Below are 115343 nucleotides of genomic sequence, written 5' to 3'. Positions count from 1 at the left end.
AGGCCGCCGCAAGCGCAAGCAAACGGTCGTCGTTATTCCACTCTTCAAACTCCTGGAAGTTGGTTACCATACGCCTGACTATTTCATAGACGCCGAGTGAGTGATTGAACCGTGAATGCTCGGCTGAATGGAATGCCAGGTACAGTGTCCCCAGCTGCTTGATCCGCCTCAACCTTTGGAACTCCTTGGTTTTGATCAGATCCCATATCACCTGGTCACGAACATGAATATATCGATGCACCGGGTCTTTGAAGACTTTTTCTTCTACAAGCTGCTTTTTTCCATATTCGTCCTGTGACATCCCGCCACCCTCCCTTCAACTGCCTTTAATGATACTTTACCATAAAAAGATGAGCTACCGAAATACGGCAGCCCAACGATGGGTTTCCTTAAGGGGCGTCGGTGTTCTCCAGCGGGTTCTTCTTATCCTTTTGCTGTTGGACATCCTTCTCCCTTTCTGCTTCCTTCTTGCTGTCTTGCTGGGGCGGGTTATCCGCCGGCACTTCTTCCGTCACTTCATTGCCGGATTTATTCTTCTCTTTTTTAAGCTTCTCTTCTTCTTCCCTTGTCGTCATTCTTTTGTTTTCATCTGCAGTCACATCATCCACTCCTTTTATGGTACTGTTCCACTTGCCGCGGTCGATTAAACCTTATTTCCGCATAAAAAAGAAGGCGCCGGCCAACCAGCCTGCCTTCAATCATTTCTGTTCCAGGACGTGGATATCTTTATTGCGTGTTTTCATCCGCTCGAGATGATGGGTATAGCGGGCTTTCTGCGCTTCATCCATCTCTGGCAGCGGCGTGACTGCACCATGCTCCTTCAGTATGTCGATCATGGCCTCAAGCACCTCATCAACCGACATCTCAGTGCCGAGAAGTTCATTGAGGGAGGCCATATCTTCTGGGTGGACATCCGGATAGGTGAACTTCGTTCCTTCGCCCTTTATGCCCAATGCATAGAACCGGCGCATCACTTCCGCACGCCGACTGCCGCTGCCCGCAATCGAGAGGTAGATCTGCACGGCGACACCATCCCTGATGCGGCGCTGCGAGATGCCTGCGAACTTCCTCCCCCCGATACTCAGATCATAGCTGCCAGGGCAGTAGCTGTGGACGATTTCGCCCGTTTCCACTTCTGCTTCGGAGAAGGTTCTCCTGACCAGGTCCAGCATAAGATCATATCCATCATCTATCTGGGGCAATGTCGATTTCGGCAGGATCAGTGAGATGTTCAAGATGCCGGAATCAAGGACGACGCCGAGACCCCCGCTATTGCGTACGATATATTGGAATCCAGCCTCCTCCAGATAGTTGAGCCCATCCTGAAGATGGGGCAGACGGGCATCGTGCAGCCCGAGTATGACGAAAGGATCATGGACCCATGCCCTGACCTTAGGTATGCCATCCTGCGATACCATTTCCTGAAGTACATCATCCATGGCAAATGACATGAACGGATGGGGGGTTGCATCTACGGGCACAAATTGCCAGTCCGCCTTCAATCCATCAATCGTCATGCTGATTCAAGGCTTGGGTCGCTGTAAACAGCGCCAAGTTATAGACTTCATCCTTGGAACATCCGCGCGACAGGTCATTGACCGGCTGGTTCAATCCTTGCAGTATGGGGCCATATGCTTCAAATCCGCCGAGACGCTGCGCAATCTTATAGCCGATGTTACCCGCTTCAAGCGAAGGGAAGATGAAGACATTCGCGCGGCCTTCTAGCGGAGAGTCTGGTGCCTTCTTCTCTGCCACACCTGGAACAAATGCCGCGTCAAATTGGAGTTCTCCATCAATCGGCACCTCAGGAAGTTTTTCCTGGGCATATTGTGTAGCCAGTTTCACCTTCTCTGTTTCCTCGGTTTTGGCAGAGCCTCTTGTTGAGAAGCTGAGCAGGGCGACGCGGGGCTCCATCTTGAAATCCCTTGCGGTTTTAGCCGTTTCCACAGCCACTTCCGACAATTCCTCAGCATTGAGTTCGGGATTGATTGCACAGTCACCCATGACATAGAGTTCATCTTCACGGATCATGAAGAATACACCACTTGTACGGGAGACACTTGGTTTTGTCTTGATGATCTGCAATGCAGGACGGACCGTATCCGGTGTCGAATGAATCGCTCCGGATACCAATCCTTCAGCACGTCCCGTGTAGACGAGCATCGTACCGAAATAATTGACATCGTTGAGGATCTCATCAGCCTGTTCTGCCGTCACTTTTCCTTGACGACGCTCGACGAATGCATCGGTCAAGGCATCTTTTTCTCCGTAATCTGTAGGATCGATGGTCTCAACCTTGCCCAAATCCAGGTTTTCCTGTTCTGCCAATGCATCCAGCTCTTTTTTGGCACCGAGCACAATCGGTTGGACATAAGTCGTATCCGCCAACTCGACTGCTGCAGTAAGAATTCTTTTGTCGCTCCCTTCAGGAAAGACGATTTTGACATTCTTGCCTTCCAGGTTCGACTTGAGGTCTTTTAGAAATTTACTCATAATATCCTCCTTGATTACCTTTACATACGCAATATTATACTCTTTTTGTCACATCATTTCATCCTTGCATGCTTTTAAAACGTTTTCTTATGGAGTAAAATGAGGAGAGATATCAAAAAAGGAGAGATACACTAATGAACGAAGCTGCACAAACACTTGACGGTTGGTATAGCCTCCACTTGCTCTACAGTGTCGACTGGCCTTCCCTCCGCCTACTGGAAAAAGATGAGATGGAGACGCTCGTCACGGAGCTCCAAGATTTCCTCAAGCGTCAGGAGGAAGTTCATGATAAGAAGGAAGGCAGCTATGCCTTCTACAATATAACTGGACAGAAGGCAGATTTGATTCTATGGATGCTGAGGCCGACAATCGACGAACTGAATGCACTGGAATTGGAATTCAACAAACTGCAGATCAGCGATTTCCTCATCCCTGCCTATTCCTATGTGTCGATCATCGAACTGAGCAACTATTTGGCAAAGGAATCGGATGAAGATCCGTATCAGAATGAGTATGTCAAAAAACGCCTTTACCCGGAAGTTCCAAAATCACGCTACATCTGTTTCTACCCAATGGATAAACGTCGCCAGGGTGAGGATAACTGGTATATGCTCGATATGGAAAAACGTCGTGAGCTCATGCGTTCCCACGGCATGATCGGACGTGGATATGCCGGCAAGGTGAAGCAGTTCATCACAGGCTCTGTCGGACTCGATGAATACGAGTGGGGCGTCACGCTCTTCTCTGACGAGATGCTCCAGTTCAAGAAATTGATCTATGAGATGAGGTTCGATGAGGTTTCAGCGAGATATGGCGACTTCGGAGACTTCTATGTCGGTGTGCACCTGCCAGCGGATTCCTTGCTGTCATTCTTCAGATAAAGTTTAAAACATCATATTGATGGCTATATATTATTAAACACATCCATCAAGTTGGGAGGAATGAGCATGGCCCGTCTACTGCGTAGGCTGATCCCTTTGGCACTGCCATTTATAATCAAAAAGTTCAAGAACCGTAAAAAAACGAAATGATATGATTCTTTCCATAAAAAACAGCCTCCCAAAATCTTGGGAGGCTGTTTTTTCACTTGATTTTTATAGGCAACGAGCGCATGAGTGATTGGATTAAGGCGATTGTAAACAATATGAGCAGTCCGCTGAACACAAGGGTAAGGAAGATGTTGCCTGATGCGCCACTGATCATGTTCAGCTCGAACAACACCCCTTCGGTCCGGAATGTCCATAATGATTCTATCGCTACAGCGATGCCGACACCAAGTACAATGGCGATGAGTCCACCGAACCACCCACGGTAGAATCCGATGCTGATGATGAATCCTGCCAGGTAGAACAGATAGGCGGCCAGCAGATGGCCAAGCACCATGGAGACAGGACCACCCATACCTGATGCGGTGGTTTGTGTACCGAACCATGGCATCACGCCTAGAATCAAAGATATGATGCCAGCCACTGATGCAAGGGTTACGGTGAAGATGACACCTGTCCATAACACCGCCCGCATAAACGTCATCCGTGTCAATCCAAGCTGGATTGCACGCTCCAGAAACACGAATACTGTGAGAATGCCTACCACCAACATGAATATGCGGTTGGCCCCAGATGCCATAAAGAAGAATGACATGCCGTTGATTCCGGAGTCATCTATAAAAAGCATCAGCAATATATAAAGGGCAACCATAACAACCATATACCACACGGCCCACTTCGCCATCTCCTTCGAGAAATCGGCCGTCGCCAGTTTCATCTTGTCCATTTTATCCCTCCTTGGTCGCAGTCAATATGGTGAAGAGTTCCTGCACCTTCAATGGCGCAATGTAGAGATGCTGTTGCCTTGCAGCCTTACGGTCTGCTTCATCTAGAGGTTCAAGCACCACCGCCGAGCGGATCGATTCGTTGGTGTGCGTTGAAAGTACATTCATAGCGTCTGTGAGGCGGATCACTTTTTCCTTCGCCCCGCTTTTTATAGAGCAGACCTTCCTCCACCAATTCATTCACGCCTTTCGCCACGGTCAGATGATTCACTTTATAGAGGTGGACAATTTCATTAGTTGAAGGAATCCTGTCATGTGGCTCGAATATGCCATCGATGATCTGGTCGCCAATCCATTTTCCGATCTGATGGAATATGGGTTGGTGGTCATTCAAAACACTGTTCATGCGCATCTCCCCTCGACATATGGTCATATATATAAGTATATAACCTGTATATCAAATGTTAAACTGGAACTGATGGACTAATGCTTTGACGCATTTTATCCCCATACGATAAAACCTCCGTTTACACGGAGGTCATGTTGTCTTTTATATTTTGATCATACCGACAATCAGGAATACCCATCCTGCCAGGAACAATACACCGCCGATGGGGGTGATGGCACCGAGGATCGATATACCGCTGACTGCCAGAATATAGAGGGAACCGCTGAAGAAGATGATGCCAAGCAGCATCAGCCATCCTGCTGTCCCGAGGAATGGGGCGCCAGTCAGTTGGACCAGAATTCCAACGGCAATCAGGCCAAGGGCATGGTACATCTGGTAGGACACAGCCTTTTCCCATACATCCATGTAATGTTCGCTTATCTTACCCTCGAGTCCATGGGCCCCGAAGGCACCGCACGCCACTGAAATGAATGCATTTATCGCACCCATTATGATGAAAAGTTTCATTTTGCCTACTCCTTACGTATTAAGTCTAAAAGTCAAACAGTGATTCTCCATTGCCTGAGCCGTCTTCTGTCTCAAGCTGCCGGCCTTTTGTCTCCTGCCGGGTTGAGTGGGGCACGCTGCCGCCCATCTGTTCCAGCATCCTGCGGTCTGTTTCGGACATCGAGCCCGGGACCGTATGATTCGCTTCAGGATGTGCATCACCCGCATCCTCTCCGGTCTTCAGAAGACTGAGGAGTCGTTCCATGGCATATACGTGTTTGTCGAACTCATGCTGCCCGCCTGCTGTTTCCATAAGGTTCAGCTCCTGCTTGAGTTCTGCGATGATTTCACGCCTCATTACCGTTCACTCCAGTCCACAGGTTCCCGGCCGCGGGATGTCAGGTAATCATTGGTCCGGCTGAACGGCCGTGTGCCGAAGAAGCCCCTATATGCAGAGAGTGGGCTTGGGTGCGTCGATTTGATGACATGATGTTTGGTCGTATCGATCAATTTTTCTTTCTGTTGAGCTGGCTTGCCCCACAGTATGAAGACGACATCTTCGAGATTCCCCGAAACTTTCTGTATAACGCCGTCGGTAAACTTCTCCCATCCAAGACCTCTGTGCGAATGTGCCTGATGGGCATCAACCGTAAGCACGGTGTTCAGCAGCAGCACACCTTCTTCTGCCCAATCCTTCAGATTGCCCTTGGTCCGCTTGATACCGAGGTCGGACTCCAGCTCCTTATACATGTTGCGCAGGGAGGGCGGCACTTTGACGCCTTCATTGACCGAAAACGCAAGACCATGGGATTGGCCTTCACCATGGTAGGGGTCCTGGCCGATGATGACGACCTTCACCGCTTCGAATGGCGTCAGTTCGAAAGCTGTATATATTTCTTCACGGGGCGGGAATACGGGGCCCGTGCGATATTTTTCTTCAAGTGTCTCTTCAAGTGAGGAGAAATCATTCTCCTGCTTAATCATTTCAAATACATCTTTCCATTCCATCTCTCTTCACCTCTGTCTAAATTTTAATTATATCATCTATACAAGCATCTCTCTAGAAATACACTCCCTTATATAGTAAAATACCATTATTAATGACACATTGGAGGAATTTAAATCATGGCACTTAAAAAGACGCTCACTATTGCGGGTTCAGATACAAGCGGCGGCGCAGGAATTGCGGCTGACCTGAAAGCTTTCCAGGAGCATGAAACATACGGCATGACTGCATTGACGACCATTGTCACAATGGATCCCGAAACATGGTCCCACGGCGTCAATCCGATTCCGCTGGAAGTCGTGGATGACCAGCTTGAAACGGCACTATCCATTTCCCCGGATGCAATCAAGACAGGCATGCTGCCTTCTGAAGAAGTGATAGAACGCAGTAAGAAAGCCTTTCTCGACAGCCAGGCCGACCACTTCGTCGTCGACCCGGTCATGGTATGTAAAGGGGATGACGAAGTCCTCAATCCAGGACTTGTGGATGCCATGATTGAACACCTTCTTCCACATGCAACAGTCGTCACACCGAACCTTTTCGAAGCCGGGCAGCTGGCAGGGAGGAAGACACCAAAAACTTTGGATGAGGCCAAAGCATGTGCTGAAGTCATCCATTCCAAAGGTGCCGATCATGTCATCATCAAAGGTGGTTCCGAAATCGATGGCGACAAAGCAGTGGATGTCTATTATGATGGCAATGAATACCACCTGCTCTCAAGCGACAAGATAGATGCTTCCTACAACCATGGCGCTGGATGTACTTTCGCCGCGGCCATCACTGCAAATCTTGCGAACGGCCAGGATCCTCTGGAAGCGATCAAGAATGCAAAGGCATTCGTCACTGCAGCGATCAAAAACGGCTGGAAGATGAATGAACATGTCGGTGTCGTACGCCACGGTGCACTCAATACCGTCGAAAAAATTGATGTTACAGACGAACAAATATAGAGGGGAAATGCTTTCCCAAGGCTTTAATTTAAGGAGCGTTTCACAGATATGGAAAAAATCAATCAGGATAAGGTCCAGCAGCTGCTGGACAGCTATCAGAACAAGAAAGTGTTTGTACATGTCGAAATTACCGGAGGCATGTACGCCAGCCACTTCGACGAGAAAGTCTTCAATGCTGGCATGTTCCTCCGCAACGTCCAGGTGACATACGTCCAGGGTGGCATACGCGGCGGCGAAAATGGTGAATACCGCGTAGGCCTCAAGCTCGACAATGAGGGCTGGATATACGTCCTTGGCCTGACTCATTACGAAGTGAATGACAACAATGAATTTATCATGCATGGTTTCAACTACGATGGAAAACTCGCCAGTGCATTGGAAATCTCAACCCAGGAATTCTTGAAATAGGAGGCACGGACATGGAAAAGGAAAGACAAGTACTCGTCATCTTCCCCCACCCCGACGATGAAGCATTCGGCGTCAGCGGGACGATGAGCCGCTACGTGGATATGGGCGTGCCCGTCACATACGCCTGCCTGACATTCGGCGATATGGGACGCAACCTCGGCTATCCGCCATTTGCAACACGCGAATCACTGCATGAAATCAGAAAAAAAGAAGTGCAGGAAAGCGCGCGACTGATTGGCCTGGATGATCTGCGCCTGTTGGGCTACCGCGACAAGACGTTGGAATTCGAAGCGCCAGGTCACTTGAAGGGCGTCGTCAAAGATATGATTGATGAATTGAACCCGTCAAGGATCATCACATTCTATCCGGGCTACTCCGTCCACCCCGACCACGAAGCAACGGCTGAAGCAGTCGTTGCAGCAGTAAAGGAGATGGCGCCTGCAGAACGTCCGGCGCTCCAACTCGTCGCATTCAGCAACGACACATACAAAGATCTCGGGGAGCCCGATATTTCGGTCGATATTTCAGGTTACGAAGACCGCAAGGAGAAAATCATGGCCGCCCATGAATCCCAGACCGGTCCACTTCTGAAGACACTCGCCGGAAATACTGCGGAAAGTGAAGCAGCCCGCCAGATGTGGATGAAGAATGAAGTGTTCTACAGTTATGATATAGATTAAGGAGAAGAGACATGGAACAATTGGATCTCACTACGAGAGAAGGCCGTTTCAAGCATTTCGGATCCGTCGATCCCATAGAAGGAAAAAAGCCTACAGAGAAGGAATGCATGGCCGATCTCCAAAGTTCAAAGAAGGATTTTCTGTTTGAGGTCGACTCGGTCGGCATAAATAATTTGAGCTATCCAGTCGTCATCGGTGACTACCAATCGGTCGGCACCTTCGAATTGGCTACAAGTCTGAGACGCGATGAAAAGGGCATCAACATGAGCCGCATACTTGAATCGCTGGAGACGGAGAATGATCGCGGTGTGTCACTCGACTTCACCACTCTCGGAAATGTATTGAAAACACTGCGTACGCGCATGCATCAGGAAGAAGCGGAAATTACCGGAACAGGTAAATGGTATTTCCCTAAACCGAGCCCCGGCACCCGTCTGAGCGGCATGGCGCATGCTGATGTTGAATACGCCTTGAAGATCGACGGTGATGGCGTACAGCAGAAAAAACTGGGCATGACGGCAATGGTCACTACACTGTGCCCTTGCTCAAAGGAAATCAGTGAATACAGTGCGCATAATCAGCGCGGCTACGTAAAAGTGCTGCTCGACATCGATCCAGAAGCCGAATTGCCGGAAGATCATAAGGAGCAGCTGTATCAGCTGCTTGAGATCAACGCATCCTCCCAGCTCTATCCGATACTGAAGCGTACGGACGAAAAGATGGTCACAGAACGTGCCTATGAAAACCCACGCTTTGTAGAGGACCTCATCCGCCTGATCGCCTATGATCTGGTGGAGCTTGACTGGGTCAAAGGCTTCGAACTTGAATGCCGCAATGAAGAAAGCATCCACCAGCATGACGCCTTCAGCAGGATGTCATACCAAAAATAAACGCCCCCCTCATATAGAAGCGATGGGACGCACAAAAGGACATGACAGCGTTAAGCTGCCATGTCCTTTTTTATATGGTATTCCCTTACCAGAAAAATCGTGACATCTGAGGCAATGGATGGTGGACATCCATTTATATGTAGCATCAGAGTAGAAATCAAATGCGCCTATGCCTTCCATTTTCAATGATTCCTATGAAAGGCAGACCGGTCTCTACTCCCACTTCAGCGTCCTGCCCCGGCCATCTCCAAAAATGATATCGCGGATCATGTAGAATTCTTTTGTGAAGTGGGAATCCTTTATATCTTCGATGGTGCCCTCAACCCTGCGGAACGCTTTTCTCGATTTTCTTCTCGACTTCAAGCTCTACTACACCGAAGCGGAAAATAACCTTGAGGAGGGCACAGGGAGCAGGTTCAAGCGTGACATCAGCCAAGGATTCATCTTCATAGCCAAAAATAAAGTATTCAAATCCCTCCTGCTCATCGCCGCTCTGATAAACTTCATGGCTGGAGTCATTACGATCTTCCCTGAAAAGATGATTATCCATGAACTGTCTCTCCAGCCGGAAACTGTCGGTATCGTCAATGCCATCGGAGGACTTGGCGTACTTGCAGGTGGCGTGGCGGTTGCCAGAATCAAGCAACTTGATAATCCATTTCTGCTCATGAAGAGGGGACTGTCTGCATTTGCCGCCCTGGTCGTCGTCTACCTGCTGCCCCTATATCTTGGCGGAGACATCGTGTCGCTTGTGCTGATCATCGGAGGCATCGGCCTCAGCGTCGCCATGGCACTACAGTTCATCAATATACCGATCAGTCTATTCGTCCAGCTCGTCACCCCCCAACACCTCAAGGGACGGGTGTTTTCGACCATGAACCTCTGTTCCATGAGCATCATGCCGGTCGGTGCCATCTTTTATGGTTTCCTCTATGATTTCGAGCTCTATTGGGTCATCAACATCATCAGTGCAATTCTGATGCTTGCGGTAGTGCGCATCTTCTTCAACGAAGACCTCATCACCAAATCGAAAAGTATGTACGCGACTGCCAAGCAGGAGGTGGAGGAGATGGACGGGGAATCAGATGAAAGTCATTCAGAACCCACTCCCCAGAGCGTATAAGATTTAATAAAATGCCCGATTCCTTATGAGAAATCGGGCATTTCTGATATCGGTGCTGAGCCGGAGCAAAGCATCAGACTCTATGATTCGGATAAGTCCCCAGCCTGGGCTTCCTGCTTTTCTTCAAGTAGGTCAAGCGCCTCTTCAATGGCTATGGCGACACCGTCTTCGGTATTGCTTTCCGTCACCTTGTCTGCGATGGCCTTCACCTCGGAAGCTGCGTTCCCCATTGCCACTGCCGTACCAACCCGTTTCAGCATGGAGATGTCATTGAGGTTGTCCCCGACTGCCATGACATCCTTCATATCAATATTCATGATGTTGGCGATATCGGTGAGTGCAATGCCTTTTTGTGCATTTTCATGGGTCAGTTCTATATTGCCTTCAGATGAAGAGGATACCGCCAGATTACCGATATCGTAGAGTTCATTTCTCGCCCGGAAAAGTTTTGGTTTGCTTGGTGAAGAGGCGAGCAGTTTCAAGATGTTCTCTTCCTCATTCTCGAATATCGTCCTATAGTCGTCAGTCTCCACCAAGGTGCCGCTTTTCAGGCGTTCTTCCATGAATCCTCTGATCCTTTTCTCGCTGGCAGGATTATTTTCTTCCCCGGCAAGTTCCATGAAAATCTGGATATCACGTTCCACATCTGCCGTATAGATGGCACGATCGGTATAGATCTGATAGAAAATATCCTCTGAGCGGAACACGTCCGCCACCTTATGGACCAGTTCGGCATTCAGCGCATTCGTTGCCAATATTTCATGGGACTCGTTGCGCACCTCTGCTCCGTTCAGACATATATAAGGCAGCGGCGTATTGAGCTGGCGTATGATGCCATGTGCTTCATAGAAGGCACGCCCAGTCGCCACGACAACCTGTATTCCCCGTTTCATCGCTTCATTGATCGCCTCCATATTCCGGCGGCTGATGTCATGGTGGGGATTCAACAATGTCCCATCCATATCCAATGCGATTAATTTGACCATAAGCGCTCTAAAACTCCCTTATCATTTTAAATTCATTTTATCAGAAAATTCATTCAACATTCTACTTTTTATGTTTTTTCCTGAGGTTTTTAAAAAACGAAGTCAATAAGCCACTGCATGTATCCTCCAATACACCGGAGGTCACTTCTGCACGGTGATTGAAACGCGGTTCATCCAAAAGGCGCATCAGACTGTCTACTGTGCCACCTTTAGGATCTCTCGCCCCGTACACTACATGGGGGATGCGGCTCATTACAATCGCACCTGAACACATGGCGCAAGGTTCCAAAGTGACATAGAGTGTACAGGCTTCAAGCCGCCATGATCCCACTACTGCACTCGCCTGCTCAATGGCGATCATCTCTGCATGGGTCAATGGGTTCTGTGAGGTTTCCCTGAGATTGTGCCCCCGTGCGATGACACGGCCGTCACGGACGATCACTGCCCCGATCGGAACTTCACCGATCTCCCTTGCCTTTTCCGCTTCTTCCACTGCCGACGCCATAAATGCCTCGTGCATGACCCTCACCACCTATTCTCCAGGATGAAACGCCCATCTTCAATGATATCCGCTACACTATCCAACACCAGATCGGCACCTTCCAGGTCCTCTCTACGCGAAGTGCCTGACAGCACGCCGATCGTCCGGAGGCCTGCTTCATACCCAAGCATCGTATCCACCCGGTTATCCCCCACCATCACCATCTCATCAATGGTGTAGCCATACTTTTTTATAAGCGGGTCAAGTATGCGCAGGTCTGGTTTATGATAGGGCGAATCGTCTCCCGCTATAATGTGATGGATGACCGATTCCAATGAAAATTTTTCGATGAAATACTTTGTGCTCAAGCGACTGTCGCTGGTCACGATGATATTTACATGACCATTTTCTGCAAGACGACTGAGCACAGGGGCGGCTCCTTCGATCAATTCCATATTATTGCGCAGGAGATCGAGATTCTCTTCGTAGAAGGTCTTCATCCATTCACCGGCGCCACTCTGATAGCGTTCAAAGCAATCTTGTATATTCTGGCCCGTTCCGCTTGCCAGTATGGAGTTCGGGGCGATGCGCCCATTGATCAGTCCTAGGCGATGGGCGAGTTCATCCTTGATGTCATGACGGTCGAATTCCTCTGCAAAGGCTTCGATTGTGGTTTTGGCGTAAGGCGTCCAAATTTTATGGTAATCCATCAGTGTGCCATCTTTATCAAACAAAATTATACGCGTCATTAAACTGCCCCAATCAGAAAAATAAGAAGGCAATATGCCTTCTTATCATTTATTTCGTATTGCTTCCAACATTGTTACAGTCATTTTTTCAAGGTCGTATTGTGGTGCAAATCCCCACTGCCGTTCAGCTTCCGTCGCATCGATGGCGTTCGGCCAGCTCTCTGCGATTCCCTGACGTACAGGATCTACATCATAGAACAGTTTGAAGTCAGGTATATGCTTTTTGATTTCATTCGCCACCATCTCAGGATTGATGCTCATCGCTGTGACATTGAAGGCATTGCGGTGTTCCAGATTCGAAGCATCCGCTTCCATCAGCTTGATGATCGCCTCGATGGCATCATCCATGTACATCATGTCCATATTCGTATTTTTATCTATAAACGATGTATATTGTCCATTCCGGATGGCTTCAAAGAAGATTTCAACGGCGTAATCGGTTGTACCGCCGCCGGGCTCCTTCACATGGGAGATGAGTCCCGGGAACCTCACGCCCCGTGTATCCACACCGAATTTCTCATGATAGTAGTCACACAGCAGTTCACCCGATACTTTATTCACACCATACATTGTGGTCGGCCTCTGGATGGTGACCTGCGGGGTGTTCTCCTTCGGAGTCGATGGTCCAAAAGCACCGATGGAACTTGGGGTGAAGAATTTAAGATCCCGCTCCCTTGCGGTCTCAAGGGCGTTTACAAGTCCTCCCATATTGATGTCCCAAGCAAATTGCGGATTCTTTTCGCAAGTCGCGCTGAGTAGCGCGGCCATATGCATAATCGTATCGGGTTTGAAGTCCTCTACGATTTCATCCATCCGCGTTTTATCCCTGACATCCAGGATTTCAAAAGGCTTACCTTTCAATTCGTCACTCTCAGGTTCTTTGATGTCCGTCGGCAGAACATTTTCGTCCCCGTATTTCTCTCTTAGTTTTAAAGTCAGCTCAGTGCCGATCTGCCCGAGCGCACCGGTAATAATGATCCGTTCCATCGCCGTGCTCCTTAATTATGAGATTACGTTCAGTTCTTTACCTACTTTTTCATATGCAGCAAGCGCATCATCCAACATTTCTTTAGTGTGTGCTGCCGTCGGCATGTTCCTTACACGCCCTGTACCTTTAGGCACAGTCGGGAAGACGATCGATTTGGCGTATACGCCTTCTTCCATGAGGCGTTTCGAGAACTCCTGTGTCGTCTTTTCATCACCGATTATGCAAGGTGTGATCGGTGTTGCGGAATTACCGATATCAAAGCCAAGATTCTTAAGGCCTTCTTTCAGGTAATCACCGTTCTCCCAGAGTTTATCGTGTAGCTCTGTAGAATCCATCAGCTTGTGGACTGCCTCAGTTATCGCACGCGTATCACCAGGCGTCAGTGATGTGGAGAATAGGAATGGGCGGGCTGCCACTTTAAGGTAGTCGATCAGATTCTGGCTGCCTGCAACATAGCCGCCGACTACACCGATTGCTTTTGACAGTGTACCCATCTGGATGTCGATTTCCTTCTCAAGGCCGAAGTGCTTGACAGTTCCTGCACCTTTGCCCATGACACCTGAACCGTGTGCATCGTCCACATACGTGATGAGGTCGAATTCTTTGGCGATTTCCACGATTTCCGGCAACAATGCTACGTCGCCATCCATCGAGAATACACCATCCGTAATGTACATGACTTTCCCGTATTGGCCGGATTCTACAGCTTCTTTGGCTTTTTTGCGGAGATCATCCATATCGGAGTGGTTCACACGGATGATTTTTGCGCGGGAAAGGCGGCACCCGTCGATGATTGAAGCGTGGTTCAATTCATCAGACAAAATCGCATCCTCTTTGCCCATGACCGCCTGGATTGCTGCCATGTTACAGTTGAAGCCGGATTGGAATGCAACTGCCGCTTCAGTGCCTTTGAATTTAGCCAAAGTCTCTTCCAGGTCCACATGCAGATCCAGGGTACCGTTGATCGTACGTACGGCGCCTGCGCCTACACCATGGGTATCGATCGCTTCTTTCGCAACCTTCTTTAGCATCTCGTCCGTCGCAAGGCCGAGATAGTTGTTGGAAGATAGATTGATCAACTTCTTGCCGCCAATCGTGATTTCCGGTCCATTGGCCCCTTCAACCACATCGATTTCATTATAGAGTCCGTTATCTTTCAATTCCTGCAGATTTGATGCAAGGTACTCATCCAAAATTTTAGACATTTACAATCTCCTCCTCTTTCCCATATCATATCATAATTAAAAGCTGTCTTAGAATTGAAACGATGTTTTTATTAAGTTTCAAAAAGTTAGAAAATTTGATAATATTATATGACATGATCAAGGAGGTTGAAATTATGAAGATTCGGGACATGGCACAAGCGGCATTACCCGGAATGATCGACACACGACGCTATCTGCATATGCATCCGGAAGTTTCATTCCATGAAGAACAGACCTACAGATACATATTGGAACGTCTGCAGAAGTATCCGGATCTAAAAGTACGTGAAGGGGTGGGGGAAGGCGGCATCCTCGCTACACTCGGCAATGGCGGAGATCCACATATTGCCATCCGTGCTGATTTCGATGCCCTCCCCATACATGACGAAAAAGATGTGCCCTATAGGTCTACAGTGGACGGTGTCATGCATGCGTGCGGACATGATGCCCATACGAGTACATTGCTTGCACTGCTCGACCTCCTCTATGAAAATAGGCACGCCATTAAAGGCAGCGTATCCTTCATCTTCCAATTCGCTGAGGAGATACAGCCAGGTGGCGCAGTTGCGATGGTCGGGGATGGTGCCCTGGACGGCATAGATAGGGTCTACGGCCAACATTACTGGAGCCAGTATCCGACCCATACAATCAAGACGAGACCAGGCCCCATCATATCCAGTCCGGATATGTTCAAAATAAAGATAAAGGGTCGGGGGGGTCATGCAGCACACCCAAGCCAAGCAGTCGATCCCGTAGTCATCGCAGCAGAGCTGATCACCAGTCTGCAGACTGCTGTATCACGGCAGATATCACCCTTGGACAATGCAGTCGTCACCGTCGGTAAAATACACGCCGGCGATGCCTTTAACGTCATCCCGGACACGGCTGAGCTCATCGGTACGGTAAGGACTTTCGAGCAGTCCATCAAGGAGCGCATCCAGGATATCTTCCAAAAAGAAGTTGACCACACAGCAAGGAAACGTGGGGCGACCGCTGAACTTGAGTATAATATCGGCTATCCTGCAGTCGTTAACCACAACAGGGAAGCAGATATCATCGAAGAAGCCGCAGCTGCCATGGGGCTTGAATTTGAGACTGCCAAGCCGATGATGATAGGCGAGGATTTTTCCTACTATATCAATGAGGTTCCGGGCGCCTTCTTCTTCACGGGATCGGGCAATGCAGCCAAGCAGAGTGATTATGTCCACCACCATCCCATGTTCGACTTGGATGAAGAAGCGATGACCAGTGGATTATCGATGTTCATGAAAATTCTCGAGATTGAGCAGGTGATTGAATGGAAACAAGAGTGATAGAACAGTTGGCGGAAGATCACTACGATGAAATGGTCAGATTGAGACGCCATTTCCATATGTACCCGGAGCTGTCCTTCCATGAAGTCCAGACTCCCGCATATATCGCAGAATACTTAAGGGAGCTCGGCATAGAGACAAAAGAAGGCGTCGGCGGCAGAGGTGTTGTCGGTCGCCTGATAATCGACCCGGAGCGGCCGACAGTCGCATTGCGCGCTGATTTTGATGCCCTACCGATCCAGGACCAGAAGGACGTGCCATACCGTTCGACCGTACCCGGGGTGATGCATGCCTGCGGCCATGATGCCCATACCGCAGTACTGCTCACCGTAGCCCGCATCCTTTCTGAAAATAAAGCACAGCTGCGCGGCAATGTGGTCTTTATCTTCCAGCACGCTGAAGAAGTTGATCCCGGAGGTGCCATACAGATGATTGCGGATGACTGTCTGCATGGAGTGGACGCCATATTTGGACAACATGTGAGCAGTGGCCTCGATGTCGGCACAATCGGCTACAAATACGGTACAGCAACCGGTATGCCGGACGACTTCACCATTAGGATACACGGGCGCGGCGGCCATGCCTCAAAACCGCATGTTGCAATCGACCCTGTCGCTGCAGCCATTACCTTCTGCAATCAGCTGCAGTACATCGTCACGAGAAAATCCAAGCCGATGGAGCCTGTCGTCCTATCCATCACAATGTTCAATGCCGGACATCAGCATAATATCATTCCCGATACGGTTGAAGTCGGAGGCACTATCCGGACTTTCAACCACGAGACACAGGCGGTGATGATCAACGAACTTAAAAAGTGCCTTGAAGGCCTTGTGACCACAACAGGAATAACCTACGACCTCAATTATATGAAAGGGTATCCTCCAGTGGTCAATGATACCGACAAGACAGATCTCGTGCTCCAGGCGGCGACTGGCATCTCTACAGTAAAGGAAGTACAGGAATTGGAACCGGATCTCGGCGGGGAAGATTTTTCCTACTATCTGCAGAGGGTGCCTGGCACCTTCTACTATACCGGTACCCGCAACACTAATTTCAAAGCCGACTACCCGCATCATCACGGCCAGTTCGACATCGATGAGAAGGGCTTGACGAATGCTGTCTCTGTCATGGTGAAATCCGTCTTCAACTACTTCGCTAAGGAGGCGGTCATATGATGAAGCTCCAGCAGGATATAGAGAGGCTGCACGAGGAAATGGTCCATATACGCCGGCATATGCATATGCATCCGGAACTCTCCTTTAAAGAAGCAGAAACAAAAGGGTATATCTATAATCAGATCAGCGATCTTGGCCTAGATATCCGCCGGGATGTGGGCGGTAATGGTCTTGTTGCCCGATTGAATATTAATGATGACTTCAGGACTGTCGCTTTGCGCGCTGATTTTGATGCCTTGCCGATCCAGGATGAAAAGGATGTGCCCTACAGGTCCACCGTGCCGGGGGTCATGCATGCATGCGGCCACGATGCACATACTGCAATGCTCATCACGACGGCGCGTATACTCGCGGCACGTAAAGATGACCTGAAGGTCAATGTCGTCTTTATCTTCCAGCATGCAGAGGAGATGCTGCCCGGGGGTGCACAGGCGATGATCGAGGACGGGGCACTTGATGGTGTCGATTATATATTCGGGACACATGTCTCTTCCCTCTATCCAACAGGTACGCTATCCTACACAAAAGATTTCGCATATGCCGCAGCAGATGCCTTTACGATCACTGTAGCAGGACGTGGGGGGCATGGGGCGGAACCCCATGAAGCGATCGATCCCGTCGTTGCAGGGGCATCACTGGTCCAGCAGCTCCAATCCATCGTTTCACGCACCGTCGATTCTTTAAAGTCAGCTGTTGTGACGACCAGCATGTTCAACGGGGGGTCTTCTTTCAATGTCATCCCTAATGCAGTGGAGTTGCGGGGCACGATACGTACATTCGAGCAAAGTGTAAAAGATGATGTACTGAGACGGATGGATGGCATCATAAAAGGCAGCGAATCAAGTTTCGAGGTCACATGCAATCTCGACTATCAGCATGGCTACCCTGCGCTGCTCAACAATAACTCGCAACTTGACCATGCCCGCCATTCCCTCGAAGATGCAGCATATGTAAAAATCATTGAAGAAAACCCTCCTTCCATGGGTGGTGAGGATTTTGCATATTACCTTGAGAAGGTGCCTGGCTGCTATTTCTATACTGGCGTCCGTAATCCGGAAAAAGGAATCAATCATCCTCATCACCATCCATTGTTCGACATCGATGAGGATGGCCTGAAGGCCGGGGTGGAATCCCTCTGCAGCATCGTTCTTAAATTTGGTGAATAATAAAAAAAGCCATCTCTTTCGAGATGGCTTTTTCATATATGAAAGAAGCCAAGGGGAAAAACCCTGGCTTCTAATATCTTCAAATATATTATTTGATGATTTCAGTTACAACACCTGATCCAACAGTACGTCCACCTTCACGGATGGAGAAACGTGTACCGTCTTCGATCGCGATTGGAGAAATGAGTTCAACGTTCATTTCAACGTTATCGCCAGGCATAACCATTTCTGTACCTTCAGGAAGTTCTACCACACCAGTTACGTCCGTAGTACGGAAGTAGAACTGTGGGCGGTAGTTGTTGAAGAATGGAGTGTGACGTCCACCTTCTTCTTTTGAAAGTACATAAACTTCAGCTTTGAAGTTAGTGTGTGGTGTGATGGATCCAGGAGCAGCAAGTACTTGTCCACGCTGGATGTCTTCACGTGCTACACCACGGAGGAGCGCACCGATGTTGTCGCCAGCTTCTGCATAGTCAAGAAGCTTACGGAACATTTCAACACCTGTAACAGTTGTTTTAGTGGACTCTTCATTGATACCGATGATTTCAACTTCTGCACCAACTTTAACGCTTCCACGTTCTACACGGCCAGTCGCAACTGTTCCGCGTCCTGTGATGGAGAATACGTCCTCTACAGGCATCATGAATGGCTTGTCGGAGTCACGTTCTGGAGTCGGGATGAATTCGTCGACTGCATTCATGAGTTCCAAGATTTTGTCTTCGTATTCTTCTACACCTTCAAGCGCTTTAAGAGCAGAACCTGCGATTACAGGGATGTCATCGCCTGGGAAGTCGTATTCAGAAAGAAGCTCACGCACTTCCATTTCTACGAGTTCAAGAAGCTCTTCGTCGTCTACCATGTCTACTTTGTTGAGGAATACAACAAGTGCTGGTACACCAACGTTACGTGAAAGCAGGATGTGCTCACGAGTTTGTGGCATTGGGCCATCTGCTGCAGAAACGACGAGGATACCGCCGTCCATTTGAGCTGCACCAGTGATCATGTTTTTGACGTAGTCAGCGTGACCTGGGCAGTCAACGTGCGCATAGTGGCGTGTTTCAGTTTCATACTCGATGTGGGAAGTGTTGATCGTGATTCCACGCTCTTTTTCTTCCGGTGCGTTATCGATCTGAGCATAGCTCTGCGCTTCGCCTGATCCTCTTTTAGCGAGAACTGTTGCGATAGCGGCTGTGAGTGTAGTTTTACCGTGGTCAACGTGACCAATTGTACCTATATTGGCATGCGTCTTGGAACGGTCGAATTTTTCTTTTGCCATTTGTATACCTCTCCTTAAAAGAATTGTTTATATTTATATTGAAACTCGGAAACGGGACGTGCCCGCCCGAGGTGTTTCTAAACCACTTATAAATGATTATGATCCAAAAATCAAGCGAGCTGATTATTCACCTTTGTTTTTCTTGATGATTTCTTCAGAAATTGATTTTGGAACTTCTTCGTAGTGATCGAATACCATTGTATATGTGCCGCGTCCCTGCGTGTTGGAACGCAGATTCGTTGCATAACCGAACATTTCAGAAAGTGGCACGAAAGCATTGACGACTTGCGCATTACCACGCGCAGCCATACCTTCAACACGTCCGCGACGGCTTGTGACATCACCCATGATATCACCCATATACTCCTCAGGCATTACGATCTCAACCTTCATGACTGGTTCGAGAATGACCGGGTCACATACTTTGGCAGCTTCCCTGAGTGCCAATGATGCAGCAACCTTAAAGGCCATTTCTGAGGAGTCGACATCGTGGTAGGAACCATCGAAGAGTTTTGCTTTGACGTCTACCATAGGGTAGCCTGCAAGCACACCGTTCTCCATGGAGTCCCTGAGTCCTGCTTCGACGGATGGAATATATTCACGTGGAACCACACCACCGACGATCGCGTTTTCAAACTCGAATCCGCCGCCTACTTCGTTAGGTGTGAATTCGATGTGAACATCACCAAACTGGCCACGTCCACCGGATTGACGCGCGAACTTACCTTGAACAGCTGCCTGCTTCTTGAACGTCTCGCGGTAGGACACCATTGGCGCACCTACGTTACAATCCACTCTGAATTCACGCTTCATACGGTCTACGAGGATATCAAGGTGGAGTTCACCCATACCGCCGATGATGACCTGACCCGTTTCGTTATCGGTGTGTGCCGTGAAGGTAGGGTCTTCTTCCTGAAGTTTGACGAGTGCGCTGGACATTTTGTCTTGGTCAGCTTTGGATTTAGGTTCCACAGAGAGGTGGATAACCGGCTCTGGGAAGTCCATTGATTCAAGGATGACCTGGTTCTTCTCGTCACAGAGCGTATCCCCTGTTCCAGTATCTTTCAAGCCGATCGCAGCAGCGATGTCGCCTGCATAGACAGTGGAAATTTCTTGACGGGAGTTGGCGTGCATCTGAAGGAGACGACCAACACGTTCGCGTTTGTCTTTCGCCGTGTTCTGAACATAGGAGCCTGCGCTGAGGGTACCTGAATAGACACGGAAGAAAGTCAATTTACCGACGAATGGATCAGTCATGACCTTAAAGGCAAGTGCTGCAAATGACTCAGAGTCATCCGGCTTAGCAATAACCTCTTCATCTTCATCATCTTTTCTGTGACCAACGATCGGTTTCACATCAAGTGGGGACGGAAGATAGTCGATTGCAGCATTAAGAAGGAGTTGAACCCCTTTGTTCTTGAACGCAGTACCGCAAAGTACAGGATAGAACTCAACATCACAAGTTGCCTGACGGATTGCAGCTTTCAATTCTTCAACAGAAATATCTTCTCCGCCAAGGTATTTCTCCATGATGTCTTCATTTACGTCGGCAAGTCCTTCAATGAGGCCTTCCCTAAGCTCTTCTGCCTTTTCTTTGTACTCAGCTGGAATTTCAATTTCCTGAACATCAGTACCAAGGTCATTGTTGTAGTTAAATGCCTTCATCTCAACCAAATCTATGATCCCTGTGAAGTTATCTTCAGAACCGATTGGGAATTGGATTGGATGCGCATTTGCTTGAAGGCGATCCTTGATTGTACTTACTGAGTACTCAAAGTCTGCACCGACTTTATCCATCTTGTTGATGAAGACGATACGCGGCACACCATAAGTTGTCGCCTGCCTCCAGACAGTTTCCGTCTGCGGCTCAACGCCAGACTGGGCATCAAGTACCGTCACCGCGCCATCAAGTACACGCAAAGAACGTTCAACTTCTACTGTGAAGTCTACGTGGCCTGGTGTATCGATGATGTTGACACGGTGGCCGTCCCATTGTGCTGTCGTCGCAGCGGAAGTGATCGTGATTCCACGCTCCTGCTCCTGCTCCATCCAGTCCATCTGTGACGCACCTTCATGCGTTTCACCGATTTTATGGATACGGCCGGTATAATAGAGGATACGTTCAGTCGTTGTTGTCTTACCGGCATCGATGTGGGCCATGATACCGATATTACGCGTTTTTTCTAAAGAGAATTCTCTTGCCATTGATATCTTTTTCTCCTTCCGGGAATGGAATAGATAGGCTGTTGCACAACCTTCTTATTACCAGCGGTAGTGTGCGAAAGCTCTGTTTGCTTCAGCCATCTTATGAACGTCTTCACGTTTCTTGACAGCACCACCAGTATTGTTGGCAGCATCAAGAATTTCGTTTGCCAGGCGCTCTTCCATAGTCTTCTCCCCGCGCAGACGCGAGTAGTTTACGAGCCAGCGGAGGCCGAGAGTCGTACGGCGTTCTGGGCGCACCTCAACAGGTACTTGGTAGTTTGAACCACCTACACGACGTGCTTTGACTTCAAGTACTGGCATGATGTTTTCGATCGCTTCATCAAAAACTTCCCCTGCATCTCTGCCGGAACGTTCCTGTACAAGATCGAAAGCTGAGTAAAGAATTCTTTGGGAAGTACCGCGTTTTCCGTCTACCATCATTTTGTTGATGAGCTTAGTCACAAGCTTGGAATTGTGGATCGGATCCGGCAATACATCTCTTTTTGGGACTGGTCCTTTACGTGGCATAGTCATCCTCCTTTCAAAAATTTTATATCATTTTATATTTTTATTTTTTCTTCTTGGCGCGTTTAGTACCGTATAGTGAACGGCTCTGTTTACGGTCGTTGACACCTGAAGTATCAAGCGCACCGCGTACAACGTGGTAGCGTACACCAGGAAGGTCCTTTACACGTCCTCCACGGATGAGTACAACACTGTGCTCTTGGAGATTGTGTCCGATTCCAGGTATATATGCGTTCACTTCAATAGTGTTTGAAAGTCTCACACGTGCATATTTACGGAGGGCGGAGTTCGGTTTCTTAGGAGTCATCGTACCGACACGCGTACATACACCTCTTTTTTGTGGTGCATTTTCGTCCGTCATACGTTTCTTAAGACTGTTGTAGCCCTTGTTCAATGCTGGTGAGTCTGTGCTTTGTGATTTGCTTTGACGAGGTTTTCTCACAAGCTGGTTAATCGTTGGCATGGTTTTCCTCCTCTCTTCAATTAATCCCACACATCCAGGTGGCTCATTTTAAAGGTATAAAAAAATGTGTAAGAAATAATTCTTACATTTTACATTTTATCTCCCCATAACAATCGTAAAGATTCAATATGGAGTAACCTTAATTATAGTAGCATCTCTGAATAGGGATGTCAACACACTATTTTAAAACAGTACCCGCTCAAAAGAGCGGGTATCCTGTTTTTATTCTTCAATAAGAATTTCTTCCTTCTGCTCTGCAGACTCAGGATGTTCGACATCGATTTCCACATCGCGGTATCTCGGCATTCCCGTACCTGCCGGTATGAGTTTACCGATGATGACGTTCTCTTTGAGACCGAGAAGTTCATCACGTTTACCTTTGATTGCAGCATCTGTCAGCACTCTTGTCGTTTCTTGGAAGCTTGCTGCAGAAAGGAAGCTTTCTGTTTCAAGTGACGCCTTGGTGATACCGAGCAGTACCGGTTTTGCGGTTGCCGGACGTTTGCGCTTCTTGAAGATATCACGGTTGGCATCCGTAAAGGCATGGATGTCGACCAGTGCGCCAGGGAGGAGCTTAGTATCACCGGCATCGATGATACGGACCTTCCTCAGCATCTGTCTGACCATGACCTCAACGTGCTTATCATCTATTTCAACACCTTGCATGCGGTATACCTTCTGAACTTCCTTAAGCAGGTATTCCTGCGTGCGGTTCAGGCCTGCGACCGCGAGGAGTTCCTTCGGCTCGATCGAACCTTCAGTCAGTATCTCACCCGGTTCGACCTTATCGCCGATTTCTACAAGCAGACGTGCTGTCGCTGGGGCAGTATACGTCTTCGTTTCCTGCTCACCTTTGATCTTGATCTCCTGCTGGCGATCTTTGACGATTTCAATATCAGTCACCGCTCCGCGGATTTCTGAAATCATCGCCTGACCTTTTGGATTACGTGCTTCGAAGAGCTCCTGTATACGCGGCAGACCTTGAGTGATGTCGCTTCCTGCGACCCCACCCGTGTGGAATGTACGCATTGTAAGCTGTGTACCCGGCTCACCGATGGATTGTGCAGCGATAGTACCAACTGCTTCACCCACTTCTACTTTTTCGCCGGTTGCAAGGTTCTTACCATAGCAACGTTCACACACGCCGTGGCGTGTATTACATGTGAAGGCTGAGCGGATGTACATTTCTTCGACGCCACTGTTCACAATCGCTTTCGCTATCTCATTTGTGATCAGTTCATTTGAGTGGACCAGGATTTCCTTCGTTTCAGGATCCTTGACTGTCTCTTTGGCATAACGCCCTTCGAGACGGTCGATGAGTGGCTCAATCAATTCTGAACCTTCTGTAAGCGCTGAAACGAGCAGCCCTTTATCAGTTCCACAGTCGTCGTCGCGGACAATGACATCTTGCGCAACATCGACCAGACGTCTTGTAAGGTACCCTGAGTCCGCCGTCTTAAGTGCAGTATCGGCCAGACCTTTACGTGCACCGTGCGTGGAGATGAAGTACTCAAGGACCGTCAGTCCTTCACGGAAGCTGGACTTGATCGGAAGTTCTATGATCTGCCCTGACGGGTTGGCCATCAGACCACGCATTCCGGCCAGTTGAGTAAAGTTGGATGCGTTACCCCTGGCACCTGAATCACTCATCATGAATATCGGATTCAGGCGATCAAGTGACTGCATCAGCCGTGCTTGGATATCATCCTTTGCACGCGTCCACAGTTCTATGACCGTGCCGTAGCGTTCTTCTTCTGTGATCAGTCCACGTGCAAACTGCTTCTGGACCTTTTCAACCTTCTCTTCTGTCTCATCGATGATTTCCTGCTTCTCAGGAAGTACGACGATATCAGACACACCTACAGTGATTCCGGCTTTGGATGAATACTTGAAGCCGAGATCCTTCATAAGGTCGAGCATGACGGAAGTTTCAGTGATATGGAAAGCGTTGAACACTTCCGCTATGATCTGTCCAAGGAATTTCTTGTTGAACGGATCGACTAGTGGCACCTCTTTGAAACGCTCCGCCAATCCACCCTCACCAAGTTCCGATGCAGCGACGAAATAACGGTCCGGAGTTTTCACTTCAAGGTTTTCCCTTGTCGGCTCATTGATGTACGGGAAGGAAGGTGGCATGATTTCATTGAAGATGACTTTTCCTGTCGTCGTCATGAGTATCTTGCCCTGGTTCTCCCTGGAAACCTTCTCTGCCGCGAAGCTGTCGGTATGCACGCCGATGCGGCTGTGGAGTTGTACATAGCCGTTCTGATAAGCCATTACAACTTCATCCGCATCCTTGAAGATGTGGCCTTCGCGTTTTGTGTTCTCCCTCTCAAGTGTAAGGTAGTAGTTGCCGAGCACCATATCCTGTGAAGGCGTTACAACCGGCTTGCCATCCTTAGGGTTCAAGATGTTTTGGGCAGCCAGCATCAATGTGCGGGCCTCGGCCTGAGCTTCTTTCGATAGCGGTACATGCACTGCCATCTGGTCACCATCAAAGTCTGCGTTATAGGCAGTCGTAACCAATGGATGCAACCTGATCGCACGTCCTTCGACGAGCGTCGCCTCGAACGCCTGGATACCTAGGCGGTGAAGTGTCGGTGCACGGTTCAGCAGTATCGGGTGCTCCTTGATGACATCTTCAAGGACATCCCACACTTCATTTTCCATGCGCTCTATCTTACCTTTGGCATTCTTGATGTTGGTCGCCATTTCACGTTCAACAAGCTCTTTCATGACGAACGGCTTGAACAGTTCGAGAGCCATCTCCCTCGGCAGTCCACACTGGTACATCTTCAGGCTTGGACCAACTACGATGACTGAACGTCCAGAGTAGTCGACACGTTTACCGAGCAGGTTCTGACGGAAACGTCCCTGTTTCCCTTTCAGCATGTGGGAGAGGGATTTGAGCGGACGGTTCCCCGGACCAGTCACCGGACGACCGCGGCGGCCGTTATCGATCAATGCATCAACAGCTTCCTGGAGCATACGTTTTTCGTTCTGGACGATGATGCCAGGCGCTCCCAAGTCAAGGAGACGCTTGAGGCGGTTATTACGGTTGATGACCCGACGGTAGAGGTCGTTCAAGTCACTTGTGGCGAAACGCCCGCCATCAAGTTGGACCATCGGACGGATTTCCGGTGGGATGATCGGCAGTACGTCAAGGATCATCCACGCAGGATCGTTTCCTGAGCTCCTGAATGATTCAACGACTTCAAGACGTTTGATTGCACGGGTCAACCTTTGGCCTGTTGCTGTTTCCAGCTCTTTTCTGAGTTGGGCGAGCTCATCTTCGAGGTTGACATCCATCAGCAGTTCCCTGATGGCTTCAGCACCCATCTTGGCTGTAAATGTATTGCCGTGCTTATCATAATATTCCCTGTACTCGCGCTCAGTCAGCAGCTGCTTAGGTTCAAGGCCGGTAGATCCTGGCTTGATGACTGCGTAGGACGCGAAGTAGATGACTTCTTCCAGGGAGCGTGGGGACATATCAAGCAGCAGCCCCATCCTGGAGGGGATGCCTTTGAAATACCAGATGTGGGAGACAGGGGCAGCAAGTTCAATGTGCCCCATCCTCTCACGTCTGACCTTGGCACGTGTCACTTCCACACCACAGCGGTCGCAGACCATGCCTTTGTACCTTACACGCTTATATTTACCGCAGCTACATTCCCAATCTTTCGTCGGGCCGAATATCTTTTCACAGAAAAGGCCGTCTCGTTCAGGCTTAAGCGTTCTATAGTTGATCGTTTCAGGTTTTTTCACTTCACCGAAAGACCATGAACGGATCTTTTCGGATGAAGCCAGACCTATTTTCATATATTCAAATCTATTTACATCTATCAATGAGCTTTCCTCCCTAAAGTTTTATCAAGCTCAATCATCATTCAGTGACATCTTCAGTCGCTGCTTTTGGCTCCGCACTCAAATTCATCTGATTAGGCGCTTCGTCCTCTTCTGTATCACGCATCTCGATTTCTTCATCATTCTCATCAAGCAGATTGACATCGAGACCGAGGCTCTGCAACTCCTTCATCAGCACACGGAATGATTCAGGCACGCCGGGTTTAGGGACATTTTCACCTTTTACGATCGCTTCGTAGGTCTTCACGCGACCGACGGTATCATCGGATTTGACCGTCAGGATTTCCTGGAGGGTATAGGCGGCACCATATGCTTCCAGTGCCCATACTTCCATTTCCCCGAAACGCTGGCCACCGAACTGGGCTTTACCGCCGAGTGGCTGCTGTGTAACAAGTGAATATGGTCCAGTACTTCTCGCATGGAGTTTGTCGTCGACCATGTGGGCAAGCTTGAGCATGTACATGACACCAACGGAGATGCGGCTCTCAAACGGTTCTCCCGTCCTGCCGTCGTAGAGGACGGTCTTACCGTCATGGGCAAGTCCTGCTTCTGACATCGTCTCCCATACATCTTCCTCATTCGCACCGTCGAATACTGGGGATGCCATCTTCACACCCATGGCACGGGAAGCCATACCGAGGTGGAGTTCAAGCACTTGTCCGATATTCATACGCGATGGTACCCCAAGTGGGTTGAGCATAAGGTCGATTGGTGTGCCGTCCGGCATGTAAGGCATGTCCTCCTCAGGCAGGATTCTGGAGATGACACCTTTGTTACCGTGTCGTCCACACATTTTGTCACCTACGCTGATCTTACGCTTTTGCACGATGTAGACGCGCACGAGCTGATTGACCCCTGGAGAGAGTTCGTCACCATCTTCACGGTTGAAGACTTTGACATCCAACACAATGCCGCCTGCACCGTGCGGTACACGGAGTGAAGTATCACGCACTTCACGTGCTTTCTCACCGAATATCGCATGGAGTAGACGCTCTTCCGCTGTCAGTTCGGTTACACCTTTAGGCGTGACCTTACCGACGAGGATATCGCCATCCTTGACTTCAGCACCGATGTGTACGATGCCGCGGTCATCCAGTTTCTTCAGCGCATTATCGGAAACGTTCGGAATGTCCCTTGTGATTTCTTCAGGTCCGAGTTTCGTATCCCTCGATTCTGATTCATACTCCTCTATGTGGATGGAAGTATAGACGTCATCCTTGACCATGCGTTCACTCATGATGACGGCATCCTCATAGTTGTAGCCGTCCCAAGTCATGAAGCCGACCACCAGGTTTTGGCCCAGTGCCATCTCGCCATTATCCATTGACGGCCCGTCAGCAAGGATTTCACCTTTGGCGACGATATCGTCTTTAGCGACAATCGGCCTCTGGTTATAGCATGTTCCGGAGTTCGAACGGATGAATTTGGACAATTTATATACATCTTTGTCCGTCTCAACTTCTTTTCCATTCTGATCTTCAATCCGACGCACGTGGATTTCTTTTGCTTCTACACGTTCTACACGGCCTTTGTAGCGTGCGACGATTGCAGCACCAGAGTCGCGTGCAGCCACGTGCTCCATGCCCGTACCGATATGTGGGGACTGCGGAATCAGGAGTGGTACAGCCTGACGTTGCATGTTCGCACCCATCAAAGCACGGTTCGAGTCATCGTTTTCCAGGAATGGGATACATGCCGTCGCCGCAGAAACAACTTGTTTCGGGGATACGTCCATGTAGTCCATGCGTTCTCTCGCCATCTTCGTGTTGTTACCACGGAAGCGGCAGACGATTTCTTCGTTGGTGAATGAACCATCTTCTTCAAGGAGCGCGTTCGCCTGGGCGACGACGTAGCTGTCTTCCTCGTCAGCTGTCAGGTAGTGTGTCTCACTTGTGACCTTGTTCGTCTCTGGGTCGACTCTTCTATATGGAGTTTCGATGAAGCCGAACTCATTGACCCGCGCATAGCTGGACAGGGAGTTGATCAGACCGATGTTCGGTCCTTCTGGCGTTTCGATTGGACACATGCGTCCGTAGTGGGAGTAGTGTACGTCACGTACTTCCATTCCTGCACGCTCACGCGTCAGACCGCCGGGTCCAAGCGCAGATAGACGTCTCTTGTGCGTCAATTCAGCAAGTGGATTCGTCTGGTCCATGAATTGCGACAGCTGTGAACTTCCGAAAAACTCCTTGATGGAGGCGATTACCGGACGGATGTTGATCAGTTGCTGTGGTGTGATGGATTCAGTGTCCTGAATCGACATGCGCTCCCTCACTACACGTTCCATACGGGAAACACCAATCCTGAATTGGTTTTGGAGCAGTTCCCCTACAGAGCGGAGACGACGGTTACCGAGGTGGTCTATATCGTCAGTGTGTCCCACTCCATGAAGCAGGTTGAAGAAATAGCTCATGGAAGCAATGATGTCAGAAGGTGTGATTGACTTCACTTCAACATCAGGGAATGCGTTTCCTATGATGGTTGTGGTACCCTCTTCCATGTTCGGCGCTTCAACTTTTATGGATTGGATTTCAATCGGCTCATCGAGCAGTCCATTCTCTAGATGATATGTTTCCAGGTTCGCATTGGATTCAAGGACATCCATGATGCCGTCCAATGTACGTCTGTCGATTGTAGTGCCTGTTTCTGCTACAATTTCTCCTGTTTCCCGGTCGACGATCGGCTCAGCCAACACCTGGTTGAACAGACGGTCTTTCAGATGGAGTTTTTTGTTCATCTTATAACGCCCTACACTCGCAAGGTCATAACGTTTTGGATCGAAGAAGCGGGAATATAGAAGATTCCTCGCGTTCTCGACAGTCGGTGGTTCGCCTGGGCGAAGTCGTTCGTAGATTTCTAGGAGTGCCTGATCTACCGTTTCGGTAGTATCCTTCTCAAGCGTATTCCTGACGTATTCATTATCTCCAAGAATATTGATGATTTCCTGGTCGGTAGAGAATCCGAGTGCTCTAAGAAGTATAGTCATAGGCAGTTTACGTGTACGGTCGATCCTCACGTATACGATGTCCTTGGCGTCTATTTCATATTCAAGCCAAGCGCCGCGGTTCGGGATCACTGTCGCGCCAAACCCTCTTTTGCCGTTCTTATCGATTTTTTCGGAATAATAGACAGATGGACTTCTGACAAGTTGTGATACTATGACGCGTTCCGCCCCATTGATGACGAAAGTGCCGGTATCAGTCATCAGAGGAAAATCACCCATGAACACTTCCTGTTCTTTAACCTCACCCGTCTCTTTTATGATCAGACGGACTTTCACACGCAAAGGCGCAGAATAGGTTGCATCATGGTTCTTTGCCTCATCCTCATCATATTTAGGTTCGCCGAGTTTATAGTCGACGAACTCCAGTGACATATTACCTGTGAAGTCTTCAACTGGAGAAATGTCCTTGAACATCTCTATAAGGCCTTTCTCCAGGAACCATTCGTAGGATTTTGTCTGGATTTCGATCAGGTTCGGCAGATCCATTTTTTCTTCGATTCGTGCATAACTTCTGCGTGTAGCGTGTCTTCCATATTGAATCAGTTCACTCATCGACAGATTCACCCCTAATAAAAATTACGTAAAACATTCACCGAAGCAGTTAAACAGTTAATAAGACAAAAAGAAAACGGAATCGAAACCAACCCCATTTTCTATTAATCAACTATATTTATACGCTCCATTCAATCCGCACTGAAAAAATGCATACTGATTGACATTATATTTTTACATTCTATAACTATATCACAGAAAAAAAGTCAAGTCAAATTTAAAATTGGCCTGTGACGCCCTTCAGGACGTAGTATCCTTTATCTTTCGCAAGCGTCTCAACATTGCCGAAACTTTCTTGGATGGCTTTGCGATATGAAGGCATCCCCTGCTTTTTCTGGACGACCATATAGAATGCACCATCTTCAAGACGTCCGGCGGCATCTTCTATGATGTCGAGCACCACGTCTTTCCCTGCCCTGAACGGAGGATTCGTCACGTAGAAGTCTGGCTTAAAGGCTTCGGCATGGGCGTCGTATTCACTGCGATCCTTCACTTCGGCCGCAACTCTATTGCGGGAAGCATTCTCCTTGGAGAGCAGAAGTCCGTCCGGGTTCACTTCAATCATCAGTGGGGTTGCGTCAAGGACATCTCCAATGACGATGCCAATCGGACCATAACCTGCCCCCATATCAATGAAGTCTCCTCCTGCATCAGCGCTCCTATCTTTTATGACTGCATCAATAAGTACTGCGCTGCCATAATCGATGCGATCCTTGGAGAAGACACCACGGTCCGTTTTGAATGTGTAGCGCTTACCTTGGTATGCGTACTCTATTTCTTTATAATTATGTTCCGAATCATGTCCGGTGAAATAATGGCTCATCACACCACTCCTATATTTATGCGCCGTCATTATGTAAATAAAGAGACTCATTTAAACAATCGTTTAAAATGAGCCTCCCTACATATCTGAATAAGATTATTTAAGTTCTACGCTTGCGCCAACTTCTTCGAGTTGTGCTTTAAGTTCTTCAGCGTCTTCTTTAGAAGCGCCTTCTTTGACGACTTTAGGTGCGCCGTCAACGACTGCTTTAGCATCTTTGAGGCCAAGGCCTGTCGCTTCACGAACAACTTTGATGACTTTGATCTTAGAAGATCCAGCGTCTGTAAGTTCAACGTCGAACTCAGTCTGCTCTTCTGCTGCCGCTTCGCCTGCACCAGCGCCTGCTGCTGCCACTGGAGCTGCAGCTGTAACGCCGAACTCTTCTTCTATTGCTTTGACAAGGTCATTCAGTTCAAGTACGGACATACCTTTGATTTCTTCAATGATTTGTTCTTGGGACATTATAATTCCTCCATTTATTGGTATAGTTTATTAAGCTTCTTCGTTTTCCTTCTCTTCACCGACAGCTTTAACTGCATAGGCGAAGTTGCGTACTGGAGCTTGCAGTACGGAAAGCAGCATGGATACGAGTCCATCTTTGTCTGGAAGCGTTGCAATTGCTTTGACATCTTCAACCGGTGTGAATTGACCTTCGATGATGCCTGCTTTGATTTCCAATGCTTCATGATCTTTGGCGAAGTTGTTCAAGATCTTCGCAGGTGCAATCACATCTTCGTTTGAGAATGCGATAGCGTTTGGTCCCGTCAGGAATTCATTGATTTCAGTAAGCTCAGCTTTTTCTGCCGCGCGGCGTGTCATCGTATTCTTGTAGACTTTGAATTCGATATTCGCTTCACGGAGCTGTTTGCGAAGCTCAGTCATTTCAGAAACAGTCAGGCCACGGTAGTCTACAAGTACAGTAGATACAGAGTTCTTAAATTGTTCTGTGATGACATCGATGTGTTGCTGTTTAGCTTCAATCACTGTTGACATAGTTACACCTCCATATTTGTTTGTGTATCCGGTGCAATAAAAAAAGCACCTTTTACCCTCGGCAAAAAGTGCTTGAATTTATATTGAATATCATTCAAGTCTTAATCATTTGCCTCGGTAGGATGGACTTTTAAGCACGACGGCTCCTACTGTCTTAGGTAGTATTAAAATACAACTGCAACTATACATAATACAGATGCAGTTGTCAATATATACTTTAGGGTCGTTCTAGGCCCTGATTATGCTAGGATCCACTTTGATGCCAGGACCCATCGTAGAAGAAACTGCAGTGGTCTTGAAGTATACACCTTTTGAAGATGCTGGCTTCGCTTTTGCAAGCGCGTCATGGACTGCTTTGAAGTTCTCGACAAGCTTATCTTCATCGAAGGATACTTTGCCGATCGCTGCATGCACGATACCGGATTTTTCTGCACGGTATTCCACTTTACCTGCCTTGATTTCTTCGACTGCCTTCGTAACATCCATCGTTACAGTACCCGTCTTAGGGTTCGGCATGAGACCTTTAGGTCCAAGCACACGGCCGAGTTTACCTACTTCGCCCATCATGTCAGGTGTTGCAACGATTACGTCGAAGTCGAACCATCCTTCATTGATCTTCTGGATGTAGTCCTCTCCTACAAAATCTGCACCTGCTGCTTCTGCTTCCTTAGCCTTCTCACCTTTAGCGAATACCAATACACGCTGTGATTTACCAGTACCGTGCGGCAAGACGATTGCTCCACGGATCTGCTGGTCATTCTTACGCGTATCAATACCCAGGCGGAATGCTACTTCAACAGAGGCATCGAAGTTGACAGTGCTTGTCTCTTTAGCTAGTTTGACTGCTTCTTCAATGCTGTAAGATGCGTTTTGGTCAAACTTTTCAAGAGCTGCCTGATACTTCTTACTTCTCTTAGCCATTTCTATTCCTCCTTGTGGTTATAGCGGGTAATCCTCCCACGTTTGTATTAATACTCTGTTTTCATGTTCAGTCAAATTATTTTTCTATAGAGAAGCCCATGCTTCTGGCTGTACCTTCGACCATACGCATAGCCGCTTCGACGTCTGCTGCATTAAGATCTTCCATTTTAGTTTCAGCGATTTCACGCACTTGCGCTTCAGTTACGCTGGCCACCTTGTTTTTGTTTGGCTCTCCAGAACCTTTTTCAACGTTTGCAGCTTTCTTGAGAAGAACTGCTGCTGGTGGTGTTTTTGTGATGAATGTGAATGAGCGGTCTTCAAATACGGAAATTTCAACCGGAATGATGAGACCCGCCTGTTCTTGTGTACGTGCGTTGAATTCCTTACAGAATCCCATGATGTTCACACCAGCCTGACCCAATGCCGGACCTACCGGTGGTGCTGGATTCGCTTTACCTGCAGGAATCTGCAATTTTACAATGTTGATTACTTTTTTAGCCACGATGTGCACCTCCTCGTTATCGTGATGTGGTCACAGGATGTCAGTTTTCACCCTCCCACTCGCATCTATAAAAAAAGATGGCCGAAAAAATTTCGACCATGATAATATACCACTATTCCATTAAAAAAGCAAGTGAGTTATTACAATTTCTCGATCTGGTCAAATTCCACTTCGACCGGGGTTTCACGCCCGAACATCTCGACCAGTACAGTCAGCTTATAGTGCTCTTCATCGATGGAGCGGATTTCGCCCATCTGATTTTTGAACGGCCCATCGACTATATTGATGGACTCGCCGACTTCAACTTCGAAATCGACGGTGCGTTCAGCCATGCCCATCTGTTTCAGGATGAACTTCACTTCTTCCGGCAGAAGCGGATTCGGCTTGCTGCCCGCCCCTTGGGAACCGACGAAGCCCGTAACCCCTGGAGTATTCCGGACGATGTACCAGGATTCATCAGTCATGATGAGTTCGACGAGCACATATCCCGGGAACGTCTTCTTCATTGCCGTTTTGCGCTTGCCGTCCTTGACGGTCGTCTCTTCCTCTTCAGGGATGATGACGCGGAAGATCTGATCCTGCATGTTCATCGATTCGAGCCGGGCTTCAAGGTTCTTCTTCACTTTATTTTCATATCCGGAATAAGTATGTACTGCATACCAGTTCTTTTCTCCAGACATAGTATCTCTCCTTTGGTTACATTAAGTCTATGAGTGCGGAGATACCCAGGTCCAGCGCGTAGAAAAACGCCAGAAAGAATATCACTGTGAACATGACGACCGCTGTATAGCGGACCGTTTCCTGACCGGTCGGCCAGCTTACCTTCTTCATCTCGCTGACAACATTCTGCAGGAAATTCTTATCATTTGCCATCGGTTGTTTCCTCCTGTATCAGATGGAACTTTTATGAGTCTGATGCCGGTTGCACGTTTTGCAGTACTTCCTGATGGATAGTCTTTCCTTGTGCTCGGTAGTCGTCCTATAATTGCGCGACCCGCATCCAGTGCATGTTAGTGCCACTTTCATCATAGCTTCCTCATTTCAATTCTAATTCACTATACCGATTTCATGCCGTGTTGTCAAATGGCCCTCCTTCCCACCCCTCATGGCTTAGAAGCTCTTTTTTTCGCCTGATGCGATGCAGTGTATTGAGCACCGCCTTCCTGTCCAGTTCAAAGGCCAGACACACATCTTCGATGCTGTGCCCCATGTCGAGGTGTTGCAGGACTTTCTGCTCCAGAGGTGAACAGATGCCTTTTTTATGCAGCAGATATTGGAGCTGCTCTTCCTTAACCATCATGTTGATCGGATCCGCTTCCCGCTCGCCGCTCTTTGATTCGTCATACATCTTTTCGATGGATGCCCGTTCCCGGCAGCGCCTGAGTCCGCGCGCACTCGACCTGCTCATCATTTCGAAGCGGAGCGTCCGGTAGAGGTAATGCATATATCTGCCGCGGGTATGGTCATAGCGGCTGCATAGTTTGAGCGCAACTTCCATCATCTCCTGCTCCATATCCTCGCGGTCTTGAAAGTGTTCGGTATAGCGATAGGTCAGCCGCCTGACATATGGCCTGATCCTTTCATCCATTATATCAAAAGCGGCAGCGTCACCCGCATCCACACGGCAGGCGAGCTGATCCATGTCATCGGCCGTCCCACGCTCACGAATATAAAATTGATATGCAGTGATATGATACATGACCAATCCCCCCCAGAACTTTACTCAAGGATAAGAGGAATCATCAATATATTCAATATGCTAAAAACGTCCGCGCCGCCATTTCTCGAGTTTCGCTTGAACATCCTGCCGGATATCCAGTTTCTGTCTGGGCATTTTTTCGTTAATCGCATCTATTTTTTCACTGATATTCTTTTCAGCTTCCGCCAAGTTCAGCCACATCTCACGGGATGAGATCCGGTAGGCGCCGAGGGCGAATATCGCATTCTGTTCAGTCAGGTCGCTCGTTACGACACTGATCTCCGATAGGTGGGGATGGTAGTGGTCGTGTACAAACCGCTCGATGTACTCATCCGCCGTCTCCTTCTCTTTTGTATAGACCACGGTGACGCCATGAAAATCGCGCACACTCTCCTTCGAGCGCACTTCATAGGCATCGAACACACAGATGATTTCCTGATTGACCACCGACTGGTACTCCGCGAGAGCGGCCAATATCTTCTCCCTCGGCAGCTGGAGCGACTGCAGCGACTCTTTGTGCAGTTCCGGGTCGGCCCCGAGGAGGTTGTAGCCATCGACGATCAGGATGCGTCTTTTTTTACGTCTCATGTCATTCACGCCCAGCGTCTTGTTTACGGAACACTTCATACATCAGCAAGGCTGCTGAGACCGATGCATTAAGGCTGGTGATATGACCGGTCATAGGGATCTGGACGATGAAATCGCATTTTTCCAGAGTCTTTCTGCTGATCCCCTTGCCTTCGCTCCCGACCACCAAGGCGGTATTCATATCTGCCGACATTTCCCTGTAATCCATGTTGCCTCCGCCTTCACTGCCGACGACCCAGAACCCCTGGTCCTTCAAAGTATCGATGGTCTGGTTGATGTTCGTCACCCTTACGACCGGCACATGTTCAATTGCCCCGGTGGATGTCCTTGCGACGGTATCTGTAAGTTGGACGGAACGGCGATTTGGTATGATCACGCCGTCAAAACCGGTCGCATCACATGTCCTGAGTATCGACCCGAGGTTATGCGGATCCTCCAGACCATCCAGGATAATCACGTTTGAACGTTTGCCCGCCACCTTTTCCAGCAGCGTCTCAAGCGCCATATATTCGTGCGGGCTGCCCATCGCCACAACACCTTGATGCCGTTCATCAGTCATACCGTCGAGCTTCATCTTCGGTACTGTCTGCACGACTATCTTCTTTCTCTTAGCGGCATCCAGTATATCCTTGATTTGTCCTTTATTGACGGAATCCTGGATGAAAACCTTATTGATCTCCGTTTCTCCCTGCAGGGCTTCCCGTACTGCGTGACGTCCTGCAATCACTCCATTAGTCATCTTTGTCCCTCCCGATTTCCAATATGATGGCCATAAGCGCATCGATCCGGCTAGTATTGCCGGAAAGATGGAGATGCCCGATCAGTGCCTCGAGCCCGGAAGCATTGCGGTAATCTTTTATGGTTGCGTTCTTGGCCCTTGTGGCACTTGATTTATTGCGCGCCTTTCTGGCAATGTCCCACTCCGCTTCCGTCAACTCATTCTTCCGGAGATGATCCAGCGCCCGTGCCTGCGCGGAGGCATTCACCATCCGGTTGGCCGCCTGATGGAGCGCATCCGGCTTCAAGTATGGACTGGCAGCCAAAAGGTGGCTCCTCACATAGACGGAATAGACGGCGTCACCCACAAAAGCAAGCGACAAGGGTTGCATCGTTTCAAGCTTGCGATCATCCACGCCTGAACCTCACACCTTCCTTGGTGTCTTCCAGGATGATGCCTTGCGCCTTCAAGTCATCCCTGATTTCATCGGCGCGTTTGAAGTCACGGCTTTGACGCGCCTCGTTGCGTTCTGCTATTAGTGCTTCAATGTCTTCATCAAGCAATATTTGTTCTTCTTCCAAGCCAACACCAAGCACTTCGCTGTAGCTGTCGAACGCCTCGATGAAGCGCATGAGCGTCTCTTTGCAGGTCGTCTGGCGGCGCATGTATTTATTCAATTCGGATGTCAGATCGTGCCAGGCGCTGATTGCGTTGGCGGTATTGAAGTCGTCATCCATGTGCGCTTCGAATACTTCGAGGTTCTGTTCTATGATGCCATGCACCGCTTCGTCCCCTTCATTGCCCACTGCACTGTCCAGACGTTCTTTAGCCTTCGCATAGCTTGACTGGATGCGTCTGAGCCCGTTCTCCGCAGCCTGCACCAGTTCCCTGTTATAGTTTATCGGGTTGCGGTAATGCACGCTGATCATGAAGAAGCGCAGCACATCCGGATCGATTTCTTTCAGGATGTCGTGGACCAGTATGAAGTTGCCGAGGGATTTCGACATCTTTTCGTTGTCGATATTGATGTAGCCATTATGCATCCAATAGTTTGCAAACGTCTCATCGGTCATGCATTCACTTTGGGCAATCTCATTTTCGTGGTGGGGGAACGTCAGGTCTTGGCCGCCTGCATGGATGTCGATTGTATCACCCAGATGGCGCCTTGCCATGACGCTGCACTCGATATGCCAACCCGGCCGGCCCTCGCCCCACGGCGAATCCCACTTTATTTCATTCGGCTTCGCCTGCTTCCACAGCACGAAGTCAAGCGGGTCTTCTTTCTTTTCACCCGCGTCGATGCGCGCTCCGACTTTCAGGTCATCAACCGACTGATGGGACAGCTTGCCGTAATCTTCGAACGAGCGTGTATGGAAGTAGACATCCCCCTCCGATTCATAGGCATGCCCTTTATCAACCAGCACTTTGATGAATTCTATGATGTCCTCCATATGATCCATGACTCTAGGGTGCGCTGTGGCTTTCTTGACGTTCAAAGCACCTGTGTCCTCAAAGAACGCTTCTATGAAACGCTCCGCGATGACAGGCACTTCTTCTTTCAGCTCATTGGACGCCTTGATCAGCTTGTCATCAACATCTGTGAAATTGGAGACGTAATTGACTTCATACCCTTTGTATTCCAGATAGCGGCGGACGGTGTCGAATGCGATGGCGGGGCGGGCGTTGCCGATATGGATATAGTTATACACAGTCGGGCCGCATACATACATCTTGACCTTGCCTGCTTTGAGCGGTTCGAACGTCTCTTTTTGCCTTGTGAGCGAATTAAATATCTTTACCATTTTCAATATCTCTCCTGAATTCTTTTATTTCTTCCTCCAGTGCACATATCTTCTCCTGGAGCGGGTCTGGGAGGCTGCTGTGTTCAAAGACTTGTCCCCGCCTTACCCTCTCCCCCTTCTGTTTGACGACCTGGCCCGGAATGCCGACCACTGTCGAGTGTGGCGGGATGTCTTTCAGCACTACCGAATTTGCTCCGACTTTTGAACATTCCCCGATGCGGATGTTGCCGAGCACCTTCGCCCCGGTGGCGATCAGCACGAAATCACCAATGTCCGGATGCCGCTTCTTCTCTTCCTTGCCGGTGCCGCCGAGCGTGACCCCCTGGTAGATCGTTACATCATTGCCGATGCGGCACGTCTCCCCGATCACCGTACCGCTGCCGTGATCGATGAACAGACGCCGCCCGATCTCCGCGCCCGGATGTATTTCGATGCCTGTAAAGAACCGGCTGATCTGGGAAATGATCCGAGCCAGACTGGTGGCGTTCTTTCTATAAAGACGGTGGGCCAACAGATGGCTCCATACCGCGTGTAAACCTGAATAAGATAAGAAGACTTCCAATCTGCTCTTTGCTGCCGGATCCAACTCCATGACCATATCGATGTCTTCTTTCATTCTGCCGAACATATGTCATCCTCCTATATTAAAATGGCCTCTGTCCATATATGGACAGAGGCGCATCATGCACGGTTCCACTCTGTTTGCAGCTTCAACTGCCACTTGAATATTCATATCAACATTACAGAGGGCAATTCTGATCGATAGGCGGTTATCCTTTCAGCAGCCGGATAATCTCTTATTTCCGCTCAATGACCATACTCGGGGTCTCTGTTGTAATAATCATAAGGTATTGATTCACAGGGTGCAACAAGTTTGCTTATTTTATGTCAGCTTCTGAATTCTGGTAAGAGTCTTTTCCTTACCGATGAGCGCAATGGCGTCCGGCAGTTCCGGTCCACGCGTCTGGCCGGTCACGGCGACACGGATCGGCATGAAAAACTTCTTGCCTTTATAGCCCGTGGATTTCTGGACATCTTTTATTGCGGCTTTGATCGCTTCAGGAGTGAATGTTTCAAGCTCACTGAAACGGGCGTGGAGTGCCGCCATCAGCTCAGGTATATGCTCCTGTGAAATCACTTCGTTCGCTGCCTCGTCAAACTCGATCTCTTCTTTGAAGAACTGTTCCGACAGCGTTGTAATCTCTCCTGCAAAACTCATCTGCTCCTGATACAGGGCAACAAGTTTGCGGGCCCAGGCCAGCGACTCTTCAGATGCATTCTCTTCAAGTAACCCTTCCTTCACAAGATGTGGCAAGGCCATATCAAAAACGGTCTCCGTGTCTTTCTCTTTCATGTACTGGTTGTTGATCCAAGTCAGTTTCTGCTTGTCGAAGAAAGCAGGTGACTTCGACAGGCGCGTTTCATCGAACAATTCGATGAACGCTTCTTTGGAGAATATTTCCTCTTCCCCTTCAGGCGTCCATCCGAGCAGGGCGATGAAGTTGAAGAGCGCTTCCGGCAGATAGCCAAGTTCTTTATATTGTTCGATGAACTGGATGATGGAACCGTCCCTTTTGGACAATTTCTTTTTCTCTTCATTGACTATGAGCGTCATATGGCCAAATTTCGGTTCTTCCCAGCCCATCGCCTCATAGATCATCTGTTGCTTCGGTGTGTTGGAGATATGGTCATCTCCCCTGAGCACATGCGAGATTTCCATCATATGATCATCGACCGCAACTGCGAAGTTATAGGTCGGTACGCCATTTTTCTTCACAATGACCCAGTCGCCGATGCCATTTGAATCGAAGGACACTTCACCTTTGACGATATCATCGAATTTATATGCCTTGTCGGCAGGCACACGGAAGCGGATGCTCGGCTCCCTGCCTTCATCGATGAAGGCTTGTTCCTCTTCGGGTGTGAGGTTGGCATGTTGGCCGCCGTAGCGTGGCATTTCACTGCGGGCGATCTGCGCTTCCCGTTCTGCCTCAAGCTCCTCTGAAGTCATGTAGCAACGGTACGCTTTATTTTCTTTAAGCAGCTGGTCGATGATCGGCTGATAGATGTGCTGCCGTTCCGATTGGCGATATGGGCCGTAGCCGCCATCACGGTCGACGCTCTCATCCCACTCGAGTCCAAGCCACTTGAGGTAATGCAGCTGAGACTCCTCGCCACCTACTATATTCCTCGACGTATCGGTATCTTCGATGCGGATGATGAAATCACCGTCGTAATGGCGGGCAAACAGATAGTTGAACAGTGCAGATCGTGCGTTTCCGATATGCAGGTATCCCGTTGGGCTCGGTGCATATCTTACTCTTACTTTACTCATGGTCATTCCTCCGTTTTTCTATTAATACTACAGCCTCAGAAGCGATGCCCTCGCCCCTGCCTGTGAATCCGAGTTTCTCGGTCGTCGTCGCCTTGATGTTGACGTTATCCACCGACGTCAAAAGAAGAGACGCGGTAACATCGCGCATAGCATCGATATGGGGTCTGAATTTCGGTTCTTCCGCCATTATGACAGCGTCGATATTCCCTATGATGTATCCTTTTTCGTGCATCATTTCCACCACTTCGCCAAGCAGCACTTTTGAGTCCATATCCTTGAATTCCTCATCCGTATCCGGGAAAAATTTGCCGATATCGCCGAGTGCGAGCGCCCCGAGTATTGCATCCGCAACGGTGTGGAGCAGTACATCTGCATCAGAATGGCCTTTCAGCCCACGATCATGCGGGATATCAATGCCGCCGACGATCAGCGGGCGGCCTTCTTCAAATGCATGCACATCAAAGCCATGTCCAATCCTAAACATGTCATCCCTCCCCCTTATTCATGATGGATTGTGCCACTTTCAGATCTTCCCTAGTCGTTATCTTAATATTATCATATGTCGATGGGGTGACGTGGACACTTACTCCCAACGCCTCCACCATCATGGAATCATCAGTGACCGACAATTCATTTTCCAACGCATTCCGGTAGGCAGACATCAACAGTTCGTAATCGAATGCCTGAGGGGTATGGACCGCAACCACCTGGTCACGGTCGATGGTCGCCTCGACGGTACTTCCATCTATGCGCTTCAGTGTATCTTTCGGTCTCACTCCGCAGATCACCGCCTTATGGACCGGCACCGCTTCCTTCAGATGGGTAAGCGTCTCTTCTGAGACAAATGGCCGGGCGCCGTCATGGACGAATACGTAGTCTGCCGGTTCAATCGCGCCCAGCACATTGTATATGCTGTGCTGCCGCTCTTTCCCGCCCTCGATTATGCCCCTGACTTTTGTGCACCCCGCTAAGATTTCATGAAGGGTGCCGATTTCATCCTTGCGGCCGGCCAGATAGATGGCATTGCAGTCGGGATCCGCTTCAAATTTTTCCACGGTCATGCGTATGACCGGCACTTCACCGAGGGGGATGAAGATCTTGTTGTAATCCGTGTTCATCCTGCTTCCCATGCCGGCAGCCGGGATGATTACTGTATATTTCATCATTTCCTCACTCTCTTTGCAAACACGATACGTCCTGAATTGGTCTGGAGCACACTGACGACTTCCACGGTGATGGTTTTGTTGATATCTGCCTTGCCATCTTCGACGACCACCATTGTGCCGTCCTCCAGATACCCGACGCCCTGGTTTTCTTCCTTACCCGTCTTTGATACAAGCAGGCTGAACCGATCACCCTGGATGACGGCCATTTTGATGGCATCTGACAGCTCATTGACATTGAGCACTTTTATCTGATGGAGTTGGCACACCTTATTAAGGTTGTAGTCCGTTGTTATGATGGCACCTTTTTCAGCTTTTGCGATTTCAATCAGCTGATGGTCGACATCAAGCTTGTCGTACTCGACATCCCTGATTTCAACATCAGCGGCATTCTGCTTTTGCAGGGCATTCAACATATCCAAGCCCCGCTGTCCCTTGTCACGCTTGATCGGGTCGGTTGCGTCAGCGATCAATTGAAGCTCATCAAGCACGAACTGCGGGATGACAAGCACACCTTCTATGAACCCGGTTTTTGCTACATCCACTATTCTACCATCTATGATCGCACTCGTATCAAGGAATTTTTTGGAGTTCTTATATTCTTTTTCTTTAGCTTTGGAGAAATTGCCCGGCAGGAAATCAAGCACCTCACCGAATTTCTTGAGCCCGATCTGGAACCCGAGGTATCCGAGGATTACAGCCACTACAAACGGGACGATATCGCGGACTATAGGAATGTCCATGGCATTTATCAATAAGGATATCAAAACAGCAAGCAACAGTCCGATAAGCGTCCCCAATGTGGCGGACACAATCTCCGCAAGACTCCGGTTCAGGATGAGGCCCTCGCTTCGTCTTATAAGGCTTTCGACTTTCGGCAGGGTCCATGAGAAGAAGACGAGAAAAAGAAGCAGACCCGAAAGCCCGAAGACGAGCACATTATCCAATATGAGCGGGATGTCCCAAGGCAGAATTTCAAATATCAGGGGCATCAGCCAGACGCCCAGGGAAATTCCAATCAATACATACAATACATAAAGCAGATACCTCAACATAACCATTCACCTCCTGTTTTATTTGGATATCGCCATCTTCAGGGCATCCTTCAGATTACGCACACTCACGACTTCTATATCATCCGGTACATTCAGGCCGCTCATATTCGAAGCTGGAATGACCGCGCGGTTAAAGCCGAGTTTGGCAGCCTCCTGCAGGCGCTGATCGATCTTGGTGACCCGTCTGACTTCGCCAGTCAATCCGACTTCTCCGATGAAGCAGTCGTCCCCTCTTATCGAAGCACCTTTGAAGCTTGAAGCAATGCTGACGACGATGCTGAGGTCGACTGCAGGCTCGTCGAGACGGACGCCGCCGGCCACTTTGATGTAGGCATCATGCTGCTGCATAAGCAGCCCTTCGCTTTTTTCGAGTACCGCCATAAGGAGTGAAAGACGGTTATGGTCGACGCCGGTCGCCATGCGCCTCGGGTTGTGGAAATGGGTCGGCGTCACGAGTGCCTGGACCTCAACCAGCAGTGCCCGTGTGCCTTCCATGGTAGCCACGATCGCCGAACCTGGTACATTCTTGGAACGCTCTTCAAGGAATATTTCAGAAGGGTTGAGCACTTCTTTGAGCCCTTCGTTCTTCATCTCGAACATGCCCATCTCATTCGTCGACCCGAAGCGGTTTTTGACGGCACGCAGCATCCTGTAGGTATGATGCTGATCCCCTTCAAAGTAGAGGACCGTATCCACCATATGTTCAAGTAGCCTAGGTCCCGCAATCTGTCCATCTTTCGTCACATGTCCGACGATGAAGGTTGCGATATTGCCGCTTTTGGCGATATTCATGAGGCTCTGGGTACACTCCCTGACTTGCGCCACACTGCCCGGGGCGCTCGTCACGTCTGGGTTGAAGATGGTCTGGATCGAATCGATGATGAGGAAATCGGGATCCAGCCGCTTTATTTCGTCATGGATGTAGTAGAGGTTGGTTTCGCTGTAGACATTGAGGTTGTCGCTCGCTTCCAGCAGTCGGTCTGCCCGGAGTTTGATCTGTTCCGTCGATTCCTCGCCTGAAACATACAGCACTTCGTGATTCTCGGATAGAGCCAGGGCCGTCTGTAGCAGGATGGTCGATTTGCCGATCCCCGGGTCCCCACCGATCAGGATCAATGAGCCGTTCACTATCCCCCCGCCGAGCACCCGGTCGAACTCGGGGCTTTGCGTCTTCGTCCTCGGGGTGTGGCTTTTCTTGACCCGTTCGAGTTTCTGGCTGCGTTGTCTGGTGTCGGTTTCCACCTTGCCGAAAGTTCCCCTACCCTTTGTTTCCTTATGGACGATCTTTTCCTCCATCTGGTTCCAGGCACCGCAATTCGGGCATCTGCCCATCCACTTCGGCGATTCATGTCCGCAGGCCATGCATTCAAAAACATTTTTCGCTTTCGCCATATATAAGCCTCTCCTGTAGTTCGATTTTATTATTATATAGTGTATAACTATTACATGTAATTTTAAAGTAGTAGCCATCAGAACTGCCATTAAGCGTGGAAGTATGAAGAAAAAGGCCGGGCGGTGGGCCCGCCCGGCCTTTATGCATCTATTCTGCTGCCACTGCGTCTTTAGTTTTCACGTCGAATTCGTCGTTTTTATAGTCGATTGTGACGACCTTGCCTTCAAGCTCTTCCCCGGATAGGAGGGACTCACTGAGCCGGTCTTCAATATGGCGCTGTATCGACCGTGCAAGCGGCCTTGCACCGTATTCCGGATCATAGCCTTCGTCAGCGATTTTCTCCTTGGCCGAATCCGTCACTTCAAGATGGATATCCTGGCCACCGAGACGGTCTCTCAGCTGATCGATCATAAGCGAGACGATCTGCTTGAGGTGCTTCTTCTCGAGGCTGTGGAAGACGATGATGTCATCCACACGGTTGATGAATTCCGGACGGAATGTGTTTTTCAGTTCTTTCATCATCGTGCTTCTGATCGTATCGTAGTCCTGGCTATCGTCTGTCGTGCCAAATCCTACGAACTTGTTGTCCTTGAGTTCCTGGGCACCGACGTTTGATGTCATGACGATGATCGTGTTGCGGAAATCGACGGTGCGGCCGTTCGAATCGGTCAATCGTCCATCATCCAACACTTGGAGGAGCATATTGAATACGTCAGGGTGCGCCTTTTCGATCTCATCAAACAAGACAAGGGAATAAGGTTTTCTCCTCACTTTTTCTGTCAGCTGTCCACCATCATCATAGCCGACGTAGCCAGGAGGCGAACCGACCAGACGGGAGACGGAGTGCTTCTCCATGTACTCACTCATATCGACGCGGATCATGGCTTCTTCCTCGCCAAACATCGATTCACTGAGCGCACGGGCAAGTTCAGTCTTACCGACACCCGTTGGACCGAGGAAGATGAAGCTTCCGATCGGACGCTTAGGATTCTTCAGACCTGCACGGGCCCGTCTGACCGCTTTCGAGATGGAGGCCACTGCATCTTCCTGACCGATTACACGGTCGTGAAGGATACTCTCCAAGTTCAGCAGGCGCTCCGACTCCTCTTCTGCGATCTTAGCCAGCGGTATGCCGGTGATACCGCTGATGACCAGCTCGATGTCGCCCTTTTCGACAGATTGAGAAGCCTGGCCCTGTTCCTTCTTCCAGTCATCCTCACGCTTTTTGAGTTCTGCTTCAAGTTTGCTCTGCTTGTCCCGATAACTTGCCGCCGCTTCAAATTCCTGGCTCTGCACCGCGGAATCCTTCTCTTTCTTGACGGCTTCGAGCTTGCTTTCAAGATCTTTCAGATCTGGAGGGGAAGTGTAGCTTCTGAGCCTCACTTTAGAGGATGCCTCATCGATCAGGTCGATCGCCTTATCCGGCAGATACCTGTCCTGTACATAACGGTTACTCATGATAGCCGCCGCTTCAAGCGCCTCATCTGTAATCGTGATCCTGTGGTGCGCTTCGTAGCGGTCCCTGAGTCCTTTAAGGATGAGGATCGCATCTTCAACACTCGGTTCATCCACCTGGACAGGTTGGAAACGACGTTCCAGTGCCGCATCTTTTTCGATATGCTTACGGTACTCTTCAAGCGTCGTGGCACCGATGCACTGCAGCTCACCGCGTGCCAATGCCGGCTTCAGGATATTGGATGCATCGATGGCACCTTCTGCGCCGCCCGCACCGATCAACGTATGGAGTTCATCGATGAACAGCACGACGTTCCCGGCCTTATGGATTTCATCCATCATTTTCTTCATGCGCTCTTCGAATTCACCGCGGTATTTCGTACCCGCAACGACCGTGCCCATATCCAATGACATGACACGCTTATCCTTCAGCGTCTCAGGCACTTCATTTTTGACGATGGCCTGCGCCATTCCTTCAGCGATGGCCGTCTTACCGACACCCGCTTCACCGATGAGGACAGGGTTGTTCTTCGTCCTTCTGCTCAGCACCTCGATGACACGGGTGATCTCTTTGGAGCGTCCGATCACCGGATCGAGCATCTCATCACGTGCAATCTGTGTCAGATCACGCGCCAGGGAATCGAGCGTTGGTGTATTGTGGTCTTTCTTCAGATTGTCCTTCTGCTGGAACGCATCCGGATTGCCGAGCATCTTGATGACGGCCGCCCGTGCTTTTGTGATGTTCAAGTCAAGATTGGCCAGCACGCGTGCTGCCACACCTTCGCTCTCCCTTATCAGGCCGAGCAGGAGGTGTTCCGTGCCGACGAAATTATGGTGGAGTTTCCGCGCTTCATCCATGGATAGCTCGATCACCTTTTTGGCCCTCGGCGTGTAATGGATGGAAGACGATGGTTCCGTCCCTTCGTTGATCAGGTTGAATACTTCTTCTTTGACCTTTTCTTCTGTGATGTTGAAGGAGACGAGCACTTTTGCCGCAATGCCTTCATTTTCCTTCGCAAGACCGAGCAGAAGATGTTCTGTCCCGATGTTCGAATGTTTGAGGTTGATCGCTTCTTCCTGTGCGTACGCTAATACTTTCTGCGCACGTTCTGTCAGTCGTCCAAATAGCATACTTTATTCCCCTCCTATTAAATATCTCATCATCGTTGCACGCTCTTCTTCAACAGCCTGCTCAAGTGATGTGTATGTGCCTTCTTTATCATTCAGACGCATTTTGATGAATGCCGGCTGGATGAGTTGAATCCATTTCTGGAAATGAAAATGTGGGAGTTCGATCAGATCGAGGTCGATTCCGAACTTGATGTCGCTCAAGCATTTCGCCGCTTCGTTCAAAGACAGCTTATAGGCATGTCCCAAAAGGCCGAGCGAGCGGTGGACCGCATCTTTTACGTCCAGGAGATGTTCATCTTCAAGCCATGAGCGCATCTCAATCTCCTCTTCGATGATCCTCTGCTTCAGTTCGTCCAGAGTGGTGATGATCTCATCCTCCGTCTGCCCGAGCGTCAACTGGTTTGACAGCTGATAGATATGGCCGAGCGGCACCGAACCTTCTCCATATATTCCCCTTAATACGAAACCGAAACGACTCAAATTTCCAGCCATGCGCTGGATGCGTTTGCTTGAAGTGAGCGCCGGGAGATGCAGCATCACAGAAGCCCGGAGGCCTGTGCCGACATTCGTCGGACAGGCTGTCAGGTAGCCGTACCGTTCATCAAAGGCATAGTCCAGCTCATGTTCGATCCTGTCATCTATATCGTTGGCCTTCCGGTAGATGTCCATCATGTGTTGGCCTGACCCCATCGCCTGGATGCGCAGATGGTCTTCTTCATTCACCATGACGGAGATCGACTCGTCTTCATTGGTGTAGTTCTTCACTCCCTGCTTGGTGAACAGGGGGCTCACCAGATGCTTTTCGACCAGCAGCGCCTTATCCTCAAACTTGAGGTCCGCCATATCCTTCTGGTCGTACCCCTCAAGCACCCCGTCCAGGCGCTCCACGATCTGCTCGATCCCACTACTGTTCTGCATCATATGGGGGTAGGGGATATGATCGATGTTGCGCGCCAGACGGATGCGGGTCGACATTTCAACCGGCTGCTCTTTGACGTCATGCATCCATGGGCTGATGTTTTTATATTCCATCATCTTCACCCAACCTTTCCAAAGCGCGTATCTCATCCCTGACGACGGCCGCTTCTTCGAATTCCTGGGTGTCGATGAGCGTCTGGAGCTTGGCCTTCAGCTGCTCCATCTTGCGCTTCGTCTTCAAGTATTCCTTCGACTTCTCCGGCATCTTGCCGACATGCTCAGTCTGATTGGCCTGCACACGGGCCACGATATCCGGCAGGCGCGCCTCGAATGTGCGGTAGCAATCGGGGCAGCCGAACTTCCCGGCCTGCACGATGCTGTTCAACGTGGAACCGCAAGTGCCACACTGCAGCGGTTTTTTCTGCTGCTGATGCAACGCAGGCTGTTGGGACAGCGATTGGAGCAGTTTCTGGATGTTGAAGGTGTCATCCGGATAGCTGAAATCATTCTCGAATGATGCATTGGCACATTGTTCGCACAGGAACCGCTCGCTCTTCTCCAGTCCATCGCCTTTCGATATATGGATGCTTGCTTCCCTTTCGTTGCATGACTCACACTTCATTCCATCACTCCTCACTGTATAGGATGACATCCATCACCCTCTTGAGTATCTTCGCACGCAGACGATCCCGGTACGGCAGCTCGAGCATCAATGTCTCACGGTCCATTACTGCACTTATGATCTTCGCCTCTTTTTGCGTCACCACTTCGTTTTCATACAACGACTGGATGATATGTTTGGCATTCTGCTGCGACAGCTGATTCCCGACCAGCTGCTTCAGATGGGCAAGGTATTCCGCTTTGGAATGCGTCTCGACTTTAGTGATCCTTATATACCCGCCGCCACCCCTTTTACTCTCAACCGTGTAACCGTGCTCGTTGGTAAAGCGCGTCTTTATTACGTAGTTCAGCTGCGAAGGCACACAATCGAACTTTTCTGCGATGTGCGCACGTTTTATTTCGACGACCTCAGTGCCGGACTCCTCTATCAGCTTTTTGAGGTACTGTTCAATTATATCTGACATGTTACGCATTTCATCACCTCTTTTGACCTTCTTTGACTTTGATTATATAGGCTGTGAATCAATATAGCAAATGGAAAGTTCCATGGATTCGCCCTTTATTTCTGTAAACGTTTGCATTATAATTAACCAGGATACATATCCATCGTTCCAGACGCATACAGTCATTCATTCAGACTACGGTAATATAATGGCTTAAAAAATAACTCTACGAGGTGAAAGTATTGAATATTCTAATGGGAATAATCGGTATCCTGTTTACATTCTTCCTGGCTTGGCTCGTCAGCAGCAACCGCAAGCTTGCGTTCAAAAAATGGAAGAACATCATCATCCTGCTTGGCGTCCAGCTGATTTTTGCATTCGTCCTCCTTTCCACTGGCGCAGGCCAGTTCCTCATAGAAGGTCTGGCCAACGGGTTCAACGCCCTACTCGGATTCGCGGCTGAAGGTGTCGGCTTCGTCATGGGGGATCTGACGGTAGGTGAAGACGGCGGCGTCGCTGACGTATTCTTCTTCAACGTCCTCCTTCCGATCATCGTCATCTCCGCCCTGATCGGCATCCTGCAGTATACGAAGATTCTGCCGCTCATCATCCGCGGACTCGGTATACTGCTTACGAAAATAACCGGAATGGGGTATCTTGAGTCCTATAACGGAGCTGCATCCATGCTCCTTGGACAATCAGAAGTGTTCATTTCATTGAAGAACCAATTGCCGCACCTGCCGAAACACCGTCTCTATACGCTTTCGGCACAGGCGATGAGTTCAGTGTCACTATCCATCGTCGGCGCCTACATGACCATGCTCGATCCACAGTATGTCGTGACGGCGATCGTCCTTAACCTGTTCGGTACTTACGTGATTGTGCACATCCTTAATCCATACGACGTAACCGACGCTGAAGACGAGGCCGATGTCGATGACAATCCAGACGCCGGCAAGTCATTCTTCCAGATCCTCGGCGACTACATCATGGATGGTGCCAAAGTTGCCATGACAGTTGCGGCCATGCTGATCGGTTATATCGCATTGATTGCGATTCTGAACCAGGTCTTCCTGCTCATCCCGGGCATGGAAATCACCTTCCAGGACGTACTCGGCTACATCTTCATGCCACTCGCATTCCTCATCGGAATCCCTTGGGCTGAAGCGCAGCAGGCAGGTAGCCTGATGGCGACGAAGCTCATTACCAACGAGTTCGTGGCAATGCTCGACTACACTGCGATTGCAGACGATTTCAGCAGAAAATCCCAGGCGATGATCTCAGTCTTCCTTGTATCATTCGCCAACTTCTCAAGTATCGGCATCATTGCAGGTTCTGTTAAGGGACTGCATGACGGAAGCGGCAATAAAGTCGCCACCTTCGGCCTGAAGCTCGTCTACGGGGCGTCACTCGTCAGTGTGCTGACAGCTGCGGTAGTCGGCATATTCGCTTAAATGACAATTTATATGCATACAAAAAACAGGCCATATGGCCTGTTTTTTTCATTTTTATAGATACCTTCAGTTGACTTTGCTTGATGAATTACCTGATACTGCCTATGAGATAAAAATTTGATGGAGCGATTAATATGAGAATAGGCGTCATTGCAGATCTGCATATCGATCGTAGGCAGACCCGCTATACAATCCAGGATTTTGAACATGTACTGACATGGGAAATCCACAAGCAGCAAATAGAACTGTTGCTCATAGCAGGCGATATCGCCAGCGATTACCGCATCACCCTTGAGTTCGTCTATACGCTTATGGACAAGACAGGAATCGATATCCGCTTCGTCCCCGGCAACCATGATTATTGGCAACCCGAAGCAGGCCATATATCCACCCCTGAAATCCATCAGCTCTATAAAGAAGAACCGACAAGCATGATAGATGCCCCGCTGATTATAGATGACCAGTGGGCCATCGTCGGCAACAGCGGCTGGTATGATTATTCCTACGCAGATCCACGGTTTTCCCGGGAAAAGATCGCGACGGGGAAATTCTCCGGCGGCACCTGGCAGGATAAAATCCGCGCCAACTGGTCGATGGACGACCCAGCGGTATCAAAAGCATTTGCACAATCCGCAAAACAGGACCTCGAGCGCGTCGGCAACCGCAACATCATCCTGATGACGCACGTCGTCACCCATCCACGGTTTGTAGTCCCTACACCCCACCGCCTATTCGACTTCTTCAACGCATTCATCGGCACATCCGACTTCGACCCACTCTACAAAGAATTCCCCATACGCTACAGCATCATGGGGCACGTCCACTTCCGCCACCAGATCACAGACGGCGGCATCCACTACATCTGCCCATGCCTCGGCTACCAGCGTGAATGGCGGACGGACGATTTGGCCACGGAAGTTGCCGATGCTTTGACGGTGATTGAGGTGTAGGGTGGATTAAAGCCCGTGATGACGAATAAGCAGAAAAGCATCATCCATCTACATAGATGGATGATGCTTTTTGTTTTCCAATCACTAATAGTTGTATTTGAAAACGTTTACAAATATAATTGGAGTACTATATGAAACTGGGGTGATATGTATGGCAAATGTAAATCAAGACAGACTCAAACTGTACGTTTTGGACAATGGAACCTTAAAGATGGATAAGAATCTGATGATCGCCAACTCCAATCAAGCCACGCTCGATAATCCCAACGCTCCGAACGAGATGATTGAATTCCCCATCTACACTGTCTTCATCGACCATCCCGAAGCAAAAATCCTTTTCGATACCGCCTGTAACCCGAACGCCATGGGGAAAGATGGCAGATGGATAGAGCAGACCCAGAAAGCCTTCCCCTACTCAGCAAGCGAAGAATGCTATCTCCCAAACAGGCTCGAGCAGATCAATGTAGACCCTAAAGAAGTCGATTATGTAGTCGCCTCCCACCTCCACCTCGACCACGCCGGTTGCCTAGAATATTTTACGAACGCTGTAGTGATCGTACATGACGATGAATTGAACGGTACGATGCAGACATATGCGAGAAATCAGAAGGAGGGAGCTTATATCTGGGCAGATATCGATGCCTGGATCAAGAATGACCTGACATGGAAGACCATAAAGTCTTATGAAGATAACCTCGAAATCGTCAAAGGCGTCAAAGTCTTGAATTTCGGCAGCGGCCACGCCTGGGGCATGATCGGTTTGGAAGTCGAAACAGGCGAACTCGGTACGCTTATCCTCGCATCTGATGCCATCTATACAAAAGAAAGCATGGAATCTCCAATCAAGCCGCCCGGCATCCTATATGATTCCATCGGATGGGCGCGCTCTGTTGAGAGGATCAAACGTATGGCAAAAGAGAAAGACGCTCAGATATGGTTCGGTCACGATGGTGATCAATTCGAAGGGTTCAGAAAATCCACCGAAGGATACTACGAATAAGCAATCTTTTAAAGGAGGATTACATGAAGATAAAAGCAGCAGTTCTGCATGAGATGGGGTTGTCTAAACCGTACGCCGAAAGCAAGCCGTTAAAAATTGAAACTCTGGAGTTGGATGAACCTACAAAAAATGAAATCCTCATTAAAATAGGAGCAGTCGGTCTATGCCATTCAGACTTATCCGTGATAAACGGAAGCCGCCCGAGACCGACTCCAATGGCACTGGGCCATGAAGCGGCCGGGGAAATCATGCAGGTCGGAGAAGATGTAACAGATCTTGAAGTCGGAGACCATGTCGTTTGCACCTTTGTACCAAGCTGTGGCTATTGCCTCCCTTGTAAGGAAGGGAGGCCTGCCCTTTGCGAAAATGGAGCAGCTTCCAACGAAAAGGGAGAAATGCTTGATGGGGGCAGAAGACTCCACAACGATGATGGAGAAGTGAATCATCACCTGGGTGTTTCAGGCTTTGCCACTCATGCGGTTGTATCAGCAAACTCTGTTGTAAAAGTCGATCCGAAGGTACCTTTAGAAGAAGTGGCCATTTTCGGGTGTGCCGTAATCACCGGTATTGGCGCAGTCATAAACACGGCCCAGATAAAACCGGGAAGCACGGTCGCCGTAATCGGACTTGGAGGCATTGGACTCAATGCTGTCATGGGGGCAAAACTGGCCGGTGCCGGCAAAATCATTGTCTTGGACATCAATCCAAACAAGTTTGATTTCGCCAAAAAATTAGGCGCCACCCATGTATTCGACTCTTCTGATGAAAATGTTGTGGAGGATATCAAAACCAGCACCTCAGGAGGAGTCGACTATGCATTCGAAACAGCCGGCGCCGTGCCGGCGATGGAAGTCGCCTATAAAATAACCAAACGCGGCGGCATGACAGTCACAACCGGCCTGCCCGACCCTAAGCATAACCTCTCATTCCCGCAAGTCACTCTGACGGCAGAAGAAAGAACCATAAAAGGTTCCTATGTAGGCAGCTGTGTTCCACTTCGCGACATTCCGAGATTTATGGAACTCTATCAGCAGGGAAGACTCCCAGTCGATGATCTACTGTCAGATACCTTGCCATTGGAAGATATCAATGAAGGATTCGACCGTCTGGAAAAAGGTGAAGATGCAAGACTTGTCATTAAAATGGAGTAATAAAAAGAATAGAGATTCTAATTACGCTACTATCGCCTAGATATCACAGTTTTTAATTTCATCTGTGGTATCTAGCCATTTTTTAATGGTCAGCTATCGATTACATTGAAGGTGAGGTACTTGCTATTTAGTATTAATAAATCCGCTTGATTAACGAATGATAATCTACTTTATTGAATTGAAGATTGTTACTACGTAAGTAGAGTCCGTCAAAAAAGCCTTGTTTAGTAAGCTGGAATTCACTTTCACTTCGATTCATGCTCGCCTTTTATGTATAAAGTCCCACTATATTATGTCATTTTACTATTTTAAATCAATACATAAGACAGATTAGAATTTCGTAATTCAGTTTGTATCCTGATAAAATAAATATCAATAATAGTATTTGGGTTTTTTTCTTTCTTTGATTTCAGTCTTATCGACCAACCATATTGCATCAGCAACCTCGTCCAATATCTTCCTTTTTATAACTATATTAATCGGCTCTTCTACTTTGTGGGAAGGAGATGTCCTATATAAATAGATGTTCTTTGATGTGGAAGTTTGTAGTGTTTTCTTTCCCACCTCTTCTTGATTGATCAGTTGATCACTTTCATTCACTAAACTTTCTTTTGTCACCTTATAGGAGTTCAATTTGTTCCAAAGCCTATCTTTTTCTATTAATAACAATTCAACATTGGTAATATCCTCAAAATTTCCCAACTGTCGGGCATCTTTTATCACAGAACTATTTGGATATACCAACAGATAATGGGTTGTCTTTAAATCTTCCCTTATAAACCACCCTTCTGAAAAATTGTTGTTCCTCCTTTTGAATTTTATTTCAAAGGCGAATGTCGGCAGTTTTTTATTCAAATAGTCCAGTTGTGCTTTCTCGTCTACACAGAACAATTTTTCATTTTGGGTTTTATAGACTATATCGATACCTTTCTTTTGTATCTCCTCTTCTTTTCTTTCGAATTCGTCGGCTCTCCTAGATATGAAACTAAAGCGCCCAGTTTCAAGCCTGGCCATCTTGGGATAAAAATATTTATCCAACCACTTAGCGACCATCTGCTCATTATTACTATCATTTATGAAGTTTGATTTCATAACATCGTCACGCCCTTCATTCAGATAATATGATGAATAGCTATATATTCATCTGCTTCGTTCTTTTGCATTTTCTATGAATGCAATTATTTCCTCAACCGTTTTATCCAAATCTTCTCTGACTTCATGTTCCCACACTCTTTTTAGGTTCCATCCACCATTTCTGTAATATTGATTTACTTCCTCATCCCTTTCTTTATTGCGCTTAAATTTTTTTCTCCAGAATTCTGTGTTGCTTTTGGGCATATTGCCATGTATTGGACATTGGTGCCAAAAGCAGGAGTCAATGAAAATTACTATCTTGTATTTTTTTATGGATATATCGGGGGTTCCGAACATTTCACGCGTGTTTCGCCTAAAGCGATATCCTTTCTTCCATAACTCGCTTGCGACTATCGATTCCAGTTTTGATACTGCTTTTATGGCACTCATCGTCTTGCTTCTTTGCTCAGGAGTCATCCTATCAGCCATGAAATCACACCTCCAGAGATTCTTACTGTTGTTGGCGGATGGTCATACATTAATCTCTTAGATCAACGACACCATTTAATGAGGCCAGTCACTACATCTCGTAATCTACAATCTTTATCAAGTAATCAAATCCTTGACCAAGCTCCTTACGAACCTGTTATTGAACCAGAAGGCATGTCCCGGTATATATTGGCCATCAGGCAAGGTCACCATACTCTTTTCCCTATTGGTTCCTTTTGTCCTCAGATGACATATGCCATTGAAATCCGATTTAGGAAAATTATTCCTCGTTTGTCCACCTACACGCCATTCTTCAAATCCTTCATTCAATATATGCTTCACTTCGTTATAGAACTTCTTGATTTCAGCATCCAACAAATCTTTTGGTACATGCCAGAGTCTTATGCCTTTCAATACTGGGAGGTTCTGCTCATTTTCCTGGTAGACGACAAGCAGCCATTTAGTCGACTCCATTTCCATTTTAAGACTGGATTCTTCCCAATTTTCTTCAAGTATCTCCTCATAATTCACATTGCCGAATGACATACTTTCTTTAGTTATGCCACTACTGGTGGCTTTGACCGTCTTGAATTTAATGTTGAGCTTAGAAAATTCTTCTATCTGATGTAAGGCGGTGCCTTGGATACCCAGGATGCGGCTGGTCAGCAGAGCAAGCTTATTCTTGGCTTCACTCAATTGATAGTCAAGTTCTTCTGCTATTTCGTCCGCTGTTTTACCGATATAAGGGCGAAATTTATCATGCAACAATTCTTCAAATGTCTGATCTTTTAATTCATCTGGGCTGGTGAATGAAATCAATTTTGCATTCTTAATATATTTTCTTACCAGTGCTGTCATATATCCCTGCTTGAGGGAGTAGGCCCTCTGTTTCGCAGGAATGGGGGAGAAGGGTTGTTTTCTGACCGATTTTGCCGTGGCCCCCTTGGTGCACGCACCCAATATGTTGGTATCCCCTTCAGATAGCCTATGCGCTTCTCCGTTTAAAATCTTTTGTTTTATATTCTGGAAATCCTGCTTTATTATTTCCAGGTCAGTCTCAGAAAACTCATGTAGCACCGTCTTCACTATCTGGAAGTTTCGATAATCGGGCTTACCTTCTTCATCTCGTGTGTATGTATAGAAGAATATCAACAACTTTGCATTCTTTTTCCAGAAGCTGGATTTATTGAATTCAACTGTTGCTTCATGTCTATAATCTATGATGTTAAGGACCATCCGTTCCTTGGCAGATAGCTGACCATTCTTTAACTTCTTCAGGCCAGTGGTTTTCAGTTCCACACCAACGTCTGCAAAGTCTGGCTCAGGTTTGGAATTCACCTCATAGCCAAAGTAGCTTGCCTCTATGATTGTACCGACTTTCCCCTTCACATTTGTATTCTCCAGCATCCCCTTCTTGTCTATGTCTTTAAGGTATTCGCCTTCCGCTTCCCGTGCATAGCTGACAAGATCATCTATGGTTTCATATTCGAAAGCCATATTACCCCTCCTTTAATCCTGATTTTACCATATCTTTATCAGAATAATAAAAATAGCCAAAGCGGATGCTTTGGCTTACAGAAGTTCCAATTGTGTTATGTTTTCAGGGTATTCAATATCTATCTTTTCTATTTCATTGCCCATCCTTGTTATGAGGGGGACAACAAGTGCATTACCCATGCAGAAGTATCTTGTGCGTTCCGGCATCGTATCTGTCCATCCATCCGGGAACCCATTCAGCCTCTCTGCTTCTATAGGGGTCAGTGTCCTGTATTTCCCATCCATTTTAATCAGATGAGTACTTCTGTTTATTGACCCCTCACTGGTAAGCATTGTCCTCCCTGGGAGATCAAGTGAATCACTTTCACTCATTCCACCTTCCGTATAGAAGTATTTATGCCCATTTTTAGCGGTTCTCTCTTCTTTCTTCTGGCCACGGAGATATTTGAACTTCTCCAATTTTTCTCCATCTACAACATATTTCCCATCATAATTTTCTTCTATGATCTCTCTTAAAGGAGTTGCAGGCTCTTCCACAGGTATCGTGTGGATAGTTGTGATTTCCCCGTTCCTCATGATGCCTGTATTGTGGAATTCAAATGAGAAGTTGTCCGATACATCTACGATGTCTCCTGAAATTTCGGTTTCAGCCACTCTGTTCTTGTAGGGTTCCTCTTTTACAGGAAATGCCCGAGCGAACATCCCTTTGTTATAAAGAAAATCTTCCCCATTTAATTTAGCCATCTCCTTACCGTAAGTCATATTACGACGATAAGCGAATATGAATATCCTTCTTCTTCTCTGGGCATTACCGTACTCTGCTGCATTGATTACACGCCATTCAACATCATATCCCAACTCATGTAGGGTTGAGAGCATAACCGCAAAGTCTCTTCCCCGTTGCTTGGAGGGGGATTTGAGGAGTCTATCAACGTTTTCCAACAATACATACTTAGGTATGGTGTTTTGTATGAAACGAGTAATCTCCCAGAAAAGCACACCTTTTTTGCCTGAGATGCCCAATTCACCGTTCAAAGATCTCGCCACGGAATAATCTTGGCAAGGGAAGCCTCCCACAATCAAATCCGCATTTGTTTCTGACATTTCTCTGTCAGTCACTTCAGCTATATCTTCATTTACGTGCTTACCTGTTTCAAACCTGGAGGCATAGCAATCAAAGGCATGCTGCACTTTCTTGCCCGGTTCCCACTGATTGGCCCAGGTCACTTCAAATCTATTCAATTCAGTATTTTCTAGTCCTAGCCGAAAACCACCTACACCAGCAAACAGTTCGACTACTTTTAGTTTTTCCAATGGATTATCCACCTTTTATATGGATTTATTCTGATATTATAATAGTATATTATACCACACAACATCATGAGGATCAAGAAAAGGAAAGTCATTTCCTCACAATCATAGTAATCCTTCATCCCCTCCATCCAATTCGCTTTGACTTCTTATCGTAGAGCCCAATAAGTCTTATCAAGAAATGAAAAAATCTTCACTTCATTTGCTGTATAGGAATTCTGGGACTTTGCTCGACCTGCTCATATATTAATATCTCCCCTCAATTTCTGTTCACTTTCTGCCATCATATTTTTGAACTCTTCGTAGCTCTCTACCTCCATAGGCACCCTTATCCCCAATTTCGTTACTGTCACACTTTGCTTTCGCTTCCCACTCCCCTTTTTGGCTCCAAAGTTTACGCCTTCCAAAAGTTCCATAGACCGCTTCGGCTCCCTGGCATTTTCCATTATTGAGTGTGGATAGATATAATAACCCTCAATCGAGTCAAACCGATACATATAGGATAAAATCTGGTGGTAGTCGGGACCGGATATGTTATGGCTTGGCTTATATTTTGCATCAGCGATAATTCTTCCCTCATCACGTGATATGAAATCAGGATAGATTTTTCCAGCACCGCCTGAGAACAGATAATTTGCTCCTGTCCCATCTGTATTACTTGGGTGATAGAACAAATCACCTAATATAGTGTTCACATATTCTTCAAATAACCATGCTCCATCCAATACGAGCCCATAAAATTTTTCTTTGCTGTCACTTGTGAAAAGGATGTTCTGACTTTCGAGGATGGCAATGCATAGTTTCTGTAACTGTTCATACTCCTTGTAGTAGACATGTTTGACTACATTACGCCTGTTGAGTTCAATCAGTTTTTCCATAGAGCCATTAATCGATGTTGCGACACTTTCAATCATTCTTATATTTTCGTATGTAGAATGTGACGCTGTCAGAATCCGATGGTAACGTCTATGGTGTTTTATAAACTGTATAGTGTGATGGATAAGTTGAATAACCGGATTATCATAACTATATTCTCTATTTGTGTAAGATATGTTGCCAGTAAACGGAACGTTAGTTTTGATGTGACGTGCAACTTCAATTTTACCTTTTAAGGCAGAATTATTATGCCGCTTCACCTGATACTCTTTATAGATTCCCTTCGCCAATGCTTTATTTAAAATTGAAGGGAAGAGAAGCACCATGAAATCTAAGAAACCCGTGTTCGATTTCATGCCGGTCGAAAAATTTAATGGTGTAATTCCATATACTTTGCTTAGCATGTACTGCAGAAAATAGTTATTCCTACTATCATCAAATCTACTGACGATACTGAGGGCATCCCCACTGTTACCAAAGAACCCCAGCAAATTGGATGACTTCAACTTCTCTTGAGTTGTTTCTATTACTTTTCGATCGTCATCAATATGTTGTTCTTCATTGTTTGGGAAAATAAGCATGCCAGATTTTGTTAACTCCCCCATAGTCTTGTTCTGTAGATATCGAATAACACTGTTTTCAGTAAATTCATCCTTGAGCTTCATTTGGGAGTTATCTTTTAAGATTATATGTTGGCGCTCCATACTACTCCTCCTCTTTACCGAGGTAGTAGGCCTCCTTGAGCTGATTCAAATGTTCTTCTGCATCCATATGATTTCTCAAATACTCTTTAAGCAATGGATGTATGAACTCATCCCATAGCACTTCGAAGTCATAATCTACATCTTTCAGCTTCAAGAAATAACTTGGCCCTACATGGTAAGCCTTATCCAACCCTGGAATGTCTTCTATCTTCTCATTTACACTTGTCAGTCGCTCTTCTACATCATCTACTGTGACCCGGCTCTCATCCAATTGCTTCAGCATGCTCAGACTATCTTTTGCTTCGATCTCTATAAATCTGAATCGCCTGCGCATAGCAAAGTCGAAACTTTCCACGCTTCTGTCTATATCGTTCATGGTTCCGATTATATAGACATTTTCAGGCACATAGAACTTTTCATGGAATGGATATTCTGCTCCAGAATGCAATGTATGATATTGGGTCATAACGGCTCCTTTTTCTCCTCTGTACCCGGGATCAAGAGAGAAGAAGAGTTCCCCAAATATTTTAGATATCTCCCCTCTATTAATTTCATCGATTATAAAAACATATTTCTTTTCACTCTCTTCTCCATAACCTTGAAGCTCGTGGTTTTCTTTCATATACTCAAGCACTGCCCTCATATAATTATCATATGCATTAGAAGGACGTCCCTGCTCTCCTCTATAGACATTATATAAATTCTGCTTAGTTAAAGTGCCTGCCTTTATGTCCGTAAATCGAAGCGTATCTTTAGCCGATAATTGGAACTTAATCATATTTCTTTCTGTTAGAGATGGTATAGATAGTTCTTCTTTCTCTCTCGCTTCCTCGAGTAACATTTCCCAAGCCTCATCAAAGTTATCCATCGCTGATTGATTACACCTTGCCTTATCACAGAACTTCATGAAAGTGCCCGGCATTATTTCAAATCCAATCTCATTGTTGCCATAATGTTTTGTCCTTAAGCCTTCCACAAAGTCTGTATAATCATAACTCGGATGGAATTGGACAAATTCCACCTGATCTTCATTGTCCCCCGTTATCTGTTTGGCTAATTCCATTGCCATATAAGATTTACCAGTCCCCGGCGGTCCATGAAGAATGATATTTTTTGAACTCAATAATCTCTCCTTTAGTTCCCGTGTACTACTCTCAGCACCAGATTCTTGAGTAAAATCGTTATACAGCATAATCATATTTTTAAGCATGTCTTCATAATCTTTTTGATTTTCTAGTCTCAAACCGTCTTCAGCGACATACCACTTTTTATAGTAAGAGTGAAGGCCTCTTCCATTAGGTTCGGGTAAGGTCTTATCCAACTTTGAGTACTCCTGCTTTGTGGAAAGGAAGAAGGCTTTCCGTCCCCATTGTTGACCCTGCCAATCGTAAAACAGGCTGAGCCACCATATATTGACGTATGGATAGGCATTCAATGAGTTATTGCCATGAGCAAAAGATCGTTGAACTTTATACTTGTCCCTTGAAACGATTATGGGCTTCTTAGTACCTCCAACAACATAATTATCAAGAGTTCTGCCGCGTTTATCTTTCGATTTCCGTCCCAGAGAGTTCTTGCATATTTCCAAAAAACTGTCTACATATTCTATAAAAGCTTGGATGTCCTTCTCTGAAAGTTCTACCTCTCTTAACATATTAATCTTCCTCACTTAGTCTTTTCTTTAATAATATCACTTTCCAAATTCAAGGAGATATAAATGTGGTTTATTACTCCTATATTTCAAGATCATCGACCCCTCCCCTATAATTAATGACTCTGCTCAAGCGGTGGTGTAAAATTAACACAACAGATGATTTTCGATTCCATCAATCAAGGGGTGAGCATGATGATAGAAATAAAAGATCTGACTCAGGAGTTTTCCAATGGAAAGGGTATTTTCGATGTGACTTTCGATGTTGAGGACGGTGAGGTTTTTGGCTTTCTCGGGCCGAATGGCAGCGGAAAGTCCACGACAATCCGGCATCTGATGGGATATATGAAGGCGCAAAAAGGTTACGCTAAGATCAAAGGGCTGGATGCATGGCATCAACAATCCTCAGCACGCAGTCATCTCGGCTACCTGCCGGGTGAAATTGCTTTTTTGGATGGGATGACGGGGCATCAATTCCTGAATATGATGGCAGGACTCCAAGGTGTGCATGATAAGGCGCGCCGTGCCGATCTTATTGATAAACTCCAATTCGATCCGAAGGAGTCCATCCGTAAAATGTCGAAGGGGACGAAACAGAAGGTCGGGATTGTGGCGACGTTCATGCATGACCCGGACATCTATATTCTGGACGAACCGACGTCAGGACTGGATCCTTTAATGCAGAACCTGTTCATCGATCTGGTCATGGAAGAAAAGGCACGTGGTAAAACATTTCTGATGTCTTCACACAGCTTCGCTGAGATCGAACGCACGTGCGATCGGGCGGCCATTATACGGAATGGCAGGATAGTCGCCACCGAAAACATACATGAGCTGCAATCCATGCAGCGGAAGGCGTTCAATGTGACGTTGACGGATAAGAAAGAAGTGGCGTCCCTCCTCGAATCTGAAATGAAGACCGAAAAAGTGGACGAGCTTACAGTGAAGATAGAATTGCAGGGGAATTATGATGTATTCATCAATACTCTGTCGGGATACCACGTTAAAAACATCAGTGCAGATGACCAGAGTCTGGAAGAGATCTTCATGGATTACTACAGCAAGGAAGAGGTGCAGTCATGAATATGTCCTTCTATACACAGATGATGAGGATCAACTTGAAGATGTTTCTCGGCTTCGGTTTAGGGTCCGCCATATATGTCACGCTCATGACCTTAATGTTCCCCTTGCTCAACGATAATATGGAAGAATTCGACAAGATGATCGAACTCTTCCCCGAACCACTGCTCCGGGCGCTAGGATTGGAGTCGTTGAGCAGTTATGGCCAGTTCATCTCAGCAGAATATTATGGGCTTTTCTACCTGATTATTTTGGGCATATTCAGTGTGATGAGCGCCATCCAGCTGATCGCGAGGCTCGTCGACCGCGGTTCGATGGCCTACCTGTTATCAACACGCGTATCCCGCACCCAGATCATCGCGACGCAGATTTTGGTCTTCGTGAGTGGACTCGTCCTCATCCATCTGATGACGTTCGCTGGCGGATATATTGCCGCGGAGTTTTTGGTGGATATAGAAAGCAACATCGCATTCGACCAGTTCTTCTACATCAACTTTGTCGGATTCCTGCTTTTCTTTGCGGTGGGCGGCTATTCACTCCTCATTTCAGCGCTATTCAATGACGAAAGGAATGCCTTTGCGTTGGCAGGCGGCATCACATTCCTCTTCTACGGCATGGATATGATTGGAAAGATAGTGACGGATATCGATTGGATCCGCAACTTCACTCCATTCTCACTCTATGAACCTGGCCGGATTGCGAATGACGAGGCGGATATTCTCATGTCCTCGATAATTCTCGGATCAATCGGTGTAATCGCATGCGTCCTGACACTCCTTATATTCAAAAAGAGGAACCTGCCGCTATAGAATTTCATATAGCGGCAGATATTATCGCATCTGTTTGTGCACCGCTGCTTCTGCCAATTAGACACTGATTTCAATGCAAGCGCTTATTCCTCTTTCGGTACATTCAGGTTCAAAAACAGATTGATTCCGAATAGAATGATGGCCAGCAGGAACATCGGCCCGCCGGTAAACGTAAAGATATGGGCGACACCAGGGTTCACCTGGACAAAAAATGTACTGAACAGAAATAACGGTACACCGATATGATACAGCCAGAACGTGGCAATACCGAGACCGTTCTTAGCGAGGTGTGGATAGATGGACAGGACTGCGCCGATCCCAAGGGTCGACAACCATCCCACGACGTTGACGTGGGCATGTCCTGCAGCCCAATTCAATTGAAGCGTCCATGACATGAATAACCCGACTGAAATGCCGATGACCAGATAGACTACGGACAGTTTAATCCAAGTTTGTCCCATTTAATGACCTCCTTAACTTCAAATATAACATTCATACAAAATATGTCAATTAAATGTCTGAATAATCAGATATTAAACTAAAGCAGGTAATCTGATTCTACGACTCATCACATTTTCGACCCATGCGTTGTGGGCTATATATAACCACCTAGATAGTGTAGCTGCGCCACTTGCATTGGTGATCCAAACCGCATCTTTCAGCGTACACTACACAGCATATAATAATCATTTGAATGAGGTGAGGATCATGCGTAAACTATTCCTAGTGATATTTTTGTATCCATCATCGCCTACTTGCTCATCTGATGGATAGTGAAGGGGTGTTCCCATGAACATGCTGGAAAAATATCAGACGATCTCCATCTTCTCCGCCATAGTCATCGGACTGCTGCTCGGGCAATTCACTGTGGTTGAAGCGTATGCTGGACACTTCATTGTACCCTTCCTGTTTTTTATGCTTTACGGGTTATTTCTGGTGATTCCTTTGGCCCGGTTGAAACACGCTTTTAAAAATATGAGGTTTTTAGGCACGGGTGCCATCATCAACTTCATATGGTCGCCTATTTTGGCATGGGGTCTCGGTGCACTGTTTCTCGCCGATCATCCTACCCTATGGATTGGCTTCATCATGCTGATGGTCACGCCATGTACGGACTGGTATCTGATGTTCACTGCCATCGCCAAAGGCAATACTGCCCTCTCCACGACCATCCTGCCGGTCAACCTTATCCTCCAGATGCTGCTTCTGCCCGTCTATCTGTATATTTTTGCAGGCGCCATCCAGCCTGTTCCATTATCGATCATCGGACAGAGTATGGTGGTGGTATTGGTCCTGCCCTTCGTCCTCGCCCATCTGACCCGCTATGCCTTGAGGAAGAAAGCACACTTGCTTAGTGACAGGCTGATTCCATTTTTTACAAATGCGCAAATGATCTTCCTCTCTTTGGCGATCATGGCCATGTTCGCGTCACAGGGGAACCATCTGCTCGATAACCTTGAAATCATCTACATATTGCTCATCCCGATTCTGCTTTTCTTCTTCATCAATTTCATGCTTGCGCAAGTGGTGGGGAGACGCATGAAGTTCTCCTACGAAGATACGGCAAGTTTGAGCCTTACCATCATCGCACGGAATTCCCCCGTCGCCTTGGCGATTACCGTCACAGCTTTTCCCGATCAGCCGTTGATTGCATTGGCTCTGGTCATCGGACCGCTCATCGAATTGCCCGTCCTGATGATTGTCTCCAAAGTGCTGCTTCTATTACGCATAAATCGTGTTGGCAGAGTATGATTATGACGAGGTGTCCGTTTAGGGGATGGCATCATAAAAAAGGCCTTGCTGAGTACAGCAAGGCCTTTTTATCATTTCAACACTTTGTCGCCTCAATCCATCCGGTCGATGATCGTATGATACCCGTCACTGCCGTAATCCAGGCACCGCTTAACCCGTGATACTGTAGCGCTGGAGGCACCTGTCTTATCCTGCACTTTGGAGTATGTCTGTCCTTCCTTTATCATCTTCGCCACCTGGAAACGCTGCTTAAGGGAAATCATTTCGTTTGTCGTGCATAGGTCATCAAAAAATTGATGGCACTCCTCCACCGTTTCAAGCTTTAATATCCCTTCGAACAGATCATCGAGTTCCTGGCCCCTCAACTTGTCTATCTGCATATATTTCCCTCCATTTGAATATGTTCATCATATCAAAACACTTTAGCATTTTAAAGTGATGAACAAAATGTACCCGAATCTCTTGTCACCATCCATATATTTTGTTATTATCAGACTTATTGATTATTCTTTATTACGCTAAAGCATTAAAGGAGATTTTGCATGGAAAATGATCTGGTCACACGACGATTGGAATTTGCCCTGGATTACACCCGATTATTAGACGCCGAAAATTATAGGCTGGTGGATATGAACATGGTCGAGCCTTTCACCATTGAAGATAAACACCATCATCCCTCGGCCATCATCCTCGAACGCAATGAGCAGCTGTTCTCCATACGGAGCGATTGGACGCGTTCATTGCTGAACTATAGCGAAAACTACCATCTTGACCAGCGCTTCTTCGGCTACTTCGGTCCGGTCGTACGAGATTACACGACAGTGTATCAGGCAGGAGTGGAACTGTACCGCCCTGCCAATGATGAAATTCTGGAAAGCATCGATATGCACCTGTCCTTCATCACCGATAGATATGCGCAGTCGTTCCAATCCATCGTGGTCAACGATGATGCGCTGCTCGACCTCTACCTCAGTAAATATGGACTGGACGGAGACATACGCCATCTTGTGCATGAGAAGAACCTATCCGAGCTGAGGAAACGTCTTGGAGTGGAGCATCCACTCTATGCACTCCTGTCTGCAAAAGTCAGCGATCAGATTGATCTGGTCACTGAAGAGTTTGCAGAACATGACATCATGCGCTTTATCGCGAGACTCAGGCAGACATTGGAGAAGTATGGAATGAAATTCATGCTGGACCTGTCGTTCCGCTCTCCCCAGTCCTACTACAACGGATTCTATTTCCAGGCATTCCTGGATCATGACCACCCGCTCCTAAGCGGCGGGGAATACAACAGCAGTGCTTTCGGCATTGCTGTAAACCTATCCGATGGAGGGTTATTATGATAACTGTGGCACTGACGAAAGGGCGCCTTTTCAAAGACTTCCTGAAATATATGAGTGAAAATGACCTCGCCGACTACAGCACTGCACTCGAAGATGAGACGCGTTCACTCTACACGATAGTGAACAATGTCAAATTCATCTTCGCCAAGGGACCGGATGTGCCGACTTATGTAGAGAGCGGTGTCGCGGACCTCGGCATCGTCGGCTCGGACATCATCACCGAGAATCCGTTCAACATATTGAATGTGTCGCAGCTGCCGTTTGGGGACTGCCATTTCTCTGTAGCAGCTCTGCCCGGCCAGGAAAGTTTCGGAGTGATCGCAACGAAATATACGAATATCGCAAAAGAGCACTTCAAAAACAAGAAGCAGGATATTTCCCTGATCCACTTGAATGGCTCGGTGGAACTCGCGCCGCTCCTTGGCTTGTCGGACGGCATCGTCGATATCGTCCAGACAGGCAGCACCTTGAAAGATAACGGCCTGGTCGAATATGAAAAAATCATGGATATCCATGCGCGCCTGATTGCGAACAAACGGACTTTCTATACAAAGGAAGATGAAATATATGGCTTCCTGACTGAGATTGGAGTGATTGAATGAATGCAGCGGCGTTTAAGGCCAACTTCAAAAAAGAACAGGAGACGGCCGGATTCGAAGGCTACAAAGGGGTCATGGAGATCATCGAACGCGTCCGTACAGAAGGGGATGCAGCGCTACTAAGCTATACCGAACAGTTCGACGGACAATCACCGGAGTCCTTCAAAGTGCCTAAAGAAAGGCTCGAGGAAAGTTATGATGCATTGTCATATGAGGAAAAAGAGGCGTTCGAAACAATCCGTCGGCGGATTGAGCAGTATCAGCTCAGCATCAAATATGAAGATAAAGCAGAGGGAGAATTCCAGTATGTCTATCACCCGCTTGAAAAGGTCGGGGTCTACATCCCGGGCGGCACTGCCCTTTATCCCTCAAGCGTACTGATGACAGTCGTGCCCGCGATTGCAGCGGGCGTTCAGGAGATCCATGCCGTCACCCCGACTTTCGAGTCGACCAACATCACGTTCGCCGCACTTTACGCATGTGGGGTAGAAAATGTCTATACGGCAGGCGGCGCCCAAGCGATTGCAGCACTCGCCTACGGTACCGAATCGATTCCAAAAGTCGACAAGATCGTAGGACCCGGCAATTACTATGTCGCACTCGCCAAACGCCTGCTGTTCGGCCAAGTCGGCATCGACATGATCGCCGGACCGAGTGAAATACTGATCTATGTGGACGATGCTGTGCATATCGATGCCATCGTGTATGATATTTTCGCCCAGGCGGAGCACGATGCCAACGCACGGACATTCCTCCTCAGTGAGGACCCGGCGGTCATCGATCGGATTGCAGAACGGATGGACGCGCTGATGGATCAGCAGTCACGCAGCAGCATCATCCACCAATCCATCGCCCACAACCACTACCGCATCGTCGATTCACGCGAGTCCCTAATCAGCCTGATCAATGATGTGGCCCCAGAGCACGTTTCAATCCAGCATAAAGATGCTGAGATGATCATATCGAACATCAAGTATGCCGGCGCCGTCTTCAATGGCTACTATTCACCTGAAGCGATCGGCGACTATGCGGCAGGGCCTTCCCATGTACTTCCGACGGATGGCACAGGCCGCTTCAGCCATGGCTTGAACATCAATGATTTCCTGACGAGCCATGCTGTCATCTCCATCGAAAAAGACACTTACGGAACAATTGCACCACCGGCAAAAATCATAGCACAGCGCGAAGGCCTCAACGCCCATCACCAATCTTTGGATATCCGAATGGAGTGACGATATGATTCATATGGACCGCAACACGAGCCCCCTGCCACCGCTCAGCCATGAAGCCCTGATGGAAGCTGTAGGAGAAACTGCTTTAAATGAATATCCGAGCGTCGAGATAGGCCGCTTCAAGCGCCTCTACGCCGATTATTATGATATCGGCAGCGATACCGTCGAAGTCGCAAACGGCTCTGACGAATGGATCCAGAAGGCGATCATGACACTTGGCCAAGGCGGCGTCATGACGCTCGAACCTGATTTTGTCATGTATCACGAATACGCCCGTCAAATAGATGTACCTGTCCACACCATCCCGTGCGATGACGACTTCCTTTTCGATTTCTCGGCAGTCATAGGGGAAGTGGAGGCGAAACGGCCTTCCCTCTTCCTCATATCGGTGCCGCACAATCCGACCGGGCAGATGTTCAGCCCGGACGACCTGCAGCGGCTGTCGGACGCGATGGCGTCACATGGTGGTTACCTCATACTTGATGAAGCCTATTATGAATTCGCCTCGCCATATGTGCGCCCGACCGGCCAGCATGTACTGATCATCCGCACATTGAGCAAAATGTTCGGAGTGGCCGGACTGCGCATCGGCATCGCCATCGGCGAAGGGGAAGCATTCAGGAGGATTACACGGATCAACCACCCGTATCCCGTCAACGCGCTGTCTTTGAACATCGCCAGCCGCATTTTCGAAGATCGTGAGGCACTCGAGGCATTCATCGAGTACCAGTTGGAGTCAAAAAGACAGCTCGCGGCTGCCCTCGGCAATATTTCCGATGAAGTGGCCGTGCTCGAGTCCTCCACAAACTTCATCTTCACATACGGTGAGCATGCACGCGACCTCGGCCATTTCATGAAGACGCGCGGCTATCAGCCACGGATGTACGACACGGCACCACTCGATGAGGCGGTCAGATACTCCATCATAAAGCATGAAGACTATGACCGGTTCAACCAACTAATCAAAGAATGGAGCAATCGACATGATCAGCAAGGAACGCACGACAAAAGAAACGGCAATCTCAATAGCACTCGATGAGGAAAAGTCACCCGGCGCCTCTTCCATCAAAACAGGCTCCGGCTTCTTCGACCATATGCTGACCCTCCTCTCATTCCATTCGGGCCTTCATATGGAGATTTCAGCACAGGGTGACCTGGAAGTTGATGCACACCACACTGTGGAAGATGTCGGCATCATATTGGGGCAGCTCATCCGCGAATTGTATACGGCGAAGGCATCCTATCAGCGTTACGGCACCACGTATATTCCGATGGATGAATCGCTGGCCCGCGTGATACTCGACCTCTCCGGCCGCCCGCACCTCAATTTCCAGGCGGAGTTTTCAAAGTCGACAGTCGGAAACTTCGACACTGAGCTTGTGATGGAATTCTTTAATGCCGTCAGCATGAACAGCCGCATGACACTCCATATCGACCTATTGAAGGGCGGCAATACCCACCATGAAATCGAGGCCATCTTCAAGGCATTCGCCAGAAGCCTTGCCGCCGCACTGCAGCCGAGCAGCATGGGCGTCCCTTCATCAAAGGGTGTCATCGAATGATCGGCATCATCGACTATTCACTCGGCAATATACAAAACGTCAAAAACGCCCTTGATAAGTTGGACTACCCGAGCCTCTTTTCAAGCGACTACGAAGTGCTGAAGGAATGTGACACCATTCTGCTGCCCGGCGTCGGCCATTTCGGTCATGCCATGACACACATCGAGACTTCTGGCCTTAAGCCGACACTCCTTAAACTGGCTGAAAATAAGCCACTGATCGGGATATGCCTCGGCATGCAGCTCCTTTTCGAACACAGTACCGAAGGGAACGTCAAGGGGCTGGGCCTGTTGCCCGGCGATATCGTGCGTATGGAGACAGCGCATCCGGTGCCGCACCTTGGCTGGAATACGCTCTCAAGCCACAGCCAAGTCTTGGATGGCAAGGACCTCTATTTCATCCACAGTTATATCGCCACCCGGACCGATACCGTCATTGCAACATCCGAATACGGCATCGACATTCCGGCAGTCGTCAAAAAAGGGCATATCACCGGCATCCAGTTCCATCCGGAAAAGTCAGGCCGCGCAGGCCTCGAAATCCTCAAACAGGCCATTGAAGGAGGCATATAGATGAACATCATCCCGGCAATCGACATCATCGATGGACAGAATGTCCGCCTCACACAAGGAGATTACGGCAAAAAGTCTGCGATGGCACGCACACCTGAAGAAGCCGTTAAATTCTACAGCGGCTTCAAGCAAGTTTCACGCATCCATATCGTCGATCTGATGGGTGCTTTGAAGCAGGACGCCACGGAAACGACGCTCGTCCAGAAGTTGAAACGAGAGACCCACCTGCCGATCCAGATTGGTGGCGGACTCAGAAGCATTGACACGATTGAGCACTATGACGCAATCGGCATCGATCATTTCATCCTCGGCACCCGGGCCATCATGGATATGGAATGGCTCAGGTCGGCAGTGGAGAAGTTCCCGGACAGGATTTTCGTTGGCATCGATGCCAGACAGAACGACATCTATGTAAATGGCTGGACCGAAAACAGCGGCATCACGATCGATGATTACCTAGAAAAAATTGAAGATCTGGCACTCGCGGGCATCATCTATACAGATATCGCCAAAGACGGCATGGGGCAGGGCCCGAATCTTGAAAATACGGGGCGCATCAACGACTTGACGCACCACACCGTCATCGCAAGCGGCGGCATCCGGAACAAGGAAGACCTCGATGCGCTTAAAGCGATGGGCATCCATGACGCCATCGTCGGCAAGGCAAGCCACAATGATGACTTCTGGAGGGATATCACATGATCAAAAAACGTATCATACCCTGTCTTGATGTGACAGAGGGGCGGGTCGTCAAAGGGATAAACTTCGTCGGGTTAAGAGATATCGGGGACCCGGTCGAGCTCGCCACCCGCTACAATGAAGCCGGGGCTGATGAGCTCGTCTTCCTCGATATTTCAAAGACCCAGAAGGGCCATGATCTGATGCTTGATGTCATCAGGAATACAGCTGAAACACTCTTCATCCCCCTTACTATAGGCGGCGGCATTTCATCCGTTTCAGATATACGCGATCTTCTGAATGCAGGGGCCGACAAAGTCAGCATCAACTCTGCGGCGATCAAAAATCCACAGCTGATAGAAGAAGCCAGCCGGATGTTCGGCAGCCAGTGCATCTGTGTCGCCGTCGATGTGAAATACGATGCTGAAGCCGGGGATTATTTCGTCCATACCCACGGGGGATCCGTAAAGACTGAGATTCCCGCATTCAAGTGGATTGCGCAATGTGAATCCCTCGGCGCCGGGGAGCTGCTGATCACGAGCATCGACCATGACGGAGTAAAGGAAGGTTTCGACATCGATTTTCTGACTAAAGCCAATGAATCAGTCGAGATTCCGATCATTGCGAGCGGGGGCGCCGGCAAGGCGGAACATTTCGTCGAACTCTTCAATGAAACGGATGTTTCTGCAGGGTTGGCCGCTTCCATCTTCCATAATGAAGAAGTTGAAATAGAAGATCTGAAACAAAAATTGAAAGCTAGCGATATAGAGGTGAGGATCACATGAAACCGGATTTCGAAAAAGGGGGCGGCCTCCTATCCGCCATTTTGCAGGATATACGTACCGGACAGGTCCTGATGAATGGCTTTATGGATGAAACTGCATACCAGAAGACTCTCGAGGAAGGAATGGTATGGTTCTACTCCCGTTCAAAGGAACGCCTCTGGAAAAAGGGGGAATCGAGCGGCAATATCCAGGTCGTCAAAAGCATGGCACTGGACTGCGATTCGGATGCCCTTCTCATCCAGGTCGAACCGAAGGGCCCGACTTGCCACCTCGGCACACAGAGCTGCTTCGGCGACGATCATTTCAATCTGCAGACGCTTGAAAAGATCGTCGACCACAAAGTGGAGAATCCTGAGGGAGGCTCCTACACGAAATACCTCACCGATGAAGGCATCGACAAGATCCTGAAGAAATGCGGCGAGGAGATGACTGAAGTCGTCATCGCGGCAAAGAATGGTGATCGGGAGGAGCTCATCGATGAAACGAGCGACCTCCTCTACCATACCCTCGTGCTGCTCAAGCACCAGGGCGTCTCCCTTGGAGATGTGGAAGCCCGGCTCGAAGCGCGCCACGGAGAGAACCTTTCCTACAAGGTCCGTGGAGAAATAGAAGAATGGTAGTTGCCGTCCCCTTGAAGTTTTCAAGGGGATTTTTATGTTTTCAGAAATTGATGATTTAATTCCTACTTGGGAACTTGTAATTGAAGTATTCCTCATATATAATTCATATAATTAACGTCAGAATAATACAGAGGGTTGATATGCAATGAAAGTGGATTTGAAGAACGTGAACAAGTCCTTCACCAAAGGAAAGAATGAAACTCTCCCTGTGCTTCAGGACATCGATTTCAGTATTGAAGCAGGGGAATTCGTCTCCCTCCTCGGACCTTCAGGGTGCGGCAAATCGACGATACTGAAGCTGATCGCCGGGTTGAGCCACCCTTCTTCAGGGGAGCTGAGGGTCAATGATACACCGATAACCGGCCCGGGCACCGATCGGGTCGTAGTCTTCCAGGAAGGCGGACTCTTTCCATGGATGACAGTGCTTGAGAACGTCACATATGGATTGAAGATCAAGAAGATGAGCAAGTCAGAGGCTGAGGAGAAGGCGATGGATGGCCTGCGCATGGTCCACCTCGGCAATTTCACCGGCGCCTATCCGCATGAACTGTCCGGAGGCATGAAGCAGCGTGTGGCTATTGCACGGGCGCTCGTCATGGACCCGGACGTCCTGCTGATGGATGAGCCATTCGCGGCACTGGATGAACAGACACGCCTCGTCCTGCATCAGGAACTCCAGGACATTTGGCAGAAGACGGGCAAGACGATTCTATTCATCACCCACAATATCAGGGAAGCCCTGACATTATCCGACCGCGTCCTCCTGATGAGTACACGGCCGGGCACCATCAAGAAATCATTCACAGTACAGGCCTCCCGGCCACGCAACCCTTCAGACAGTGTCATCGTCGACATGGAGAAGCGTGTCATGGCCGAACTGGAAGAAGAGATGAATAAAGTACTGAAGGAGGAGTTCGGCGATGACTACCGTTTTAAGACGGATAACGTTCGTGATCATGATCATAGCGATATGGGAAGTCATATCTAAACTGCAGCTTTTCCCGACATTCATGTTTCCTCCCCTGATCATCCCCAATGATTCAGGCGGGGTGACTGTAATAAAGACACTCATCACGGGTATACTTTCCGGACAGATTTTAGAAGCCACCGGCATCACCCTTGGGAGGCTTCTGATCGGATTCTTCATTGCTGTCATACTCGGACTTACATTCGGATTCCTCATCGCGCGCTACAAATGGGTCGATGATACACTCGGATTCTTCGTAACGGCACTCCAGTCCATCCCGAGCATCGTGTGGTTTCCACTCGCCATCGTATGGTTCGGACTCGGCAATGTCGCCATCCTGTTCATCGTTGCCATCGGGGCGACATGGACGATGACTGTCAATTCGAGCGCCGGATTCAAAAATGTCCCGAGCATCTACATCGATGCTGCACGAACGCTCGGGGCCTCAGGCACCCATCTGCTGCGGACCGTCATCATACCCGCTTCCATCCCCCACATCATATCGGGGCTGCGTGTTGCATGGGCATTCGCATGGCGAGCCATCATGGCCGGTGAACTGCTCGGTGCGGCTGGCGGGCTCGGCCACCTGCTGGACCTCGGACGGTCAATCCAGGCAATGGACCTCGTACTGTCCATCATGATCGTCATCGGCATCATCGGCACCATCATCGATAACCAGGTCTTCCTGAGAATGGAACGGTCCGTCTCAAGACGCTGGGGTATCGGTACCTAAAATCAGCATGGAGGGAATTCCAATATGAAAAAATTTCTACCTGTACTCACTGCCTTGCTGCTCCTCATCATCGCAGGATGCGGCGGCGAAGAAAACAGCAGTGCCGAAGACACGGCAGAGGAAGTCCGCATTGCGTACTTCCCGAACTTTACGCATATCGCAACCATCGTCGCATTGGAGAATGGTTACTTTGAAGAAGCCTTCGGAGAGGACATAACCATCGATACGATGACATTCCCGAATGGCAGTGCCTTCATGGAGGCTCTGTCGACCGAAGAATTCGACATTGGAACCGTCGGTCCGACACCTGCCACGACGACATTCCAGCGCAACGCAGGACATGAAATCATTGCAGGCGCGGTCAATGGAGGCGCCGTACTCGCAACAGCAGAAGACTCGGGAATCGAAAGTGTTGAAGACCTGGACGGCAAGCGGATCGCAGTACCGACCATCGGCTCCACTCAGGACATCATGCTCCGCAAGGAGCTTCAGGAAGTCGGTCTGAACATTGAAGACGCAGGCGGCACAGTGAGCCTCGTGCCACAGGCACCCGCCGACACTTCCACACTCTTCCTTCAGGGTGATGTCGATGCAGCAGCCACCCAGGAGCCTTGGGGTGTATTCCTTGAAAACCAGGCTGATGCATCCATCCTGCTTGATGAAGAAGAGTTTGCATGGGGGACCGACTTGACGACAACGGTCGTTACAGCAAACAACACGTTTACAGAAAACAATCCGGAGCTCACACAGGACTACTTGAGGGCACACCTGGAAGCCATCGATTTCATTGAAAACAACAATGAAGAGGCGGTGCAGATCTTCGTCGACCACATAGAAGAGATCACGGGTAATGCCCTCGACTTCGATGAAACACTCGAAGCCAGCAATCGTCTGAACCCGGCCTATGAAATCAACGAAGATGTGATCCAGGAGATGGCGACCATCAGCATGGAAGCCGGTTATATTCCATCCGATGATGTCGAAGGGCTCGTGAACAGGGAGTATCTGGATGCGGTCCTGGAAGAAGAATAGAAATCAAAAAAGGAAGGGGGAGCATTGAACTGTAACCCATAATTTAGACAGTTTAAAAAAAGCGTTATGCTGCGAGTAGATGACCTCGGTATTGTACCGGGGTCATTCTTTTTAACCCCCATTGGTATCTTTCATTATTATACTTATTGATATAATTTCCAACCGCATGCTTCAATGCTTCAAAGGACGGGCAGGCTTTATGGTCCACCCCTTCATCGAAATAGGCCACGACAATAACAGCCAGAAGCGGCAGCAATACACCAGTGACGATGAAACCGGCCATCGCCGGCCACATGTCCACACCTGCCTGGTGTCCTAGCATTGGAGGGAATATCAGTTTGCCCGCCCCGAAGAACAATGAAAAAAGCATCAGGCCGGAAATTAATGTTAAACGATTCATCAGAACACTCCTAGAATAAAAAAAGCACCATTTTAAGGACGGCAGTCATGCCGCGGCACTCCTCTCGATAATTCCCCTGATCCCCATCAGTTTAGAAATCCGTTCACTATGGATAATATTACAGGCTCCCTCCCCATACGGGAGTCATCTGTTATAAAGATGATATGAAAACACCTCACCAATTATATGACTTTTATAAATATTGTCAATATGATGGATAAAGGGAATTGATTAATTTCAAATCAAAAAAGTGCAGAACTCATTTTGAGCTCTGCACCTTAATTTTATGCCAATACTTCTTTTGTCATATTTTCCTGCACCATTTCGATGAAGTAGCGATGAAAGACGAGCGAATCCGTCAGTTCAGGGTGGAAAGAGATGCCGAGATGGCGGTCGGAACGCACTGCGACGATCTTCTCCCCCACCTTCGACAGCACCTGCACGCCTTCACCGACAGCATCGATATGGGGCGCCCGGATGAAGACGGCAAGCGCCTTTTCCCCGATGCCTTCAATATCAAGTTCGGCCTCGAAGCTGTCCACCTGCCTGCCGAATGAATTGCGTTCGACGGTGATTTCGAGTTTGCCGAGATGTCCGCCCTCCTGACCGATGATCCTTTCAGCGAGCAGGATGACACCGGCACAGGTCCCGAACATCGGCAAGTCGCTTTCCCTCAATGCTTCTGTGAAGCCGTAGCGGTCCATGAGACGCCGTATGGCTGTAGACTCACCTCCGGGAAGGATGAGGCCGTCAATGTCCGTGAGTTCTTCGACACGCTTGATGGCGACCGCTTCCTGGCCACATGCCTCAACCATCTGCAGGTGTTCCCTCACAGCCCCCTGCAGGGCAAGTACACCGATCCTCATTACCAGCCGCGCTCCTGCATCCTGTCTTCGAGGGAGAGCTGGTTGATGTCGAGGCCTTTCATCGCTGTACCGAGTTCCTTAGCAAGCTTGCCGATCAGTTCGTAGTCCTGATAGTGGGTGGTTGCTTCCACGATCGCTTTGGCGAACTTCTCAGGATTGTCTGATTTGAATACACCGGAACCGACGAATACGCCGTCTGCACCAAGTTCCATCATCAGTGCCGCATCCTGTGGTGTCGCCACGCCTCCGGCTGCAAAATTGACGACCGGCAGTTTGCCCAGTTCCTTTATCTCCTTCAAGATGTCATATGGTGCACCGTGGTTCTTCGCCTCGGTCATAAGCTCGTCATCGCTCATTACAGTAATCTGGCGGACCTGCTGGTTGACCATGCGCATATGCCTCACCGCTTCCACGATGTTGCCTGTACCCGGCTCCCCTTTCGTTCTGAGCATGGCTGCACCTTCTCCTATGCGCCTTGCCGCTTCACCGATGTTCCGGCAGCCGCATACGAACGGCACTTTATAATCATCCTTCTTCAGGTGGAAGACTTCATCTGCTGGCGTGAGCACTTCGGATTCGTCGATGTAGTCGACGCCCATCGCTTCCAGTACACGGGCTTCCGTGATGTGGCCGATCCTGCATTTCGCCATGACCGGGATGGAGACGGCGTTCATCACCTCTTCGACGATCCTCGGGTCACATGCCCTTGCCACACCGCCTGCTGCACGGATATCGGATGGCACACGCTCCAGTGCCATGACTGCCACGGCTCCTGCCGCCTCGGCGACCTTCGCCTGTTCTGCGTTGACGACATCCATGATGACGCCGCCCTTCTGCATTTCCGCCATTCCTCTTTTAACTTTTTCAGTACCTGTCTGCTGCATCTATAACGACTCCTTCTATTGATATTATATTGGAATAGTATAAAATTAAATCTGAATACTTAGAAGTATCAGTTCAGAATAATTTTAGGAGGTCAGATGATGCTGATCAATTTGGACAGGCAGTCGGAGACACCACTCTTCGAACAACTATACAGTGCACTGAAGGAGCAGATACTGAAGGGAGAACTCGCAAACGATGAGAAGCTTCCAAGCAAAAGGCAGCTGAAGGCGGATCTTTCTATCAGCCAGACGACGATCGAACATGCCTATAACCTGCTGCTGGATGAAGACCTGATCTACAGCAGGGAGAAGAGCGGATTCTATGTATCCGCGATTGAACAGCTGAAGCAGGTGGCATCGGCCACCGCACCGGAAATCAGACGACCCGAAAAGAAAACCTACACCCTCCCCCTTGGCACCATCGATACGACACTCGTCCAGAGCGATGTCCTGAAGCAGATCGCCCGGGAAGTCTATTCAGATGACGAACTGCTGAATAAAGGGGAGGAAAGTGGGGAAACTGTGCTGAAGGAGCAGATCAGGCATTACCTGAACATCAACCGGGGGGTCACATGTTCCACAGACCAGGTTTTCATCGGTCCTTCGACGGAATTCCTGCTCGAACAGGTACTGTATCTGCTGAAGTATCCCAAGATGACGATTGAAGATCCCGGCTACCCGGTCATTAGAAAAGTGCTCGATCGGCTCGACAGTGGCATGGACACGGCCCGGGTGCTTGAAGATGGCATAGATATCAATCAGGTGGCGGACCTCGCCCATCCGGTGGTCCACGTCACACCCTCCCATCAGTTCCCGAGCGGAGCCGTCATGTCCCTCCAGAAGCGCATCCAGCTGCTGAACCATGCGAGCAGCAATGACCACTTCATCATCGAAGACGACTACGACAGTGAGTTCAGGTATACGGGACGCCCTTTGCCTTCCCTCCAGGGGCTCGACCAGAACGACCGCACCATATACATGAGTACATTTTCGAAATCCCTCTATCCCTCCCTTCGGCTCTCCTGCATGGTGCTGCCGGCCTCACTTGCAGAGCTTTATTATGAGAAGGAGCTCTCGTGCAATGTCCCCCGGCAGATGCAGCACATCGTCGCCCGCTTCATGGAACAGGGCTACCTGACCCGTCACATCAACAGGATGCGGAAAGTCTACCGGAAGAAGATGGAGTCCATCACCGCATGGATTGCAGCGCATCATGATGTTGAAATACACGGGGAACATACAGGCATGCACTTCATCATCAGGATCCCCGGGATGGATCTTGAAGAAGCGGCAGACAATCATGGACTGGTCCATGGCAACGTCTATTCCTATGAAAGGGACCTCGGAGACACCATCATCGTGGGCATCGGGGAAAAGGACACCCGGGAGATAATCGACATACTGGATCGTTTCCTCGAGGAAGCAGGGGTTTGAGGCGTAACGACCGCAAATCAGCCCAATTGGTGCAAAATAAAAAGACATGGATATTTCCATGTCTTTTGAGTGGGCCTAAGTGGACTCGAACCACCGACCTCACGCTTATCAGGCGTGCGCTCTAACCAGCTGAGCTATAGGCCCCTGTTATGTAATTGAAAATGAAAGTGGAGACTAGCGGGATCGAACCGCTGACCTCCTGCGTGCAAAGCAGGCGCTCTCCCAGCTGAGCTAAGCCCCCATGATGTAAATATGAAAATAAGAGTCGGGAAGACAGGATTCGAACCTGCGACCCCTTGGTCCCAAACCAAGTGCTCTACCAAGCTGAGCTACTTCCCGTGGTTATTGAGCGCGCCCGAGAGGAGTCGAACCCCTAACCTCTTGATCCGTAGTCAAGCGCTCTATCCAATTGAGCTACGGGCGCATAAGCAAAAAAAATAAAACGGCATAACCGCTTAATAAAAAATGGAGCGGAAGACGGGATTCGAACCCGCGACCCCCACCTTGGCAAGGTGGTGTTCTACCACTGAACTACTTCCGCAAATAAGTTTAACAGATATTACTTTATCAATTAATTCCTGGTACGTCAAGAGTAAAATGGTGCCGCCCAGAGGAATCGAACCCCCAACCTACTGATTACAAGTCAGTTGCTCTGCCAATTGAGCTAGAGCGGCTGAGTATGGACTTAAATGGTGGAGAATGACGGGTTCGAACCGCCGACCCTCTGCTTGTAAGGCAGATGCTCTCCCAGCTGAGCTAATTCTCCTGGATGATCATTTCACCATCAACCTTTTCCATCATACTCCATTTGGCACCATAAAGTCAACCTTCTTTACATTTTAAATGGAATAAAAATACACTCCAGAATTTTCTGGAGTACATTCCATTACTATTTCTGCCTCATATAAGGGAACAGCAGCACATCCCGGATGGATGCAGAATCGGTCAGCAGCATCACCAGGCGGTCTATGCCGATACCGAGCCCGCCTGTAGGCGGCATGCCGTATTCAAGCGATTCCAGGAAGTCTTCATCCATGTCATGCGCTTCGTCGTTACCCGCTTCTTTCTCGGCAACTTGAGCTTCAAAGCGCCTTCTCTGATCGAGCGGGTCGTTGAGTTCCGTGAATGCATTGGCGTGCTCGCGCCCGACGATGAACAGCTCGAAGCGGTCTGTAAACCTTGGATCGTCGGCGTTTTGTTTAGCCAGTGGTGAAATCTCAACTGGATGGCCATAGACGAATGTCGGCTGAATGAGCGTCTCTTCCACTTTCTGTTCAAAGAACTCGTTCAATATGTGACCATACTGCATATTATCACGTACTTCGATACCATGCTCTTTGGCGAGTGCGTGGGCTTCCTCATCAGATTCTACGCTGTAGAAGTCGACGCCCGTCTTCTCTTTGACCGCCTCGACCATATGCACCCGTTTCCACCTTGGTGTCAGATCGATTTCTTCACCGCCATATTCGACGACTGTCGTGTCATTGATGTTTTTGGCGATATGGGCGACCATCTCTTCCGTAAGGTCCATGATATCGTTGAAATCTGCATATGCTTCATACAATTCAATCATCGTGAATTCCGGGTTGTGGCGCGTTGAAATGCCTTCATTCCTGAACACACGGCCGATTTCGTAGACTTTTTCGAGACCTCCGACAATCAGGCGCTTCAGATGCAGTTCTATTGCGATACGCATGAACAGCTCCATATCAAGGGCATTGTGGTGTGTCACGAAAGGCCGTGCCTGTGCCCCGCCTGCAATCGTATGCATCATCGGTGTCTCGACTTCAAGGAAATTGCGCTGGTTCAGATAGTTGCGCATCTCCTGGATGATTTTACTGCGTTTAATGAACGTCTCTTTTGAGTCTTCACTCGTAATCAGATCGAGGTAGCGTCTGCGGTAACGCTCTTCAACATCTTTTAGGCCATGGTACTTGTCAGGCAATGGGCGCAGTGCCTTAGTCAGCAGCGTAAACTCCTGTGCCTTGACGGATAGTTCTCCCGTGTTGGTCTTGAACATCACACCTTTGACCCCGACGATATCTCCAAGGTCCGCCTGCTGCCATATTTCAAAATCGGCTTCACCCACCTGATCCTTCCTGACATAGATCTGGATCTGGCCGTTGATGTCCTGGATATGCGCAAATCCGGCTTTACCTTTACCACGCTTGGTCATCAGGCGGCCTGCGATCATCGTCTCAGATTGGTCTTCCTTTTCAGCAAGCTCTTCTTTAGAGAATGCATCCCATTCTTCCTTCAGATCACTTGAATATGCTGTACGTTCGTATTTCGAACCGAAAGGATCCATGCCAAGATCGATAAGCTGCTGCATTTTTTCTCTTCTGACATTTATCTGGTCGTTTATTTCTTCACTCACAGTTTCTCTCTCCTATACTATTAATTCTGTATTGTTTGCTTGATGTTCCGCTACGAATTCATCGAGCACTTCAACAAGCTGGGATCTCGTTTCAGATTGGTTGATCCCTTTCCTTATCCGGCCATTGCCCTTTATATTCTTCATATACCAAGAAGCATGTTTGCGCATCTCCATAAGTGCCACCTTCTCACCTTTAAGGTCGATCAGACGGTCCATATGCAGTTTAAGTACATCCATCTTCTCTTTCAGATCGGGCTCCCCGATGAGTTCACCTGTTTCCAAGTAATGCACCGTGCGGTAGATCATCCACGGGTTACCAAGCGCCTCACGGCCGATCATGACTGCGTCGACCCCTGTTTCATCGAGCATCTTCTGGGCCAGCTCCGGCGACGTGACATCGCCGTTGCCGATGACAGGAATGTCCACCGCCGCCTTGACCTGGCGGATGATTTCCCAATCCGCTTGCCCTTCGTACATCTGCTCGCGGGTACGTCCGTGCATCGTGATCGCAGCGGCGCCTGCTTTTTCGGCCATTCTTGCGTTCTCCACTGCATAAATATGCGCGCTATCCCATCCGATCCTCATTTTGACGGTCACCGGCTTGGAGACATTCTGAACGACAGCATTGACCATGTCATATATCTTCTCGGGATCCAGTAGCCAACGCGCACCGGCCTCACACCGGATGATTTTGGATACCGGGCACCCCATATTGATGTCAATGATGTCAGCTGAGGTGTTCTCATCCACATATTTCGCCGCTTCGACGAGCGTCTCCTTCTCACCGCCGAATATCTGGAGTGACATCGGATGTTCATTTTCATCGATATACAGCATGCGCTTAGTCTTTTCATTGCCGAACAGAAGAGCCTTATCACTGATCATTTCCGCACATACAAGGCCGGCCCCGAATTCTTTCACAGTCAATCTGAAGGCCACATTGCACACCCCAGCCATAGGGGCAAGGACGACCCTGTTATTTATCTCAACATCACCGATTTTAAACATTGTGCCCACCTGCTTCAAGCTCTTTCTTCAAGGTGCCGATCGTCTTGCCGAAAGTGGGGTGGACGACATCTGCGGCGATTTCTGAGAGTGGGTTAAGGACAAAGTCACGCTTATGCAACTCAACGTGCGGAATGGTCAACTCATCCAGTTCAAGCTCCAGATCTTCGTAGAGCAGTATGTCGATATCAATTGTCCTGGGCCCCCAGACTTCTTCCCTGACACGCCCCATATCATGTTCGATGATGTGGATCAGCTCCAGAAGCTCAAGTGGTGAGACACGGGTTTTGATCATCAGACACATATTCAAAAAGTCAGGCTGATCCGTCTTTCCGTATGGCAGGGTTTCGATTATCGAAGAACGTTTTACGACTTCCACTTCTGGCTGCTCATCAAGTTTTTGGATGGCCATCTCCAGGTTATCGCTGCGTTTTCCAATATTGCTTCCCAATCCTAAATATACAACCGCCATTAATTTTCCCGCTTTCTATTCAGAGTGATGCTGACGTTTTCGTAGTGCCCTTCAATTGGAGGGTTCACTTTAGTTATCGTCACTTCTACTCCTACTATTTTATCATATCGGTCAAACAAGGTCTGCGACACCTTTCCCGCCAAATATTCTATAAGGTTGACAGGTTCCCCTGCAATCACATCTTCTATCAACTTATAGGCTTCGCCGTAATTGACCGTCAGATCGAGATCATCCGTCGTGGAGGCGGCTGTCAGATCGAGGTGCATGGTGACATCTGTGATGAAGAATTGTCCCAGCTGACGCTCCGCATCAAATACCCCGTGATACGCATATGTTTTAATGCCATTTATCTTAATGTTATCCATCGAGATCCTCCTTGAGCTTGATGTAGGCGTCAGCAATCTTCCGATTAAGCCGGACATTATGGACGCGCACCGCCCTGACTCCTTTATCGATACCATAGATCGTCGTTGCGGCAGTGGCTTCGTCACGTTCGGCAGCCGGCAATTCTTCAGTCATCAATTCCTTGATCATGCGTTTACGGCTTGTGGCCAAAAGTACAGGATAACCTGTTGCCACCAGCTCCTCTAGGCGCCGCATGACTTCAAGCTCCTCTTCACGCGTCTTCGCAAACCCGATACCGGGGTCAATCCAGATTTTGTCCGCCTTGACGCCACGGGATTTGGCCATCTTAATGGAAGTCTCGAGCTCCCCGATCATATCCCGTACCACATCTCCGTACGTTCCATGGGTATTATTGTGCATCAGAAAAATCGGGACGTCGTAGTCGCTCACGACATCGAATATCTTTTCATCGTATTGGCCCCGCCACTGGTCATTGATCATCGTCGCACCAGCCTCCAGGGCGCTCTTTGCAACTTCGCTCCTGAATGTGTCGACCGCTATATCCGCACCTATTCCGCGAATCGCTTCAATGACAGGGACGACCCTTTCGATTTCTTCTTCTATACTGATTGTGCTGTGCCCGGGACGGGTCGAATAGCCCCCGACATCGATGATGTCGGCACCTTCTGAAACCATCTTTTCAGCACGGGCGACAGCATCCTCCACTGAATTATACTGGCCGCCATCACTGAAGGAATCCGGCGTCACATTCAATATGCCCATGATTTGAAGGCGCTCCATACACTCACCCTTTTCCACAATATTAGGTGTAGTATATCATAACTCAAGCATGAAATATAATCCTCCCAAAGACAAAATAAAATACCATATCCTATGTCGGACATGGTATTTCTTCAATTCCTCTAATCTTCAAAGTTGAATAGTGGGGTGGAAAGGTAACGCTCCCCGTTTGACGGCAATACTGTGATGACTGCCTTGCCTTCGCCGAGCTTCTTCGCCACGTCAAGGCTCGCCTTGATGGCTGCACCTGACGAGATGCCGCCCAGTATGCCTTCTTCAGCGGCAAGCTTGCGCGCCCAATCCATCGCCTCGTCGTTACCGATCTGCAGCACTTCGTCATAGATTTCTGTATTCAGCGTACCTGGGATGAATCCTGCGCCCAGGCCCTGCAGTTTGTGCGGGCCAGGGTCACCGCCGCTCAACACTGCAGAATCTTCCGGCTCGACCGCATAGATGCCGATATCCGGATATTTCTCTTTCAGAACTTTACCGGCACCTGATATCGTGCCTCCTGTTCCGATTCCGGCTACGAATGCACCGACATCAAGTCCTTCGGACTGATCCACAAGTTCGCGGCCTGTCGTCTTTGCGTGTATTTCTGGATTGGCCATGTTCTCAAACTGTTGCGGCATGAAATAGCTATGCTTATCGGCAAGCTCTTCTGCCTTCTTGATGGCACCCTTCATGCCTTCAGCGCCTGGTGTGAGGATGAGTTCTGCACCGTATGCCTTCAAGAGGTTACGGCGTTCTTTACTCATTGTGTCAGGCATGACGAGAACCGTCTTATACCCTTTACTTGCGGCGACCATCGCAAGTCCGATACCAGTGTTGCCGCTGGTAGGTTCAATGATGGGCGTGTCCTCAGTCAGCACGCCTTCTTCTTCAGCACGCTCGATCATCGACAGTGCAATTCTGTCTTTGACGGAACTGCCCGGATTCATGAATTCGAGCTTGACATAGATGTCCGCCATGCCGTCATCGGTCAGTCGATTCAGCTTTACAAGCGGTGTATTGCCGATCACTTCAGAAATATTGTTATAAAGTCTGCCCATATAAACACTCCCCTATTCCTAGTTGTTGACTATGGATAATATAACATTTTATCTGTATCCAATCAATTTTAATGGGTCAGGAGCGCCTGCAGTTCTTCCTTCTCAATCCATACTTTGTTGCGGCAGAAATGACAATCCGCTTCCGCTCCGCCATCTTCCTGTATCATCGTGATGATCTCTTTTGGGTCAAGTGAAGCGATGGCATTGAGGAAACGTTCTTTTGAACAGTTACATTCAAATTTCACCGGTGATTCGTCAAGCACCCTCCAGTTCTCTGCGCCTATCGCTTCATCTATGATTTCTACAGGGGATAATCCAGCATCAATCAGCTTGGACACAGGGGTCATCTCTTTCGCACGCTGATCCAAGTAGCGGATGGTCTCATCGCTTGCACCCGGCATCACCTGAATGATGAATCCGCCCGATGCCTTGATTGAGTTGTCGGGATTGACCAACACCCCAAGCGCTACGATGGAAGGCACCTGCTCACTTGCGTAGAAGTAATAGGAAAAATCTTCTCCAATCTCTCCGGATACGATTTCCGTCGAGCCCGTAAAGTGTTCCTTCAAACCGATATCTTTCGCCACACTTAAATAGCCATCTGTGCCCACTGCACGACTGACATCAAGCTTACCTTTATCATTAAGTGGAAAATGCACTTCAGGATTGCTGAGATAGCCGCGCACGGTTCCTTTGGCATTGCTGTCGACCACTATGGCGCCGACCGGCCCGCCACCTTGCAGCGTCAGTGTGACCTTCTCTTCATTTTTAAGCATTGATCCCATCATCAATCCTGCAGTCATGGAGCGTCCAAGAGCGGCAGCTGCCGTCGGCAATGCCCCGTGTCTGCTTACTGCTTCATTTACCGTTTCTGTAGTATCCACTGAAAAAATACGTATTTCATCATTCATTCCAATTCCTCTGACCAAGTGGTCCATCCAATTTCCTCCTATAAATCACCAAAAGTCGCCCTCAGGCGACTTTGGCATCAATTTCTTCAGTTATTCTGCCATCTAGTTCTGTCTACGATCATTTCGATCATCGACAGATGCATCTTGTCCATTGCGATAACCTTTGTCATCGTCTGGCCCATCGTATTGTGAAGTTTCTTCCTGCTCCACCACTTCTTCCTCATCTTCTGACGAGTGGTGCAAGTTCTCCTTCACCTCTTTATAAGATGAACCTGGTTTTTCTTCTTTATCTTCCTGATCTTCGTCATAGACACGAACAGGGAGCTCACCATGATAGAAGAGTCCTTCAATCTGTTCACGGTCGAGCGTCTCTTCAGTAAGGAGCGTCTCCGCGATCAGGTTGAGCTGTTCCTGGTGTTCCGTCAATATCTGACGGCAGCGCTCGTACTGTGTCTTGACGATACGCTGCATTTCCTGGTCGATTTCATACGCGATATCATCAGAGTAGTTCGGATCTGACTGCATATCTTTACCAAGGAATACTTGGCCGTTCGAATCTCCAAATTGAAGCGGTCCGAGCTTTTCACTCATACCATACTCCGTAACCATGCTGCGCGCAATGCCTGTGGATCTCTGGAAGTCGTTATGGGCACCTGTGGATACTTCACCGAATGAGATTTCTTCGGATACGCGGCCACCGAGCAGCCCTACAATCTTATCCTCGAGTTCAGGTTTGGTCATGAAGTAGCGATCTTCCTTAGGAAGCATCACTGCATAACCACCAGCCTGGCCACGCGGTACAATCGTCACTTTGTGCACCATATCGGCATCGTCAAGCACCATGCCGATGACGGTGTGGCCCGCTTCATGATAGGCGACTATATTGCGTTCCTTCTCGGAGATGACGCGGCTCTTCTTGGCAGGTCCGGCGATGACGCGATCTGTCGCTTCATCGATGTCCCGCATATCAATTTTGCGTTTATCGGATCTTGCCGCCACGAGAGCTGCCTCGTTCAGAAGGTTCTCGAGGTCTGCGCCGGAGAATCCAGGCGTTCTGGCTGCGATTGCACCGAGGTCGACGGATTCATCTAGCGGCTTATCTTTAGCATGTACCTTCAGTACTGCTTCACGGCCTTTGACATCCGGACGACCAACCGGAATCTGTCTGTCGAAACGGCCTGGACGAAGTAGTGCAGGGTCCAGGATATCCGGTCTGTTCGTTGCAGCAATCAGGATGATACCTTCGTTTTCACCGAAGCCATCCATTTCCACCAACAGCTGGTTCAATGTCTGTTCACGCTCATCGTGTCCACCACCGACACCGGCACCACGCTGGCGTCCGACAGCATCGATCTCATCTATGAAGATGATGCATGGGGAGTTCTTCTTGGCGTTTTCAAACAGGTCACGTACACGGGAGGCACCTACACCGACGAACATTTCGACGAAGTCGGAACCACTGATGGAGAAGAACGGTACACCCGCTTCCCCTGCTACAGCTCTTGCGATCAATGTCTTACCGGTACCTGGTGGTCCAACCAGCAGCACCCCTTTAGGGATACGTGCACCGATACGGTCAAAGCGGCGTGGATCTTTCAAGAAGTCGACGACTTCCACAAGTTCAGCCTTTTCTTCATCTGCCCCTGCGACGTCATCAAAATGGACTTTCTTCTTGCTTTCGTCATAGAGCTTCGCTTTACTCTTGCCGAAATTCATCACACGGCCACCGCCGCCACCGCCGCCACCTTGTGCCTGACTCATCAGGAACAGGAAGAGGAAGAGGATAAGCAATAGCGGAATGAAAGTGAACAGCATGCTTGTCCAAGGACTCTGCTCTTCGGCAGGTTCAATGGTAAAGTCCAAGCTTTCCTGCGCTTTTGCACTTTCCAGTATCTGATCGAGGTCCGACGTGCTGTTATATGGAATGACCGAAGTGAAAGACTCCTGCTCATTCTGATCTGCCAGACGCCCCTCGACGAGATATACGTTCTGCTCGGGCTGGAGCGTGAGCGATTCTATGTTGCCTGCATCCAGCTCCTCGAGGAATTCTCCATATTGAAGCTCTTCTTCAAGAGCTGAATCACCATTAAAACTTTGAAATATACCAAACATTATAACTGATAAAATCAATATCAGCACGATGTTACGGCCTATATTCTTAGGCATCCGTAAACCTCCATTTCTAATACAACTAAAAGGAATAGTACCATAATTTCATAGCAATCTTCCACTTTTTTGATTTATTTTACCGACTTGTATAATTCCGGTTTCAAAAGACCGATATAAGGCAGGTTGCGGTACTTCTCATCGAAATCAAGTCCGTATCCCACAACGAAGCCGTCCGGAATTTCAGTGCCCACATATTTGACATCCACTTCAAGTTTCCTGTTTACCGGCTTATCAAGCAGGGTCACAATCTCAAGTGATGCTGCGTTGCGGTATTCGATCAGATCGACTATGGAGTTCAACGTCGTCCCCGTCTCAATGATGTCTTCAACCACCAGTATATGGCGCCCATCCACAGAGGTCGATAGATCCTTCAATATCTTGACTTCCCCTGAAGATTCAGTTCCCACATAGCTCGAGACATCCATGAAATCAATTTCGAGATGCGTGTCTATGTACTTGACCAAATCACCCATGAACATAATCGAACCTTTCAGCAGTCCGACTAGTATCGGGGTTTTTCCTTCATAATCTTCAGTAATCTTCTTACCGAGCCGTCTTGCTATATCCTGTATTTCTTCTTCAGATAATACAATTTCGCTAATATCATTTCTTAGGCTCATCAGTAAACTCCTTCTCAATAAGTAATCGACTATCTTTTTCCTTGTCATCCATTATATTATAAATTTCACCCAGTGCAATGATTTGATCATCCTGATCCAGGATGACCGGCATCTCCTCCCTGTCGTCAGCAGGGACCTTCTTATCGATGAAGATGCGGGATAGTTTCTTTGTCCCCGTACCCGGCACGTGCATCCGGTCTCCTGTCTGCCTTGTCCTGACGGTAAGTGGATAATAATCTGGGTGAAGAGCGGCGGTTATCCTGTAGCCATTGAACATGTATCTGCCATCACGATCGATCGCCAGTGTATCTTCTTTGGGCACTTCTCCGGATGTGACCGTCATCCTGTCATATGCGATGACGAGCCGTACATCACCGATATCGAACGAAGCGTTCGATATATCTGATGCCGCGATCCCAATAATCTCTTCGGCATGGCGCCTTCTTAATGTGGCATCATGTTGCTTCAACCATTTCACCAGGATGTAGAACTTCAGAATGGCACGCTGGCCATTGAAGCGGGCACGATCGAGGTCTCTCTCCTGCCCTCTAAGGAAATCCTCTGCCATTTCCGAAAGCATGGCGTCGATCGCCCCCATGTCCTCCTTGATCTGGAGAAGATGTTTCGCATCAAGATGGTTGCTCGCCTTGATCGGCGGTATGATATGGTGCCGGATGTAGTTCCGTGTATAGTCGCTGGCGCTGTTTGTTTCATCTTCGAAGAATGTAATCGCATGCTCGGCGCAATAGGCTTCAATCGTTCTGCGGGAAATGCCGATCATCGGCCGGACGATTTCATATGAGCCCGACTGCCTGACATCCGGAATCCCCATCGCACCCGGAAGATGACGCCCGGACAAAAGGCTGTGCAGCACCGTTTCATACTGATCATCAAGATGATGTGCAGTAGCCAGTATCCCAGCACCGTGCTTTTTCATCATTCTGTCGAAGAAACGGTAACGTTCGGCCCTGGCCACCTCTTGATTGAATGACGATCCCGGAATATCCAGAGTAATCATTTCAAATTGATGGCCATCGCGCATGGCCATATCACGGATGTACTCCGCCTCATACAACGATGCCTCACGCTGACCATGGTTGACATGAAAAAGCACAAGCTTCTCCTGCCTGTCTAGATAGCGCGTATGCAGCAGATGATAGAGCACCATCGAATCGACTCCACCCGATATGGCGAGTCCCACCGTTTCATCCTGATGCCAGGGTATGAAGAGTTCCATAGCCTCATCCTTCTTAAAATAAAATAAGACGATTACAGGAATCGTCTGATTATATATCTATCTTTTGCCGCCTCGGCGTGACTCCGTCTGCTTCTTGATTGTCGAGAGGCGATCTTCGCTGTCTTTCATGAAGCTTGAGAGCTTCTTCTCGAAATCCTCAGGAGATGATTCCTTGCGCGGCTTGGGTTTAGGTTTCTGTTCTTTTGCCTTTTTGATGGACAGGCTGATTTTACCATCGTCACCAACGGATAGGACTTTCACTTCTATTTCTTCGCCCACACTAAGGTGTTCGTTGATATCTTCCACATACTGATCTGCAACCTCACTGATATGCACAAGTCCTGTCTTGCCTCCCGGTAATTGTACGAACGCACCGAAATTCTTGATACCTGTGACCTTACCTTTTACTTTACTGCCCACTTCAACTGACATCTTGATATATGATCCTCCCAATTAGCATTTAATCTCTTACCATCATACCATTAAATAGAAAAATAATCATTACAATATGCAATGATTATTCTTCATGTTCTTTATTTTCTTCCGGCTCTTCTTTTGTTCCATTCTGTTCGTTAACATCAGGAAGGTTGAAGATGATTTCCCCTTCTTCCGATAGGGAGAACTCACTTCTTGCGATCCGCGCTATATAATCATCATCATTCAATTGCTTGATCTGCTGTTCCAGATCTTTTGATTCTTCAATGCGCTCTTCCAAAACCACCTGGGCCTGGACCCGCTCCTCATGGAGCAGTTGATTCTCATTTTTCTGATTGAAGGCGATAAGGAGCATCACGCCCACGACAAGAAGCAGCAGACTGCCGATGACCATCGTACGTTTTTTGACGACGCGGTCCTGCGCCCGTTCCACTTTCTTCTCTTTCTCGCGCCTTTTTGTGTAATTGTTGATCACTTTAACAACTTTACTCACGGCAACACACCCTTAATTTGTCCGTACTCTACCTTTAAAATACACCATAAGGACGCCGTTTGCTAGAGGAAATCAGAATCTCTTTCAATTTTCTGTTCTTTTATTATTTCATACATACGCTCGGCATCTTCTTTCTTTGCATGAGCGCCGAGCTCCATGATCTTCAAAGTTACAATTTTACGACCAAACTCAATTTCGACGATGTCGCCGACGGATAGGACAGTCCCCGCTTTTGCCGCCCGGTCATTCACTTTCACCCTGCCGTCATCACTGATTTCCTTGGCCAATGTACGGCGCTTGATGACTCTGGCTACTTTCAGGAATTTATCAAGCCTCATTTTTATACCCTCCTTCCTTCAGAATCTCATCCAGGGCTTTACCTTCATGAATCGTTTCCTTCATCCAGTCCAAGACAATTCCCCCATATGCTTTCTCGTGTTTGATCTTTTCGCGCTTGCCTTCCTTCTGCTTCGCCCGAGCCCAGACACGGTCGAGGTCTTCACGGGTCTCCACAACTTCTTCCCCGAAGACATGAGGGTGGCGTCTGATGATCTTTGCCGTCAGGCTCTCCAGCACATCATAGAAATCGAAGAAGCCGTCTTTCCTGCCGATTGCGCTATGCAGGGCCACCTGAAGCAGGATATCACCAAATTCTTCCACGATGGCTTCATCGTCCCCGTTTTCGATGGCTTCTATCACTTCATATGTTTCCTCTATAAGGTGCCGTTCGAGCGACTCGTGCGTCTGCTCCTTGTCCCACGGACATCCATCTTCCCCGACGAGCACATCAAAAACCTCGACCATATAGTCGATGTCACGCATGTCGAGACGCTCGTCATCCACTTTCGGGATATACAGGCACAACAGGTTACCTTTTATGCCGCCATGGTCTATTTCGTGGAGTTGCGCGTCATATATATTCTGCTCGGGGCTGCCTGCTGCATCTACAACCTGCACTGCTGTATCGGCCGGATAATATTCCAGGAGGGAGAGCTTCGCTTCCCCGAGGCTATGCTGGTCATACACTTGTGTGACCAGGGTATGCTGCCGGTGGTTCAAGTCCTTGGTGGTGATGTTCATGCCATCTATGACTTGGAAGCCTTCATTCACAGGTATTTCAAGTGCCGTGACAACTGCATCGATAAAGCTCTGCCCGCCGGTTATCTTCAACTCCACTTCATTTGCCGCCGCGTGCTGCATGAGCAGTTCAGTAGTCGTTTCATAAAAGAGCGGATGTCCCGGGACCGCATACAATACATCAGCCTCCGTCGCCGCTTCAAGCAGCGTATCCACTATATGCCGGTACGTCCCCTCAAAGGAGTCATGCTGTTCATATACTTCATCAAAATCCACCAGCACCATGCCCGCTTCTTCCAGTGCCTGCACTGCCGGGTGGTCTTTAGTGCGCAGATGGATCTTTTCTGCCTGCGTCAGCCGCTGCCAGATGCCAAGCGGCATCTGGGCAAGATTCGAACTGCCCAGACCGATCACTTCTATTCTTTTCATAGGACTTCCTCCATTCTGCTTTCCTGTATCACTTCAAGGATCTTGACCAGCTGGGCGACATCCCGGCTTTGGACCGTAATCTTCATTTCACCGTTCTGTACGGCCACTTTCATGATGCGTCCGAATTCCTGGGTATCCATAAATAGTTTCTCCCCATCAATCTGTTCTGTCGATTTTTTGGAGACATATAGATAGAAGTGGCGTTTGTCCTCCTTCACCTGATAGATGCCGAACATAAGGGCGTAGACTTTGATGCGTACCAGCTGCAGGAGCCGCTCCACCTCTACCGGATATTCACCGAAGCGATCGAGCAGCTCATCCTCGACATCACGGATCGTTTCTATCGATTCAGCACGCCTTAGGCGTTTATATATGTCTATTTTCGATTGTTCATGCGGAATGTAGGTCGCCGGGATGTAGGCATCCAATGTCACATCGATCGGGATGTTCACAGGTTCTGATTCAGGTTCCATTCCCTGTTTTTCCTTGACCGCCGTCTCTAGCATCTCGGAGTAGAGTTCATAGCCTACCGAGTCTATGAACCCGGACTGGTGTTTACCCAACAGATTTCCGGCACCCCGTATATTCAAATCCCGCATGGCAATCTTGAAGCCGCTTCCGAGTTCCGTATATTCCTTGATCGCTTCCAGCCGTTTTTCGGCCACTTCAGTCAGAACTTTGTCCGGCTGATGGAAGAGATAGGCATAGCTGATCCTGTTGCTCCGTCCGACACGGCCCCGCAGCTGGTAGAGCTGGCTTAGGCCGAAGCGATCTGCATCTTCGATGATCAATGTGTTGGCATTCGGTACATCGACGCCCGTTTCAATGATCGTCGTCGTCACCAGGACGTCATATTCACCGTTGACGAAGGCGAACATGGTCTCCTCTATCTCTTTCTCATTCATCTTGGCGTGCATGACACCGACCTCGGCATCAGGTACGAGTGCTTCCACATGCGCCTTCTTCTGATAGATCGTATCGACCCTGTTATACAGATAGAAGACCTGGCCATCCCTGGCCATCTCCCGTTCTATCGCCTCCCGGACGAAGTCCGCCTGGTACTCGAGGACGTAGGTCTGGACGGGGAAGCGGTTCTCCGGAGGCGTTTCGATGACCGACAGATCCCTGACACCCGACAGACTCATATGCAGCGTGCGGGGAATCGGCGTGGCCGTCAGCGTCAACACATCCACATTCGTCTTCAATTGTTTGATCTTTTCCTTGTGCTTTACCCCAAAACGCTGCTCCTCATCTACGACAAGCAGGCCAAGATCTTTGAATTGGACATCTTTCGACAGTATCTTATGTGTGCCTACCACAATATCGACGGTGCCTTCTTTGAGCCCTTCCCTTGTCTTTTTCAGCTGGGCCGGCGTCCTGAAGCGGCTCATCATCGCCACGTTCACCGGGAAGTCCTCTATACGCTCTATCAGGCTTTCGAAATGCTGCGCAGCAAGGATCGTGGTCGGAACCAGAAAAGCCACCTGCTTGCCATCCTGGACGGCTTTAAAGGCGGCCCGGATCGCAACTTCCGTCTTGCCGTAGCCGACATCCCCACAGAGCAGACGATCCATCGGCTGTTCGGCCTCCATATCTTTTTTGATTTCATTGACTGAAGCATATTGGTCGGGCGTCGGTTCATATGGAAAGCGTTCCTCAAAGGACATCTGCATATCATTGTCCTCGGCAAATGCGTAACCCTTCGCCTGACTGCGCTCCTGGTAGAGCTTGATCAGCTCATCCGCTATCTCGTTGACGTTAGCTTCAACTTTCGCTTTCGTCTTCTTCCATTCCGTACCGCCGAGCTTGTGCATTTTAGGTTGGCCATCGTCACTCGCCACGTATTTTTGGACAAGATCCATCTGATCGACCGGAATGTACAGCTGGTCGGTCCCTTTATACTGGAGTTTCATATAGTCGTTATGGATGCCGGATACTTCCATCGTTTCAATGCCAAGGTAACGGCCTACACCATGGTGGAGGTGAACGACGTAATCGCCTACATTCAACTCCTGATACGATTTGATCTTTTCGGCGTTGGAAAGCTTCTTTTGGCGCTTCTTCTTTCGGCTGGTCTTGTTGTACAGTTCCTGTGAGCCGAGCACCGCCACCTTCATGAACGGCAATATGAAGCCTTTAGGGAGTGCCCCTTCCGTAAGGACGATCCCGGAGTCCACGGGAATCTCCCGGATATAGCTCGGTATCTTCAAGTCTTCAAGAAGTTGGCGTGTCTTCATGATCTCATCTTCGTCCCGGAGCACGATGTTTACCATATAGTCATCCTGGAGCATGCGGTTCAGGTTGGACGCCAGAATATCATACTGGCCGTAATAGATTTCAGTCGGACGCACCGAAATCTTCACGATATGTCCGATGTCGACGGGCATGCTTTTAGTGAATAGAGTGAAGTAGGTCGCACCTTTTATCGACAGCATGCGTTCATACTGGCCTTCAAGGAAGTTCCCGCCACCTTTGAACATCCGCCCTGCGGCAATCATCGACTCATAATAGCTGCTTACCGATGTGAATTCCGCCTCGTACGCTGAAGCCATATTCTTCACTTCGTCGACGATTACACGGTGATCCTCTGTAATATAGTCGATGATGGATATCGGCCGTTCAAACAACAGATGGCTGTACTGGACCAGATGATTGAACGTCTGATCTGGATGCGTGACGGTATCATAATATTCATCAAGTGCTTCTTTCCCTGCCTGGTCGAGCTGCTCGCGTGTCTCCTGGTACAGCTTTTCGATCCTTTCGAGCAGCTGTTCCCGCTCTTGCCGCTCGATGATATGCTCTGCATGGGGCTCCATCGTGATTGCATCGATATTTTCGATGGAGCGCTGCGTTTCAGGATCTATGGAGCGGAGTGAATCAACTTCATCGTCGAAGAACTCGATCCTTACAAGTTGCTCTGACATATAGACATCTATGATGTCTCCGCGCACCGCAAATTCACCAAAATGGACTGCCTGATTCATCCTCCTGTACCCGAGGCTTACAAGGTCTTCTATGAACTGGTCATAATCGATCACACTGCCGATTTTGATGGTTTTTTCATAGCTGAGGAGTTTATCTTTGGGCATGACCGGCTTGAGGAGCCCGTGTACAGGCACGACGAATAAGCCCGGTTCATTGTGGGCCAGAGCAAATAGGCTGCTCATGCGCGACTTCATGAATTCAGGGCTTTGTTTGGCATGGTTTTCCACCATGATATCGCCTACCGGGAACGTATGGACATTATCCATCATGTCCATCAAGGGATTGGCCAGTTTTTCCATCTGATGGTTATTCTGAACGAATATTACAATCGGACGCTTTTCGGCTTGCGCGAGTTCGTACAACAGGGCAGGCTTAAAGTCATCGTTGATGCCCGTCACCATCATGTTGAGGGCATCCCGATGATTCGCCACTTCCAAGAAGCGTTCATCTTCCTGGATGCGCCGGGATATATTCTTATTCATCTACATCACCATTATATTCTGTCATGATTTCCTGGAAGGGATCTGTAACAAATGCAGCTGAAGCCGCTCCAGACCGCTGAATGACTTTATCGAGCAGTTTGTGCTCAGCCTTCGGAAATTTGTCCAATACGTAATTCGGAATCGAGGAGCCGGGAGCCGGCCTGTCAATGCCAATCCTGATCCTTTTGTACTTTTCGGTACCAAGATGTTGGTTCAGCGATTTTATGCCATTATGGCCTCCGCCACTCCCTTTTTGCCTCAGGCGTAATCTGCCGACAGGAAGATCCAGATCATCATAGAGCACCAGGATATCCTCCGTCTCGATATTATAATAGTCAAGGAGGGGTCTGACACCTTCACCGCTTAGATTCATGAAAGTTTGAGGCTTTACCAGCATCACTTTCTGACCTTTATGGTAACCCACACCAAAGTGGCATTTAAACTTTTTGTTCGACAGTTCTATGCCAAGGTCATACGCCAGATGATCGATGACCATAAATCCAATGTTGTGACGCGTACCATCATATTTTTTCCCGGGGTTTCCAAGACCGATGACACATTTCATATACTCACCTCATACAACGTGAAAAAAGGCGATGGGAAATCCACCGCCATGTTCATTCACATTATTATTCTTCGTCTTTCTCTTCTGCAGCTTCTTCTGTTTCTTCACCTTCAGCTGCTTCTTCGTCCTCTTCAGATTCCTCTTCTTTTTGAGGAGGTACCACTGTGACGAGCGCTTCATCATCTTCGTTTTCGATGGTGAAGTTGCCTTTTTCACGGATATCTGAGACGTAGAGAGTATCTCCGATTTCCATTTCTTCGACATTGACTTCGATGGATTCTGGAATGTTGTCCGGAGTTGCTGTTACAGAAACTTCGAATATCGGCTGCTCAACGATGCCGCCTTCTTTAGTTCCAGCTGCTTCACCCAATATTTCAACGGTTACTTCAACCGTAACTTCAGACTTCATGTTGATTGCGATGAAGTCGATGTGCGTGATCTGGTTCTTCAGGGAATCGAATTGATATTCAGTAACCATCACTTTAGTTGTGTTTCCTTCGATATCAAGGTCGATGACACCGTTACGTCCAACTTCACGTATTACTTTTATGAATTCGTTCTCGTCGACTGCAACTGGAGTATTCTCTACTTGATAGCCATAGATGACCGCCGGGATTTGTCCCGTTCTGCGCAGTTCAGTAACTTCTGAACGTTTTGCTTTGCCTTCTCTATGCTTTGAGGCCAATTTTGCCATGGTATATTTCCACCTTTCATTTACAGACAGTTGTTTTAGCATTGCCTAATTTAACACATAGCCATGGATAATAATAGCATATTATCATGGTGTTTGTAAAAAATCTTGTGATATTCAGTTAATTGTCAAACAGGATACTTACCGATTCCTCTTCATAGACACGTACAATTGCCTGAGCCATCAACTCGCCGACTGATAGTTCAACAATCTTGCTGCTCTTTTTCTCTTCAGGCATTTGAATGGAGTTGGTGACCACAAGTTCCTTGATGACAGAGTCTTCGATCCTTGAAATCGCCGGGCCTGACAATACAGGGTGTGTACAACATGCATAGACTTCCTTGGCGCCTTTATCCAGTAACGCCTGAGCTGCCAATTTCATCGTGCCGCCCGTATCGATGATATCATCGATGATGATTGCTGTCCGGCCTTCGATTTCTCCGACAATGTTCATCACTTCTGCAACATTCGGTTTCGGCCGTCTTTTATCGATGATGGCAATCGGTGTCTTCAGGCGATCTGCCATCTTGCGGGCGCGGGTCACGCCACCGTGATCTGGGGAGACCACAACCACTTCCTCAAAGTCCAGATCTTTATGCTCTACAAAATAATCACTGAGGATCGGGACACCCATAAGGTGATCTATCGGAATATCGAAGAAACCTTGGAGTTGCGGTGCGTGCAGGTCGAGTGAGATGACGCGGTCCGCCCCAGCTGTTTCTATCAAGTTTGCAACAAGCTTTGCTGTAATCGGTTCACGGGATCTGCTCTTTCTATCCTGACGGGCGTAACCATAGTAGGGCATTACAATATTTATGGTTGCTGCAGAGGCGCGCTTCAGTGCATCAATCATGATAAGCAATTCCATCAGATGTTCGTTGACCGGTTGGCTTGTGGACTGTACTACGAAGACGTCGCAGCCACGGACACTCTCTTCTATATTAATTTGGACTTCCTCATCCGAAAACCTGTTGACCTGACATTTGCCGAGGGGAATGCCGATATGGTCTGCAATTTCTCTTGCAAGTGGTTCGTTGGCCTTCAGGGAGAAGAGGCGCAGATTCGAGTTTTTGTATTGATTGCTAGAAGCTAACATGTTGATCCTCCAATTAATTGTCTTTTTTTAAGTATCCTTCTTTTGTCGTCTGTCTGTTACGCGCAATGGCCAAGCTATCTTCCGGCACTTCGTCTGTAATCGTCGATCCCGCGGCTATGAAGGAGCGGTCCCCGATCTTCACCGGCGCCATCAGATTGGAGTTGCACCCGATGAAGGCGTCCGCGCCGATTTCAGTCTTGAATTTATTTTTGCCGTCATAGTTCACTGTAATTGTACCACAGCCGATGTTCGACCTCGCACCAATTTCAGCATCTCCTATATAGCTGAGGTGCGACACTTTCGCCTCATCCGCAAGGCGTGATTTTTTCACTTCGACAAAATTGCCGACCTTGACTGCTTTGCCGAGTTCAGAGCCTGGGCGCAGTTGGGCGAATGGGCCGACAGTTGTGCCTTTACCGACTTTAGAACCAAGCACGACTGAATGCTTGACCTCCACCTCGTCGTCGATGAACGAGTCTTTGATTTCAGAGCCTGAAGAAATGACTACATTTTTTCCAACTCTGGTCTGCCCCCTGAGCACTGCCCCGGGGTATATGATGGTATCAGGGCCGATTTGCACCTCTGCATCTATATAAGTGGTTTTCGGATCTATCAAGGTGACACCGTTTTGCATATGCTGCGTGTTTATCCGCTCGCGCAACACCTCTTCCGCCTTCGCCAACGCCATCTTGTCGTTGATCCCGAGCACCTCTTCGAAATCCGGTGTGAGATATGCTTCCACACGGGCACCCCTGTCGCGCATTATCGCTATGGCATCCGGCAGATAGTACTCATTTTGTGCATTATCATTATCGACTTTTTCCAATGCTTCAAACAGCAGTCTGTTATCAAAAATGAAGGTGCCTGAGCTCACTTCCTTGATTTCCTGCTCGGCGGGATTTGCATCCTTCTGCTCCACAATCCTTCTGACCGACCCATTCTCCTTCCGTATGATTCTGCCATAACCATAGGGTATCTGGGTCCTTGTTGATAAAATCGTCGCCTTTGCACCTGAATCCAGGTGATATTTCATGAATGTCTGCATAGTCGTCTCGCTGATCAACGGCGTATCTCCGCATATGACCATCGTCTGTCCGTCGGTTCCGCCAAGCGCTTCATGCAACTGCTGTACTGCATGGGCAGTTCCAAGCTGTTCTTTTTGGATCGTAGTATTGATATCGTCATCAAGACGATTCCGCACAGCTTGTGCTTCATGTCCCAGCACAGCATGAATCTCTTCTATCCCTGCTTTCCTCAAGTTGTCGATGACGTGCTGGATCATAGGGACTCCGCCCACTTCATGCAGCACTTTAGATTTCTCTGATTTCATCCGCGTACCTTTTCCAGCTGCCAAGATTATCGCTCTCGTCTGCATAATGTCCCCCCATTTTATAGCTATATCCAATTATATTTTAGTAACCGTCCAGTTTCAAGGTTTAACAGCCATCATCCCTATACTTTCACAACCTAAAAAACCCACAAAGCGACTACTTTGCGGGTTAAGGCTATTCTTCTTCTTTTTTCTGGTCTTCCCCAACCTCATCAGGGTCCGTTTCGCGCCGAATCGCCTCCTGTTCAGAAGGGTCTACGATTGATTCTGGCGTTTCGTCGGATGCTCCCCCTGCAGGCTCAGGGTCTTCCGTTTCCTCATATACCCGCATCACTTCTTCCTGCACATGCTGCCGCATTTCAGAATTGATCGGGTGGGCGATATCACGGAACTCTCCATCCGGTGTACGCTTGCTCGGCATTGCGACGAAGAGGCCGTTGTTGCCTTCTATGACTCTGAGGTCATGGACGACAAAGGCACTTTCAAACGTGATTGATACAAGTGCTTTCATCCGGGTGTCCTGGTTGTTTACTTTACGCAGTCTTACGTCTGTTATCTTCATTATCCGCTTCCCCCAATAATAATTATTGTTGGATCTTATGTGTACTGCTTCAGTCAACCATATTGTTAAATCACATCAGATGCAATGACTTCTATTTCCACTTTGACATCCTTCGGTAAACGACTGACCTCTACACATGATCTTGCTGGTAGTTTACCCGTAAAATAGCGCCCGTAAACTTCGTTGATTTGTGGGAAGTCATTCATGTCGCTGATGAAAATAGTTGCTTTGACCACATTATCATAACCGAGGCCTGCGGCTTCGAGGACATGCCCAACATTGTCCATAACCTGCTTGGTCTGGGCCTGTACTTCCTCGGAAACCACCTCCCCCTCCAAATTGAGCGGGATCTGTCCCGATGAGTAGAACATGTTGCCTACTTTGACGCCGTGGCTATAGGGACCGAGTGCTTCCGGTGCTTTCTTTGCATTGATTGGTTCCATATACTTCAAAACTCCTTTTATTGTTATGACTGATGTTCCTTGGTGCCATTTTCAATATACTCCAGACAATTGCCTTCTTCCACTACAAAAGATTGGTTGAATTCATCAATCTCAGATACTTTGAGCAATGATGTATAATCGTTGAATCTGCGGTTCTCCACTTGCTTCGCTTCAACGAGGACGCTTACACCGACGACTTGGGCCGAAAACTCCTCCATAAGGTTGATGACGCCTGTGATAGACCCGCCTGCCCTCAGGAAATCGTCGACTACAAGGACTTTCGCCCCTTCCTTCAAAGTCCGCTTTGATAAGACCATCGTTTCTATTTTACGCGTCGATCCCGATACATAGTTGACGGAAACAGTGGACCCCTCCGTCACTTTATTGTCTTTGCGTATGACCGCCACCGATACATTAAGTTCCCTTGCCACAGCGTTTGCCAGTGATATCCCTTTTGTGGCGACGGTGACGACGGCATCGATGGTCGCCCCTTCATACATTGTGGCGATCAGTTTTCCTATGTCGGACATCATATGGGGATCCCCCATTATATCCGACATGTAAAGGTATCCTCCAGGCAGGAGGCGATCTTTAGTTTTAAGCACTTCCATGAAGCGGGCAACGATCTCCGCTGAGCGTACATGATCGATCTTTGGACGGAATGTCACGCCTCCGCCGGCTCCTGCAGTAGTTTGAACCAGTCCGATGCCTTCTGTTTCAAAGACATCTTTGACTATTTTGATGTCTTCACTGATGGAAGATTTAGCCTGACTGAACTTATCCACAAAGTAGGTCAGTGGAATCAACTGATTCGGATGTGAAGTGAGATGCTGGGTCATGAAGACCAGCCGTTCACTGCGTTTAAATTTCATAAAATGACTCCTAAACCGTATTTAATATAGTGACTTTAACATAAAAGTTCGGTTTTTAGCAATCATCCCAACAATCTGACTTTATAAACTTCGTTACAGCATCCTTTAATCGCATTATAGAGGTGGATCGCCTGGCGTTCTTTCTGGACCAGTCCGAAAACGGTGGGGCCACTGCCGCTCATCATGGCACCTTCAGCACCATTGCGCAGCATCGTATCTATAAGCTTGCTGACTTCGGGATAATTTTTTACGGTCACTTCCTGCAGATCGTTTTTCATCAGGCGCATCATCTTTTCGTGGTCCCCTGCTTCGATCGCTTCTGCCATAGCTGCTGAAACTGGTGGGTTCTTCCCTGGTTCCAATGCTTGGTAGATTGTTTTTGTCGACACTTTCATCTTTGGCTTGGCAAGCACGACCCAACCTTTTGGTGGCTTCGGCAGGCGCTCTATCTCCTCACCTCTGCCTGTTGCCAACGCTGTCCCTCCGTATACGCAAAACGGAATATCAGATCCCAGCTTGCTGGCTAACTGGGCCAGGGTGTCGATATCTACGCCAAGCCCAAAAAGGGCGTTGATGCCCCTGAGCGTTGCCGCAGCATCTGCAGAACCTCCGGCAAGACCGGCAGCGATGGGAATATTCTTATCGATTGTTATTGTAACGCCTGCTTCAACACCATACTCACGAAACATCAGTTCAGCAGCCTGATAGGCCAAGTTCCTCCTATCCTGCGGCACGTGCCGATGTTCCGTATGGATGACGATCTTTCGGTCATTACGCTTCTCGAACGCGAGCTGATCATTGAGATCGACTGTCGTCATGACCATGTTCACTTCGTGGTAGCCGTCTTTTCTTTTGTATAGTGTATCCAAGGTCAAGTTGATTTTGGCGGGTGCCGTTTCAAAATGCATAATTTCACTTCCATCATACGGTCATTTTTTTATCAGTTTATCATAAAAAACATATATAAAATATGACTTTATGATATATGAGACCGCAACACTCCCCTGCACAGACAAAAAAGTTGAATTAATACGAATTTGAGATATTATTATAAACGACAGTTATCTTTGAATAGTACACTGTGGAAAAAGATAACAATTCATTATGGAGGCAATTGTAATGGTTAAAATAGGTATCGTAACTGGTAGTACACGTCCTGCCAGGGTCAATATGCAGGTAGCAGAATGGGTCAGAGATTTTGCAGAAAAAATGGAGCTGGAAGCGGAATTCGAGATTGTGGATATAAAGGAATATGATTTCCCGATGTTCAATGAGGATCTGCCACCGGCGATGGCGAACAAATCCTACTCTAAAGATACCGTCAATGCATGGTCAAAAAAGATTGACGAGTTGGATGGCTTCATATTCGTCACTCCAGAATATAATAAGAGCATCACTTCATCACTCAAAAACGCCATTGACTACATCGGGCCTGAGTGGGGACACAAAGCCGCAGGCATCATCGGTTATGGCTCGACGCTTGGCGTAGCAGCTTCCCTGTCACTGCGCCAAATACTCGGCAACCTTAATGTTGCGACTGTAACACCTTTTGGGGCCTTCAGCCTGTTCACCGACTTTGAAGGCATGAAGACATTCAAACCGAATGAGGTCCATAATGCTACAGTGGAGAATGTCATCACTACTACGGTAAACTGGTCAAAAGGTCTAAAAACGATCAGATAAAATAAAAATAACGGACAGCCGACGGCTGTCCGTTATTTTTATCATCATGCATAAAGCTGCCACCAGGGATGGCAACTACGTTCAGTTACTGGATTACAAATGCTTCTTTCTCTTCGTTATAGAATGTCACTTCAACATTGGATGTCAATACATCTGTGTATGTATATGACACTGTTTCAAAGCTGTGCTCCTCCTGGTCCAACTCCACGACGAATACAGAAGGGTACGTTTCTCTAAGAACACCTCGTCGCTCAATCAATTTCTTGCGCCCTCCATTTGCACGGAGTAAAACTGGATTACCCAATTGACAATCAAGAATTTTTTTGATGTCGATCAAAGTTTTTGGCATTTGGCCCACCTCACTAGACCCATTATAGCAAGTTTACATAAATTTGTCAAAATTTCATAGTAATTGCGACAGTTTTATGCTTTATGCGCCAATTTCAATTCAGGATAAGATTTCAAAGATTCATATATGCGTGCAAAATCCTCGATGGCAAGGCTCTCACCCCGCCTTTTTGGATCGACACCCGCCTGTTTTAGCATGGCTTCGATTCTACCTTTATTCTCTTTCCCCTCTTCAAACAGCATCGAGTAGTTGTTCAATATCGTCTTTCTCCTTTGTGCAAACGCGCCACGTGTCAACGCAAAGAACACTCCCTCGTCATCGACGGCCACTTTCGGACGTACCCGGGCAGTCATCTCTACGATGATGGAATCGACATTCGGGGGTGGCATGAAGACCCCCTTCGGCACATTGCGGATGACTTTGGCTTCTGTGAAATAATCTATGGCGATCGACAACGAGCCATACGCCTTACTGTTCGGACGGGCACTGATGCGCTCGCCCACCTCTTTTTGCATCATGACATAATAGCGTGAAATCGACAGATTCCGCTCAAGGAAGTGCATCAGTATCGGTGTTGTAATATAGTATGGCAGGTTGGCCACTACAATGACTTCTTCACACCCGTCGAATTCTGTTTGGATGACGGCCTCGATATCCGCTTTCAATATATCTTCATTGATGACCTTTACATTGGAATAGGGCGATAGCGTATCATCAAGCACCGGTATCAGCCGCTGGTCTATTTCAAATGCCACTACTTTCTGCGCCCTTTTGGCCAACTGCTCAGTCAGTGATCCGATTCCAGGCCCCACTTCGATGACTCCTGTTTTATCTGAAATGTATGCTTTATCGAGCACTTCCCTGATTACATTCAAATCCACAAGGAAATTCTGACCGAGACTCTTCTTGAATTTAAATCCATGCTTGTCCAGTATCTGCTTCGTTCTTCCCGCTGTTGCGATATCCTTCATCTTATTCCCCTTCAACTGCTTTTAATATATCTTCGATCTGCTCATGCTTGATGCCATACCGGTTTAATTTCTTCCTCAGCTGACCAGCATTTGCATAACCGATATTCAATTCTTCACATAGGCGAGTGCGCTTTACAGCGGCTTCCTTACTGCCGGAAAGCCCCCAGCCCACCATATCACTGATCGTGATGTGGGGCGTAGAGTCAGATACGCTTGTATAGACCTTCGATAGGCTCTCGATGATGCTTTCTTTTGAAGCGTGCTCAATGCCTATGCCACCATTCCTGCCCTTTGCCTTGGACCTGGAGACAAATGCTTCTTTGATGTCCGGGAAGCGTTCTAGAATGGTGTTCCTGATTTTCTGTCCGGGGTAATCGGGGTCTGTAAAAATGATGGCCCCTCGTGTATTCAATGCCACTTCTATTTCCTTCAGTACGACCTCATCTATGGCCGAACCTTTCGTTTCGATCGTTTCACAGGAAACAGCTTCATTCAACCGCCTCGTATCATCCTTGCCTTCCACGATGATGACTTCCTTTATGACTGGTTTCTCCATGTCTGCACCTCTTTTCCATAATATCATATCTGCACTGCAAAAAATAAAATCACCGCCGGGCGGTGATTTTATCTATATGCCAAAAAGACGTTCGGCATTCAATGTAGTCTGTTGAGCCAGTTCTTCATAGGAAATCTCCCTAAGTTCTGCAATCTTTTCCGCAACCAATTTGACGTGTGCAGGCTCATTACGCTTGCCGCGGTATGGATGCGGCGCAAGATACGGTGCGTCCGTTTCGACCAATAGACGCTCCAGCGGGACATGCTTCGCAATCTCTTTAGGCTCCTGTGCATTCTTAAAGGTCACAGGTCCGCCTAAGGATACATAGAAGTTCATATCAATGATTTCATCTGCCACTGCCGGTGAGGCACTGAAAGCATGCATAATGCCTCCGATTTCATGCGCTCCCTCAGATTTGAGGATCTCCACACAATCTTCTGTGGCTTCGCGGTTGTGGATGATGATCGGCAGACCCACCCGTTTTGCGAGTGCGATCTGTTTTTTGAATACTTCCTTTTGGACGTCATGAGGTGATTTGTCCCAATGGTAATCAAGGCCCGTCTCACCGATGCCGACTATCTTCTCGTGTTCGGATAACTTTTCGATCCATGCCAGATCCGCTTCAGTACAATCGATCGCGTCAACCGGATGCCAGCCTATCACACCATAGACATTATCGTACCGCTCCACCAACTCCATGGTCCGTTCAATCGTCTTGCGGTCGAAACCCACCACCACCATCTTTTCGATGCCAGCAGATTCCGCCCGCTCCAACACTTCTTCCAGATCGTCATCATATTGGTCGGCGTTCAGATGAACGTGTGTATCTATAAGCATAAATAACCCTCCTGTCTACTTGACTATGCTGCCGTTTTCAATGCCACTCGGTACAGAGATCAATGTAAGGTGATTGCCTTTTTCCGCTGTCAGGATCATTCCCTCGGACAGTTCTCCCCTCAGCTTAACCGGTTTGAGGTTTGTCACGACGAGCACTTTCTTGCCGACGATTTCCTCAGGCTCATAAGATTCCCTTATGCCAGAAATAATCTGACGCTTCTCTTCTCCAAGATCCACTTGGATCTTAAGGAGCTTATCCGCTTTTTTGACCCCTTCGGCGTTGATGACTGTAGCGACTTTCATTTCTACTTTGTCAAAGTCATCTATCGTAATTTCAGCCGCTTCTGAAGCCGGCTCTTCAGGTTCCTTCGGCGTCATCAATCCTTTAATATGCGCCACCTCTTCTTCTACACCCAATCGCGGATAGATCGGCTTTGGCTTCTCGACCATCCTGCCTGCAGTTTTTATGCTGCCGTAATCCATGATCGAATCGAAAGTCTGCTGCTCCGGATCCGTTATATTCATCTGCCTGAAGATTTCTTCCGGGCCATGCGTCAGATAGGGTTTCAGCAGGATGGCGATGATCCGTATGTTCTCTGCAAGATGGATCATGACATTGCCGAGTGCATCCCTTTCAGAATCGTCTTTCGCAAGTATCCAAGGTGCGGTTTCATCTATATACTTGTTTGTACGGCTGATGATGGTCCAGACTGCCCTGAGCGACTTGTTGAATTCCATTTCCTCCATGCCTTCTTCATAAAGCTTGACGTTATCATACACCGTCTGTTCAAGGTTTTCGTCCAGCGGGCCGCCATGACCGTCGTATGCCGGCAATTCACCATCAAAATATTTATTGATCATGGAAATGGTGCGGTTGACCAGGTTGCCGAGATCGTTGGCCAAGTCATAGTTGGTGCGGTTGACGAACGCTTCCGGCGTAAATACACCATCTGAGCCGAATGGAACTTCACGCATCAAGTAATATCGGAGCGCATCAAGACCATAGCGCTCGACCACCATTTCAGGATAGATGACGTTTCCTTTGGATTTGGACATTTTGCCATCTTTCATCACAAGCCAGCCGTGCCCTACAATTTTTTTAGGCAAGGGCAGGTCGAGAGCCATCAGCATGATCGGCCAGTAGATGGCATGGAATCTTACGATTTCCTTACCAATCATATGAACGTCCGCAGGCCAGTACCTTTCAAACATCCCTTCGTCATCAGAAGTATAGCCTAAAGCAGTGATATAGTTGCACAGCGCGTCAATCCATACGTATACGACATGCTTAGGATTTGATTTCACCGGGATACCCCAGTCGAATGTCGTACGTGACACCGCGAGATCTTCCAATCCTGGTCGGATGAAGTTATTCAGCATCTCATTCCTGCGCGCTTCAGGTTGGATGAAGCCTGGATTATCTTCATAATATTTCTCAAGACGCGCTGCATATTTGCTCATCCTGAAGAAATAGCTTTCCTCTTTTATAAGTTCCACTTCATGACCGCTTGGCGCAACGCCACCGATCATGTTGCCCGCTTCATCCTTATATACTTCCTCCAGCTGTGTTTCCGTAAAGAACTCCTCATCTTGGACGGAATACCACCCTTCGTATTCCCCTAGATAGATGTCACCTTGTTCATACAGCCTATCGAATATCTTCTGGATGGCTATCTTGTGACCTTCGTCCGTCGTACGGATAAACTGGTCATGGGTGATTTCAAGAAGGGACCAGAGCGCTTTCATACTATCTGCCATATCGTCTACATATTTCTGCGGCGAGATACCCATTTCATCGGCTTTCTGTTCAATTTTTTGGCCATGTTCATCAGCACCTGTAAGATAATAGACATCGTAGCCGCGCATGCGTTTATATCTCGCAGTGACATCACATGCAATTGTTGTATAGGCATTACCAATATGTAATTTACCGCTTGGGTAATATATCGGTGTCGTGATATAGTAAGTTGGTTTTTCCATGCTCTTCCTCCTATTTGTTCATTCTTTAAATATAACTAATTCAAGGATTCTTTTCAATGAAATGGATACTTTATATTGGCTTACACAGCGTCGATATGCTATAATCATCAAGAATTAGACAAAACCAATAAATGTGTTTATTGACTTTAAATCAGAATTGTGGCAATCGAATAGACTAGATGCATTCCTTATAGACTAGATGCATTCCTTGAAATAAAGTTGTCTGCAACTGAATTCTTCCCCGTAATGTTTTCTCATAATTATGAGGTGGAATGAATAGTCGGTTGCGAAATGAGAAAATGGAGGAAAAAGTTATGAAATCAACTGGCATTGTACGTAAAGTAGATGAACTCGGACGTGTCGTCATACCTATAGAACTCAGACGTGTGCTTGATATCGAAGTCAAAGACGCACTTGAAATATATACAGATGACGATACGATCATCTTGAAGAAGTATAAGCCACAGATGACATGTGCAGTAACAGGAGACGTTTCCGAGCAGAATATGCGCCTGGCTGACGGCCACATCATCTTGAGTCAAGAAGGTGCAAAACAGCTCATCAAAGAAATCCAATCGAAGATGAATTAATCAAATAAGCGGCCTTGGGCCGCTTATTTTTTTATATCATGAAACTCATCATATACATCCTGTTTTTTCAAACTTCTCACTTCCGCCACTTTCTTGATCGCCTGTTTCGGTGTCAGTCCTTCTTTCACCAGCACCTCCACATGTTCTTTTATGGGAATGTCAAAGGTCTCTTCCGCAGGAGCTGCGCCTTCCACTACAATGACAAATTCTCCCTTCAGCGGTATTTCCTTTTCCATCTTATCCAGGAGCACTCCCACCGGTCCTCGGACATGCTGTTCAAATTTTTTAGTGATTTCCCTGGATATGCTGACTACACGCCCAGGGTCTATCTCGTTCATCTCCACGAGCGTATCTTTGATCTTGTGCGGTGATTCATAGAGGACTGAAGTCGATTGCCGTGTCATTATCTCCTGAATTTTGCTTTTCTTTTTACTCCGCGACTTCGGCAGGAAACCAAAATAGGTAAATTCATACGAGGAGATGCCACTTGCGACCAGGGCCATCGTAAAAGCAGTTCCTGAAGGGACGATGACGTAATCCAACCCCTCCGCCTGCATTCTTGATATAAGCTCAAAGCCAGGGTCCGAGATGACGGGCATACCAGCATCACTGACAAGGGCAAAAGTGCGACCATCCTTCATCTCTTCAATAATCTGATCCTCAACACTCTCTTTATTGAAGTCATGATATGCCTTGAGCGGTGTTCCGATTTCAAAATGGTTCGTCAACTTACGGGTGTTGCGAGTATCTTCGCACAGTATCACATCGACTTTCTTAAGCGTATCGACTGCACGGAAAGTCATATCATCAAGGTTCCCAAGTGGTGTTCCCGTGATATAGAGATGCATGTCATTCCCTCCTGACCAGCTTCAATTTTTCGTTTCTTGATAATTTTTTGATGGCATATTCCCGTTTCAGGGCCTCACTCTTCGTTTCATACACTTCTTTGTGGAGCAGATGGACCGGGCGCCTATTCCGTGTATATTTGGCTCCCTTGCCTTCATTATGCGTTTTGATCCTTCTGGACACATCTGTTGCATAACCTGTGTACAATGTACCGTCACGACATTCCACGATGTAAACGAAATGCTCAGCCATAATAGACCGTCATCATTTCATCGGTATAACGACCTTGCTCATCATAGATATAAAGAGGTGGCAGGATATCTGCATAGGCATGGCTATTAAATACCGCTTCAATCAGAACGAACAGGGCGGTTCGTGCAGAACCATCATTATAGACATATTGGACACGCCGCACACGAAATCCTGCCTTTGACAGTTCATGCGCGACTTCCATGCTTCTTTCTGCCCGGTGGACCATATGAAGCCTACCCTTGTTCCTGATGAGGAAACGCGCTGCTTTTATGACTCCTTCAAGATCAATATGTATCTCATGACGTGCGATGCTGTGCGGCCCCTTTTCCTTAAGGGGCTGATCATTTGTGAAATAAGGGGGATTCACAGTAATAACGTCATAGGAGGAATGTTCGTAGAGTGACCTGACCTCTTTAAGATCACCAATCCGGATGTCGATCTGTTCTGCCTTACCGTTCATGGTGATGCTTCTTGTGGCCATATCTACGAGTTGGGGCTGCAGCTCCAATCCATCTATCGGTAAAGCTGTGCGATGGGATAAAAGAAGCGGTATGATGCCGTTCCCTGAGCACAGGTCGATGATACGTTTATCCCGTTTCAAAAACCTCGTAAAATCAGCCAGCAGTAACGCGTCCACTGAAAATGAAAAGACCTCGCTACTCTGGATGATCTGCATGGATTCCCGGAATAATTCATCCACCCTTTCGCCTTCCTGCAACATATGTCCACCTCCAATAAATAAAGCGGCCGAAGCCGCCTAGTTGTTTCGATGTTGGAGAAACCCCTGACAAAACAGGCAATCTTCCCCGTGGCGATGCGTACCGAAATGGACGCTGCACACGTGGAACCCTTCCTCATACAGATTATTCAATGTGTTCTGCTTGAAGGATGCCCCTTTCTCTGAGGCTTCTTTCGCCAATAACTGCTCATAATTTTCCTTTTCCATCTGAAGACTGACATTTTCCTCAACGAGTCGGACAGAAAGCTCCTTCAAAGTCTGAAGATCTTCATACATGAGGTCCATATCTGCTTCCATCTTGCTTATATGCATAAAAAGGCGTTCGCGTTCCATTACTGCACCCCGCCTACTGCGTCCAGTTCGTCGCAATGGAATTCACGTATATAGTCATCTTTATATTTCACCTTCACCACAAGGTCCAGAATATTCATGCCGATCACCAAACCTCTACCGTCAGGCGTCTCTATCATCTGACCAACATCCGGTAATGCTTCACGTGCATTCTCATAATATTCATCCTCATAATTCAAGCAGCACATCAGACGTCCGCACGCGCCTGATATTTTGGTGGGGCTGAGCGAGAGATCCTGGTTCTTTGCCATCTGGATGCTGACCGGCACAAAATCCCCGAGGAAGGTCGAACAGCAATGTGCACGGCCACAGGGACCAATGCCCCCGAGATACTTCGCTTCATCCCTTACGCCGATCTGGCGGAGTTCGATGCGTGTCTTGAAACGGTTCGCAAGAACCCGGACAAGGTTACGGAAATCCACACGTTCATCCGAAGTGAAATTAAATATGAGTTTTTTGCGCTCCAGTGTATACTTGGCATTGACGAGCTGCATATCCAATTCCTCTTCAGAAATGGCTTTTCTACAGAATTGAAGGGCTTCTTCTGCACTGGATTGATTCTCATGGAACTTTTCCATGTCCTTATCAGTCGCAGCCCGGATGAATTTGCCATCCGGTTCCACAATATCATTTTCAGGAACTTGATAGTTCGGCTTCACCACCCGCAACATTTCCATACCGCGCTTTGTCTCAGCGACGATATAATCATCGCGCTCCGTCGACTCTCCGTTAACTTCCAAATATATATTTTCAAAATAATCCAACTGCGTGGCAGTAATGAGTTCTATCATAATCATTCAACCTTTCGAGCATATGACCATACTCTCAAACACAAGCATAGGATGCACGTTTGACGACAACATACGGTTTGCAGTCTGTATCTCTTCCAGCATACGCGCCAGACGCTCTACACGCTGTCCTACCCCAGTGTTTCCCGTTTTGTTGCCGTATGGCCTAAAATCTTCAAGCTCCAGTACTTCATGCATGCATTGTCGTACGAATCCATCAATCAACTGCAGCAACAGCGCATGATCTTTTCTGTTTTGGCAGATATCCAGCATTGATTTTATTTCAATCAATACGAGTGGATGCCCCCCAATCCATTTTCTCGAAAAATCCATCGCCGTCTGGCGTAAACGGGAGAACACTTCCCCCAGTTCTTTTACATGTTCGGCATTGAGAGCCAGTACATCCACTGTTTGAAGTTCCGCCTCATTCAAATCCTCAAGCATTCCAATCCGGTCAGCCCGTTCCCCTCGAATATGGATATGCTGGGCCCTTGAATGGATAGTCGGCAATATACTGCTTTTATCTATCGTCAGGAGGATGGCCACAGTTCTGGCTGGAGGGTCCTCCAAAAACTTAAGGACACTATTCTCAGCCTGCGGCGTCAGCTTTTCAAATGCCTCTATCACATACACCTTATAATCCGACTCGGTTGGTTTGCGGTTCATCCTGCGCACAAGATCCTCTACAGCTTCCTTTTTTATGGCTGTCTCTGCAGTCGCAAGATAAAAATAATCGGGATGATTCCCTTCAGAAATCAATCTGGCATTACGGGCTGTGTCACCGAGTATATTGAGGGCAAAATATTCACTGTAACGTTTTAAGGTTTCTATGGCATCGCCTTCAAACATGTAGGTATGGCTGAGTCTGTCGTTTTCTATGATTTTATCCAATTGGTATTCAACAGTATAGTTTTCAGCTGTCATTACTGCTTCACTTAAAATCTTTCGAATTGTTCAATAGGCAATACGAATACTGTCGCACCGCCGACTTCCACTTCTACAGGGTATGGAATATAGGAATCTGCATTTCCACCCATAGGGGTGACGGGCGCGACCGTCTGCTCCCTGTTTCCACATGTGTTATCGATAAGCTGAAGCAATTCATCGACGCGCTGATCTTCAACACCACATAGGAAAGTTGTATTTCCAGCTCTCAGGAAGCCGCCTGTAGTCGCAAGCTTGGTGTTCCTAAAATCATTTTTAGTTAGACGATCAGCCAACCTTTGGCTGTCATGATCTTGTACGATTGCAATTACCATTTTCATGATTGGTTCACCTCTTGATTCAGATATTGTTCAATTATGTCCATTGCGTCTGCAAAAACCTTTTCAGGGCTTTGTGCTGCATCGATCATTCGGATTCTTTCGGGATATTCTTCTCTCAATTGATTATACCCCATGACCACTGCTTCATGGAAATCCAATTCTTCGCCATCAAGTCTGTTGTCGTCACGCTTGTTGCGTTTAATGCGCTCAAGACCGGATTTGGGATCCAGTTTGAGGTACAGTGTCAAATCAGGCATGTGATCTTCTATCGCAAAACGGTTGATTTCCATAACAGCATCAGAGCCTATATTACGCGCAACTCCTTGGTAGGCGATTGAACTGTCGATGAAACGATCACATAATACGATATTACCATCTTCGAGTGCCGGCAGTATCTTTTCAACAAGATGTTGCCGCCTTGAAGCTGCAAACAATAATGCTTCTGTTCGTTCATCCATATCATTGCCTTTGGAGAGAAGTATTTCCCGGATCATTTCACTGATGCCGATACCCCCGGGTTCACGCGTCGTAACCACTTCATGCGTCTTCGACAAATGAGCATGGATTGCTGAAATCAACGTTGTCTTACCGGAGCCTTCCGGACCTTCAAACGTAATGAAATGACTCATTGCTTCTCCTTACCCGTATAGTACGCTATATTTTGTTTTATACCTTCTATTCTAACATGATTCATTAAAGCATGTGTAATCGATTTTAGATGCCCACTGGTAATGACTTCTCCCTCAAAAACAATCGGAATGCCGGGGGGATAGGGAATCATGGTCCTCTGGCATACTTTGCCCCTCAAGAAGGAGAGATCCAGTGAAGAATCACTTTTCACATCCTGGATTACCAGTGATTCGATGCGCGTCAGAAGACACTCAAATGGATAACGGTCACCTTCATGGAAGAGTGGCAGACAAAGAAGCACCCCTTCATCTGTGACCATCTCTGGATAGATGGAAGCGCCGACGAAGGCACCGTAAATGGTATAGGGTGAGTGGTCAATGTGATTGATGAGCAGTTTCGCAGGGTCATCCATCTCCATTACTTCTAAATTCGTTCTGCGAAGCTTATTGATCAGCAGTCCTCTCTTCTCGTGGAACTGTTCATCTGAGTAGGATATATAAAAATCATGGGCATGTTCCATCGAAAGCATAAGCATATAGGAAGGGCTGGACGTTTCAAAGTAATCTATATATTTAAGGATCGCTTCATAAAACTCGGGTTTCATGAAAATGACCGATGACATCGTCAAGGCAGGGAGCATCTTATGGTAGGACTGTACTGCGATGTCTGTGGAATACTTCATAGAGGACGATGGAAAGGCTCCCGTAATATCCAGATGGGCGCCGTGTGCCTCGTCTGTGATGACCACACCATCCCCTGCATGCACATGACCTATAAGTGTGCCTATATCAAAACATCCTCCGGTATATGTAGGGTAAGTGATGACAGCAACATCACGCTCCATAAAGCTATGGGAGAAAAAAGCATCTTCTGAAACGACTTCATGTGAGACTTCAGCAATTTCCAGTGCATGATGAACTGACTTGTGGGCGCCTTCCAACACAATGAAATGCTTTTTATTTAAGTGTTTGAGCCCATATATCGCAGATAAAATACCATTCGTCGTGCCATTTACCATCATCTGAGAAATATAGCCTGGATACTTTCCACCAATCTTTTCATTAAGCTGACGGAGGATTCCATCTGCTTCATGCAAATCATCGAGTCCATTGATCTCTGTCATGTCATATCTGAAGTCAAAGGCATCAAGCTGACCAATCGTATTGTTTTTATGACCTGGCACATGCATAGAAATGGCTTCATCTTCTAATAGTTTTGTAATTGTCCGATACAGTACCATCAAACCGATCCTTTCAATATAAAGGTATAAAAAAAAGAGACCTATACAGGTCTCAATGCGGTTCATCGCATCCATAATGTAATTATGTACATACTGCCCGGCAGCGTCCTACTCTCACGGGACGTCAGTCCAACTACCATCGGCGCTGGAGAGCTTAACTGCTGTGTTCGGCATGGGAACAGGTGGAACCTCTCCGCGATTGCCACCGGACAATATGGCATGCTTGAATGCCCCTTGGACATTCAAAACCGGATAGAAGCAATGCGTTGCGCAGAAGACCATACACGGTTTTCTTCATTTGAATAAGTCATCGATCGATTAGTATTCGTCCGCTCAATGTGTCGCCACACTTACACGCCGAACCTATCCACCTCATCATCTCTGAGGGATCTAATGGGGAAATCTCATCTTGAGGGGGGCTTCATGCTTAGATGCTTTCAGCACTTATCCCGACCATACATAGCTACCCAGCGATGCCGTTGGCACGACAACTGGTACACCAGTGGTATGTCCATCCCGGTCCTCTCGTACTAAGGACAGCGCCTCTCAAATTTCCGACGCCCACGACGGATAGGGACCGAACTGTCTCACGACGTTCTGAACCCAGCTCGCGTACCGCTTTAATGGGCGAACAGCCCAACCCTTGGGACCGACTACAGCCCCAGGATGCGATGAGCCGACATCGAGGTGCCAAACCTCCCCGTCGATGTGAACTCTTGGGGGAGATAAGCCTGTTATCCCCGGGGTAGCTTTTATCCGTTGAGCGATGGCCCTTCCATGCGGAACCACCGGATCACTAAGTCCGTCTTTCGACCCTGCTCGACGTGTCTGTCTCGCAGTCAAGCTCCCTTATACCTTTACACTCTATGAATGATTTCCAACCATTCTGAGGGAACCTTTGAGCGCCTCCGTTACTCTTTAGGAGGCGACCGCCCCAGTCAAACTGTCCACCTGACACTGTCTCCCACCCGGATTACGGGTGCGGGTTAGAATCTCAACATCACCAGGGTGGTATCCCACCAGTGCCTCCACGTAGACTGGCGTCCACGTATCTTCAGCTCCCACCTATCCTGTACAAGTGAGGTCGAGGTTCAATATCAGGCTACAGTAAAGCTCCACGGGGTCTTTCCGTCCTGTCGCGGGTAACCTGCATCTTCACAGGTACTATGATTTCACCGAGCCTCTCGTTGAGACAGTGCCCAAATCGTTACGCCTTTCGTGCGGGTCAGAACTTACCTGACAAGGAATTTCGCTACCTTAGGACCGTTATAGTTACGGCCGCCGTTTACTGGGGCTTCGATTCGCACCTTCGCTTACGCTGAGCGCTCCTCTTAACCTTCCAGCACCGGGCAGGCGTCAGCCCCTATACGTCACCTTTCGGTTTGGCAGAGACCTGTGTTTTTGATAAACAGTCGCTTGGGCCTATTCACTGCGGCTCATTTTCATGAGCACCCCTTCTCCCGAAGTTACGGGGTCATTTTGCCGAGTTCCTTAACGAGAGTTCGCTCGCTCACCTTAGAATTCTCTTCCCAACTACCTGTGTCGGTTTGCGGTACGGGCGGTAATGTATTCACTAGCGGG

General features: G+C 48.2%; 121 protein-coding genes, 7 tRNA genes, 2 rRNA genes, 2 pseudogenes and 1 other annotated feature (2 of these 133 running past the window's edge). Of the genes and pseudogenes, 31 read left to right on the top strand and 101 right to left on the bottom strand.

The genetic code is table 11. From position 1 onward, the window contains the following. The 4 genes from ACZ5LF_RS01200 to pta form a co-directional block, all read right to left on the bottom strand. Positions 1-301, bottom strand: the start of a protein-coding gene (locus tag ACZ5LF_RS01200; RefSeq protein WP_380570777.1) for an HD domain-containing protein. Its footprint begins 1001 nt before the window's first position; 301 of the gene's 1302 nt are visible here — the first part of the coding sequence; its start codon is at positions 299-301; its stop codon lies off the left edge, out of view. Between the two features lie 88 nt (positions 302-389). Then, complete coding sequence (locus tag ACZ5LF_RS01195; protein ID WP_380570776.1) at positions 390-599, bottom strand: hypothetical protein; 210 nt, start codon at positions 597-599, stop codon at positions 390-392. Between the two features lie 99 nt (positions 600-698). Further along, entirely contained in the window at positions 699-1517 is an 819-nt protein-coding gene (locus ACZ5LF_RS01190) for a lipoate--protein ligase family protein (RefSeq protein WP_380570775.1), read from the bottom strand. Then, complete coding sequence (gene pta / locus ACZ5LF_RS01185; RefSeq protein WP_380570774.1) at positions 1507-2493, bottom strand: phosphate acetyltransferase; 987 nt, start codon at positions 2491-2493, stop codon at positions 1507-1509. Before pta ends, ACZ5LF_RS01190 begins: the two co-directional genes overlap by 11 nt. 134 nt (positions 2494-2627) lie before the next feature. Between pta and hemQ the strand changes: the two genes are divergently transcribed. After that, a complete protein-coding gene (hemQ, locus tag ACZ5LF_RS01180; RefSeq protein WP_380570773.1) occupies positions 2628-3374 on the top strand; it encodes a hydrogen peroxide-dependent heme synthase in 747 nt (248 codons plus the stop codon). 202 nt (positions 3375-3576) lie between these two features. Here hemQ and ACZ5LF_RS01175 read toward each other — a convergent pair whose 3' ends face one another. The 5 genes from ACZ5LF_RS01175 to ACZ5LF_RS01155 form a co-directional block, all read right to left on the bottom strand. Continuing rightward, a complete protein-coding gene (locus ACZ5LF_RS01175) occupies positions 3577-4266 on the bottom strand; it encodes a hypothetical protein (protein ID WP_380570772.1) in 690 nt (229 codons plus the stop codon). A gap of 110 nt (positions 4267-4376) precedes the next feature. Beyond that, the gene (locus ACZ5LF_RS01170; RefSeq protein WP_380570771.1) at positions 4377-4670 is read right to left on the bottom strand and encodes a GntR family transcriptional regulator; all 294 of its coding nucleotides are present in this window, start codon (positions 4668-4670) and stop codon (positions 4377-4379) included. Positions 4671-4814: 144 nt separating this feature from the next. Continuing rightward, entirely contained in the window at positions 4815-5180 is a 366-nt protein-coding gene (locus tag ACZ5LF_RS01165; RefSeq protein WP_344704256.1) for a DUF423 domain-containing protein, read from the bottom strand. 25 nt (positions 5181-5205) lie between these two features. Next, the gene (locus ACZ5LF_RS01160) at positions 5206-5517 is read right to left on the bottom strand and encodes a DUF5327 family protein (protein WP_380570770.1); all 312 of its coding nucleotides are present in this window, start codon (positions 5515-5517) and stop codon (positions 5206-5208) included. Next, positions 5517-6167: a uracil-DNA glycosylase gene (locus tag ACZ5LF_RS01155; protein ID WP_380570769.1), complete on the bottom strand. Its 651-nt coding sequence runs from the start codon at positions 6165-6167 to the stop codon at positions 5517-5519. The genes ACZ5LF_RS01160 and ACZ5LF_RS01155 overlap by 1 nt, the downstream gene beginning before the upstream one ends. 117 nt (positions 6168-6284) lie before the next feature. On the opposite strand from ACZ5LF_RS01155, the gene thiD reads away from it, so the two are divergent. The 5 genes from thiD to ACZ5LF_RS01130 all read left to right on the top strand — a co-directional run bounded on the left by thiD (position 6285) and on the right by ACZ5LF_RS01130 (position 10216). Beyond that, on the top strand, positions 6285-7115 hold the full coding sequence (thiD, locus tag ACZ5LF_RS01150) for a bifunctional hydroxymethylpyrimidine kinase/phosphomethylpyrimidine kinase (RefSeq protein ID WP_380570768.1): 831 nt from the start codon (positions 6285-6287) through the stop codon (positions 7113-7115). A gap of 48 nt (positions 7116-7163) precedes the next feature. Beyond that, complete coding sequence (locus ACZ5LF_RS01145) at positions 7164-7523, top strand: DUF1806 family protein (protein ID WP_380570767.1); 360 nt, start codon at positions 7164-7166, stop codon at positions 7521-7523. Between the two features lie 11 nt (positions 7524-7534). Continuing rightward, the gene (gene bshB2 / locus ACZ5LF_RS01140) at positions 7535-8203 is read left to right on the top strand and encodes a bacillithiol biosynthesis deacetylase BshB2 (protein ID WP_380570766.1); all 669 of its coding nucleotides are present in this window, start codon (positions 7535-7537) and stop codon (positions 8201-8203) included. A gap of 11 nt (positions 8204-8214) precedes the next feature. Then, the gene (folE2, locus tag ACZ5LF_RS01135) at positions 8215-9093 is read left to right on the top strand and encodes a GTP cyclohydrolase FolE2 (protein ID WP_380570765.1); all 879 of its coding nucleotides are present in this window, start codon (positions 8215-8217) and stop codon (positions 9091-9093) included. A 283-nt stretch (positions 9094-9376) separates the two neighbouring features. Continuing rightward, entirely contained in the window at positions 9377-10216 is an 840-nt protein-coding gene (locus ACZ5LF_RS01130; RefSeq protein ID WP_380709855.1) for an MFS transporter, read from the top strand. Positions 10217-10296: 80 nt separating this feature from the next. Here ACZ5LF_RS01130 and ACZ5LF_RS01125 read toward each other — a convergent pair whose 3' ends face one another. The 5 genes from ACZ5LF_RS01125 to ACZ5LF_RS01105 form a co-directional block, all read right to left on the bottom strand. After that, positions 10297-11202, bottom strand: a complete 906-nt coding sequence (locus ACZ5LF_RS01125; protein ID WP_380570762.1) for an HAD family hydrolase — start codon at positions 11200-11202, stop codon at positions 10297-10299. Between the two features lie 61 nt (positions 11203-11263). Then, positions 11264-11722 (bottom strand): tRNA adenosine(34) deaminase TadA, encoded by a 459-nt coding sequence (tadA, locus tag ACZ5LF_RS01120; RefSeq protein WP_380570761.1) that lies wholly within the window; start codon positions 11720-11722, stop codon positions 11264-11266. A 5-nt stretch (positions 11723-11727) separates the two neighbouring features. Continuing rightward, positions 11728-12432 carry an HAD family hydrolase gene (locus ACZ5LF_RS01115; RefSeq protein WP_380570760.1) on the bottom strand — a complete coding sequence of 235 codons (705 nt, stop codon included), beginning with the start codon at positions 12430-12432 and terminating at the stop codon, positions 11728-11730. Between the two features lie 45 nt (positions 12433-12477). Then, entirely contained in the window at positions 12478-13419 is a 942-nt protein-coding gene (locus ACZ5LF_RS01110) for an L-threonine 3-dehydrogenase (protein WP_380570759.1), read from the bottom strand. Between the two features lie 15 nt (positions 13420-13434). Next, on the bottom strand, positions 13435-14625 hold the full coding sequence (locus tag ACZ5LF_RS01105) for a glycine C-acetyltransferase (RefSeq protein ID WP_380570757.1): 1191 nt from the start codon (positions 14623-14625) through the stop codon (positions 13435-13437). A 134-nt stretch (positions 14626-14759) separates the two neighbouring features. Between ACZ5LF_RS01105 and ACZ5LF_RS01100 the strand changes: the two genes are divergently transcribed. The 3 genes from ACZ5LF_RS01100 to ACZ5LF_RS01090 are packed head-to-tail and all read left to right on the top strand — an operon-like array spanning position 14760 to position 18279. After that, positions 14760-15938, top strand: coding sequence for an amidohydrolase (locus ACZ5LF_RS01100; protein WP_380570756.1), 1179 nt, complete (start codon positions 14760-14762; stop codon positions 15936-15938). Next, positions 15923-17113, top strand: coding sequence for a M20 metallopeptidase family protein (locus ACZ5LF_RS01095; RefSeq protein WP_380570755.1), 1191 nt, complete (start codon positions 15923-15925; stop codon positions 17111-17113). Before ACZ5LF_RS01100 ends, ACZ5LF_RS01095 begins: the two co-directional genes overlap by 16 nt. Then, complete coding sequence (locus tag ACZ5LF_RS01090) at positions 17110-18279, top strand: amidohydrolase (RefSeq protein WP_380570753.1); 1170 nt, start codon at positions 17110-17112, stop codon at positions 18277-18279. Before ACZ5LF_RS01095 ends, ACZ5LF_RS01090 begins: the two co-directional genes overlap by 4 nt. Positions 18280-18367: 88 nt before the next feature. Here ACZ5LF_RS01090 and tuf read toward each other — a convergent pair whose 3' ends face one another. From tuf to ACZ5LF_RS00945, 29 genes are all read right to left on the bottom strand, one after another. Continuing rightward, complete coding sequence (gene tuf / locus ACZ5LF_RS01085; protein ID WP_380570751.1) at positions 18368-19555, bottom strand: elongation factor Tu; 1188 nt, start codon at positions 19553-19555, stop codon at positions 18368-18370. 123 nt (positions 19556-19678) lie between these two features. Continuing rightward, positions 19679-21760, bottom strand: coding sequence for an elongation factor G (gene fusA / locus ACZ5LF_RS01080; protein WP_380570749.1), 2082 nt, complete (start codon positions 21758-21760; stop codon positions 19679-19681). Positions 21761-21817: 57 nt separating this feature from the next. Continuing rightward, complete coding sequence (gene rpsG, locus ACZ5LF_RS01075; RefSeq protein WP_344703543.1) at positions 21818-22288, bottom strand: 30S ribosomal protein S7; 471 nt, start codon at positions 22286-22288, stop codon at positions 21818-21820. 40 nt (positions 22289-22328) lie between these two features. After that, positions 22329-22748, bottom strand: coding sequence for a 30S ribosomal protein S12 (gene rpsL, locus ACZ5LF_RS01070; RefSeq protein ID WP_344703545.1), 420 nt, complete (start codon positions 22746-22748; stop codon positions 22329-22331). A 222-nt stretch (positions 22749-22970) separates the two neighbouring features. Beyond that, positions 22971-26594 carry a DNA-directed RNA polymerase subunit beta' gene (rpoC, locus tag ACZ5LF_RS01065; RefSeq protein ID WP_380570748.1) on the bottom strand — a complete coding sequence of 1208 codons (3624 nt, stop codon included), beginning with the start codon at positions 26592-26594 and terminating at the stop codon, positions 22971-22973. A gap of 37 nt (positions 26595-26631) precedes the next feature. Beyond that, the gene (gene rpoB / locus ACZ5LF_RS01060; protein ID WP_380570746.1) at positions 26632-30168 is read right to left on the bottom strand and encodes a DNA-directed RNA polymerase subunit beta; all 3537 of its coding nucleotides are present in this window, start codon (positions 30166-30168) and stop codon (positions 26632-26634) included. Between the two features lie 217 nt (positions 30169-30385). Further along, positions 30386-30991 (bottom strand): class I SAM-dependent methyltransferase, encoded by a 606-nt coding sequence (locus ACZ5LF_RS01055; protein ID WP_380570745.1) that lies wholly within the window; start codon positions 30989-30991, stop codon positions 30386-30388. 96 nt (positions 30992-31087) lie between these two features. Next, complete coding sequence (rplL, locus tag ACZ5LF_RS01050; protein WP_344703585.1) at positions 31088-31456, bottom strand: 50S ribosomal protein L7/L12; 369 nt, start codon at positions 31454-31456, stop codon at positions 31088-31090. Between the two features lie 27 nt (positions 31457-31483). Beyond that, complete coding sequence (gene rplJ, locus ACZ5LF_RS01045) at positions 31484-31984, bottom strand: 50S ribosomal protein L10 (RefSeq protein WP_344703552.1); 501 nt, start codon at positions 31982-31984, stop codon at positions 31484-31486. Between the two features lie 30 nt (positions 31985-32014). Further along, positions 32015-32161, bottom strand: a sequence feature (ribosomal protein L10 leader region). Positions 32162-32212: 51 nt separating this feature from the next. Next, positions 32213-32905, bottom strand: coding sequence for a 50S ribosomal protein L1 (gene rplA, locus ACZ5LF_RS01040; RefSeq protein ID WP_380570744.1), 693 nt, complete (start codon positions 32903-32905; stop codon positions 32213-32215). Between the two features lie 76 nt (positions 32906-32981). Beyond that, positions 32982-33407: a 50S ribosomal protein L11 gene (gene rplK, locus ACZ5LF_RS01035; protein ID WP_380570742.1), complete on the bottom strand. Its 426-nt coding sequence runs from the start codon at positions 33405-33407 to the stop codon at positions 32982-32984. A gap of 140 nt (positions 33408-33547) precedes the next feature. After that, positions 33548-34087 (bottom strand): transcription termination/antitermination protein NusG, encoded by a 540-nt coding sequence (gene nusG / locus ACZ5LF_RS01030; RefSeq protein WP_380570740.1) that lies wholly within the window; start codon positions 34085-34087, stop codon positions 33548-33550. Between the two features lie 16 nt (positions 34088-34103). Beyond that, positions 34104-34280 carry a preprotein translocase subunit SecE gene (secE, locus tag ACZ5LF_RS01025; protein WP_344703559.1) on the bottom strand — a complete coding sequence of 59 codons (177 nt, stop codon included), beginning with the start codon at positions 34278-34280 and terminating at the stop codon, positions 34104-34106. Between the two features lie 18 nt (positions 34281-34298). Continuing rightward, positions 34299-34433, bottom strand: a complete 135-nt coding sequence (rpmG, locus tag ACZ5LF_RS01020) for a 50S ribosomal protein L33 (protein WP_380570739.1) — start codon at positions 34431-34433, stop codon at positions 34299-34301. A gap of 40 nt (positions 34434-34473) precedes the next feature. Beyond that, positions 34474-35106: an RNA polymerase sigma factor gene (locus tag ACZ5LF_RS01015; protein ID WP_380570738.1), complete on the bottom strand. Its 633-nt coding sequence runs from the start codon at positions 35104-35106 to the stop codon at positions 34474-34476. A 60-nt stretch (positions 35107-35166) separates the two neighbouring features. Continuing rightward, a complete protein-coding gene (locus ACZ5LF_RS01010; RefSeq protein WP_344703566.1) occupies positions 35167-35694 on the bottom strand; it encodes an NYN domain-containing protein in 528 nt (175 codons plus the stop codon). Position 35695: 1 nt separating this feature from the next. Continuing rightward, positions 35696-36433 carry a 23S rRNA (guanosine(2251)-2'-O)-methyltransferase RlmB gene (gene rlmB, locus ACZ5LF_RS01005; RefSeq protein ID WP_380570736.1) on the bottom strand — a complete coding sequence of 246 codons (738 nt, stop codon included), beginning with the start codon at positions 36431-36433 and terminating at the stop codon, positions 35696-35698. After that, positions 36426-36827, bottom strand: a complete 402-nt coding sequence (locus tag ACZ5LF_RS01000; protein ID WP_380570734.1) for a Mini-ribonuclease 3 — start codon at positions 36825-36827, stop codon at positions 36426-36428. The genes rlmB and ACZ5LF_RS01000 overlap by 8 nt, the downstream gene beginning before the upstream one ends. Beyond that, the gene (gene cysS / locus ACZ5LF_RS00995; RefSeq protein WP_380570733.1) at positions 36820-38214 is read right to left on the bottom strand and encodes a cysteine--tRNA ligase; all 1395 of its coding nucleotides are present in this window, start codon (positions 38212-38214) and stop codon (positions 36820-36822) included. The genes ACZ5LF_RS01000 and cysS overlap by 8 nt, the downstream gene beginning before the upstream one ends. Continuing rightward, complete coding sequence (gene cysE, locus ACZ5LF_RS00990; RefSeq protein ID WP_380570732.1) at positions 38198-38842, bottom strand: serine O-acetyltransferase; 645 nt, start codon at positions 38840-38842, stop codon at positions 38198-38200. The genes cysS and cysE overlap by 17 nt, the downstream gene beginning before the upstream one ends. Positions 38843-39097: 255 nt before the next feature. After that, positions 39098-40549, bottom strand: coding sequence for a glutamate--tRNA ligase (gltX, locus tag ACZ5LF_RS00985; protein ID WP_380570731.1), 1452 nt, complete (start codon positions 40547-40549; stop codon positions 39098-39100). Then, positions 40542-41033 (bottom strand): 2-C-methyl-D-erythritol 2,4-cyclodiphosphate synthase, encoded by a 492-nt coding sequence (ispF, locus tag ACZ5LF_RS00980; RefSeq protein WP_380570730.1) that lies wholly within the window; start codon positions 41031-41033, stop codon positions 40542-40544. The genes gltX and ispF overlap by 8 nt, the downstream gene beginning before the upstream one ends. A gap of 1 nt (position 41034) precedes the next feature. After that, a complete protein-coding gene (gene ispD / locus ACZ5LF_RS00975) occupies positions 41035-41715 on the bottom strand; it encodes a 2-C-methyl-D-erythritol 4-phosphate cytidylyltransferase (protein WP_380570729.1) in 681 nt (226 codons plus the stop codon). Continuing rightward, a complete protein-coding gene (locus tag ACZ5LF_RS00970; RefSeq protein WP_380570728.1) occupies positions 41712-42767 on the bottom strand; it encodes a PIN/TRAM domain-containing protein in 1056 nt (351 codons plus the stop codon). The genes ispD and ACZ5LF_RS00970 overlap by 4 nt, the downstream gene beginning before the upstream one ends. 18 nt (positions 42768-42785) lie before the next feature. Next, the gene (gene radA / locus ACZ5LF_RS00965; RefSeq protein WP_380570727.1) at positions 42786-44159 is read right to left on the bottom strand and encodes a DNA repair protein RadA; all 1374 of its coding nucleotides are present in this window, start codon (positions 44157-44159) and stop codon (positions 42786-42788) included. A 148-nt stretch (positions 44160-44307) separates the two neighbouring features. Continuing rightward, positions 44308-46746: an ATP-dependent Clp protease ATP-binding subunit gene (locus ACZ5LF_RS00960; protein ID WP_380570726.1), complete on the bottom strand. Its 2439-nt coding sequence runs from the start codon at positions 46744-46746 to the stop codon at positions 44308-44310. Positions 46747-46749: 3 nt separating this feature from the next. After that, positions 46750-47781 (bottom strand): hypothetical protein, encoded by a 1032-nt coding sequence (locus tag ACZ5LF_RS00955; RefSeq protein ID WP_380570725.1) that lies wholly within the window; start codon positions 47779-47781, stop codon positions 46750-46752. Further along, a complete protein-coding gene (locus ACZ5LF_RS00950; RefSeq protein ID WP_380570724.1) occupies positions 47768-48286 on the bottom strand; it encodes a UvrB/UvrC motif-containing protein in 519 nt (172 codons plus the stop codon). The genes ACZ5LF_RS00955 and ACZ5LF_RS00950 overlap by 14 nt, the downstream gene beginning before the upstream one ends. 4 nt (positions 48287-48290) lie before the next feature. Continuing rightward, the gene (locus tag ACZ5LF_RS00945; RefSeq protein ID WP_380570723.1) at positions 48291-48758 is read right to left on the bottom strand and encodes a CtsR family transcriptional regulator; all 468 of its coding nucleotides are present in this window, start codon (positions 48756-48758) and stop codon (positions 48291-48293) included. 212 nt (positions 48759-48970) lie between these two features. Here ACZ5LF_RS00945 and ACZ5LF_RS00940 point away from each other — a divergent pair, with 212 nt between their 5' ends. The 4 genes from ACZ5LF_RS00940 (at position 48971) to ACZ5LF_RS00925 (ending at position 53283) form a co-directional block, all read left to right on the top strand. Then, positions 48971-50182 carry a NupC/NupG family nucleoside CNT transporter gene (locus tag ACZ5LF_RS00940; protein WP_380570722.1) on the top strand — a complete coding sequence of 404 codons (1212 nt, stop codon included), beginning with the start codon at positions 48971-48973 and terminating at the stop codon, positions 50180-50182. 134 nt (positions 50183-50316) lie between these two features. After that, positions 50317-51132: a metallophosphoesterase gene (locus ACZ5LF_RS00935; protein ID WP_380570721.1), complete on the top strand. Its 816-nt coding sequence runs from the start codon at positions 50317-50319 to the stop codon at positions 51130-51132. A 151-nt stretch (positions 51133-51283) separates the two neighbouring features. After that, positions 51284-52132 (top strand): AhlS family quorum-quenching N-acyl homoserine lactonase, encoded by an 849-nt coding sequence (gene ahlS / locus ACZ5LF_RS00930; protein WP_380570720.1) that lies wholly within the window; start codon positions 51284-51286, stop codon positions 52130-52132. Between the two features lie 23 nt (positions 52133-52155). After that, positions 52156-53283, top strand: coding sequence for a zinc-dependent alcohol dehydrogenase family protein (locus ACZ5LF_RS00925; protein WP_380570719.1), 1128 nt, complete (start codon positions 52156-52158; stop codon positions 53281-53283). 372 nt (positions 53284-53655) lie between these two features. On the opposite strand, the gene ACZ5LF_RS00920 is transcribed toward ACZ5LF_RS00925, so the two are convergent. The 6 genes from ACZ5LF_RS00920 to ACZ5LF_RS00895 form a co-directional block, all read right to left on the bottom strand. After that, positions 53656-54375 (bottom strand): hypothetical protein, encoded by a 720-nt coding sequence (locus ACZ5LF_RS00920; protein WP_380570718.1) that lies wholly within the window; start codon positions 54373-54375, stop codon positions 53656-53658. A gap of 48 nt (positions 54376-54423) precedes the next feature. Next, complete coding sequence (locus ACZ5LF_RS00915) at positions 54424-54846, bottom strand: very short patch repair endonuclease (RefSeq protein WP_380570717.1); 423 nt, start codon at positions 54844-54846, stop codon at positions 54424-54426. Between the two features lie 117 nt (positions 54847-54963). Next, complete coding sequence (locus tag ACZ5LF_RS00910) at positions 54964-56343, bottom strand: Sau3AI family type II restriction endonuclease (RefSeq protein ID WP_380570716.1); 1380 nt, start codon at positions 56341-56343, stop codon at positions 54964-54966. Positions 56344-56418: 75 nt separating this feature from the next. After that, complete coding sequence (gene dcm, locus ACZ5LF_RS00905) at positions 56419-57657, bottom strand: DNA (cytosine-5-)-methyltransferase (protein WP_380570715.1); 1239 nt, start codon at positions 57655-57657, stop codon at positions 56419-56421. A 236-nt stretch (positions 57658-57893) separates the two neighbouring features. Further along, the gene (locus ACZ5LF_RS00900) at positions 57894-59234 is read right to left on the bottom strand and encodes a 5-methylcytosine restriction system specificity protein McrC (RefSeq protein ID WP_380570714.1); all 1341 of its coding nucleotides are present in this window, start codon (positions 59232-59234) and stop codon (positions 57894-57896) included. Position 59235: 1 nt separating this feature from the next. Then, entirely contained in the window at positions 59236-60888 is a 1653-nt protein-coding gene (locus ACZ5LF_RS00895; protein WP_380570713.1) for an McrB family protein, read from the bottom strand. A gap of 192 nt (positions 60889-61080) precedes the next feature. Here ACZ5LF_RS00895 and ACZ5LF_RS00890 point away from each other — a divergent pair, with 192 nt between their 5' ends. Then, positions 61081-61968 (top strand): ABC transporter ATP-binding protein, encoded by an 888-nt coding sequence (locus ACZ5LF_RS00890; protein ID WP_380570841.1) that lies wholly within the window; start codon positions 61081-61083, stop codon positions 61966-61968. Positions 61969-61970: 2 nt separating this feature from the next. Beyond that, entirely contained in the window at positions 61971-62774 is an 804-nt protein-coding gene (locus tag ACZ5LF_RS00885; protein WP_464759526.1) for an ABC transporter permease subunit, read from the top strand. Positions 62775-62857: 83 nt separating this feature from the next. Here ACZ5LF_RS00885 and ACZ5LF_RS00880 read toward each other — a convergent pair whose 3' ends face one another. Beyond that, complete coding sequence (locus ACZ5LF_RS00880; protein ID WP_380570711.1) at positions 62858-63235, bottom strand: hypothetical protein; 378 nt, start codon at positions 63233-63235, stop codon at positions 62858-62860. 328 nt (positions 63236-63563) lie between these two features. Here ACZ5LF_RS00880 and ACZ5LF_RS00875 point away from each other — a divergent pair, with 328 nt between their 5' ends. Next, positions 63564-64526 (top strand): arsenic resistance protein, encoded by a 963-nt coding sequence (locus tag ACZ5LF_RS00875; protein ID WP_380570710.1) that lies wholly within the window; start codon positions 63564-63566, stop codon positions 64524-64526. A 92-nt stretch (positions 64527-64618) separates the two neighbouring features. Here ACZ5LF_RS00875 and ACZ5LF_RS00870 read toward each other — a convergent pair whose 3' ends face one another. Beyond that, positions 64619-64906, bottom strand: coding sequence for a YerC/YecD family TrpR-related protein (locus tag ACZ5LF_RS00870; protein ID WP_344703657.1), 288 nt, complete (start codon positions 64904-64906; stop codon positions 64619-64621). 162 nt (positions 64907-65068) lie between these two features. On the opposite strand from ACZ5LF_RS00870, the gene ACZ5LF_RS00865 reads away from it, so the two are divergent. The 12 genes from ACZ5LF_RS00865 (at position 65069) to ACZ5LF_RS00810 (ending at position 74652) form a co-directional block, all read left to right on the top strand. Then, on the top strand, positions 65069-65872 hold the full coding sequence (locus ACZ5LF_RS00865) for an ATP phosphoribosyltransferase regulatory subunit (protein ID WP_380570709.1): 804 nt from the start codon (positions 65069-65071) through the stop codon (positions 65870-65872). After that, positions 65869-66474, top strand: coding sequence for an ATP phosphoribosyltransferase (gene hisG / locus ACZ5LF_RS00860; protein WP_344703661.1), 606 nt, complete (start codon positions 65869-65871; stop codon positions 66472-66474). Before ACZ5LF_RS00865 ends, hisG begins: the two co-directional genes overlap by 4 nt. Continuing rightward, the gene (hisD, locus tag ACZ5LF_RS00855) at positions 66471-67703 is read left to right on the top strand and encodes a histidinol dehydrogenase (RefSeq protein ID WP_380570708.1); all 1233 of its coding nucleotides are present in this window, start codon (positions 66471-66473) and stop codon (positions 67701-67703) included. The genes hisG and hisD overlap by 4 nt, the downstream gene beginning before the upstream one ends. 4 nt (positions 67704-67707) lie before the next feature. Next, positions 67708-68742, top strand: coding sequence for a pyridoxal phosphate-dependent aminotransferase (locus ACZ5LF_RS00850; RefSeq protein ID WP_344703665.1), 1035 nt, complete (start codon positions 67708-67710; stop codon positions 68740-68742). Continuing rightward, positions 68687-69265, top strand: a complete 579-nt coding sequence (gene hisB, locus ACZ5LF_RS00845) for an imidazoleglycerol-phosphate dehydratase HisB (protein WP_344703667.1) — start codon at positions 68687-68689, stop codon at positions 69263-69265. The genes ACZ5LF_RS00850 and hisB overlap by 56 nt, the downstream gene beginning before the upstream one ends. Then, positions 69262-69837 carry an imidazole glycerol phosphate synthase subunit HisH gene (hisH, locus tag ACZ5LF_RS00840; RefSeq protein ID WP_380570707.1) on the top strand — a complete coding sequence of 192 codons (576 nt, stop codon included), beginning with the start codon at positions 69262-69264 and terminating at the stop codon, positions 69835-69837. The genes hisB and hisH overlap by 4 nt, the downstream gene beginning before the upstream one ends. Further along, on the top strand, positions 69838-70539 hold the full coding sequence (gene hisA, locus ACZ5LF_RS00835; protein ID WP_380570706.1) for a 1-(5-phosphoribosyl)-5-[(5-phosphoribosylamino)methylideneamino]imidazole-4-carboxamide isomerase: 702 nt from the start codon (positions 69838-69840) through the stop codon (positions 70537-70539). After that, a complete protein-coding gene (gene hisF, locus ACZ5LF_RS00830) occupies positions 70536-71300 on the top strand; it encodes an imidazole glycerol phosphate synthase subunit HisF (protein ID WP_380570705.1) in 765 nt (254 codons plus the stop codon). The genes hisA and hisF overlap by 4 nt, the downstream gene beginning before the upstream one ends. Beyond that, the gene (gene hisIE / locus ACZ5LF_RS00825; protein ID WP_380570704.1) at positions 71297-71920 is read left to right on the top strand and encodes a bifunctional phosphoribosyl-AMP cyclohydrolase/phosphoribosyl-ATP diphosphatase HisIE; all 624 of its coding nucleotides are present in this window, start codon (positions 71297-71299) and stop codon (positions 71918-71920) included. Before hisF ends, hisIE begins: the two co-directional genes overlap by 4 nt. 145 nt (positions 71921-72065) lie before the next feature. Beyond that, the gene (locus tag ACZ5LF_RS00820; RefSeq protein WP_380570703.1) at positions 72066-72908 is read left to right on the top strand and encodes an ABC transporter ATP-binding protein; all 843 of its coding nucleotides are present in this window, start codon (positions 72066-72068) and stop codon (positions 72906-72908) included. Continuing rightward, positions 72841-73620 carry an ABC transporter permease gene (locus ACZ5LF_RS00815; RefSeq protein ID WP_380570701.1) on the top strand — a complete coding sequence of 260 codons (780 nt, stop codon included), beginning with the start codon at positions 72841-72843 and terminating at the stop codon, positions 73618-73620. Before ACZ5LF_RS00820 ends, ACZ5LF_RS00815 begins: the two co-directional genes overlap by 68 nt. Before the next feature lie 24 nt (positions 73621-73644). Next, a complete protein-coding gene (locus ACZ5LF_RS00810; protein ID WP_380570700.1) occupies positions 73645-74652 on the top strand; it encodes an ABC transporter substrate-binding protein in 1008 nt (335 codons plus the stop codon). Positions 74653-74716: 64 nt separating this feature from the next. Here ACZ5LF_RS00810 and ACZ5LF_RS00805 read toward each other — a convergent pair whose 3' ends face one another. The 4 genes and pseudogenes from ACZ5LF_RS00805 to pdxS form a co-directional block, all read right to left on the bottom strand. Next, positions 74717-74860 (bottom strand): IS3 family transposase, encoded by a 144-nt coding sequence (locus ACZ5LF_RS00805; protein ID WP_380570840.1) that lies wholly within the window; start codon positions 74858-74860, stop codon positions 74717-74719. Then, a pseudogene (locus ACZ5LF_RS00800) lies at positions 74855-75052 on the bottom strand (branched-chain amino acid transport system II carrier protein); the annotation flags it as partial. The gene ACZ5LF_RS00805 and the pseudogene ACZ5LF_RS00800, both read right to left, overlap by 6 nt. A 284-nt stretch (positions 75053-75336) precedes the next feature. Next, on the bottom strand, positions 75337-75918 hold the full coding sequence (gene pdxT / locus ACZ5LF_RS00795; RefSeq protein ID WP_380570699.1) for a pyridoxal 5'-phosphate synthase glutaminase subunit PdxT: 582 nt from the start codon (positions 75916-75918) through the stop codon (positions 75337-75339). Next, a complete protein-coding gene (gene pdxS, locus ACZ5LF_RS00790) occupies positions 75918-76802 on the bottom strand; it encodes a pyridoxal 5'-phosphate synthase lyase subunit PdxS (RefSeq protein WP_380570698.1) in 885 nt (294 codons plus the stop codon). Before pdxS ends, pdxT begins: the two co-directional genes overlap by 1 nt. A gap of 99 nt (positions 76803-76901) precedes the next feature. Between pdxS and pdxR the strand changes: the two genes are divergently transcribed. After that, positions 76902-78236: a MocR-like pyridoxine biosynthesis transcription factor PdxR gene (gene pdxR / locus ACZ5LF_RS00785; protein WP_380570697.1), complete on the top strand. Its 1335-nt coding sequence runs from the start codon at positions 76902-76904 to the stop codon at positions 78234-78236. A gap of 70 nt (positions 78237-78306) precedes the next feature. On the opposite strand, the gene ACZ5LF_RS00780 is transcribed toward pdxR, so the two are convergent. The 30 genes and pseudogenes from ACZ5LF_RS00780 to ispE all read right to left on the bottom strand — a co-directional run bounded on the left by ACZ5LF_RS00780 (position 78307) and on the right by ispE (position 101593). After that, positions 78307-78380, bottom strand: a tRNA-Ile gene (locus ACZ5LF_RS00780). A gap of 24 nt (positions 78381-78404) precedes the next feature. Next, a tRNA-Ala gene (locus tag ACZ5LF_RS00775) sits at positions 78405-78477 on the bottom strand. 24 nt (positions 78478-78501) lie between these two features. Further along, positions 78502-78575, bottom strand: a tRNA-Pro gene (locus tag ACZ5LF_RS00770). A gap of 11 nt (positions 78576-78586) precedes the next feature. Then, a tRNA-Arg gene (locus ACZ5LF_RS00765) sits at positions 78587-78660 on the bottom strand. Positions 78661-78702: 42 nt separating this feature from the next. Beyond that, a tRNA-Gly gene (locus ACZ5LF_RS00760) sits at positions 78703-78777 on the bottom strand. A 57-nt stretch (positions 78778-78834) separates the two neighbouring features. Continuing rightward, positions 78835-78910: transfer RNA gene (locus tag ACZ5LF_RS00755), tRNA-Thr, on the bottom strand. A gap of 16 nt (positions 78911-78926) precedes the next feature. Next, positions 78927-79002 (bottom strand) — tRNA-Val (locus ACZ5LF_RS00750). A gap of 123 nt (positions 79003-79125) precedes the next feature. Continuing rightward, on the bottom strand, positions 79126-80613 hold the full coding sequence (gene lysS / locus ACZ5LF_RS00745; RefSeq protein ID WP_380570696.1) for a lysine--tRNA ligase: 1488 nt from the start codon (positions 80611-80613) through the stop codon (positions 79126-79128). Between the two features lie 12 nt (positions 80614-80625). Continuing rightward, positions 80626-81621, bottom strand: coding sequence for a tRNA dihydrouridine synthase DusB (dusB, locus tag ACZ5LF_RS00740; RefSeq protein WP_380570695.1), 996 nt, complete (start codon positions 81619-81621; stop codon positions 80626-80628). Next, positions 81614-82090, bottom strand: coding sequence for a 2-amino-4-hydroxy-6-hydroxymethyldihydropteridine diphosphokinase (folK, locus tag ACZ5LF_RS00735; RefSeq protein ID WP_344703685.1), 477 nt, complete (start codon positions 82088-82090; stop codon positions 81614-81616). The genes dusB and folK overlap by 8 nt, the downstream gene beginning before the upstream one ends. After that, on the bottom strand, positions 82090-82455 hold the full coding sequence (gene folB, locus ACZ5LF_RS00730; protein ID WP_380570694.1) for a dihydroneopterin aldolase: 366 nt from the start codon (positions 82453-82455) through the stop codon (positions 82090-82092). Before folB ends, folK begins: the two co-directional genes overlap by 1 nt. Next, a complete protein-coding gene (folP, locus tag ACZ5LF_RS00725; protein WP_380570693.1) occupies positions 82448-83236 on the bottom strand; it encodes a dihydropteroate synthase in 789 nt (262 codons plus the stop codon). Before folP ends, folB begins: the two co-directional genes overlap by 8 nt. 122 nt (positions 83237-83358) lie before the next feature. Next, a complete protein-coding gene (gene cysK, locus ACZ5LF_RS00720; protein WP_380570692.1) occupies positions 83359-84288 on the bottom strand; it encodes a cysteine synthase A in 930 nt (309 codons plus the stop codon). Positions 84289-84356: 68 nt separating this feature from the next. Next, the gene (gene hslO / locus ACZ5LF_RS00715) at positions 84357-85226 is read right to left on the bottom strand and encodes an Hsp33 family molecular chaperone HslO (RefSeq protein ID WP_380570691.1); all 870 of its coding nucleotides are present in this window, start codon (positions 85224-85226) and stop codon (positions 84357-84359) included. Positions 85227-85301: 75 nt separating this feature from the next. Continuing rightward, the gene (gene ftsH, locus ACZ5LF_RS00710) at positions 85302-87365 is read right to left on the bottom strand and encodes an ATP-dependent zinc metalloprotease FtsH (protein WP_380570690.1); all 2064 of its coding nucleotides are present in this window, start codon (positions 87363-87365) and stop codon (positions 85302-85304) included. Positions 87366-87439: 74 nt separating this feature from the next. Next, positions 87440-87988 (bottom strand): hypoxanthine phosphoribosyltransferase, encoded by a 549-nt coding sequence (gene hpt, locus ACZ5LF_RS00705; protein WP_344703696.1) that lies wholly within the window; start codon positions 87986-87988, stop codon positions 87440-87442. Next, complete coding sequence (gene tilS / locus ACZ5LF_RS00700; RefSeq protein WP_380570689.1) at positions 87972-89225, bottom strand: tRNA lysidine(34) synthetase TilS; 1254 nt, start codon at positions 89223-89225, stop codon at positions 87972-87974. The genes hpt and tilS overlap by 17 nt, the downstream gene beginning before the upstream one ends. 57 nt (positions 89226-89282) lie before the next feature. Then, positions 89283-89657 carry a S1 domain-containing RNA-binding protein gene (locus ACZ5LF_RS00695; RefSeq protein ID WP_344703700.1) on the bottom strand — a complete coding sequence of 125 codons (375 nt, stop codon included), beginning with the start codon at positions 89655-89657 and terminating at the stop codon, positions 89283-89285. Positions 89658-89742: 85 nt separating this feature from the next. Beyond that, positions 89743-90153 (bottom strand): FtsB family cell division protein, encoded by a 411-nt coding sequence (locus ACZ5LF_RS00690; RefSeq protein WP_380570688.1) that lies wholly within the window; start codon positions 90151-90153, stop codon positions 89743-89745. Between the two features lie 62 nt (positions 90154-90215). Beyond that, positions 90216-90491 carry an RNA-binding S4 domain-containing protein gene (locus ACZ5LF_RS00685; protein ID WP_380570687.1) on the bottom strand — a complete coding sequence of 92 codons (276 nt, stop codon included), beginning with the start codon at positions 90489-90491 and terminating at the stop codon, positions 90216-90218. Further along, positions 90481-91659, bottom strand: a complete 1179-nt coding sequence (locus tag ACZ5LF_RS00680) for a MazG nucleotide pyrophosphohydrolase domain-containing protein (protein WP_380570686.1) — start codon at positions 91657-91659, stop codon at positions 90481-90483. The genes ACZ5LF_RS00685 and ACZ5LF_RS00680 overlap by 11 nt, the downstream gene beginning before the upstream one ends. Then, complete coding sequence (gene mfd, locus ACZ5LF_RS00675; protein WP_380570685.1) at positions 91656-95126, bottom strand: transcription-repair coupling factor; 3471 nt, start codon at positions 95124-95126, stop codon at positions 91656-91658. Before mfd ends, ACZ5LF_RS00680 begins: the two co-directional genes overlap by 4 nt. Next, complete coding sequence (pth, locus tag ACZ5LF_RS00670) at positions 95119-95691, bottom strand: aminoacyl-tRNA hydrolase (RefSeq protein ID WP_380570684.1); 573 nt, start codon at positions 95689-95691, stop codon at positions 95119-95121. Before pth ends, mfd begins: the two co-directional genes overlap by 8 nt. 64 nt (positions 95692-95755) lie before the next feature. Beyond that, positions 95756-96385, bottom strand: a complete 630-nt coding sequence (locus ACZ5LF_RS00665) for a 50S ribosomal protein L25/general stress protein Ctc (protein WP_380570683.1) — start codon at positions 96383-96385, stop codon at positions 95756-95758. 118 nt (positions 96386-96503) lie between these two features. Next, entirely contained in the window at positions 96504-97478 is a 975-nt protein-coding gene (locus ACZ5LF_RS00660) for a ribose-phosphate diphosphokinase (RefSeq protein WP_380570681.1), read from the bottom strand. Positions 97479-97491: 13 nt separating this feature from the next. Next, a complete protein-coding gene (gene glmU, locus ACZ5LF_RS00655; protein ID WP_380570680.1) occupies positions 97492-98853 on the bottom strand; it encodes a bifunctional UDP-N-acetylglucosamine diphosphorylase/glucosamine-1-phosphate N-acetyltransferase GlmU in 1362 nt (453 codons plus the stop codon). Between the two features lie 220 nt (positions 98854-99073). Further along, positions 99074-99370: pseudogene (spoVG, locus tag ACZ5LF_RS00650) on the bottom strand (septation regulator SpoVG); the annotation flags it as partial. A gap of 65 nt (positions 99371-99435) precedes the next feature. Next, positions 99436-99813 carry a RidA family protein gene (locus ACZ5LF_RS00645; RefSeq protein ID WP_380570679.1) on the bottom strand — a complete coding sequence of 126 codons (378 nt, stop codon included), beginning with the start codon at positions 99811-99813 and terminating at the stop codon, positions 99436-99438. Positions 99814-99836: 23 nt separating this feature from the next. Continuing rightward, the gene (gene purR / locus ACZ5LF_RS00640) at positions 99837-100685 is read right to left on the bottom strand and encodes a pur operon repressor (RefSeq protein ID WP_380570678.1); all 849 of its coding nucleotides are present in this window, start codon (positions 100683-100685) and stop codon (positions 99837-99839) included. Between the two features lie 62 nt (positions 100686-100747). After that, on the bottom strand, positions 100748-101593 hold the full coding sequence (gene ispE / locus ACZ5LF_RS00635; RefSeq protein ID WP_380570677.1) for a 4-(cytidine 5'-diphospho)-2-C-methyl-D-erythritol kinase: 846 nt from the start codon (positions 101591-101593) through the stop codon (positions 100748-100750). A gap of 211 nt (positions 101594-101804) precedes the next feature. On the opposite strand from ispE, the gene ACZ5LF_RS00630 reads away from it, so the two are divergent. Further along, the gene (locus tag ACZ5LF_RS00630) at positions 101805-102368 is read left to right on the top strand and encodes an NADPH-dependent FMN reductase (RefSeq protein ID WP_380570676.1); all 564 of its coding nucleotides are present in this window, start codon (positions 101805-101807) and stop codon (positions 102366-102368) included. 85 nt (positions 102369-102453) lie between these two features. Here ACZ5LF_RS00630 and ACZ5LF_RS00625 read toward each other — a convergent pair whose 3' ends face one another. From ACZ5LF_RS00625 to metG, 5 genes are all read right to left on the bottom strand, one after another. Beyond that, complete coding sequence (locus tag ACZ5LF_RS00625; RefSeq protein ID WP_344703728.1) at positions 102454-102717, bottom strand: Veg family protein; 264 nt, start codon at positions 102715-102717, stop codon at positions 102454-102456. A 74-nt stretch (positions 102718-102791) separates the two neighbouring features. Next, on the bottom strand, positions 102792-103688 hold the full coding sequence (rsmA, locus tag ACZ5LF_RS00620; protein ID WP_380570675.1) for a 16S rRNA (adenine(1518)-N(6)/adenine(1519)-N(6))-dimethyltransferase RsmA: 897 nt from the start codon (positions 103686-103688) through the stop codon (positions 102792-102794). A 1-nt stretch (position 103689) separates the two neighbouring features. Continuing rightward, positions 103690-104244, bottom strand: coding sequence for a ribonuclease M5 (rnmV, locus tag ACZ5LF_RS00615; protein ID WP_380570674.1), 555 nt, complete (start codon positions 104242-104244; stop codon positions 103690-103692). A 72-nt stretch (positions 104245-104316) separates the two neighbouring features. Continuing rightward, complete coding sequence (locus tag ACZ5LF_RS00610) at positions 104317-105081, bottom strand: TatD family hydrolase (RefSeq protein ID WP_380570673.1); 765 nt, start codon at positions 105079-105081, stop codon at positions 104317-104319. Between the two features lie 15 nt (positions 105082-105096). Next, positions 105097-107061, bottom strand: a complete 1965-nt coding sequence (gene metG, locus ACZ5LF_RS00605; protein ID WP_380570672.1) for a methionine--tRNA ligase — start codon at positions 107059-107061, stop codon at positions 105097-105099. Between the two features lie 314 nt (positions 107062-107375). Here metG and ACZ5LF_RS00600 point away from each other — a divergent pair, with 314 nt between their 5' ends. Beyond that, positions 107376-107651: an AbrB/MazE/SpoVT family DNA-binding domain-containing protein gene (locus ACZ5LF_RS00600; protein WP_380570670.1), complete on the top strand. Its 276-nt coding sequence runs from the start codon at positions 107376-107378 to the stop codon at positions 107649-107651. A gap of 23 nt (positions 107652-107674) precedes the next feature. Here the strand turns inward: ACZ5LF_RS00600 and rsmI are convergent, their stop codons facing one another. The 11 genes from rsmI to ACZ5LF_RS00545 form a co-directional block, all read right to left on the bottom strand. Further along, entirely contained in the window at positions 107675-108499 is an 825-nt protein-coding gene (rsmI, locus tag ACZ5LF_RS00595) for a 16S rRNA (cytidine(1402)-2'-O)-methyltransferase (RefSeq protein WP_380570669.1), read from the bottom strand. A 1-nt stretch (position 108500) separates the two neighbouring features. Beyond that, complete coding sequence (locus tag ACZ5LF_RS00590; RefSeq protein WP_380570668.1) at positions 108501-108749, bottom strand: GIY-YIG nuclease family protein; 249 nt, start codon at positions 108747-108749, stop codon at positions 108501-108503. Beyond that, entirely contained in the window at positions 108742-109470 is a 729-nt protein-coding gene (locus ACZ5LF_RS00585; protein ID WP_380570666.1) for a tRNA1(Val) (adenine(37)-N6)-methyltransferase, read from the bottom strand. The genes ACZ5LF_RS00590 and ACZ5LF_RS00585 overlap by 8 nt, the downstream gene beginning before the upstream one ends. Positions 109471-109506: 36 nt before the next feature. Next, on the bottom strand, positions 109507-109821 hold the full coding sequence (locus tag ACZ5LF_RS00580; RefSeq protein ID WP_344703745.1) for an initiation-control protein YabA: 315 nt from the start codon (positions 109819-109821) through the stop codon (positions 109507-109509). Then, positions 109821-110630: a PSP1 domain-containing protein gene (locus ACZ5LF_RS00575; protein WP_380570664.1), complete on the bottom strand. Its 810-nt coding sequence runs from the start codon at positions 110628-110630 to the stop codon at positions 109821-109823. Before ACZ5LF_RS00575 ends, ACZ5LF_RS00580 begins: the two co-directional genes overlap by 1 nt. Before the next feature lie 6 nt (positions 110631-110636). Beyond that, positions 110637-111551 carry a hypothetical protein gene (locus ACZ5LF_RS00570; protein ID WP_380570663.1) on the bottom strand — a complete coding sequence of 305 codons (915 nt, stop codon included), beginning with the start codon at positions 111549-111551 and terminating at the stop codon, positions 110637-110639. 11 nt (positions 111552-111562) lie between these two features. Next, entirely contained in the window at positions 111563-111892 is a 330-nt protein-coding gene (locus ACZ5LF_RS00565; RefSeq protein WP_344703751.1) for a cyclic-di-AMP receptor, read from the bottom strand. Beyond that, positions 111889-112521 (bottom strand): dTMP kinase, encoded by a 633-nt coding sequence (tmk, locus tag ACZ5LF_RS00560; RefSeq protein ID WP_380570662.1) that lies wholly within the window; start codon positions 112519-112521, stop codon positions 111889-111891. Before tmk ends, ACZ5LF_RS00565 begins: the two co-directional genes overlap by 4 nt. After that, positions 112518-113762, bottom strand: coding sequence for an Orn/Lys/Arg family decarboxylase (locus ACZ5LF_RS00555; RefSeq protein ID WP_380570661.1), 1245 nt, complete (start codon positions 113760-113762; stop codon positions 112518-112520). Before ACZ5LF_RS00555 ends, tmk begins: the two co-directional genes overlap by 4 nt. Before the next feature lie 95 nt (positions 113763-113857). Further along, a 5S ribosomal RNA gene (rrf, locus tag ACZ5LF_RS00550) occupies positions 113858-113972 on the bottom strand. Between the two features lie 88 nt (positions 113973-114060). Further along, positions 114061-115343: ribosomal RNA gene (locus tag ACZ5LF_RS00545) — 23S ribosomal RNA — on the bottom strand; it runs 1594 nt beyond the window's last position.

It is taken from the genome of Salinicoccus siamensis, assembly GCF_055391965.1.
Note: the sequence above shows the minus strand (reverse complement) of the source record. Positions and strands in the feature narration are given on the sequence as shown.

Coding starts and splice junctions, on each gene's coding strand:
- pth (WP_380570684.1), bottom strand. CDS start 95,691: ATGAAATGTGTCATCGGTCTTGGAAACCCCGGGAAAAAATATGATGGT.
- ACZ5LF_RS00610 (WP_380570673.1), bottom strand. CDS start 105,081: ATGCTTATAGATACACACGTTCATCTGAACGCCGACCAATATGATGAC.
- ACZ5LF_RS00945 (WP_380570723.1), bottom strand. CDS start 48,758: ATGCGTAACATGTCAGATATAATTGAACAGTACCTCAAAAAGCTGATA.
- ACZ5LF_RS01165 (WP_344704256.1), bottom strand. CDS start 5,180: ATGAAACTTTTCATCATAATGGGTGCGATAAATGCATTCATTTCAGTG.
- ACZ5LF_RS00665 (WP_380570683.1), bottom strand. CDS start 96,385: ATGGCAAAATTGGCCTCAAAGCATAGAGAAGGCAAAGCAAAACGTTCA.
- cysS (WP_380570733.1), bottom strand. CDS start 38,214: ATGGTAAAGATATTTAATTCGCTCACAAGGCAAAAAGAGACGTTCGAA.
- ACZ5LF_RS01175 (WP_380570772.1), bottom strand. CDS start 4,266: ATGGACAAGATGAAACTGGCGACGGCCGATTTCTCGAAGGAGATGGCG.
- rplA (WP_380570744.1), bottom strand. CDS start 32,905: ATGGCTAAGAGAAGTAAGAAGTATCAGGCAGCTCTTGAAAAGTTTGAC.
- folB (WP_380570694.1), bottom strand. CDS start 82,455: ATGGATAACATTAAGATAAATGGCATTAAAACATATGCGTATCACGGG.
- ACZ5LF_RS01190 (WP_380570775.1), bottom strand. CDS start 1,517: ATGACGATTGATGGATTGAAGGCGGACTGGCAATTTGTGCCCGTAGAT.
- rpmG (WP_380570739.1), bottom strand. CDS start 34,433: ATGAAAGTGGCACTAACATGCACTGGATGCGGGTCGCGCAATTATAGG.
- ACZ5LF_RS00695 (WP_344703700.1), bottom strand. CDS start 89,657: ATGTCAGTTGAAGTGGGCAGTAAAGTAAAAGGTAAGGTCACAGGTATC.
- ahlS (WP_380570720.1), top strand. CDS start 51,284: ATGGCAAATGTAAATCAAGACAGACTCAAACTGTACGTTTTGGACAAT.
- ACZ5LF_RS00565 (WP_344703751.1), bottom strand. CDS start 111,892: ATGAAAATGGTAATTGCAATCGTACAAGATCATGACAGCCAAAGGTTG.
- rsmI (WP_380570669.1), bottom strand. CDS start 108,499: ATGCATCTCTATATCACGGGAACACCACTTGGGAACCTTGATGATATG.
- ACZ5LF_RS01160 (WP_380570770.1), bottom strand. CDS start 5,517: ATGAGGCGTGAAATCATCGCAGAACTCAAGCAGGAGCTGAACCTTATG.
- ACZ5LF_RS00935 (WP_380570721.1), top strand. CDS start 50,317: ATGAGAATAGGCGTCATTGCAGATCTGCATATCGATCGTAGGCAGACC.
- hisB (WP_344703667.1), top strand. CDS start 68,687: ATGATCAGCAAGGAACGCACGACAAAAGAAACGGCAATCTCAATAGCA.
- gltX (WP_380570731.1), bottom strand. CDS start 40,549: ATGAGTAAAGTAAGAGTAAGATATGCACCGAGCCCAACGGGATACCTG.
- hisIE (WP_380570704.1), top strand. CDS start 71,297: ATGAAACCGGATTTCGAAAAAGGGGGCGGCCTCCTATCCGCCATTTTG.
- ACZ5LF_RS00960 (WP_380570726.1), bottom strand. CDS start 46,746: ATGCTATTTGGACGACTGACAGAACGTGCGCAGAAAGTATTAGCGTAC.
- pdxT (WP_380570699.1), bottom strand. CDS start 75,918: ATGAGGATCGGTGTACTTGCCCTGCAGGGGGCTGTGAGGGAACACCTG.
- ACZ5LF_RS01015 (WP_380570738.1), bottom strand. CDS start 35,106: ATGTATCATATCACTGCATATCAATTTTATATTCGTGAGCGTGGGACG.
- folE2 (WP_380570765.1), top strand. CDS start 8,215: ATGGAACAATTGGATCTCACTACGAGAGAAGGCCGTTTCAAGCATTTC.
- ACZ5LF_RS01110 (WP_380570759.1), bottom strand. CDS start 13,419: ATGGAACGGATCATTATTACCGGTGCGCTCGGGCAGATCGGCACTGAG.
- ACZ5LF_RS01090 (WP_380570753.1), top strand. CDS start 17,110: ATGATGAAGCTCCAGCAGGATATAGAGAGGCTGCACGAGGAAATGGTC.
- ispF (WP_380570730.1), bottom strand. CDS start 41,033: ATGTTTAGGATTGGACATGGCTTTGATGTGCATGCATTTGAAGAAGGC.
- tuf (WP_380570751.1), bottom strand. CDS start 19,555: ATGGCAAAAGAAAAATTCGACCGTTCCAAGACGCATGCCAATATAGGT.
- ACZ5LF_RS01095 (WP_380570755.1), top strand. CDS start 15,923: ATGGAAACAAGAGTGATAGAACAGTTGGCGGAAGATCACTACGATGAA.
- ACZ5LF_RS00575 (WP_380570664.1), bottom strand. CDS start 110,630: ATGATAGAACTCATTACTGCCACGCAGTTGGATTATTTTGAAAATATA.
- ACZ5LF_RS00645 (WP_380570679.1), bottom strand. CDS start 99,813: ATGGAACCAATCAATGCAAAGAAAGCACCGGAAGCACTCGGTCCCTAT.
- rlmB (WP_380570736.1), bottom strand. CDS start 36,433: ATGACTAATGGAGTGATTGCAGGACGTCACGCAGTACGGGAAGCCCTG.
- radA (WP_380570727.1), bottom strand. CDS start 44,159: ATGGCGAAAGCGAAAAATGTTTTTGAATGCATGGCCTGCGGACATGAA.
- ACZ5LF_RS00920 (WP_380570718.1), bottom strand. CDS start 54,375: ATGAAATCAAACTTCATAAATGATAGTAATAATGAGCAGATGGTCGCT.
- thiD (WP_380570768.1), top strand. CDS start 6,285: ATGGCACTTAAAAAGACGCTCACTATTGCGGGTTCAGATACAAGCGGC.
- ACZ5LF_RS01145 (WP_380570767.1), top strand. CDS start 7,164: ATGGAAAAAATCAATCAGGATAAGGTCCAGCAGCTGCTGGACAGCTAT.
- cysE (WP_380570732.1), bottom strand. CDS start 38,842: ATGTTCGGCAGAATGAAAGAAGACATCGATATGGTCATGGAGTTGGAT.
- ACZ5LF_RS00555 (WP_380570661.1), bottom strand. CDS start 113,762: ATGGTACTGTATCGGACAATTACAAAACTATTAGAAGATGAAGCCATT.
- nusG (WP_380570740.1), bottom strand. CDS start 34,087: ATGTCTGGAGAAAAGAACTGGTATGCAGTACATACTTATTCCGGATAT.
- hisG (WP_344703661.1), top strand. CDS start 65,869: ATGATAACTGTGGCACTGACGAAAGGGCGCCTTTTCAAAGACTTCCTG.
- ACZ5LF_RS01100 (WP_380570756.1), top strand. CDS start 14,760: ATGAAGATTCGGGACATGGCACAAGCGGCATTACCCGGAATGATCGAC.
- ACZ5LF_RS01155 (WP_380570769.1), bottom strand. CDS start 6,167: ATGGAATGGAAAGATGTATTTGAAATGATTAAGCAGGAGAATGATTTC.
- cysK (WP_380570692.1), bottom strand. CDS start 84,288: ATGGGCAGACTTTATAACAATATTTCTGAAGTGATCGGCAATACACCG.
- ACZ5LF_RS00915 (WP_380570717.1), bottom strand. CDS start 54,846: ATGGCTGATAGGATGACTCCTGAGCAAAGAAGCAAGACGATGAGTGCC.
- hisH (WP_380570707.1), top strand. CDS start 69,262: ATGATCGGCATCATCGACTATTCACTCGGCAATATACAAAACGTCAAA.
- ACZ5LF_RS00585 (WP_380570666.1), bottom strand. CDS start 109,470: ATGTTGCAGGAAGGCGAAAGGGTGGATGAATTATTCCGGGAATCCATG.
- pta (WP_380570774.1), bottom strand. CDS start 2,493: ATGAGTAAATTTCTAAAAGACCTCAAGTCGAACCTGGAAGGCAAGAAT.
- ispE (WP_380570677.1), bottom strand. CDS start 101,593: ATGCATTTTGAAACGGCACCCGCCAAAATCAACTTGACCTTGGATACA.
- ACZ5LF_RS00955 (WP_380570725.1), bottom strand. CDS start 47,781: ATGATGGAATATAAAAACATCAGCCCATGGATGCATGACGTCAAAGAG.
- tilS (WP_380570689.1), bottom strand. CDS start 89,225: ATGGAACTCTTCATACCCTGGCATCAGGATGAAACGGTGGGACTCGCC.
- ACZ5LF_RS01055 (WP_380570745.1), bottom strand. CDS start 30,991: ATGAGCCATTATTTCACCGGACATGATTCGGAACATAATTATAAAGAA.
- ACZ5LF_RS00890 (WP_380570841.1), top strand. CDS start 61,081: ATGATAGAAATAAAAGATCTGACTCAGGAGTTTTCCAATGGAAAGGGT.
- ftsH (WP_380570690.1), bottom strand. CDS start 87,365: ATGCCTAAGAATATAGGCCGTAACATCGTGCTGATATTGATTTTATCA.
- tmk (WP_380570662.1), bottom strand. CDS start 112,521: ATGAGTCATTTCATTACGTTTGAAGGTCCGGAAGGCTCCGGTAAGACA.
- folP (WP_380570693.1), bottom strand. CDS start 83,236: ATGGAGCGCCTTCAAATCATGGGCATATTGAATGTGACGCCGGATTCC.
- pdxR (WP_380570697.1), top strand. CDS start 76,902: ATGCTGATCAATTTGGACAGGCAGTCGGAGACACCACTCTTCGAACAA.
- hisD (WP_380570708.1), top strand. CDS start 66,471: ATGAATGCAGCGGCGTTTAAGGCCAACTTCAAAAAAGAACAGGAGACG.
- ACZ5LF_RS01125 (WP_380570762.1), bottom strand. CDS start 11,202: ATGGTCAAATTAATCGCATTGGATATGGATGGGACATTGTTGAATCCC.
- rnmV (WP_380570674.1), bottom strand. CDS start 104,244: ATGGAGAAACCAGTCATAAAGGAAGTCATCATCGTGGAAGGCAAGGAT.
- rpoB (WP_380570746.1), bottom strand. CDS start 30,168: ATGAGTGAACTGATTCAATATGGAAGACACGCTACACGCAGAAGTTAT.
- ACZ5LF_RS00580 (WP_344703745.1), bottom strand. CDS start 109,821: ATGGAACGCGAACGCCTTTTTATGCATATAAGCAAGATGGAAGCAGAT.
- glmU (WP_380570680.1), bottom strand. CDS start 98,853: ATGCAGACGAGAGCGATAATCTTGGCAGCTGGAAAAGGTACGCGGATG.
- tadA (WP_380570761.1), bottom strand. CDS start 11,722: ATGCACGAGGCATTTATGGCGTCGGCAGTGGAAGAAGCGGAAAAGGCA.
- dusB (WP_380570695.1), bottom strand. CDS start 81,621: ATGTTTAAAATCGGTGATGTTGAGATAAATAACAGGGTCGTCCTTGCC.
- ispD (WP_380570729.1), bottom strand. CDS start 41,715: ATGATGAAATATACAGTAATCATCCCGGCTGCCGGCATGGGAAGCAGG.
- ACZ5LF_RS00850 (WP_344703665.1), top strand. CDS start 67,708: ATGATTCATATGGACCGCAACACGAGCCCCCTGCCACCGCTCAGCCAT.
- rplJ (WP_344703552.1), bottom strand. CDS start 31,984: ATGTCAACAGTGATTGAAGCTAAACAGCAACACATCGATGTCATCACA.
- hpt (WP_344703696.1), bottom strand. CDS start 87,988: ATGAGCCTAAGAAATGATATTAGCGAAATTGTATTATCTGAAGAAGAA.
- ACZ5LF_RS00680 (WP_380570686.1), bottom strand. CDS start 91,659: ATGAAAAGAATAGAAGTGATCGGTCTGGGCAGTTCGAATCTTGCCCAG.
- mfd (WP_380570685.1), bottom strand. CDS start 95,126: ATGAATAAGAATATATCCCGGCGCATCCAGGAAGATGAACGCTTCTTG.
- ACZ5LF_RS00885 (WP_464759526.1), top strand. CDS start 61,971: ATGTCCTTCTATACACAGATGATGAGGATCAACTTGAAGATGTTTCTC.
- ACZ5LF_RS00875 (WP_380570710.1), top strand. CDS start 63,564: ATGAACATGCTGGAAAAATATCAGACGATCTCCATCTTCTCCGCCATA.
- rsmA (WP_380570675.1), bottom strand. CDS start 103,688: ATGAAGGATATCGCAACAGCGGGAAGAACGAAGCAGATACTGGACAAG.
- ACZ5LF_RS00870 (WP_344703657.1), bottom strand. CDS start 64,906: ATGCAGATAGACAAGTTGAGGGGCCAGGAACTCGATGATCTGTTCGAA.
- folK (WP_344703685.1), bottom strand. CDS start 82,090: ATGGCGGTTGTATATTTAGGATTGGGAAGCAATATTGGAAAACGCAGC.
- metG (WP_380570672.1), bottom strand. CDS start 107,061: ATGGAAAAACCAACTTACTATATCACGACACCGATATATTACCCAAGC.
- ACZ5LF_RS01115 (WP_380570760.1), bottom strand. CDS start 12,432: ATGACGCGTATAATTTTGTTTGATAAAGATGGCACACTGATGGATTAC.
- ACZ5LF_RS00865 (WP_380570709.1), top strand. CDS start 65,069: ATGGAAAATGATCTGGTCACACGACGATTGGAATTTGCCCTGGATTAC.
- rpsG (WP_344703543.1), bottom strand. CDS start 22,288: ATGCCACGTAAAGGACCAGTCCCAAAAAGAGATGTATTGCCGGATCCG.
- hisA (WP_380570706.1), top strand. CDS start 69,838: ATGAACATCATCCCGGCAATCGACATCATCGATGGACAGAATGTCCGC.
- ACZ5LF_RS00660 (WP_380570681.1), bottom strand. CDS start 97,478: ATGTTAGCTTCTAGCAATCAATACAAAAACTCGAATCTGCGCCTCTTC.
- ACZ5LF_RS00570 (WP_380570663.1), bottom strand. CDS start 111,551: ATGACAGCTGAAAACTATACTGTTGAATACCAATTGGATAAAATCATA.
- ACZ5LF_RS00895 (WP_380570713.1), bottom strand. CDS start 60,888: ATGTTAAGAGAGGTAGAACTTTCAGAGAAGGACATCCAAGCTTTTATA.
- ACZ5LF_RS00880 (WP_380570711.1), bottom strand. CDS start 63,235: ATGGGACAAACTTGGATTAAACTGTCCGTAGTCTATCTGGTCATCGGC.
- pdxS (WP_380570698.1), bottom strand. CDS start 76,802: ATGCAGCAGACAGGTACTGAAAAAGTTAAAAGAGGAATGGCGGAAATG.
- ACZ5LF_RS00820 (WP_380570703.1), top strand. CDS start 72,066: ATGAAAGTGGATTTGAAGAACGTGAACAAGTCCTTCACCAAAGGAAAG.
- ACZ5LF_RS00970 (WP_380570728.1), bottom strand. CDS start 42,767: ATGTTGAGGTATCTGCTTTATGTATTGTATGTATTGATTGGAATTTCC.
- ACZ5LF_RS00900 (WP_380570714.1), bottom strand. CDS start 59,234: ATGGAGCGCCAACATATAATCTTAAAAGATAACTCCCAAATGAAGCTC.
- hisF (WP_380570705.1), top strand. CDS start 70,536: ATGATCAAAAAACGTATCATACCCTGTCTTGATGTGACAGAGGGGCGG.
- fusA (WP_380570749.1), bottom strand. CDS start 21,760: ATGGCAAGAGAATTCTCTTTAGAAAAAACGCGTAATATCGGTATCATG.
- hslO (WP_380570691.1), bottom strand. CDS start 85,226: ATGGACCACTTGGTCAGAGGAATTGGAATGAATGATGAAATACGTATT.
- ACZ5LF_RS00590 (WP_380570668.1), bottom strand. CDS start 108,749: ATGGCTGAGCATTTCGTTTACATCGTGGAATGTCGTGACGGTACATTG.
- ACZ5LF_RS01010 (WP_344703566.1), bottom strand. CDS start 35,694: ATGAGACGTAAAAAAAGACGCATCCTGATCGTCGATGGCTACAACCTC.
- ACZ5LF_RS01105 (WP_380570757.1), bottom strand. CDS start 14,625: ATGTCTAAAATTTTGGATGAGTACCTTGCATCAAATCTGCAGGAATTG.
- ACZ5LF_RS00625 (WP_344703728.1), bottom strand. CDS start 102,717: ATGCCAAAAACTTTGATCGACATCAAAAAAATTCTTGATTGTCAATTG.
- ACZ5LF_RS00910 (WP_380570716.1), bottom strand. CDS start 56,343: ATGGCTTTCGAATATGAAACCATAGATGATCTTGTCAGCTATGCACGG.
- rpsL (WP_344703545.1), bottom strand. CDS start 22,748: ATGCCAACGATTAACCAGCTTGTGAGAAAACCTCGTCAAAGCAAATCA.
- ACZ5LF_RS00630 (WP_380570676.1), top strand. CDS start 101,805: ATGGTTAAAATAGGTATCGTAACTGGTAGTACACGTCCTGCCAGGGTC.
- bshB2 (WP_380570766.1), top strand. CDS start 7,535: ATGGAAAAGGAAAGACAAGTACTCGTCATCTTCCCCCACCCCGACGAT.
- ACZ5LF_RS00950 (WP_380570724.1), bottom strand. CDS start 48,286: ATGAAGTGTGAGTCATGCAACGAAAGGGAAGCAAGCATCCATATATCG.
- ACZ5LF_RS00600 (WP_380570670.1), top strand. CDS start 107,376: ATGAAATCAACTGGCATTGTACGTAAAGTAGATGAACTCGGACGTGTC.
- ACZ5LF_RS01170 (WP_380570771.1), bottom strand. CDS start 4,670: ATGAACAGTGTTTTGAATGACCACCAACCCATATTCCATCAGATCGGA.
- ACZ5LF_RS00810 (WP_380570700.1), top strand. CDS start 73,645: ATGAAAAAATTTCTACCTGTACTCACTGCCTTGCTGCTCCTCATCATC.
- secE (WP_344703559.1), bottom strand. CDS start 34,280: ATGGCAAATGATAAGAATTTCCTGCAGAATGTTGTCAGCGAGATGAAG.
- ACZ5LF_RS00685 (WP_380570687.1), bottom strand. CDS start 90,491: ATGAGGCTTGATAAATTCCTGAAAGTAGCCAGAGTCATCAAGCGCCGT.
- purR (WP_380570678.1), bottom strand. CDS start 100,685: ATGAAATTTAAACGCAGTGAACGGCTGGTCTTCATGACCCAGCATCTC.
- ACZ5LF_RS00815 (WP_380570701.1), top strand. CDS start 72,841: ATGACTACCGTTTTAAGACGGATAACGTTCGTGATCATGATCATAGCG.
- ACZ5LF_RS00925 (WP_380570719.1), top strand. CDS start 52,156: ATGAAGATAAAAGCAGCAGTTCTGCATGAGATGGGGTTGTCTAAACCG.
- hemQ (WP_380570773.1), top strand. CDS start 2,628: ATGAACGAAGCTGCACAAACACTTGACGGTTGGTATAGCCTCCACTTG.